General features: G+C 62.5%; 105 protein-coding genes, 2 tRNA genes and 1 pseudogene. 44 read left to right on the top strand and 64 right to left on the bottom strand.

Annotation, left to right across the window (positions count from 1 at the left end):
- On the bottom strand, window positions 1-121 hold a 121-nt coding region (locus NR126_RS24275), incomplete at its 3' end, for a sugar phosphate nucleotidyltransferase (RefSeq protein ID WP_256830676.1).
- Window positions 122-333: 212 nt separating this feature from the next.
- On the opposite strand from NR126_RS24275, the gene NR126_RS24270 reads away from it, so the two are divergent.
- Together NR126_RS24270 and NR126_RS24265 are read left to right on the top strand one after the other, a co-directional pair.
- Window positions 334-522 carry a hypothetical protein gene (locus NR126_RS24270; protein WP_027618299.1) on the top strand — a complete coding sequence of 63 codons (189 nt, stop codon included), beginning with the start codon at window positions 334-336 and terminating at the stop codon, window positions 520-522.
- 140 nt (window positions 523-662) lie between these two features.
- The gene (locus NR126_RS24265) at window positions 663-944 is read left to right on the top strand and encodes a hypothetical protein (protein WP_027618300.1); all 282 of its coding nucleotides are present in this window, start codon (window positions 663-665) and stop codon (window positions 942-944) included.
- 9 nt (window positions 945-953) lie between these two features.
- Here the strand turns inward: NR126_RS24265 and NR126_RS24260 are convergent, their stop codons facing one another.
- From NR126_RS24260 to NR126_RS24245, 4 genes are all read right to left on the bottom strand, one after another.
- The gene (locus NR126_RS24260) at window positions 954-1,184 is read right to left on the bottom strand and encodes a hypothetical protein (protein ID WP_027618301.1); all 231 of its coding nucleotides are present in this window, start codon (window positions 1,182-1,184) and stop codon (window positions 954-956) included.
- Between the two features lie 128 nt (window positions 1,185-1,312).
- Entirely contained in the window at window positions 1,313-2,164 is an 852-nt protein-coding gene (locus tag NR126_RS24255) for a c-type cytochrome (protein ID WP_256351126.1), read from the bottom strand.
- A 68-nt stretch (window positions 2,165-2,232) separates the two neighbouring features.
- Complete coding sequence (locus tag NR126_RS24250) at window positions 2,233-2,880, bottom strand: cytochrome c (protein WP_105755813.1); 648 nt, start codon at window positions 2,878-2,880, stop codon at window positions 2,233-2,235.
- 160 nt (window positions 2,881-3,040) lie between these two features.
- Window positions 3,041-3,391 (bottom strand): hypothetical protein, encoded by a 351-nt coding sequence (locus NR126_RS24245; RefSeq protein WP_027618304.1) that lies wholly within the window; start codon window positions 3,389-3,391, stop codon window positions 3,041-3,043.
- 198 nt (window positions 3,392-3,589) lie between these two features.
- Between NR126_RS24245 and NR126_RS24240 the strand changes: the two genes are divergently transcribed.
- The 4 genes from NR126_RS24240 (at window position 3,590) to ada (ending at window position 5,903) form a co-directional block, all read left to right on the top strand.
- Window positions 3,590-3,892, top strand: coding sequence for a DUF1883 domain-containing protein (locus tag NR126_RS24240; protein WP_027618305.1), 303 nt, complete (start codon window positions 3,590-3,592; stop codon window positions 3,890-3,892).
- Window positions 3,893-3,907: 15 nt separating this feature from the next.
- Window positions 3,908-4,084: a hypothetical protein gene (locus NR126_RS24235; protein WP_177327238.1), complete on the top strand. Its 177-nt coding sequence runs from the start codon at window positions 3,908-3,910 to the stop codon at window positions 4,082-4,084.
- Between the two features lie 9 nt (window positions 4,085-4,093).
- Window positions 4,094-4,756 (top strand): DNA oxidative demethylase AlkB, encoded by a 663-nt coding sequence (alkB, locus tag NR126_RS24230; protein WP_027618306.1) that lies wholly within the window; start codon window positions 4,094-4,096, stop codon window positions 4,754-4,756.
- A gap of 85 nt (window positions 4,757-4,841) precedes the next feature.
- On the top strand, window positions 4,842-5,903 hold the full coding sequence (ada, locus tag NR126_RS24225; RefSeq protein WP_256831909.1) for a bifunctional DNA-binding transcriptional regulator/O6-methylguanine-DNA methyltransferase Ada: 1,062 nt from the start codon (window positions 4,842-4,844) through the stop codon (window positions 5,901-5,903).
- On the opposite strand, the gene NR126_RS24220 is transcribed toward ada, so the two are convergent.
- Window positions 5,900-6,358, bottom strand: a complete 459-nt coding sequence (locus tag NR126_RS24220; RefSeq protein WP_027618308.1) for a GyrI-like domain-containing protein — start codon at window positions 6,356-6,358, stop codon at window positions 5,900-5,902. The two genes, ada and NR126_RS24220, sit on opposite strands and share 4 nt — an antisense overlap.
- Window positions 6,359-6,536: 178 nt before the next feature.
- On the opposite strand from NR126_RS24220, the gene NR126_RS24215 reads away from it, so the two are divergent.
- The 7 genes from NR126_RS24215 to NR126_RS24185 all read left to right on the top strand — a co-directional run bounded on the left by NR126_RS24215 (window position 6,537) and on the right by NR126_RS24185 (window position 13,493).
- Complete coding sequence (locus NR126_RS24215) at window positions 6,537-7,595, top strand: nitronate monooxygenase family protein (RefSeq protein ID WP_256831901.1); 1,059 nt, start codon at window positions 6,537-6,539, stop codon at window positions 7,593-7,595.
- A 152-nt stretch (window positions 7,596-7,747) separates the two neighbouring features.
- The gene (gene modA, locus NR126_RS24210) at window positions 7,748-8,506 is read left to right on the top strand and encodes a molybdate ABC transporter substrate-binding protein (RefSeq protein WP_256831896.1); all 759 of its coding nucleotides are present in this window, start codon (window positions 7,748-7,750) and stop codon (window positions 8,504-8,506) included.
- Window positions 8,507-9,187, top strand: a complete 681-nt coding sequence (gene modB / locus NR126_RS24205; protein ID WP_027618311.1) for a molybdate ABC transporter permease subunit — start codon at window positions 8,507-8,509, stop codon at window positions 9,185-9,187.
- Between the two features lie 3 nt (window positions 9,188-9,190).
- On the top strand, window positions 9,191-10,279 hold the full coding sequence (gene modC, locus NR126_RS24200; protein ID WP_256831893.1) for a molybdenum ABC transporter ATP-binding protein: 1,089 nt from the start codon (window positions 9,191-9,193) through the stop codon (window positions 10,277-10,279).
- Window positions 10,280-10,345: 66 nt separating this feature from the next.
- Window positions 10,346-11,365: a DNA topoisomerase IB gene (locus tag NR126_RS24195; RefSeq protein ID WP_256831889.1), complete on the top strand. Its 1,020-nt coding sequence runs from the start codon at window positions 10,346-10,348 to the stop codon at window positions 11,363-11,365.
- A 155-nt stretch (window positions 11,366-11,520) separates the two neighbouring features.
- Entirely contained in the window at window positions 11,521-13,170 is a 1,650-nt protein-coding gene (locus NR126_RS24190) for an ABC-F family ATP-binding cassette domain-containing protein (RefSeq protein ID WP_256831886.1), read from the top strand.
- Window positions 13,171-13,262: 92 nt separating this feature from the next.
- On the top strand, window positions 13,263-13,493 hold the full coding sequence (locus tag NR126_RS24185) for a hypothetical protein (RefSeq protein WP_027618315.1): 231 nt from the start codon (window positions 13,263-13,265) through the stop codon (window positions 13,491-13,493).
- A gap of 49 nt (window positions 13,494-13,542) precedes the next feature.
- On the opposite strand, the gene NR126_RS24180 is transcribed toward NR126_RS24185, so the two are convergent.
- The 5 genes from NR126_RS24180 to NR126_RS24160 form a co-directional block, all read right to left on the bottom strand.
- Window positions 13,543-14,514 carry an XdhC family protein gene (locus tag NR126_RS24180; protein WP_027618316.1) on the bottom strand — a complete coding sequence of 324 codons (972 nt, stop codon included), beginning with the start codon at window positions 14,512-14,514 and terminating at the stop codon, window positions 13,543-13,545.
- A 1-nt stretch (window position 14,515) separates the two neighbouring features.
- On the bottom strand, window positions 14,516-15,763 hold the full coding sequence (locus NR126_RS24175; RefSeq protein WP_105755806.1) for a cytochrome c: 1,248 nt from the start codon (window positions 15,761-15,763) through the stop codon (window positions 14,516-14,518).
- A gap of 2 nt (window positions 15,764-15,765) precedes the next feature.
- Window positions 15,766-16,305: a (2Fe-2S)-binding protein gene (locus NR126_RS24170; RefSeq protein ID WP_027618318.1), complete on the bottom strand. Its 540-nt coding sequence runs from the start codon at window positions 16,303-16,305 to the stop codon at window positions 15,766-15,768.
- Entirely contained in the window at window positions 16,298-19,129 is a 2,832-nt protein-coding gene (locus NR126_RS24165) for a xanthine dehydrogenase family protein molybdopterin-binding subunit (protein WP_256831870.1), read from the bottom strand. The genes NR126_RS24170 and NR126_RS24165 overlap by 8 nt, the downstream gene beginning before the upstream one ends.
- A 202-nt stretch (window positions 19,130-19,331) precedes the next feature.
- Window positions 19,332-19,565 carry a hypothetical protein gene (locus NR126_RS24160; RefSeq protein ID WP_027618320.1) on the bottom strand — a complete coding sequence of 78 codons (234 nt, stop codon included), beginning with the start codon at window positions 19,563-19,565 and terminating at the stop codon, window positions 19,332-19,334.
- A gap of 79 nt (window positions 19,566-19,644) precedes the next feature.
- Here NR126_RS24160 and NR126_RS24155 point away from each other — a divergent pair.
- Window positions 19,645-20,100: pseudogene (locus tag NR126_RS24155) on the top strand (carbonic anhydrase); the annotation flags it as partial.
- A gap of 40 nt (window positions 20,101-20,140) precedes the next feature.
- On the opposite strand, the gene NR126_RS24150 reads toward NR126_RS24155, so the two are convergent.
- From NR126_RS24150 to NR126_RS24140, 3 genes are all read right to left on the bottom strand, one after another.
- Window positions 20,141-20,365 (bottom strand): hypothetical protein, encoded by a 225-nt coding sequence (locus NR126_RS24150; RefSeq protein WP_105755804.1) that lies wholly within the window; start codon window positions 20,363-20,365, stop codon window positions 20,141-20,143.
- 428 nt (window positions 20,366-20,793) lie between these two features.
- Window positions 20,794-21,099 carry a hypothetical protein gene (locus NR126_RS24145; protein ID WP_146118250.1) on the bottom strand — a complete coding sequence of 102 codons (306 nt, stop codon included), beginning with the start codon at window positions 21,097-21,099 and terminating at the stop codon, window positions 20,794-20,796.
- Window positions 21,100-21,244: 145 nt separating this feature from the next.
- A complete protein-coding gene (locus tag NR126_RS24140) occupies window positions 21,245-22,306 on the bottom strand; it encodes a sterol desaturase family protein (protein WP_105755803.1) in 1,062 nt (353 codons plus the stop codon).
- A 290-nt stretch (window positions 22,307-22,596) separates the two neighbouring features.
- Between NR126_RS24140 and NR126_RS24135 the strand changes: the two genes are divergently transcribed.
- The gene (locus NR126_RS24135; RefSeq protein WP_105755802.1) at window positions 22,597-23,055 is read left to right on the top strand and encodes a hemerythrin domain-containing protein; all 459 of its coding nucleotides are present in this window, start codon (window positions 22,597-22,599) and stop codon (window positions 23,053-23,055) included.
- 51 nt (window positions 23,056-23,106) lie between these two features.
- Here the strand turns inward: NR126_RS24135 and NR126_RS24130 are convergent, their stop codons facing one another.
- Window positions 23,107-23,424: a hypothetical protein gene (locus tag NR126_RS24130; protein WP_027618325.1), complete on the bottom strand. Its 318-nt coding sequence runs from the start codon at window positions 23,422-23,424 to the stop codon at window positions 23,107-23,109.
- 466 nt (window positions 23,425-23,890) lie between these two features.
- Between NR126_RS24130 and NR126_RS24125 the strand changes: the two genes are divergently transcribed.
- Complete coding sequence (locus tag NR126_RS24125) at window positions 23,891-24,013, top strand: hypothetical protein (RefSeq protein WP_256351055.1); 123 nt, start codon at window positions 23,891-23,893, stop codon at window positions 24,011-24,013.
- Window positions 24,014-24,249: 236 nt separating this feature from the next.
- Entirely contained in the window at window positions 24,250-24,456 is a 207-nt protein-coding gene (locus NR126_RS24120; RefSeq protein ID WP_105755801.1) for a hypothetical protein, read from the top strand.
- 33 nt (window positions 24,457-24,489) lie between these two features.
- Here the strand turns inward: NR126_RS24120 and NR126_RS24115 are convergent, their stop codons facing one another.
- The 8 genes from NR126_RS24115 to NR126_RS24080 form a co-directional block, all read right to left on the bottom strand.
- Window positions 24,490-25,242 carry a hypothetical protein gene (locus NR126_RS24115; RefSeq protein WP_256831863.1) on the bottom strand — a complete coding sequence of 251 codons (753 nt, stop codon included), beginning with the start codon at window positions 25,240-25,242 and terminating at the stop codon, window positions 24,490-24,492.
- 92 nt (window positions 25,243-25,334) lie between these two features.
- Window positions 25,335-27,191 carry a DUF5666 domain-containing protein gene (locus NR126_RS24110; RefSeq protein WP_256831861.1) on the bottom strand — a complete coding sequence of 619 codons (1,857 nt, stop codon included), beginning with the start codon at window positions 27,189-27,191 and terminating at the stop codon, window positions 25,335-25,337.
- A complete protein-coding gene (locus tag NR126_RS24105) occupies window positions 27,191-28,033 on the bottom strand; it encodes a DUF6502 family protein (protein WP_027618329.1) in 843 nt (280 codons plus the stop codon). The genes NR126_RS24110 and NR126_RS24105 overlap by 1 nt, the downstream gene beginning before the upstream one ends.
- Window positions 28,034-28,129: 96 nt before the next feature.
- Window positions 28,130-28,915: a hypothetical protein gene (locus tag NR126_RS24100; RefSeq protein ID WP_256831858.1), complete on the bottom strand. Its 786-nt coding sequence runs from the start codon at window positions 28,913-28,915 to the stop codon at window positions 28,130-28,132.
- A gap of 259 nt (window positions 28,916-29,174) precedes the next feature.
- Entirely contained in the window at window positions 29,175-29,939 is a 765-nt protein-coding gene (locus tag NR126_RS24095; RefSeq protein WP_027618331.1) for an amino acid ABC transporter ATP-binding protein, read from the bottom strand.
- Window positions 29,936-30,595 carry an amino acid ABC transporter permease gene (locus NR126_RS24090; RefSeq protein ID WP_256831856.1) on the bottom strand — a complete coding sequence of 220 codons (660 nt, stop codon included), beginning with the start codon at window positions 30,593-30,595 and terminating at the stop codon, window positions 29,936-29,938. Before NR126_RS24090 ends, NR126_RS24095 begins: the two co-directional genes overlap by 4 nt.
- Before the next feature lie 10 nt (window positions 30,596-30,605).
- A complete protein-coding gene (locus tag NR126_RS24085; protein WP_256831854.1) occupies window positions 30,606-31,253 on the bottom strand; it encodes an amino acid ABC transporter permease in 648 nt (215 codons plus the stop codon).
- A 63-nt stretch (window positions 31,254-31,316) separates the two neighbouring features.
- Window positions 31,317-32,105, bottom strand: a complete 789-nt coding sequence (locus tag NR126_RS24080; RefSeq protein WP_256831852.1) for an ABC transporter substrate-binding protein — start codon at window positions 32,103-32,105, stop codon at window positions 31,317-31,319.
- Window positions 32,106-32,427: 322 nt separating this feature from the next.
- Between NR126_RS24080 and NR126_RS24075 the strand changes: the two genes are divergently transcribed.
- The gene (locus NR126_RS24075) at window positions 32,428-33,678 is read left to right on the top strand and encodes an aspartate aminotransferase family protein (RefSeq protein ID WP_256831849.1); all 1,251 of its coding nucleotides are present in this window, start codon (window positions 32,428-32,430) and stop codon (window positions 33,676-33,678) included.
- A gap of 186 nt (window positions 33,679-33,864) precedes the next feature.
- Here the strand turns inward: NR126_RS24075 and NR126_RS24070 are convergent, their stop codons facing one another.
- Window positions 33,865-36,912, bottom strand: a complete 3,048-nt coding sequence (locus NR126_RS24070; protein WP_256831846.1) for an aminotransferase class III-fold pyridoxal phosphate-dependent enzyme — start codon at window positions 36,910-36,912, stop codon at window positions 33,865-33,867.
- 139 nt (window positions 36,913-37,051) lie between these two features.
- Between NR126_RS24070 and NR126_RS24065 the strand changes: the two genes are divergently transcribed.
- Entirely contained in the window at window positions 37,052-37,489 is a 438-nt protein-coding gene (locus NR126_RS24065; RefSeq protein WP_027618337.1) for an Lrp/AsnC family transcriptional regulator, read from the top strand.
- A 284-nt stretch (window positions 37,490-37,773) separates the two neighbouring features.
- On the opposite strand, the gene NR126_RS24060 is transcribed toward NR126_RS24065, so the two are convergent.
- The 8 genes from NR126_RS24060 to NR126_RS24025 all read right to left on the bottom strand — a co-directional run bounded on the left by NR126_RS24060 (window position 37,774) and on the right by NR126_RS24025 (window position 44,983).
- Window positions 37,774-37,858: transfer RNA gene (locus tag NR126_RS24060), tRNA-Leu, on the bottom strand.
- 292 nt (window positions 37,859-38,150) lie between these two features.
- Window positions 38,151-38,224: transfer RNA gene (locus tag NR126_RS24055), tRNA-Cys, on the bottom strand.
- Between the two features lie 222 nt (window positions 38,225-38,446).
- Complete coding sequence (locus NR126_RS24050; RefSeq protein WP_256831928.1) at window positions 38,447-39,793, bottom strand: glutamine synthetase family protein; 1,347 nt, start codon at window positions 39,791-39,793, stop codon at window positions 38,447-38,449.
- 23 nt (window positions 39,794-39,816) lie between these two features.
- Entirely contained in the window at window positions 39,817-40,374 is a 558-nt protein-coding gene (locus NR126_RS24045; protein WP_256831843.1) for a helix-turn-helix domain-containing protein, read from the bottom strand.
- A 25-nt stretch (window positions 40,375-40,399) separates the two neighbouring features.
- Window positions 40,400-41,689: an FAD-binding oxidoreductase gene (locus NR126_RS24040; protein WP_256831841.1), complete on the bottom strand. Its 1,290-nt coding sequence runs from the start codon at window positions 41,687-41,689 to the stop codon at window positions 40,400-40,402.
- Window positions 41,690-41,803: 114 nt separating this feature from the next.
- Window positions 41,804-43,651, bottom strand: coding sequence for an amidohydrolase (locus NR126_RS24035; RefSeq protein ID WP_256831840.1), 1,848 nt, complete (start codon window positions 43,649-43,651; stop codon window positions 41,804-41,806).
- A gap of 27 nt (window positions 43,652-43,678) precedes the next feature.
- Window positions 43,679-44,251: an antibiotic biosynthesis monooxygenase gene (locus NR126_RS24030; protein WP_027618371.1), complete on the bottom strand. Its 573-nt coding sequence runs from the start codon at window positions 44,249-44,251 to the stop codon at window positions 43,679-43,681.
- An 87-nt stretch (window positions 44,252-44,338) separates the two neighbouring features.
- Window positions 44,339-44,983, bottom strand: a complete 645-nt coding sequence (locus NR126_RS24025; protein WP_027618372.1) for a hydrolase — start codon at window positions 44,981-44,983, stop codon at window positions 44,339-44,341.
- 137 nt (window positions 44,984-45,120) lie between these two features.
- Here NR126_RS24025 and NR126_RS24020 point away from each other — a divergent pair, with 137 nt between their 5' ends.
- On the top strand, window positions 45,121-46,062 hold the full coding sequence (locus NR126_RS24020) for a LysR family transcriptional regulator (protein ID WP_051550511.1): 942 nt from the start codon (window positions 45,121-45,123) through the stop codon (window positions 46,060-46,062).
- Here the strand turns inward: NR126_RS24020 and NR126_RS24015 are convergent.
- On the bottom strand, window positions 46,001-47,014 hold the full coding sequence (locus tag NR126_RS24015) for an AraC family transcriptional regulator (protein ID WP_105755753.1): 1,014 nt from the start codon (window positions 47,012-47,014) through the stop codon (window positions 46,001-46,003). The two genes, NR126_RS24020 and NR126_RS24015, sit on opposite strands and share 62 nt — an antisense overlap.
- A gap of 202 nt (window positions 47,015-47,216) precedes the next feature.
- Between NR126_RS24015 and NR126_RS24010 the strand changes: the two genes are divergently transcribed.
- From NR126_RS24010 to NR126_RS24000, 3 genes are read left to right on the top strand one after another with little or no spacing between them, the layout of a single operon-like run.
- Entirely contained in the window at window positions 47,217-48,401 is a 1,185-nt protein-coding gene (locus NR126_RS24010; RefSeq protein ID WP_027618374.1) for an acetyl-CoA C-acyltransferase family protein, read from the top strand.
- Between the two features lie 14 nt (window positions 48,402-48,415).
- Complete coding sequence (locus tag NR126_RS24005; RefSeq protein ID WP_027618375.1) at window positions 48,416-49,267, top strand: 3-hydroxybutyryl-CoA dehydrogenase; 852 nt, start codon at window positions 48,416-48,418, stop codon at window positions 49,265-49,267.
- Window positions 49,254-49,856, top strand: coding sequence for a TetR/AcrR family transcriptional regulator (locus tag NR126_RS24000; RefSeq protein WP_027618376.1), 603 nt, complete (start codon window positions 49,254-49,256; stop codon window positions 49,854-49,856). Before NR126_RS24005 ends, NR126_RS24000 begins: the two co-directional genes overlap by 14 nt.
- 59 nt (window positions 49,857-49,915) lie before the next feature.
- Here the strand turns inward: NR126_RS24000 and NR126_RS23995 are convergent, their stop codons facing one another.
- On the bottom strand, window positions 49,916-51,217 hold the full coding sequence (locus NR126_RS23995) for an OprD family porin (RefSeq protein ID WP_256831838.1): 1,302 nt from the start codon (window positions 51,215-51,217) through the stop codon (window positions 49,916-49,918).
- 272 nt (window positions 51,218-51,489) lie between these two features.
- Between NR126_RS23995 and NR126_RS23990 the strand changes: the two genes are divergently transcribed.
- The gene (locus NR126_RS23990) at window positions 51,490-51,753 is read left to right on the top strand and encodes a DUF2790 domain-containing protein (RefSeq protein WP_027618388.1); all 264 of its coding nucleotides are present in this window, start codon (window positions 51,490-51,492) and stop codon (window positions 51,751-51,753) included.
- Between the two features lie 3 nt (window positions 51,754-51,756).
- On the opposite strand, the gene NR126_RS23985 is transcribed toward NR126_RS23990, so the two are convergent.
- Window positions 51,757-52,020 (bottom strand): DUF1652 domain-containing protein, encoded by a 264-nt coding sequence (locus NR126_RS23985; RefSeq protein ID WP_256831837.1) that lies wholly within the window; start codon window positions 52,018-52,020, stop codon window positions 51,757-51,759.
- On the opposite strand from NR126_RS23985, the gene NR126_RS23980 reads away from it, so the two are divergent.
- Window positions 51,923-52,243, top strand: coding sequence for a hypothetical protein (locus NR126_RS23980; protein WP_177433279.1), 321 nt, complete (start codon window positions 51,923-51,925; stop codon window positions 52,241-52,243). The two genes, NR126_RS23985 and NR126_RS23980, sit on opposite strands and share 98 nt — an antisense overlap.
- 45 nt (window positions 52,244-52,288) lie before the next feature.
- Window positions 52,289-52,768, top strand: coding sequence for a serine protease inhibitor ecotin (eco, locus tag NR126_RS23975; protein ID WP_027618390.1), 480 nt, complete (start codon window positions 52,289-52,291; stop codon window positions 52,766-52,768).
- Window positions 52,769-52,772: 4 nt separating this feature from the next.
- On the opposite strand, the gene NR126_RS23970 is transcribed toward eco, so the two are convergent.
- Together NR126_RS23970 and NR126_RS23965 are read right to left on the bottom strand one after the other, a co-directional pair.
- Window positions 52,773-53,918: a PQQ-dependent sugar dehydrogenase gene (locus NR126_RS23970; protein ID WP_256831836.1), complete on the bottom strand. Its 1,146-nt coding sequence runs from the start codon at window positions 53,916-53,918 to the stop codon at window positions 52,773-52,775.
- 30 nt (window positions 53,919-53,948) lie between these two features.
- The gene (locus NR126_RS23965) at window positions 53,949-54,320 is read right to left on the bottom strand and encodes a hypothetical protein (protein ID WP_027618392.1); all 372 of its coding nucleotides are present in this window, start codon (window positions 54,318-54,320) and stop codon (window positions 53,949-53,951) included.
- A gap of 187 nt (window positions 54,321-54,507) precedes the next feature.
- Here NR126_RS23965 and NR126_RS23960 point away from each other — a divergent pair, with 187 nt between their 5' ends.
- Window positions 54,508-55,371 (top strand): Ku protein, encoded by an 864-nt coding sequence (locus NR126_RS23960; protein WP_256831835.1) that lies wholly within the window; start codon window positions 54,508-54,510, stop codon window positions 55,369-55,371.
- Between the two features lie 18 nt (window positions 55,372-55,389).
- The gene (gene ligD / locus NR126_RS23955) at window positions 55,390-57,855 is read left to right on the top strand and encodes a DNA ligase D (RefSeq protein WP_256831833.1); all 2,466 of its coding nucleotides are present in this window, start codon (window positions 55,390-55,392) and stop codon (window positions 57,853-57,855) included.
- Here ligD and lpxO read toward each other — a convergent pair.
- Window positions 57,852-58,751 (bottom strand): lipid A hydroxylase LpxO, encoded by a 900-nt coding sequence (gene lpxO, locus NR126_RS23950; protein ID WP_027618395.1) that lies wholly within the window; start codon window positions 58,749-58,751, stop codon window positions 57,852-57,854. The two genes, ligD and lpxO, sit on opposite strands and share 4 nt — an antisense overlap.
- Window positions 58,752-59,054: 303 nt before the next feature.
- On the opposite strand from lpxO, the gene NR126_RS23945 reads away from it, so the two are divergent.
- Genes NR126_RS23945 through NR126_RS23930 form a run of 4 tightly spaced genes read left to right on the top strand, consistent with a single transcriptional unit; the run spans window position 59,055 to window position 63,818 of the window.
- Window positions 59,055-60,158 carry an AI-2E family transporter gene (locus NR126_RS23945; RefSeq protein ID WP_256831827.1) on the top strand — a complete coding sequence of 368 codons (1,104 nt, stop codon included), beginning with the start codon at window positions 59,055-59,057 and terminating at the stop codon, window positions 60,156-60,158.
- Window positions 60,159-60,168: 10 nt separating this feature from the next.
- Window positions 60,169-61,713, top strand: coding sequence for an efflux transporter outer membrane subunit (locus tag NR126_RS23940; RefSeq protein ID WP_256831825.1), 1,545 nt, complete (start codon window positions 60,169-60,171; stop codon window positions 61,711-61,713).
- A complete protein-coding gene (locus tag NR126_RS23935; protein ID WP_256831823.1) occupies window positions 61,706-62,806 on the top strand; it encodes an HlyD family secretion protein in 1,101 nt (366 codons plus the stop codon). Before NR126_RS23940 ends, NR126_RS23935 begins: the two co-directional genes overlap by 8 nt.
- Window positions 62,796-63,818, top strand: coding sequence for a DUF2955 domain-containing protein (locus tag NR126_RS23930; protein ID WP_027618399.1), 1,023 nt, complete (start codon window positions 62,796-62,798; stop codon window positions 63,816-63,818). Before NR126_RS23935 ends, NR126_RS23930 begins: the two co-directional genes overlap by 11 nt.
- Before the next feature lie 9 nt (window positions 63,819-63,827).
- Here the strand turns inward: NR126_RS23930 and NR126_RS23925 are convergent, their stop codons facing one another.
- Window positions 63,828-64,523, bottom strand: a complete 696-nt coding sequence (locus NR126_RS23925) for a tRNA (adenine(22)-N(1))-methyltransferase TrmK (protein ID WP_027618400.1) — start codon at window positions 64,521-64,523, stop codon at window positions 63,828-63,830.
- A 197-nt stretch (window positions 64,524-64,720) separates the two neighbouring features.
- Window positions 64,721-66,127 carry a cytosine permease gene (locus NR126_RS23920; RefSeq protein ID WP_256831817.1) on the bottom strand — a complete coding sequence of 469 codons (1,407 nt, stop codon included), beginning with the start codon at window positions 66,125-66,127 and terminating at the stop codon, window positions 64,721-64,723.
- A gap of 323 nt (window positions 66,128-66,450) precedes the next feature.
- On the opposite strand from NR126_RS23920, the gene NR126_RS23915 reads away from it, so the two are divergent.
- Both NR126_RS23915 and NR126_RS23910 read left to right on the top strand, forming a co-directional pair.
- Window positions 66,451-66,936: a flavin reductase family protein gene (locus NR126_RS23915; protein WP_256831811.1), complete on the top strand. Its 486-nt coding sequence runs from the start codon at window positions 66,451-66,453 to the stop codon at window positions 66,934-66,936.
- Window positions 66,937-67,070: 134 nt separating this feature from the next.
- Window positions 67,071-68,114 carry an LLM class flavin-dependent oxidoreductase gene (locus NR126_RS23910; protein ID WP_256831803.1) on the top strand — a complete coding sequence of 348 codons (1,044 nt, stop codon included), beginning with the start codon at window positions 67,071-67,073 and terminating at the stop codon, window positions 68,112-68,114.
- 124 nt (window positions 68,115-68,238) lie between these two features.
- Here NR126_RS23910 and NR126_RS23905 read toward each other — a convergent pair whose 3' ends face one another.
- Both NR126_RS23905 and NR126_RS23900 read right to left on the bottom strand, forming a co-directional pair.
- Window positions 68,239-69,060, bottom strand: coding sequence for an amino acid ABC transporter permease (locus tag NR126_RS23905; RefSeq protein ID WP_027618404.1), 822 nt, complete (start codon window positions 69,058-69,060; stop codon window positions 68,239-68,241).
- A complete protein-coding gene (locus tag NR126_RS23900) occupies window positions 69,057-69,878 on the bottom strand; it encodes an ABC transporter substrate-binding protein (RefSeq protein ID WP_105755766.1) in 822 nt (273 codons plus the stop codon). Before NR126_RS23900 ends, NR126_RS23905 begins: the two co-directional genes overlap by 4 nt.
- 118 nt (window positions 69,879-69,996) lie before the next feature.
- On the opposite strand from NR126_RS23900, the gene NR126_RS23895 reads away from it, so the two are divergent.
- Complete coding sequence (locus NR126_RS23895) at window positions 69,997-70,881, top strand: homocysteine S-methyltransferase family protein (RefSeq protein WP_256831799.1); 885 nt, start codon at window positions 69,997-69,999, stop codon at window positions 70,879-70,881.
- Between the two features lie 148 nt (window positions 70,882-71,029).
- Here NR126_RS23895 and NR126_RS23890 read toward each other — a convergent pair whose 3' ends face one another.
- Window positions 71,030-71,524: a signal peptidase II gene (locus NR126_RS23890; protein ID WP_105755767.1), complete on the bottom strand. Its 495-nt coding sequence runs from the start codon at window positions 71,522-71,524 to the stop codon at window positions 71,030-71,032.
- A gap of 245 nt (window positions 71,525-71,769) precedes the next feature.
- Between NR126_RS23890 and NR126_RS23885 the strand changes: the two genes are divergently transcribed.
- The 6 genes from NR126_RS23885 to NR126_RS23860 all read left to right on the top strand — a co-directional run bounded on the left by NR126_RS23885 (window position 71,770) and on the right by NR126_RS23860 (window position 79,250).
- A complete protein-coding gene (locus NR126_RS23885; protein ID WP_027618408.1) occupies window positions 71,770-73,194 on the top strand; it encodes an FAD-binding oxidoreductase in 1,425 nt (474 codons plus the stop codon).
- Window positions 73,195-73,225: 31 nt separating this feature from the next.
- Entirely contained in the window at window positions 73,226-74,173 is a 948-nt protein-coding gene (locus tag NR126_RS23880; protein ID WP_027618409.1) for a LysR family transcriptional regulator, read from the top strand.
- Window positions 74,174-74,219: 46 nt separating this feature from the next.
- Entirely contained in the window at window positions 74,220-75,539 is a 1,320-nt protein-coding gene (locus NR126_RS23875; RefSeq protein ID WP_256831792.1) for an MFS transporter, read from the top strand.
- A complete protein-coding gene (locus NR126_RS23870) occupies window positions 75,505-75,822 on the top strand; it encodes a P1 family peptidase (protein ID WP_256831790.1) in 318 nt (105 codons plus the stop codon). Before NR126_RS23875 ends, NR126_RS23870 begins: the two co-directional genes overlap by 35 nt.
- Window positions 75,823-76,012: 190 nt before the next feature.
- A complete protein-coding gene (locus NR126_RS23865) occupies window positions 76,013-76,843 on the top strand; it encodes an alpha/beta fold hydrolase (RefSeq protein WP_105755768.1) in 831 nt (276 codons plus the stop codon).
- 319 nt (window positions 76,844-77,162) lie between these two features.
- Window positions 77,163-79,250, top strand: a complete 2,088-nt coding sequence (locus tag NR126_RS23860) for a TonB-dependent siderophore receptor (RefSeq protein WP_256831788.1) — start codon at window positions 77,163-77,165, stop codon at window positions 79,248-79,250.
- A 177-nt stretch (window positions 79,251-79,427) separates the two neighbouring features.
- Here the strand turns inward: NR126_RS23860 and NR126_RS23855 are convergent, their stop codons facing one another.
- The 3 genes from NR126_RS23855 to NR126_RS23845 all read right to left on the bottom strand — a co-directional run bounded on the left by NR126_RS23855 (window position 79,428) and on the right by NR126_RS23845 (window position 81,168).
- Window positions 79,428-79,679 (bottom strand): hypothetical protein, encoded by a 252-nt coding sequence (locus NR126_RS23855; protein WP_372827267.1) that lies wholly within the window; start codon window positions 79,677-79,679, stop codon window positions 79,428-79,430.
- Between the two features lie 81 nt (window positions 79,680-79,760).
- Window positions 79,761-80,225: a GFA family protein gene (locus NR126_RS23850; protein ID WP_105755771.1), complete on the bottom strand. Its 465-nt coding sequence runs from the start codon at window positions 80,223-80,225 to the stop codon at window positions 79,761-79,763.
- Between the two features lie 31 nt (window positions 80,226-80,256).
- Window positions 80,257-81,168 (bottom strand): LysR family transcriptional regulator, encoded by a 912-nt coding sequence (locus tag NR126_RS23845; RefSeq protein ID WP_256831923.1) that lies wholly within the window; start codon window positions 81,166-81,168, stop codon window positions 80,257-80,259.
- 106 nt (window positions 81,169-81,274) lie between these two features.
- On the opposite strand from NR126_RS23845, the gene NR126_RS23840 reads away from it, so the two are divergent.
- Window positions 81,275-82,465 carry an MFS transporter gene (locus NR126_RS23840; protein ID WP_256831787.1) on the top strand — a complete coding sequence of 397 codons (1,191 nt, stop codon included), beginning with the start codon at window positions 81,275-81,277 and terminating at the stop codon, window positions 82,463-82,465.
- Between the two features lie 54 nt (window positions 82,466-82,519).
- Here the strand turns inward: NR126_RS23840 and NR126_RS23835 are convergent, their stop codons facing one another.
- From NR126_RS23835 to NR126_RS23750, 18 genes are all read right to left on the bottom strand, one after another.
- On the bottom strand, window positions 82,520-82,963 hold the full coding sequence (locus NR126_RS23835) for a hypothetical protein (RefSeq protein WP_105755773.1): 444 nt from the start codon (window positions 82,961-82,963) through the stop codon (window positions 82,520-82,522).
- 273 nt (window positions 82,964-83,236) lie between these two features.
- Window positions 83,237-83,407: a hypothetical protein gene (locus tag NR126_RS23830; RefSeq protein WP_218424845.1), complete on the bottom strand. Its 171-nt coding sequence runs from the start codon at window positions 83,405-83,407 to the stop codon at window positions 83,237-83,239.
- A gap of 94 nt (window positions 83,408-83,501) precedes the next feature.
- Entirely contained in the window at window positions 83,502-84,542 is a 1,041-nt protein-coding gene (locus NR126_RS23825) for a Rieske 2Fe-2S domain-containing protein (protein ID WP_105756018.1), read from the bottom strand.
- Window positions 84,543-84,722: 180 nt separating this feature from the next.
- Entirely contained in the window at window positions 84,723-86,099 is a 1,377-nt protein-coding gene (locus tag NR126_RS23820; protein ID WP_105756019.1) for a DUF1329 domain-containing protein, read from the bottom strand.
- Between the two features lie 95 nt (window positions 86,100-86,194).
- Window positions 86,195-87,397 carry a helix-turn-helix transcriptional regulator gene (locus NR126_RS23815; RefSeq protein ID WP_256831786.1) on the bottom strand — a complete coding sequence of 401 codons (1,203 nt, stop codon included), beginning with the start codon at window positions 87,395-87,397 and terminating at the stop codon, window positions 86,195-86,197.
- 64 nt (window positions 87,398-87,461) lie between these two features.
- The gene (locus NR126_RS23810) at window positions 87,462-88,670 is read right to left on the bottom strand and encodes an acetyl-CoA C-acyltransferase (protein ID WP_105756021.1); all 1,209 of its coding nucleotides are present in this window, start codon (window positions 88,668-88,670) and stop codon (window positions 87,462-87,464) included.
- Window positions 88,671-88,677: 7 nt separating this feature from the next.
- Window positions 88,678-89,148 (bottom strand): MaoC family dehydratase, encoded by a 471-nt coding sequence (locus tag NR126_RS23805; protein ID WP_256831785.1) that lies wholly within the window; start codon window positions 89,146-89,148, stop codon window positions 88,678-88,680.
- A gap of 10 nt (window positions 89,149-89,158) precedes the next feature.
- Entirely contained in the window at window positions 89,159-89,944 is a 786-nt protein-coding gene (locus tag NR126_RS23800) for an SDR family oxidoreductase (RefSeq protein ID WP_256831784.1), read from the bottom strand.
- A gap of 338 nt (window positions 89,945-90,282) precedes the next feature.
- A complete protein-coding gene (locus NR126_RS23795) occupies window positions 90,283-91,161 on the bottom strand; it encodes an SDR family oxidoreductase (RefSeq protein ID WP_105756024.1) in 879 nt (292 codons plus the stop codon).
- Between the two features lie 61 nt (window positions 91,162-91,222).
- The gene (locus NR126_RS23790; protein WP_256831781.1) at window positions 91,223-92,377 is read right to left on the bottom strand and encodes an acetyl-CoA C-acetyltransferase; all 1,155 of its coding nucleotides are present in this window, start codon (window positions 92,375-92,377) and stop codon (window positions 91,223-91,225) included.
- A 3-nt stretch (window positions 92,378-92,380) separates the two neighbouring features.
- A complete protein-coding gene (locus tag NR126_RS23785) occupies window positions 92,381-93,439 on the bottom strand; it encodes an acyl-CoA dehydrogenase family protein (RefSeq protein ID WP_105756026.1) in 1,059 nt (352 codons plus the stop codon).
- A 9-nt stretch (window positions 93,440-93,448) separates the two neighbouring features.
- Entirely contained in the window at window positions 93,449-94,612 is a 1,164-nt protein-coding gene (locus NR126_RS23780) for an acyl-CoA dehydrogenase family protein (RefSeq protein WP_105756027.1), read from the bottom strand.
- A 9-nt stretch (window positions 94,613-94,621) separates the two neighbouring features.
- Window positions 94,622-95,374 (bottom strand): enoyl-CoA hydratase family protein, encoded by a 753-nt coding sequence (locus NR126_RS23775; RefSeq protein WP_105756028.1) that lies wholly within the window; start codon window positions 95,372-95,374, stop codon window positions 94,622-94,624.
- Entirely contained in the window at window positions 95,371-96,483 is a 1,113-nt protein-coding gene (locus tag NR126_RS23770; protein ID WP_105756029.1) for a nitronate monooxygenase family protein, read from the bottom strand. The genes NR126_RS23775 and NR126_RS23770 overlap by 4 nt, the downstream gene beginning before the upstream one ends.
- Window positions 96,480-97,388, bottom strand: a complete 909-nt coding sequence (locus NR126_RS23765) for an enoyl-CoA hydratase (protein ID WP_256831780.1) — start codon at window positions 97,386-97,388, stop codon at window positions 96,480-96,482. Before NR126_RS23765 ends, NR126_RS23770 begins: the two co-directional genes overlap by 4 nt.
- 15 nt (window positions 97,389-97,403) lie before the next feature.
- Window positions 97,404-98,201 carry a CoA-transferase subunit beta gene (locus tag NR126_RS23760; protein WP_256831779.1) on the bottom strand — a complete coding sequence of 266 codons (798 nt, stop codon included), beginning with the start codon at window positions 98,199-98,201 and terminating at the stop codon, window positions 97,404-97,406.
- Window positions 98,202-98,213: 12 nt separating this feature from the next.
- Window positions 98,214-99,089, bottom strand: a complete 876-nt coding sequence (locus tag NR126_RS23755) for a CoA transferase subunit A (RefSeq protein ID WP_105756032.1) — start codon at window positions 99,087-99,089, stop codon at window positions 98,214-98,216.
- 12 nt (window positions 99,090-99,101) lie between these two features.
- The gene (locus NR126_RS23750) at window positions 99,102-99,992 is read right to left on the bottom strand and encodes a VOC family protein (RefSeq protein WP_105756033.1); all 891 of its coding nucleotides are present in this window, start codon (window positions 99,990-99,992) and stop codon (window positions 99,102-99,104) included.
- A gap of 234 nt (window positions 99,993-100,226) precedes the next feature.
- On the opposite strand from NR126_RS23750, the gene NR126_RS23745 reads away from it, so the two are divergent.
- Together NR126_RS23745 and NR126_RS23740 are read left to right on the top strand one after the other, a co-directional pair.
- The gene (locus tag NR126_RS23745) at window positions 100,227-101,399 is read left to right on the top strand and encodes an acyl-CoA dehydrogenase family protein (RefSeq protein WP_256831778.1); all 1,173 of its coding nucleotides are present in this window, start codon (window positions 100,227-100,229) and stop codon (window positions 101,397-101,399) included.
- Window positions 101,396-102,589 (top strand): acyl-CoA dehydrogenase family protein, encoded by a 1,194-nt coding sequence (locus NR126_RS23740; RefSeq protein WP_105756035.1) that lies wholly within the window; start codon window positions 101,396-101,398, stop codon window positions 102,587-102,589. Before NR126_RS23745 ends, NR126_RS23740 begins: the two co-directional genes overlap by 4 nt.
- Window positions 102,590-102,717: the final 128 nt, after the last annotated feature.

Raw genomic sequence — 102,717 nt, 5'->3', positions numbered from 1 at the left:
CGACGCCGTACTGGATCAGTGGCTTGTTCACCACCGGCAGCATTTCTTTAGGCATAGCCTTAGTCGCTGGCAGGAAGCGAGTACCGTAACCGGCTGCTGGGAACAAGCATTTCTTGATCATAAAAGTCCTTGAAAGGGCTGTGTGTACGAGTTTCGGCGCAGTCTAATCAGGCCGCAGGCACCTTACAATGCCCCGCACTGGCTAACCGATGCCATCATAGAGAAATAATCGTCGAGATAGTTCCACAAAGGCTTCACTTTAGACCAGAGGCCGCTTTGCCAACACATTTGCGGCTATCATGGCGCGATTGAACCCGCCAATGAGACAAATAGATGTCGGAAGCAAAAAGCGTCAACGGTTACCTGATCAACAAGACCAAAGACGGTCAATGGAACATCGATCGCACAGATGGGGAAACGGTCGCCGGACCACTTCCCACCGAAGCCATGGCGATTGAAGTCGCATCGGTGTTCGAAGATACGCGCCCAGCGCCAAAACGTCGCGGTGCCAAGCCCGAGTAAAAGCACTTAGCCAAACGGCCCTGCCCACGCGATCATCGCGGCGCGGGGCTTTTTTGTGTATGACTGTACCGAAATGGCCAATCGCTATAACCTCTGCTGCAGAACTTTTTACCTCCCCTCCTCTTCATGGCGGCAACCCGATGAAAAACTACCTGGCGCTGATCGCCGTGCTGCTCCTGAGTGGCTGTGCCACCGCCTCGAAAACCTACCTCGATGACGGGCAACAGGGGTTGGAGATCGACTGTTCGGGTGAGGTCAACTCGTGGGCCAAGTGCTACGAGAAAGCCGATGCCTCGTGCGCAGGCACCGGTTACCGAATCGTCGGCACCGATGGCACGCCGTCGCTGAAGGAAAGCGAGAAAACCCTGGGCGTTGATGTCGGCAACTTCAAGAGCCGCAGCCTGGTGGTGATCTGCAAATAGCGGATAGGTTTACATGTGGATTTCGGCGAATTTGATCCCCAGGCCGCGCACGGTCTCGATCAAGTCATCGAGGCGCGCGAAAGATTCAACCTCATCGCTGTCGTCCACCAGGAAAAAGCTGCGCCCCGCGCTCTTCTTGAAAAACACAATCCATTCCCCCGGATTGGCCGGATTCTGAATCACGTGCGTGGCACAAATGTGCCCTCCGGCGTGGCGCTCTCTGACTTTTTCGCGTTTCATTGACTGCTCCATGAAATGACAATGCTACCCGCAGGTAAAATGAAGATCCCCTGTAGGAGCGAGCAAGCTCGCTCCTACAAGAGCATCTGCACTCAGCCCCAGGCAACACTGGTTTGATGGCCAGCAGTTTACCGGATGCCCTGCCCGATCAGCACGCCATCCACGGTTTGCCCATACAGATTGACCCCGTCATTGGCGTGGAACTTGACCCGGGTCTTCTCGATGGAGCCGTCAATCAACCGGGGATCCTGCGGCCGTTCATGGCTGTTGATGAAGGCTGCGACGTCCCAGGCCTGCTGGTCGCTGAGGGTTTTGGCCTTACCCAGGGGCATGTTGTACTGGATGAAGGACGCCGCGGTATTGATCCGGTGCATCCCCGCGCCCCAGTTGTAGGAGTCTTTACCCCAGAGCGGAGGCAGCACGTAGTCGTTGCCGACTTTTTGCCCCTGCCCCGCGTCGCCATGACACACCGCACACTGCGCCTTGTACACTTGCGCACCCTGGGCAATGTCATAGCCCTTGGCCGGTTGCGCCACCTCAGGATAACCCCGTCCTGGCAACTCAACCCCGGTCGGCGCCTGGGTGGCCAGCCAATAGGCATAGGCCGACAACGCACTGATCTCAGGTCCATCCGCTGCCGGCGGCTTGCCGTTCATGCTGAACTCGAAGCAGCCCTGCAGACGTTCGGCGAACGTATTGACCTTGTCGTTTTTCTTGCGGTAAGCCGGGTACATCGGATACGCGCCCCACAGCGGCGCAGAGTTGGCCAGGCGCCCCTGATCGAGGTGGCAGTTACTGCAGTTGAGACCATTGCCGACAAAGGCCGGGGCCTGGCGTTTGGTGTCGACGAACAGGCTGTGGCCCTGGCGCACCAGTTTGCCAAAGGCGTTGTCCGGCAGTTCATGCTCGGCCGGCGGTTGGAAGTAGTCGACCGAACCGGCAGGCGCCGCCGGGGTTCTCAGTTCCGACTGATCGTCCATCGCGGTCTGCGCAGCGAATACGTTGAGACTGGACAAGGCCAGAACCCAGGGTACGAATACAAGAATCTTCATGGCCTGGCCTCCTGGCTGCCCAAGGTCGCAAAATATTCGGTGACCGCCTTGATCTCTTCCGGTGTCAGGGATTTGGCGATGTGCCCCATCAAGTCATTGGAATCGTTGTGCCGGCTGCCGTCACGCCAGGCATTCAACTGCGCGCTCAGGTAGGCGGCCGACTGACCGGCCAATGGCGGAAAGACCGAACCCACACCCACGCCTCCCGGACCATGGCACATCACGCACTCGGGGATCTGCCGATCCCAGGCGCCGCGCAAGGCCAACTGCGCGCCGGGCCCGTTCGGCACCTGTTCCCGGCTGACCAGCGGGGTTTTCGGTGCAGGCATCGCCGCCAGGGTGCGGGTCACTGCCTGGATCTCGGCCTCGCTCAAGGCCTTGGCCAGTGGCTGCATCACCGGGTTTTCCCGGGAGCCGCTGCGAAAGTCTTCCAACTGTTTGCGCAAATAATCGGCCGATAACCCTGCCAGGCGCGGAAACCCAGCGGCTGGCATGCCCATGCCATCAGCGCCATGGCAGGCAAAACAGGCAGTCGCCGCCGGTTGCGCGCCACCCTGGGTGTAGATCTTCTGGCCATCATCGGCCTGGGCAACGCTCACGGCCACGAGCATCAGGCTGGCCAGCAGCCTCGGTTTGAACTCCATCTCAGACCCTCTCTTATTCTAGTTATAAGCTTAGACATATTTTGTATAAGCCTACCCAGAGTAAGGGAATCCACTGGCCATCACAACCGCCGGCTGGGCACAAAAAAGCCCGAGCCGGCAGTCGAGACCGAGTCGGGCGTAGGCTTGCCGGCTGGCGTCCTCAGCCGGAGATGCACTCATTGGCCGCCTTGCCAATGTCACCTGGGCGCATCGGCACGTTGGACATACTTTCATGCAGTTTGATGCTGCTGCCGCCCGAGCGCTCTTCGATATCGAAGACGGCGGCCGGATCGGCGGAGAGCTTGCCGGGGACGATGACCCGCACACCATCCTTATGCGGCTCCATCTGCACCGCGCCACGACTCTTGGCCAGTTTCTCGGCGACGCAGTTGGCATATTCCTGAGGTTTCTTCCCGGAAATCACGTTCATGGTGGGCAGGGTCTGATTGATGTCCGAGACTGTCGCACAACCACTCATCAACAATGCCAACAACAAAACGCCGCGTTTCATACAAAATCTCCAATAAAGACCTTCCGACCGCATAAATCCGGTTTTTCTCCGGGCTGACAGGCTTTATTGCGCAAAAAAACCCGGATAACTGTTTTTAATTGTCAAACCCATGGGCAACAGTCGGCCTTTGCGCCGTGCGGGCTGATAAACTGGCCCATCGTTTTGATTTTGTAGCAAAAGCCCTTCTGGAGGCGCCCCATGAAATTTATCCACCAGCGCGAGCACCTCAACGAAGATGACATCGTCGTCATTCAATGCTCGCAAATGTGCAATATCCGCCTGATGAACGACGCCAACTTTCGCAGCTTCAAGAACGGCGGGCGCCATACCTATCATGGCGGCGCGTTCGACACGTTCCCCGCGAAGATTACCGCCCCGAGCACCGGTTTCTGGAACATCACCATCGACACCGTCAACCGCCGGGCGATCAGTGTGACCCGCAAGCCGACGCTGACCCATTCGATCAAGATTATCCGCCGCTCCAGCAGCAAACTCAGCTGATCACGACAGACAGGTATGCCCGTGACCCAAACCACCAAGTACGTCATCAAGTACAAACTCGACGGCGAGCGCCGCTTCGAATTCGCCCAACTGGCCAATGGCACCGAAGAAGAGGCCAGGGCTGCGCTTGTCGCCATTCACGGTGAGGGCCCTGAAGAAATCACCGAAATCCGCGTGAGCAAGGCGCTGTAGGCTAAATCCATGATGCCGATCATGCCTGACCTGTTCGCCGACGCCGATGCGCAACCGGCGCGCACCCAGCAGATCGGCGAGCAGGCCTTCGTGCTACGCGGTTTCGCCCTGCCCTGGGTGACCCGTCTGCTGCCGGCACTGGCTGAAGTGCTGGCGGCAGCGCCCTTTCGCAACATGCTCACCCCCGGTGGCTTCACCATGTCGGTGGGCCTGAGCAGTTGCGGCAGCCTGGGCTGGACCACCGACCGCAGCGGATATCGCTACACCTCCTTCGACCCCGCCAGCGGCCAACCCTGGCCCGCGATGCCCGCTGCGTTCCGCGAGTTGGCGCGGTTGGCGGCGAGCGAGGGCGGCTTCCCCGGTTTCGAGCCGGATGCCTGCCTGATCAATCGCTATTTGCCCGGGGCCAAGATGTCACTACATCAGGATAAAAACGAACGTTCCTACCAGTGGCCCGTGGTTTCGGTGTCTCTCGGCTTGCCGGCAGTCTTCCTGTTCGGCGGCTTGGAGCGCAGTGCCAGAAGTCAACGCGTGTCATTGTTTCATGGCGATGTGGTGGTCTGGGGCGGGGTCGACCGCTTGCGCTATCACGGGGTATTGCCGCTCAAGGACGGCCAGCATCCGCAGTTGGGCGCCCAGCGGATCAACTTCACCCTGCGCATGGCCGGCTGACCGACCGAGTTTGACCGCAAGCAGCAGAGTGCCTTGTGCGGACTCAAGGGGTAGTCTGAGATCTATCTTCACCGAGTGCCTGCGCATGTCCTCAAGCCAATCCACTGTTGAGCAAGATCCCCGCTGGTCCGCTGTGCTGAACCGCGATCCGCGCGCCGACGGGCAATTTGTCTACGCGGTCAAGACCACCGGCATCTACTGCCGTCCGAGCAGCCTCGCGCGCTTGCCGCACCCGAAGAACGTGGTGTTTTTCGACACTGAGGAGCAGGCCCGGGCCGCCGGCTTTCGCCCCAGCAAACGGGCGGCGGCAGATCAGAGCCTGGTCGCTGCGCAGCACGCGGCGCTGGTGGCAGCGGCCTGCCGGCAGATCGAAGCCAGCGACAGCCTGCCGCTGCTCGCCGAGTTGGCCAGCGCCGCGAGCATGAGTCCGTTCCACTTCCATCGCGTGTTCAAGGCCGTCACCGGCCTGACCCCCAAGGCCTATGCCACGGCCCAACGTTCGCGCCGTGTACGCGAGCGCCTCGAGTCCGCGGCCTCGGTCACCGATGCGCTGTACGATGCAGGGTTCAACTCCAACAGTCGCTTCTACGAATCCGCCGACCACGTGCTCGGCATGAAGCCCAGCGATTACCGGGCACGTGGCCAGAACACTGAGATCCATTTTGCCGTTGGCGAGTGTTCGCTCGGCGCAATTCTGGTGGCGCAAAGCCAGCGCGGGGTCTGCGCGATTCTCCTGGGGGACGATCCAAACGCTCTGGTCGAGGACCTGCAGGACCGTTTCCGTGAGGCCAATCTGATCGGCGCCAACCCGGATTTCGAGCAGTTGATCGCCAAGGTGGTGGGCTTTATCGAGGTCCCTGCCCTGGGCCTCGACCTGCCGCTGGATGTGCGCGGCACGGCCTTTCAGCAGCGGGTCTGGAGCGCCCTGCGGGACATTCCGCTGGGCAGCACTGCCAGCTATGCCGAGATTGCCCAGCGCATCGGCGCGCCGAAATCCTTTCGCGCCGTGGCCCAGGCCTGTGGTGCCAACACCCTTGCCGTGGCGATTCCCTGTCATCGGGTGGTGCGCAGCGATGGCGAGTTGTCGGGCTATCGCTGGGGCGTTGAGCGCAAGCGGCAGTTACTGGCGCGGGAACAGCAGTCCTAGAAAATGCCGATATGCACCGCCACGCTGTCGGGTCCGGTATAGGCCTCGAAATCGGTGGCAAAGCGCCGCTTGATCTGCGGATGGGCTTCGAAAAAAGCCCAGACCCGTGTCCAGGCCTCAATCACCGCACCTGGCATCGCGCCCTGGGCATCGAACACCAGGTATTGCCCGCCTTCGACTTCAATGCTCGGGTAATCGCCAGCCGGCGCGTCGACCGCCACTCCGGCCGTGACATCAAACGAGCCGCTGGCATTCGACTCATAGTTGGAATACACGCCATAGACTTTTGAGGCCGGAGTCTTGTTGGCGATGCTTTCGTACAAGCCCTCGGTAAAAAATCGCTGCCACATCGGGCCGATTCTGGCTGTCGACGCGTTTTGTTCAGCGCTGTTCAACGTGTTAACACGCAAACCGGCGACGCGAAATGCTCTTATTTCCAGCTGTTTGCTGCTCATGGCAAAGCCCTCCTTGATGATGTGCTGAAATCGGTCCAGGGCCTTACCTTGTCAGCCATGACCGAAAAAAGCCATGACCGACGACTGCCCCGGGGTCTATGATTTTGCGCCTCGGCAGTGGCTGGTCGGCCACTGAGCGAATCATTCTCCGATTTTTTCCAGCAGGAGCACAGCGCTGATGAGCCAATGGCCAGACACCCGAATCCTTGATCTGCTGGGCATCGAGTTGCCGATCATCCAGGCCCCCATGGCCGGCGCCACTGGCTCGGCTATGGTGATAGCCGCCTGCAATGCCGGCGCACTGGGCTCAATGCCCGCCGCCATGCTCGGCACCGAGCAACTGCGCGAGGAGCTTGCGACCATTCGCCAATATAGCCAGCGCCCATTGAATGTGAATTTCTTCTGCCATCAACCGCCCGCACCCGACGAGCAGCGGGCCCAGCAGTGGAAACAACTGCTGGAGCCCTATTACCGGGAGCTGGGCGTGGATTTCGAGGCGCCGACACCGGTGTCCAATCGCGCGCCTTTCGATGCCGCCGCCTGCGCCGTGGTGGAAGAATTTCGCCCCGAGGTGGTGAGTTTTCACTTCGGCCTGCCTGAAAAATCCCTGCTCGAACGGGTCAAGGCCACCGGCGCCAAGGTGCTGTCCTCCGCCACCACCGTGGCCGAAGCAATCTGGCTGGAACAGCATGGGTGTGATGCGATCATCGCCATGGGCTATGAAGCGGGGGGCCATCGCGGGATGTTCTTGAGCGATGACCTGAGCAGCCAGGTCGGCACCTTCGCCCTGGTGCCGCAGATTGTCGACGCCGTCAGCGTGCCGGTGATCGCTGCCGGCGGGATTGGCGATGCACGCGGGATCGCCGCGGCATTGGCCCTGGGCGCATCGGCGGTGCAACTGGGCACCGCCTTCCTGTTCACCCCCGAGGCCAAGGTCAGTGCCTCCCACCACCGGGCCCTGCGCAGCGCCCGGGACAGCGATACGGCCGTCACCAACATTTTCACCGGCCGCCCGGCGCGCGGCATCATCAATAGGGTCATGCGCGAACTCGGCCCGATCTGCCCGCAAGCTCCGGCCTTCCCGTTGGCCGGCGGCGCCCTGCTGCCGTTGCGGGCCAAGGGTGAGGCCGACTTCAGCAACCTGTGGGCGGGCCAGGCGGTGCATTTGGGGGTGGAGTTGTCGACCGCGGATTTGACACGGCGTTTGGCGGATGAGGCGTTGGCGCGGTTGGTCTGAAGCGGGCTTGACTCGGGTTGAGCAACATCGGCGGTGGTCGACCACATTATCTCCGACAGACATCAAACACACACAAGCCATTCCGCTCCACGGCCTTTCGCTATATATTTAACTACATAGCGTAATACCCACCCTCGCCCCGGAGCCGCTTCATGACCCATCGTGTCTCTCGTCTCGCCCCACTCTGCCTGATCTCTCTGCTCACCCTCGGCACAGCCCAGGCCGACGAGGTCCAGGTCGCCGTCGCCGCCAATTTCAGTGCGCCGATCCAGGCGATTGCCGCCGACTTCGAGAAGGACACCGGGCACAAGCTGGTGGCTTCCTACGGCGCCACCGGCCAGTTCTACACACAGATCAAGAACGGCGCGCCGTTTGAAGTATTCCTCTCGGCCGACGACATCACCCCGCAGAAACTCGAAAGCGAAGGCGCCACGGTCAAGGGTTCGCGCTTCACCTACGCCATCGGCACCCTGGCACTGTGGTCGGCCAAGGCAGGCTACGTCGACGCCGAAGGACAGGTACTCAAAGACAATCAATACCAGCACCTGTCCATCGCCAACCCGAAAGCCGCACCCTACGGCCTCGCCGCGACCCAGGTGCTGGCCAAGCTGGGCCTGACCGATCAGGTCAAGGGCAAGCTCGTCGAAGGACAGAACATCACCCAGGCCTACCAGTTCGTCTCCACCGGCAATGCCGAACTGGGCTTCGTGGCCTTGTCGCAGATCTACAAAGACGGCAAAGTCACCGGCGGATCGGCCTGGATTGTCCCGGCTGACATGCACGACCCGATCAAGCAGGGCGCGGTGATTCTCGACAAGGGCAAGAACAACCCGGCCGCCAAGGCGCTGGTTGACTACCTCAAGGGGCCGAAAGCCGCGACCGTGATCAAGTCTTACGGTTACCAACTCTAAATGACCCTGACCAGCGCCGACTTCGCCGCCATTTGGCTGACCCTGAAACTGGCGTCGCTGACCACCGTGATCCTGCTGATCATCGGCACGCCGATCGCCTTGTGGCTGTCGCGCACGCGGTCCTGGTGGCGCGGGCCGGTGGGCGCCGTGGTCGCGCTGCCACTGGTGCTGCCTCCGACCGTGATCGGCTTCTACCTGCTGCTGAGCCTGGGGCCAAACGGCTTTCTCGGCCAACTGACCCAGGCCCTGGGCCTGGGCACTCTGACGTTCAGTTTCGCCGGGCTGGTGATCGGCTCGGTGATCTACTCGATGCCCTTTGTGGTCCAGCCCCTGCAAAACGCCTTCTCGGCCATCGGCACGCGGCCGCTGGAAGTGGCGGCAACCCTGCGGGCCAATCCCTGGGACACCTTTTTCAGCGTGATCCTGCCCCTCGCCCGCCCCGGTTTTATCACTGCCGCGATTCTCGGCTTCGCCCATACCGTCGGTGAGTTCGGCGTGGTGCTGATGATTGGCGGCAATATTCCCGACAAGACCCGCGTGGTCTCGGTGCAGATCTACGATCACGTCGAAGCCATGGAGTATGCCCAGGCCCACTGGCTGGCCGGGGCGATGCTGATATTTTCGTTCCTGGTGCTGCTGGCGCTGTACTCCAGCCGCCAGAGCAAGGCCGGCTGGAGCTGATTGATGAGTGCTGCAATTCACGCCCGCCTGCAACTGAAGTACCCGGATTTTTCCCTGGACGTCGACCTCGAGTTGCCCGGCCGCGGCGTCACAGCGCTCTATGGTCACTCCGGTTCGGGCAAGACCACCTGCCTGCGCTGCATCGCCGGTCTGGAGCGTGCCGAGCACGGGTTTATCCAGATCAACGACGAGGTCTGGCAGGACAGCCAGCGCCAGCTGTTCGTGCCGCCGCACAAGCGCGCACTGGGCTATGTATTCCAGGAGGCCAGCCTGTTCCCACACCTGTCGGTGCTGGCGAACCTCGAGTTCGGCCTGCGGCGGATTCCCCGCCAGCAGCGCCGGGTCGACATGGACCACGCCACCACCCTGCTGGGCATCGGTCATTTGCTCGACCGTCACCCGCAGCATCTGTCCGGTGGCGAGCGCCAGCGCGTCGGCATTGCCCGGGCGCTGCTCACAAGTCCGCGACTGCTGCTGATGGACGAGCCACTGGCGGCGCTGGATTCGCAGCGCAAGAGCGAAATCCTGCCGTACCTTGAGCGGCTGCACGACGAGCTGGACATTCCGGTGCTGTACGTCAGCCACTCCCAGGACGAAGTCGCGCGGCTGGCCGACCACATTGTTCTGCTCAGCGCCGGCAAGGCCCTGGCCAGCGGGCCGGTGGGCGAGACGTTGGCGCGCCTCGACCTGCCCCTGGCCCTCGGCGACGACGCCGGGGTGGTCATTGACGGCTTGGTCACCGACTACGATCCCGACTACCAGTTGCTGACCCTGCAACTGCCCCACAGTCAATTGAGCGTGCGCGTCGCCCACCTGCCGCTGGCAGTGGGTCAGGCCTTGCGTTTCAAGGTCCAGGCGCGGGACGTCAGCCTCAGTCTGCAAGCCGATGCCCAGAGCAGCATCCTCAATCGCCTGCCGGTGACCGTGATCAGCGAAGTCGCCGCCGACAACGCCGCCCATGTCCTGGTGCGCCTGGACGTCGCCGGCACGCCGCTGCTGGCGCGCATCACCCGCTATTCGCGCGATCACCTGCAACTACATCCCGGCCAGGCGTTGTGGGCGCAGATCAAGGCGGTGGCGGTGCTGGCCTGAACCAACGGCACCTTGTGCGATGTCCTGCGGTCAATGGCTATAACAGCCCGCCCAGGACCTTGCGCCATGCCCGAGATCGCCGCCTTACCGCCAGACCTCCATTACGTTGACGACACTCAACCGGGCATCCGCCGCAAACGCCTGCGCGGCAAATTCTGTTATTTCGATGCCGCCGGCCAGCGCATCAGCGAAGCCGACGAAATCAAACGCCTCAACGCGCTGGCCGTCCCTCCGGCTTACACCGACGTGTGGATCTGCGCCGACCCGCAGGGTCACCTGCAGGCCACTGGGCGTGATGCCCGAGGTCGCAAGCAGTACCGTTATCACCCACGCTGGCGCGAGGTCCGCGACGGTGACAAGTATTCTCGGCTGCTGGCGTTTGGAATGGCCCTGCCCAAACTTCGCCAGCGCCTGGAGGCGCAACTGGCGCTGCCGGGGCACAGTCGCGACAAGGTCATGGCCACGGTTATCAGCCTGCTCGACACCACGCTGATCCGCATCGGCAACAGCCAATACGCTCGCGAAAACCGCTCGTACGGCCTGACCACCCTGCGCAACAAGCACGTGGCGATCAACGGCAGCGCGATCGCCTTCCAGTTTCGCGGAAAGAGCGGCGTTGAACACCAGATCACCGTTAAGGATCGACGCCTGGCGCGAGTCATCAAACGCTGCCTGGAACTCCCCGGCCAGGACCTATTCCAGTACCTCGACGATGAGGGGCAGCGGCACACCGTCAGTTCCTCCGACATCAATGCCTACCTGCACAGCCTCACGGCCGGCGGTTTTACCGCCAAGGACTACCGCACCTGGGCCGGCAGCAGCCTGGCACTGTCGGCGTTACGCGAGCTGAAATGGGAGTCGGCCAGCGAAGCCAAGCAGCACGTGGTCGAGATGGTCAAGGCGATTGCCCGGGAACTGGGCAACACCCCCGCCGTGTGTCGCAAGTGCTACATCCACCCGGCAGTGCTCGACGCCTTCCTCCTCGGCACCCTGGCCGAGCTGCCCAGGCCGAGACAGCGCAAGCGCCTGAGCCGGGAAGAAGTGGGCCTGATGATGTTCCTGCAAAGCCTGGCGAAAAAGCCATAGGACTTGTAAGGCCATCGCCTACTGAGTTAGGCTTTCCACCCTCTTGCCCCCCAGGATGATCGTTCGCCGTGAACAACTGAGCCTTTCAAAAAATGTGACCGCAACAAGCCGCCCCCGGCGCTTGTTGGCCTTTTTCGACATTTTCTGGAGGTGCCATGACTCACGTCACGCATTCGCCGACCCTCATCAGCCTCAACCAGCTGAGCTTTCAATTCGCCAACGGCGACACCCTGTTCGACGCCCTCGACCTGCAGTTCGATCAACGCCGCACCGCGATTGTCGGGCGCAACGGTTGCGGCAAATCGGTGCTCGCCCGGTTGCTGGCCGGCGAGCTGCAACCCAGCGCGGGAACCCTGACCCGCTATGGCCAAATCGCCTATGTCGCGCAGCAACCGCCCGGCGCCTGCGGCCAAAGCGTCGCCCAGGCGGCAGGGGTTGCCGACACCCTCAAGGCCCTCGCACGCCTGGCGGCAGGCAGCGCGGACGTCGGCGATTTCGACATCATTGGCGAACGCTGGGACCTCGCCGAACGCTTCCAGACCTCACTCGCTGAAGCCGACTTGGCCGGTTTACGCGCCGAACACGGGGTCGACAGCCTCAGCGGTGGGCAACGCGCGCGTATCGCCCTGATCGGCGCGTTTCTCAGCGGCGCAGATGGCTTGGTGCTGGATGAGCCAAGCAATCACCTCGACGCCGAAGGTCGGCGCTGGTTACTGCAGCGCCTCGACGAATGGCGCGGTGGATTGATTGTGGCCAGCCATGATCGAGTGCTGCTCGACAGCGTTGAACGCATCGCCGAACTGACGCCCTCGGCGGTCCAGGTGTTTTCCGGCAACTACACAGGCTACCTCGCCCAGCGTGCCGTCGAGCAGGCCGCAGCGCAGTCAGCCCTGGAGCACAGTCGCAACGAACGCCGGCGGCACCTGCAGCGCCAGCAGCGCGAGCACGACAGCGTCCAGCGCCACGCCGCACGCTCACGCAAACATGCTGAAACGGCCAACGTCTCGCGCATCGAGCGCGCGTCGATGAAAGGCCGGGCCACAGAGATCATGGGGCATGTGCGCCAGGCCCATCAGGCTGACAAAAGCGCACTGGACCAGCAGGTGCGAGAGGCCTTCGCCCGAGTCGTGGCGAATGCCCCGGTGCTGATCCCCCTGCCCGGCACTGCCGTGCCCAATCACCGGCAAGTCATGACACTGACGAACGCCCAACTGCCTTGGCTACCCGTCGACGCTGCCGCCAGCCGCCTCGATCTGGCGTTGTCCGGACCGGTTCGAGTGGCGCTCAGCGGTCCCAACGGTTGCGGAAAATCCACACTACTGAAGCTGCTCGCAGGCTTGATCTCGCCGTTGGCCGGGCACTGTCAGACCCACGTGCCGTGCGCTTACCTCGATCAACAGCTGGATCTGCTTCACCCCGGGCGCTCGCTGCTGGAGTTGCTCAATCCAGAGCACACATCGTTGTCCGAAAGCGCACTGCGCAGCCGTCTGGCGCAGCTGCAACTGGACGCAACCCGGGTCAATCTGCCGACTGGCCAACTGAGCGGCGGCGAACGGCTGAAGGCCGCCCTGGCTCTTGCCTGCTGGCGCCAGGTGCCGGCGCAGTTGCTGCTGCTCGACGAACCCACCAACCACCTCGACCTGGCTTCGGTGCAGGCGCTGGAACAGGCGCTGCAGGGTTTCGCCGGAGCAATAGTCGTCGCCTCCCATGACCCGGCCTTTATCAACGCGCTGCGCCCCACCCATCACCTAAGCTGGACACTGGAGGGTTGGTATCTGGAGGACGCAGAAACGCATCGCCCATGAGTCAGGCGACGAATAGCATGCGGTGTTTTTGCAGGTTTGCCCCCGGGATCTATAGTTGATGGGGGCATTCATGACTTATGGAGGCACTTCCCATGTCCGAAAAAGAGTCCATCACCACCTTGTTGACCTTGCTCGACTCGCGCCAGACCCGCCTGACCGCCGCCTGCAAGGAAATCGCCGACTGGGTCGACCGCCATGACGGCCACCCCACCGCGATGAAAATCCGCGATCGTCTGCAGGATATCGAGAAAGACGCGCCCGCCATCCAGAACGCGCTGACCTCGCTCAAACCGCTGGATCGACCACTACCACGCTTCCGCTAGCACTGTTGCGACCTCAAGTATCAGGCCGCAACAGCTCAGCGATGCACTTTCAGAGCTGGTCCCGGGCGATACCGCTGCGGATACGCAGGATATCGGCGAGCACTGCCAAGGCGATTTCCGCCGGTGTCTTGCTGCCCAGGTTCAGCCCGATGGGCGCGTGGATCCGCGCCAAATCAGCCTCCCCCAGACCACCGATACGACGCAAACGCTCGAAGCGTTTTTGCGAGGTCTGCAGCGAACCCATGACCCCGATATAAAACGCATCGGTGCGCACCGCTTCCATCATCGCCAGATCATCGATCTTCGGATCATGGGTCAGCGCCACCACCGCCGTGTCGCTGTGACAGCCGCCATCGGCAATAAACACCGAGGGTAACTGGCGTCGAATCTCGACGTTGTCCAGCACCACGCCTTCCAACACTTCGTCACGCGGATCACAGAGGATCACTTCGAACCCCAGGCCCACGCCAAACTCGGCACAGGCCTGCGCCACGCTGGAGTAGCCGGCGAGCAACAGCCGTTGCGCCGCCCCAACGCGAATCCGCACCCGATCGATCTCGCGCTCGATGCGCGGCCCGTGTTCACGGTCGGCGAACAGGCTGCGTGCGCCGGTTTGCAGGTCGACTTCACGGATCAGCCGCCGTTGCCCCAGCAGCGCCGATTCCAGTTCGCGCAGATGGGCCTGGGTGTCGCAGTCCGCTTCAAGCTTTTCCACCAGCACGTCGAGCAAGCCGCCACAGGGCAGCTTGACCCGGGAGCGCGGGTCGTCGGTCTCGCCGTAACGCACCACGCTCACCGCCTCGCTGAACAAGCCCTCGGCCATGCGCTCGAGGAAATCATCCTCGACGCAGCCACCGGACAGCGAGCCAATCCAGTGGCCGCTGGCGTTCACCGCCAGCATCGAGCCCGGCGCACGAGGCGCCGAACCGTAGGTGCCGAGGACACTGCACAGCCAGACACGCTCGCCGGCGCTGGACCAGGCCAGCGCACGGCGGATCACTTGCAGATCAAGATGCTGCATGTCAGTGCGCCTTGTGCTCCGCGGGAGCCTCTGCCTTGAGTTGCTCGATCTGACTTTGTGCCAGGTCAGTCGGTTGACCGCCCCAGGCCTGACGCAGGTAGTTGATCAGATCGGTGGATTGCTGCGCGCTCAACTTGTCGGCAAAGCCCGGCATCGGCTGCATGCGCTCGAAACCGGAGAATTGCTGTTCGCCAATCCCGTCATCGATCACCCGCAACAGGTTACGCGGATCTTCCAGGCGCAGCGTGGTGTTGCCCTGCATCGCCACCGCGATGTGCGGTTTGCCTTCGCCGCTGGTGCCGTGGCAACCGGCGCAGACGTTCAGGTAATCCTGGCGTCCGCGCTGAGCGCTGGCGGTCAGCTTGTCCGGCGCGACTTCGGTCAGCAGCTTGGGCTGCGGCGGCTGATCACCGAGGAGGAAGGTGGCCATGGCCGCCAAGTCCGGATCGGTCAGGTGCTGGGTGCTGTTGTGGAACACCGGGAACATCTCGTTGAACATGCTGCCCTGGGCACTCATGCCGTGCTTGAGGAACGAGCTGAGGTCCTGGTGATTCCAGCCGCGAGCTGCCAGGTCGTTGGCCAGCAGGCTTGGCGCCAGGTAGCCGTTGAGCAGGCCGCCGGTCATGCGTTTGTCCTGGACCATGGCCCCGGTGACGTTACGCGGGGTGTGGCATTCGCCGCAGTGACCGAGCACGTCGACCATGTACTGCCCGCGCTTCCAGGCTTCGCTCTTGCCGTCAGCGGCTTGCAGCTTGACGTCCTTGCCGTAGAGCATGTTCCAGCCGATCAGGCCCGGGCGCACGTTGAACGGAAAACTCAGGCTGGTGGTCGGGGCCGCGCGGTTGATCGGCGCGATGGTCTTCAGGTACGCGTGAATCGCATCAGAGTCGGCACGCGGCATCAGGTGATACGAGGTGTACGGCATCGCCGGGTACAGGTTGGCGCCATCACGGCGCTTGCCTTCGGTCAGCGCGGCGAAGAACTCGTCATCGCTGTATTCGCCGATGCCGTGTTCCTTGTCCGGGGTGATGTTGGTGCCATAGATGGTGCCGAACGGCGAAACGATCGGCAGGCCACCCGCATAGGGGGCGCCACCCGGAGCGGTGTGGCAGGCCATGCAGTCGGCGGCCCGCGCCAGGTACTCGCCCTGCTTGACCTGTTGCGCATCGGCGGCCTGAACCTGCTGGCTGGCCATGAAGGCCACGGCCAGGCCCACGGCGCCGGCGAGACCGGTGAGTAGTCGATTCATGCTCAACCCTCCTTGACCAGGCCAAGATCGGTGAGCACGTTGCGCGTGGCGCTGTAGTAGCGCACGTAGCCGGTGCAACGACAGATGTGGTGGCCGAGACTGTCCTCGATCACCGCTTCCAGCTGGCTCTTCTTGATTGGCTGGCGCTGCAGTTTTTCCACCAGCACCGTGGCTGCATTGACAAAGCCCGGCGCGCAATAGCTGCACTGGAACGCGAACTCATCGACGAAACGCTGCTGGATCGGGTTCAGCTCGGTGACCTTGCCGGCCTCGTCGCGCTTGGCGTGGCCTTCGATGGTGCGGATCTTCTTGCCTTCGAAGTAATGCGCACCGGTGATGCAGGTGCGCACTTCCTCGCTGGTGCCGTCGGGGTTGTCGACGATCACCACGCAGGCGTGGCAGATGCCCTGGCCGCAGCCCAGGCGCGATCCGGTGAGGTTACGGTATTCGTGCAGGTAGTCGATCATCGGCAGATCATCAGGGATCTCGACGGGACCGACGGTTTGACCATTGAGGGTCAGTTGCAGGGGACGGTTAGCCATTGAGGGCCTCCTTGATGCGCGCTGGAGTAATAGGCAGGTCACGGACCCGCTTGCCGATGGCATGGGCCACGGCGTTGGCGATGGCACCCACCACCGGGATCATCACCACCTCGGCGATGCCCTTGGACGGATCGCTGGGTGACAACGGCGGGAGGATTTCCGAGGTCTGTTTCCAGACCGCGACGTCCTTGGCCCGCGGCAGACGGTAACGGTTGAAGTTCCAGTCACCCTCCCCTGGCCCACCTTCGTACAGCGGCATTTCTTCCAGCAACGCGTGGCCGATCCCCATGGCGATACCGCCCTCGAGCTGGCCCTTGACCAATTCCGGCACCAGCACACGGCCGCATTCCAGCCAGGAGTGGTGATTGAGCACCTGCACTTCGCCCGAGCCTTTATTGACCTTCAGCTCGACGATGGTTGCCACCGGGCTGTAGTAGGTCACAGCAGCGTTGTTCAACTGAGTGGCCGGGTAAGCCACGTTCTGCCGATCCAACAGGTGGAAACCAGCGCTGCTCATCTGCGCCTTGATCGCCTTCGGCGCACCGTCGCCGTACTGCACGGCCAGGGCGTCGAGGGGCAGGCGTTCACGTACGCCGTTGATGCTGAACTCGGCCTCGGCCCAGCTCCAGCGGTTGAAACCGTGCACCGTGGCGCCGGTCACCAGGCCGCGCTCGTGGGCGCGCTTGGCGAGCATGGCGAACGGCAGCGGTTCCATGCCGTTCGCGGTCAGCTTGCCATCGACCCAATGGGCGTCTTCGCGGCGCAGCACATAGGGGTTGGCCTGGCCGCCAAACGGCCCCTGGCGCCAGATTTCCACGGCGGCTGGCCACAGGCCGTGGTTGAACAGCACACGGGCCGCTTCACGGGTGGCGTGGCTGAAGTAGTAGGCCGAGTTGGTAGCCGACGATGCTGAGGCCAGCTTGCCGACCCAGCGCGGGTTGCGCAGCACGGCGTCCTGCTCGGCCTGGCTCATGATGTAAGGGTTGCCACTGCTGGTCAGTTGCAACTCGCCCCACTCAGTTTCACCGGTTTTCACTTCACTGGCCGGGTTGCCGAGGAAGTCGGCGACCACCAGCGCCTGGGAAGTCGACATGCCCGTACCGATCTCGATGCCGATATGGCGCAGCGTAATGTGCCCGTCAGCGCTGAAGGCAATGCTTGCCATCGGTGCTTCGGAGCCGGTGCCGAAGTCTTTCTGGCAGATGGCGAAACCGATGCCGTACCAGTTGTCCGGGTCCTTGGCGTCTTCCTGTTGTTTCAGCGCGTGGCGGTTCTTCCACAGGTCGAAACCGGCCGCCTTGTCGAGGATCTCGTGCAGGCGCAAGGCACCGGCCGGCACCGCGCCCTGGGTGTTTTTCATCCCCGAACGCAGGACGTTCTTGCGCCGCAGTTCGATGGCATCGACCTGCAACTGATCGGCGATTTCATCCACCATCATTTCGGTGGCGGCCATGCTCTGCAGGGTGCCGTAGCCACGCATCGAACCGGCTTCGACGCCGCGCGAGTGGTACGCGGTGACCTGCAAGTCGTTCTGCGGCATGTAGTAGATCGACTGCGCCGCCGTGGCACCTACCGCCGCCACGGACGGGCTGTAGTTGATCCGGCCACCGCCGTCGACGGTCATGTCGGCGCGGAAAATCTTGAAGCTGTGATCCTGCTTGTCCACCGCCAACTGGTAGCGGATGTCGAACGGGTGACGCTTGATCCCGCTCTGGAACTGCTCGTAGCGGTCGTTGGCCAGGCGCACCGGCACACCGTTGCCATACAACGCTGCCAGGGCCGCGTAGTAGACAAAGATATTGTGGTCCTTGGAGCCATAACCCACGGTGTAGCCCGGGTGCATGTTCAGCGTGTTCAGGCCGAAACGCGACGGGACGATCATCTTCACGGTTTCCGTCGCCGCTTCCAGCGGGCATTGGGTGGCGACCACAAAATGCAGGGTCTTGGTCGCCGGATCGTACCAGCCGTTACCGTTGTCCGGTTCCAGGGCAGCCGGCTCGATGGACGGCGTCTTGTAGCGCTGGTCGAAGACCATCCAGCCTTCCGGCGGGGTCTCCAGTTGCTGCTTCATGCGGTCGGCATAAAACAGCCCGCGCTCGGTCAGGTTGCCGTGCAGGTTGGGCTGGGCATTCCATACCGGGCGGCGTTCGCGAATCATCGGGAACAGGATCGAGTCCTTGAGGCTGGCGAACTCGTCTTCATCAGCCGACGTCGCGCCGCCGACCCGCACATAACGGAAGCTGCCGTAGGGGTCGCGGGTGTACAGCGGCGCCTGGGCGCCGTAGCGGATGGCCTTGTCGTTGAACTTGAGCAGGTTCTTCGCCTTGCGGAAGCGCTCGAAGTCGTTCCAGATCAGGATCGCCACCGGATGGCCGATGAACATCGGCACCTTGCCGGTCGGCAACAATGGATCGGGGGCGTGATCTTCGGGGAAAACGATGCCGTCCTTGTCCAGGTCCTCGGCGGTGACGATGCGATCGGGCTGCAGGTCGGCGCCCAGCAGGCTCAGGTCGAAACCTTCATAGAGGCGGTCGGCACGAATGGTCTTGAGCAGCATTGCGTGGCCCTGCTGCTGGGGCCAGCCCGGCATGTCCTTGGCGCGGATGTCGCGGGCAAATACCTTGCTGCCGCAGACCTTGGACAGGGAATCGTTACGCATGCGCGCCTTGCCGTTGTTGCCCAGCCATTGCTCGGAAGGCACGGTCACGCTGTTTTCCATCAAGGCCGCCAGTGCCTGGGAGCTGAGCGGGGTCAGCGTGACGCTGACGCCAGCGATTAACCCGCCCTGCAGGAAGGAGCGTCGGGATATATCACGGTTGGACATGGATCATCCTCTGGACGGTTATGAAATCCGTCCATGTCGTTATGGTATTCGGGGAAATCTCAGGTCATTCAGAAACCCTTCCTGGCGATGCGAAGGGCCGACAAGCCTAAAAAGTTGACCTAGTAGTTAACTTTATAGAAATTGTCGGGCCTCGGCAAACCTCTTGTACGTTCAAGCACGGGCTTTGCGGCCGTGCTTCGGCTCAAACCGTGAGGTTGATCTTGTGGGCCTTGACTTCATTGGCGTAGCTGGCGAGCCGCATCTCGGTCTTCTCGAAAACCTCGCACATGCGCAAAAGCATCTGTGCGTCAGCCGGATTGCCCGCCTGATCGAGGCGCTGGGCGATGGCTTTCATGTCCACGGCCGACCAGCGCAGATCCGAGGCTATCGCCTGCAGATCGCGTCGCAGTTCCTGTTCCGGTTTATTGAGCAGCATGACTATGGCCTCCGGTTCGTAGGTGCTGCAAAAACTGTAGCACCTCCTAAACCATCTAGACTTGGCTGAGCCGTCCCCGGTTTTGAGTTGCGCGGACTCGCGCATCGCCCCCGAGTACGCGTTCGACACGGCCCGGGGTGATCTGTTTGCGGTGCGCGTCGCCGGCAACTTCGTCACCGACGAAGGCACCGCCAGCCTGGAGTACGCAGTGCTGGCGCTGGGGGCGCCGGTGATCGTGGTGCTGGGCCACGAAAGTTGCGGCGCGTTTGCCGCAGCGATCAAGACCACCCAGGACAACACAGTCTATCCAGGGCAGATACAGAAATTGACGCTGACCTTGAAGCCGGTGGTCGAGAAAGTCCTCAAGCAACCCGGCGACCTGCTGCTCAATGCCACCGTGCAGAACGTCAAGGACTCGGTGCAAACCCTCAAGAGCGCGTCCCCGGTGCTGTCCCAGGCCATCAGCGTTGGCAAGTTGAAAATCGTCGGCGGGATCTACCGCCTGGCGACCGGCAAGGTAGACCTGATCGCCTGAGCCCCGCCTCTGGCCGCTGCGCTCGTTGCAGTCAGGGGTTTCAGATGCGGTAATCCCTGAACAACTCTTCCTTGATGATCAGCAGCGCATCTTCGTAATAGCGCTCGCCCCGCGCCTCACTCAGCGGCACCGACCTGACACTTTTCTCGCCGTCCTTGGGCAGGTGTTCGCAGGTGATGAAAAACTCCGCCGTCTGCGGCAGGAACTCCAGGTAATAGAACAGCTCACGCCCTTCGCGATTCCAGTAACCGATTTCTCTGCGCATCAGCGGGCACTCCAGCGTCCAAAGCAGGCCATTCTAGCGGCAGCCCGCGCCAGGAAAAGGCAAAACGAAGGGGGGAAGGTCAAATTTCAGGCAAAAAAAAGCCCAAGTAGCTGATGGAAACTTGGGGCTTAAAAATGCATAAACCGTGGTGGTGAACGCGGGACGGATAATACCCGACCAAAACACTTGTAACAAGATATTTACATGAAGAAAGTTACATTTTTTTTGGCTAAGTCCTTCAATAACCACACGTTTTTTACGTGGAAAGGGTTTCGGAGTGGGTAAATCAGACAGGCGGTAATTCAGCAGGTATCCCGAGGGAGGGAGCTATCCCGGCGTTTGAAAAAAGTGAGCAGCCTTCACGCAGGCTCTTTCATCAACTCCATTAACGTCAAAAAAACTCACTGACAACGGTCATCGCACATCTCTCAAGGCTTACTGCAAATCGGACTTTTGGCATGGTCCATCGCCAGTTCAGCGCCCATCTGGTAATAGTGCATCGGCCCCTCGCTACAGAGAATCTCCGGCAGTCCGCAACTGTCTTCACTGATGCAACTTTCAATCACCTGAGCGCCATTGGCCTCGTAAGTCCCGACGAATACCAACTCGACCCGTCCCTGACACTTACCGGAAGCAATCTGCGAAACACGGCCGTTTTCGTGGTAAACCGTGACAAATTGCGCATCCGGGTAGTGCTCCATGAACACGTGATACACATTGGATCTTATTGGCATCTCCTCTCTCCCTGATTCACCCCGCGCACATGAACTACAGTAACTCCGCTTAGCGGTGGATGACTATCCGTTCACTTTCGTAGTTATTCGGAAGTAGAGTGCCGGGGACTTCGCAAACCATCAGGAAGTTGTTCGAAGTTCAGAATTACAACGACCGAGCGGCCGCCACTGAGGGCGTTTTTCCAACACTCGACGCAAGCGCTCGCCGACGCTTATGCCGCCGAATTTTGCGTGCCGTGTCGATAAAAGGCAGGACGATCAGACTGTAGAGGCTCAGGTAACGCTGCTGATCGCTGGTAGCTCCGGTGCCGAAGCGGATGCTCTCGGGGGTCGTGCGGGTGACGTAGAGCGTGCCGAACAGCCAATCCCACAATGACAGATTGGTGCCGAAGTTCTTATTGAAATGCCGTGGGGCGTCACTGTGGTGGATCTGGTGCTGAGCCGGACTGTTGAGCAAATGTTCGATGAGCGGCCCGAAAGACAGCCAGACATGACTGTGCCGCAAATTGGCAGCCAGGCTATTGAGGATCAGCACGATATACGTCACGCCAAACAGGGTGTAGCGACTCACTTCGCCGCCACAGGCGTACCAGAAGATCCCCGCATAGGCACTCAGGCACAGGGTATTGGTCAGCTTTTCCGCGACTTTTTCCAGGAAGTGCACGCGGCTCGCCGTGGCGGGCGTCAACACCGGCGCCGAGTGATGAACCTTGTGGAAGGCCCAGAGCCAGCGGCTATGAAAGGCGCGGTGCAGCCAGTAGTCGGTGAAGTCCTGAATCAGGAACACGCCCAGACCGAACAACAGGGACAGGCCCAGGTGCTGCCCCATCTCCACCCGCGCCCCCCAGAGGCCGGTGAAAAACGCGCCATAATCGCCAGAGCGCAGAATATAGGGATCAACCAGGCCGACAATCGGCAGTACCAGCGCGACCTTGAGAATGCCGCGCACAAAGTAATAGCGCAAATCCAGCAAGGCCGAACGATGCAAATGAACTTGCGCACCGCCGATGAACTGCCAGAAGCTCGGCGCATCCGTCAGGCCGCGAGCCTTTCGGTAGCGAAACAGGCTGTAGGCAATGGTGTACGAGACCAATAGAAAAAACAGACCAAAGCGGCCATTCAGGTCGAACAGGCTGAAAAATTGCTGACTGACCGGGGCCACAACCCAGCGTTGCAGGAAGTCAGCGAGAAGCGCAAAACCATCCACGACACACTGCCCTCCGATAAAGACTGGAAGTGTAAATCATTTCGTTATGTGTCCGCAGCGCTGCCGCTCGACGGCATCAACGAATCAATCAGGTCATTTGCAAGTGATTCCCCGCTGATTCGTGCAAGCTGCACGGCAGGCGCACCTTTAAGCACTGCTAAGCCACTGTATTGTCGAGCGTTTTATGCAGACTTAACTTGGCACAAGCCCTGCAATATCACCCGGGTGTTTATCGCGATTGGCAAAGCCCGATCCGCGCCTGCCCCACCGTGTCCCTGGAGGTGTCTTGCATGAATGCCATTGACCTGTTGAAAGCCGACCATGAACGGGTGAAAGCCCTGCTCACTCAACTCAGCGAATCGACCGATCGCGCTGTGAAAAAACGCACTGAACTGGTAGCCAAACTGGAAATGGAAATCTCCCTCCACACCCGGTTGGAGGAAGAAATCCTTTATCCGGCTTTCAAAGCAGCCGGGGGTAAGGAGCAGGACGAAATGTACTACGAAGCCAAGGAAGAACACCGCACCGTAGATTCCCTGGTGCTGCCTGACCTCAAAATGACCGATCCGACCACTCCGGAGTTCGCCGGACGCGCCAAGGTGGTGAAAGAGTTGCTGGAACATCACATCGAGGAGGAAGAAACCGAAATGTTTCCTCAGGCGAAAAAGCTCCTGGGCAAAGCGGCACTGGAAGAATTGGGGGCACAGATGGAAGCCATGAAGGCGCAGCACAAGAAGCAAGCCGCCTGATAAACGGCGATGATGCCGGCTCGGTCCAATGAACCGGGCCGGCATCGTGGGTTACAGCAATACAGTGGACAACATGCCCAGCGCACCCAGACAAAAACCAATCAGTGCGCCCCGGCCCGGCGCCTCCTGGAACAAACACCAGACCACGATCGGCTCAAGCAGCAGTAGGGAAATCACTGACACCACGGTGACTGTCCAGATATCACCGACAGCCCGGTAACCCAGCCAGTAGGCTCCCAGCAAAAACAGCCCGGCGATACACATCAGTGCCACCGGCAAGGCAAACGCATGCCAGGATTGCCCGGCGGTGTGCGCCAGGCGGGCAGTGACCACTTCACTGTAAATGGCGCAAAACTCGCCTAATACCATCAGGCCTAGAGCAGAAACTCCGAGTAGTTCTTTGGACATAGCAAAAACTCCTTCGTGTTCAGAGCAAGATTTCTCCGCTCCCAGGCGACGATGGCGTTGCCGGGTGAGCCGTTGCTGTGAGACGAAGTGTTTTTGAACAATCCTGAATTATCGAAGTACCTGAGCATGGGCATTCCCTTGTTTCGATGGTTGAATCCCTGCGCCTGTTGATCAGTGCGCGGACGCAGCATACGCCGGGAAGGCGAGCGCCAACAATCGGTACAAGGCTGATCCTGGCAGCGGCACAGCGACAATTCGGAGAAATGCGCGGGCGGCGTCTGCCAGGCGTGAGATTTGGCCGAAATGACAGCTAAATACCGGCAATATACCTTGACCTCAAATTGCCATCACCTCTAGTATCAAAGCCGTTACCGCGTTTCCCGCAATATCAGAACAATAAAAACAAGGCCTGATACGGAGCGACACCATGCACTTGCTGATCATCAGTTGTGCCCTGCTTCCCCTGTTGTTTTTTGGCCTGTCGTTCTTTGGTTGGAACCAGCATCTCAAGAGCGACGATGACGAACTGGACGTCCCCCCCATCGCGTGACTGCCAACGACCGCGCGGGACATCGGAAGTCCTAAGCCTCCACCACTGTGTAGCCGCCCGCTCTTCACCACTCGTCGCCTGACCTGTCGTACCCTCCTTGCGCCCTCCTCTCTGGCTCAGCGTTTGCAAAGGCTCGCTCCAGCCCGCGCTCACGACGAAATTCTGACGCGCCACGGCAAATCCAACTAATGTTAAGGACACCAGCGCCAAGCTTGGTCAGTCACCGGAGATGTAACGTGTCAACTCTTCATGAAATCGCAGCGAACCACGCGAGAATGGCCAAGGAAAAGGAACCAGAGTCGACCGGACTGGGTGAGCGACAACCACATGTCGTGGGCAATATTGAAATTTCTTCCGTCGACGAACTGCAGCCGATGCCCATGCACCTGCTGGCAGGTGGTCAGGACAGCCAGCATGGGGGCATGGCAGGTTTCGCGCTGTAGTCCAACTCGCGCCGCGTGACCAGAGCCCCTCCTTCAGAAAGTGTGGTACAGCACCATCCCGCCCTCGCCGTCCGGGCTCGCGTCGGAGTAACCCTTGACCGCATACAGCTGGATTTTCCATTCCTGGTTGAGCTTGTGGGTGACGAACAGCGTGAGTTCCTGGATTTGCGAGCCGGTGGAAACGACTTTCTGCCGCCAATCGTAGGACGCGCCCGCGGTGGTGCGGGCGGCAACGGGGACGGCGAAGCCGATGCTGGTGTAAATCGGGTCGTCAAAGTCAGTGTCGGGTGGATCACCGAACTTTTTCCAACCGAGGGTGGCGAAACCGGTGACCGGGCCAAAGGCTTTGGCGACGTCGATCTGGGCGCTGTAGTCGGTTTCACCGGTGCCCAGGCATTGGTCTTCATCTGCCGTCGGAAACTTGACCTTGCCAATCAGATCCACTAATACGCCCCCGCCATCGCTGCCATCGAGCAAGGCATAGCCCGCACTGGCGACCGTGTCGCCCATGCCGCTTTCCACGTCATGGCAACCGCCCGGCAAAGGATCGCCATTGGGGCCGACCTCCGGGTTGGTAATACGCAGCCAGGGCACCGTGACCTTATAGGTCATCGGTCCGGTTTCAAACTTGGCAATGACGGGGACGTACCAGATTTCGGAGGTGGTGCCGGTGCCGTAGTCACCGCTCGAATAATCGAGACCGACTGCAGCGTTGAAGGTATCGGCCAGGGCCGGCACGGCGGATCCGGCAATCAAGGTGGCCAGCAGGGTAAGCACAGGTCTCATCTTCACCTCAGGGCCCGGGAGAGAAGTGTGATCGAATGTACCTAGCCTAGTTGCTAATTCTGCGGGTGCTGCACACTACGGTAGCGGTCAGTTTATTTTTCGATCTTTTCCGCTTTTTCGACCTTCTCAACCTTATCCAGTTTTTCCACTTTCTCCGGCCGGTCAACTTTCTCCACCTTCTCCACTGTTTCCGGCCGCTCAATCTTTTCCACTTTTTCTACCTTCTCGGGTCGTTCTACCTTTTCTACCTTTTCCGGCCGCTCAACTTTTTCGACCTTCTCGACTTTCTCCGGTCGCTCAACCTTCTCCACTTTTTCGACCCTCTCAACCTTCTCGACTTTTTCTACTTTCTCGACCTTCTCGACCTTCTCAACCTTCTCAACCTTCTCAACCTTCTCAACCTTCTCAACTTTTTCTACTTTCTCGACCTTTTCAACCTTCTCCACTTTCTCGACCCGGTCGGACGGCCCACTGCGGTCTTGCTTCTCTGGTTGCTCGACTTTCTCGACCTTGTCGGACGTGCCCGAGCGGTCGATGGACTCCGACTTGCCGCTGCCGCTGTTGTCGATCCTGTCGCTGCGGTCGTCGCCACCGCTTCTGCCGCTTCGATCATCCCGGCCGCTGTCGCCACGGCTATCGTCACTGCCTCGACCGCTGTCGCTGCGCCGATCACCACCGTCCACACTGCCTTGTCCACGCCTGTCATCGCCCGACGAGTCCGAGGAGCCCGAGTTATCGCTGCGCTGCTGCAGATCGTCGTCCGAGCGATTGTCGCGCCCGCCATGTCCGCGATTGGACACATCGACACGCTCAGGCTGGTATTCGACCCGTACGGCGCGCACTTCCCGGGCGCCGCTGAATACGCCGGTGACCCGGACCCGCTGATTGATTTCCAGCCCCGAAGACTGTTCGCCGCTGAACACCGTGCCGCGATCCACAGTGACATTGAAGCCGCCGACCACCAGTCGACGATCCTGCCGTCCTTGTACCAGGCCTTCGATCACCGCCTCGCGAACCCGGCCGGCAAACGGCGTGCTCGGGTCGGGACGACTTTGCGCGACTTCCAGTTGGCGACCGGACCATTGGCCGCGGACCAGTACTTCCTGCGCCGGCGCCACCCGGGTGCCGAGTTTCAAGCCCTGCAGGCTACCCGCGCGGTCAACCGTACCAATCGCGCTGACCTCCTTGAGGCCCGGCGCCCGCTCGATGCGACTGGCGACCACTTCGCCATTGGCATTACGCAGCCCGCTGACCCGTACCGGTTCGCCTGGGCGCAAGCCTTCGGCGACCCGTGCCCCGGCGGCGAGGCGCACCGGTTGGCCCATGACCCGCAACGGTTGCGAGGCGTTCGGCAGCCCGGTCAACGGACCTTCGTAGACGTTGAGGATCGCAATACGCCCTGCCTGCAGACCGCGTTTGCTGGCGAAGGCTTCCACCGCGACCACCTGGCCTATGGCCAAATGTGCACTGTCGGCCGGCACGCCGTTTTCACTGACGGGAACGTCCTTGCCAAAATGCACTTCCATGCCATTGACGCAGATCGAGGCGAAACCGGTGATGGTGCCGACGATGCCGGTGCCACCAATACCGCCCGGCTGCTGCACCGGCGCACCGGTGCCGCCAACGCCGCCGTTGCCGTGGTAGATCAGTTGACCATCGACACCGCCGGCTACCGCGCCGGTTCCGCCGATGCCGCCGGGACGCTGACGAGTTGGCGCGCCCGTGCCACCGACCCCGCCATTGTCGATGCCCGTGCCGCCGACGCCTCCCGGCTTGGCTCCGGTACCGCCAATCCCGCCCGGGGCCTGCAGTTGCGACGCACCGGCCATGCCCACTTCATCGCGACTGACACAGGCTGGCGACGCTAGCGCAAACGTCGGAATCCCCGCCAGCAGCGCCAGGCACTGGGCAAGGACGAACGTACGCAAGCGACGCGCAGAGAAGATCATCAGTCGGCAGCCGGCAAGGAAGTGGGGGCAGTAGGCTCAGTGTAGAAATAAAGTCCGATGGTGATGCGCTGAGGTTGATCGATTTTTCCTGCATCGGTGTTTTCAAGATCGGCAGCCAGGCTGCTGAACCCCAGCAGCAGTTGCGATCCCTCATTGCTCACAGCCTGACGCAAGGTTTCAACGCTGGCCGGCCCAAGGGCGTCATAGTGGACGCTACGCTCGAAGAACGGCCGCCCGTCGGTGCTCAAGTTGTGCACCGCGGCATTGGCATGGTCGCCCAGGTTGTGGCCGAGGTACCCGGCTTTCTCGTCGAAGCCCTTTTGCGGCACGAATGCCTCGGCTTCCAGGTGCACACAGTCCTGCTCATCGAGGCGCACCACGCCCAGGCGCAGCCACTCGTCGAGCACCACGCGGGCACGAATGTCCGTGCTGACTTTCGCCACCAGCGCATCAAAGGAGCATTCACCGCCGACACTGGCCAGGCGCGGCAACGGCAGGGTCTTGCCGGCGCTTTTGCAGAACGGCTTGCTGTTGGCCCAGACGCTCACCAGTTGTGCGCCGAGGGTGATGTTTTCAGGAAGTGCCTCAAGTGCCGAATCGTCGTCCTTGCGCAGGCGCCGGACGTCCTTGCGGTGCACACCGGTGAGCAAACTGATGCGGCTGTCGCTCGGCGGCTTGGCATCCAGCCGAAATTCGCGATCCGCCACCTCGACGAAGACCTCCTTGAGCAGGTCGACGAACACCGAAAAAGTCACGCCTTTGCGCAGCATCAGACGCACCAGGGGACGCATCACCTGGCGCAGGGCTCTGATCAGTGCAGGAGGGAGAGTGGGCGAGTGCATTCAACACATTCCTTGAGAGATACCTCCAGTATAGCGACGCGGGAAAAAATCCCATACGACTATTTCCCCGCCGCCACCTGGAAACCCTCGGTTCAGTCAGCTCCTGCTGTTGTCGTCACCCGGTTCGCCGCCGACGTGAACGCCGCGGTCATCCCCCGGTTCGCCACCCACATGATTACCACGGTCATCACCAGGCTCACCGCCCACGTGATTGCCACGGTCGTCACCAGGCTCGCCGCCAACATGATTGCCATGATCATCTCCGGATTCACCGCCAACATGATTGCCATGATCATCACCGGGCTCACCACCAACGTGATTACCGTGATCATCGCCAGCCTCTGCGTGGTTGCTGCTGCGTCCGGAGTTGGAGTTACCGGCCTGACCCTGGCCCGAGTCACCATGACCACTGCCGCTATGCCCGCTGCCACTATTGCCGCCACCAGCATGACCGCCACCGTCGCCGCCACCACTTCCACTTCCGCCATGGCCGCCTCCACCTCCGCTTCCGCCGCCGTTACCGCCACCGCCGCCGTGTCCACCGCCGTTGCCGCCACCGCCGCCACCATTACCGCCACCACCTCCACCGCCGTTACCGTTACCGCCACCACCACCACCACCACCACCACCACCACCGTGGCCTCCACCGCCTCCACCACCATTACCACCGCCACCGCCGTGGCCTCCACCACCTCCGCCGCTGCCGCCACCGTGCCCGCCACCACCTCCACCTCCACCTCCGCCACCGCCACTGCCGCCGTCTTTGGCGTAGGCGCTGGAGTCATGGGAAATCGAATCCGGGATCAACACCGTGGCTGCCGAGAGCACGCCTCCCATCGCCATCACCAACAGCGCTTTCTTGAATATCTTGTTCGTCTGCATCAGCCATCTCCCAGTCATTTACCGCGAGGAACGCTTTGTCGAGGCAGGATTTGTCCTGCGTCTGTACCACTGAATTCTTTATGTGGGATATTTTCCCACATCAGAAAGCTAGACCCGTTCCAGCGAGGGTTCAAGCGGCGCAGGGAAAAGCCGACCGGCGGTGCAGTCAGGGAAGGAGGTTGGTCTGAACGTTCAGCAACAGTACCGGGCCAACAGGCGTAAGCCGATGCCCGGCACGAGAGGGCGCAGGAAGCGCGGTTTATCTGTGCAGGTGTTTCTTCAGGAACGAGCGGGTGCGTTCCTGGGCAGGGTTCTGCAGGATTTCGTGCGGCGCGCCCTCCTCGACCACCACCCCGCCGTCCATGAACACGATACGGTCGGCAACTTCGCCAGCGAAGCGCATCTCATGGGTGACGATCAACATGGTCATGTGCTCTGCGGCCAATTGCTTCATCACCTGATTGACCTCTTCCACCAGTTCCGGGTCGAGGGCCGAGGTGGCTTCGTCGAACAGCATGACTTTCGGTTGCATCGCCAGGGCCCGGGCAATCGCTACCCGCTGCTTCTGCCCGCCGGAGAGGCGCGAGGGGTATTCATCGACCTTGTTTGCCAGGCCAACCTTGGACAGATATTCCATCGCCAACTCGCGGGAAGCCTTTTTCGTCAGGCCCTTGAGCTTGATCGGCCCCAGCGCGATGTTTTCGTACACCGTCAGGTGCGGGAACAGATTGAAGTGCTGGAACACCATGCCCATTTGCTGACGCACCGCATTGATGTGCTGTTCAAAGGCCCGGCCTTTCAACGGCCGGTTGACCTGTTCGCCGTCGAGCCAGATTTCCCCGTCGTTGAGCACTTCCAGGTGATTGATCGAGCGCAGCAGGGTGCTCTTGCCAGAGCCACTGGGGCCAATGATGGCGATGATCTGTCCACGGGCGACCGAGAGATCAATGCCCTTGAGCACTTCCAGGGCGCCGTAGGCCTTACGGGCCCCCTTCACTTCAACCATGCTTTTTTCGCTGATCATCGTGACATCTCTACCTTTTTTTCAAAAAGATGCAGGCCGGCTTCGAGCACGAGGTTGGCTGCATAGTAAATAACCGCAACGGTCAGATAGAACTCGAACGGGCTGTAGGTTTCACTCACGGCAAGCTGTGCGCTGTAGACCAACTCGGCAATCCCGATGATCGACACCAGGGAGGTGTCCTTCAGCAGCACGATCAGATTGTTGCCCAGCGGCGCGATGGTCTGGCGCAGCGCCTGCGGCACGACAATGTAAAGCTGGGTCTGGGCGCGGCTGAGGCCAATGGAGCGCGCCCCTTCTATTTGCCCCGGATCCACCGAAACCACGCCGGCACGGATCACGTCGGCGTTGTACACCGCAAAGTGCAGGCTCAGGCCGATGATTCCCGCCACCAGCGCCGGAATATCAATCCCCACTTGCACCAACCCGTAGTAGATCAGGTACAGCTGCAGCAACAGCGGCGTGCCCATCAGTAGCCAGGTGATAAAGCGCACCGGCAGCGCGAGGATTTTCGGCGCATACAAAACGATGAGTGCAAAAGCGACGCCGGCCAGCAAACTCAGGATGCTGGAACTGACAAACATCACCACCGTCCACCACAGGCCGGTGGCGAGCAGCTCGGAGTAAGGCGTGACGATACTTAGATCTAGACTCTGCATCTGAATACTCTCACTTGGCCGCGAATCGTTGATCGAGGTAGTCCACGAGGTATCGGACCGAGTAGACCATCACGATATACAACAGCGCAGAGACCAGGAAAATTTCAAACGGCTTGTAGGTTGAACTGATGAAACGCTGTGCGGTGTAAGAAAGCTCAACCACCGAAATCGTCGACACCAACGCCGAGCCCTTGATCAGCGCGACGGCGTTGACCCCCAACGGGCGAATCATCAATTTGGCCGCCTGCGGCAGCGTCACCAGCCACAAGGTCTGGTTGCGACCAAAACCGATGGAGCGCGCGGCTTCCACCTGGCCGGGGTCGACGTTGGCAATGGCGCCGCGAATGGACTCGGCCATGTAGGCGGCAATGTTCAGCCCCAGACCGATCACCCCTGCGGTAAACGGCTCCAGCTCAAGACCGATCTGCGGCCCGCCAAAATAAATGATGAACAATTGCACCAAGCAGGGAGTGCCACGGAACACGCTGATGTACAGACGTGCCAGGCAACGTAACAGGAACATCGAGGACAACCGCCCCGCCACCAGCACGATTGCCACCAGAAAACCCAGCAACAGCGCCAATACGGAGATTTGCACGGTGATCCAGGCCGCCTCGAGGAAAAACGGGAAGGTGCGCTGTATCAGTGTCAGATCCATGGGAACACTCGGAAAAGTCGGCGTGCCCGGCCCGGCTTGCGCCTGGGCCAGGGTCAATGCACATCAGCGGATATCGTTACCAATCCACTGCATCGAGATCTTTTCGTAGGTGCCATCGGCGAGCATACCGGCCAGCGCCTTCTCCAGCGTCGCCTTGAGTTCGGGGTTGTTCTTGCGCAGGGCGATGCCCATGTCCTCGATGCTGCCTTCACCCGCCGGCGGGGTGATGATGCGCACCTTCTGCCCGGTCTGCTTGACCGCCACCAGCACCGGCACACTGTCCATCACCAGCGCATCGATGCGCCCGGCGTCGAGGTCGACGAGCATTTCCGGCAGGCCTTTATAGGTCCGCACCTTGAGGTTGCCACGTGCCCTTGCCCATTTATCGTGAGCGTCGCCCAGGGTCACGCCGACGGTGACGTCCTTGAGCTGATCGACGCTGTTGATCGGGGAGTTTTCCTTGACCACGATGGTGCGTCCGGCACGGTAGTAGGGACCGACGAAATCCACGGCCTTCTGGCGCTCCGGGGTGATGGTCATGGACGCGACGATGGCGTCGTATTTTTTCGCCAGCAGCCCGGCGATGATCCCGTCGAACGGCGTGGTGATGATCTTCACCTTGACCCCCATGCGCTCCGCCAGCGCCTCACTGATGGAGGCGTCGAAACCGACAATCTGGTTCTGCTCGTTGGCAAAGCTGAAGGGTGAATATTGACCGCTCATGGCGATGCGGATCTCTTTGGCGTTCTCGATCGACTGCAAATCATCTGCGTGCACGGCGCAGGTGGCGAACAGCGCGGAGGCTGCAATGGTGGAAGCGACGATCAGACCCTTGAGCTTTTTAGTCAGCATTGGATGGCACCTTGGAAGAATAATTATTTGGTTTTCGAGGGTTTATTACCCAGCCTTCACGAAAAAGTTTTGCATAGGCAAATGTGGAAAGCACCCGGCAAGGCGTCAGCCTGCCTGACACATTGCCGGAGTTGGCCGACACTATGTCGCGTCGAGGGCAAAAGCCCTGTTGTAGAGCACTGCCGAGGGCCTTTGCAAAGTCGTGGTGCGATAGCTGCGTTCAATAGTTTATGGAATGACTGAGGCATTTCTTTTCGCTTGTGGTGAGCGGCTGATCCTCGCTCTCATGGGATAAAAATCCCCTGCAGCCAGGAACCGCAAAATGCCTCAAGCGTCCATCAGTGAGTCCATCGCCATCGTCCATCCGCTGACCTTGAGTCACGGCAACAATGCCCATGTCTGGGACACCGACGGCAAGCGCTACATCGATTTTATCGGCGGCATTGGCGTGCTCAACCTGGGGCATTGCCATCGGAAGATTGTCGAGGCGGTGTGCAACCAGGCCACGCGCCTGACCCACTACGCGTTCAACGCCGCGCCCCATCAACCCTACAAACAATTGATGGCGCGTCTGGCCGAGTTCATCCCGGTGTCCTACCCGGTCAGCGGCATGTTGACCAACAGTGGCGCCGAAGCGGCCGAGAATGCGCTGAAAATCGCCCGCGCCGCCACCGGCCGCACCGCAGTGATTGCCTTCGACGGCGGCTTCCATGGACGCACCCTGGCGACCCTCAACCTCAACGGCAAAGTCGCGCCCTACAAGCAGCGCGTCGGCGTCTTGCCGGGCCCTGTCTATCACCTGCCCTACCCGAGTGCGGACAATGGCGTGACCTCCCAGGACGCGCTGAAGGCCATGGATCGCCTGTTCAGTGTCGAGATCGACGTCAATGAAGTGGCCTGTTTCATTGTCGAACCGGTGCAGGGCGAAGGCGGCTTTCTGGCCCTCGATCCGCTGTTCGCGCAAGCGCTGCGCAAGTTCTGCGACGAGCACGGCATTCTGCTGATCGCCGATGAAATCCAGTCCGGCTTCGGCCGTACCGGACAGCGCTTTGCCTTCAGCCGCCTGGGCATCGAACCGGACCTGATCCTGCTCGGCAAAAGCATCGCCGGTGGTCTGCCACTGGGCGCGGTAGTCGGTAAAAAGCCCCTGCTCGACACCCTGCCCAAAGGTGGACTCGGCGGCACCTATTCGGGCAATCCAATCGCCTGCGCGGCGGCGCTGGCCACCCTCGACGAAATGAGCGACGCCAACCTGTCGGCCTGGGGCGAACGCCAGGAACAGGCGATCGTCCGCCGTTACCAGGCCTGGCAGCAGAGCAAGCTTTCGCCCTACCTGGGCAGGCTGACTGGGGTTGGGGCGATGCGCGGGATCGAGCTGATCACCCCTGAAGGCGCACCCGCCACGGCGGTCCTTGCCCAGCTGTTGGAGAGTGCCCGAAACAACGGTTTACTGCTGATGCCCAGCGGCAAATCACGGCACATCATCCGCTTGCTGGCACCGTTGACCATTGAGTTGGAAGTGCTGGAAGAGGGGCTGGATATTTTTGAGCGGTGTCTGGTGGCGATTGGTTGAATCCAACATAATGGCTGAATGAGAGACCGCTATCGCCAGCAGGCTGGCTCCTACAGGGGTTGGCGGTCGAACAGCATGCACCACACATCCACTGTAGGAGCGAGCCTGCTCGCGATGAGGCCGGGACAGTCAACTGGTTGTTGACTAACATGCCGCCATCGCGGGTAAGGCCGCTCCTACAGGGGATTACCGCAATGCCGCCTCGAAGCTTTCATCCAGCACTTCCAACAGGAAGTCCGCATTACCCCGGCTGAAAATCATCGATGGGCGCATCTTCAGCACATTGTCGAACGGGCCTTCGGTGCCGATCAGAATCCCACGCTCCCTGGCCCCATCAGCGACCTTCTTCGCCAGTTGGGTTGCCGGTACTTTGGTCTTGCGATCGGTGACCAATTCGATCCCGAGGAACAACCCCTGGCCGCGCACATCGCCAATCACGTCGTAGCGTTGCTGCAATTTGCGGAAGCCCTCAAGCAAGTAGTTGCCCACGGTCAGCGCATTGAGTTTCAGGTCATCGCGCTCGATCACATCGAGCACCGACAAGCCCACCGCGCAGGACACCGGACTACCGGCAAAGGTGTTGAAGTACTCCATGCCATTGTTGAAGCTGTCGGCCATTTCCCGCGTGGTCACCACTGCCGACATCGGATGGCCGTTGCCGATCGGCTTGCCCATAGACACCGCATCCGGCACCACGCCCTGCGTCTCAAACGCCCACCAGTGGCTACCGACACGACCGAACCCGACCTGCACTTCGTCGGCCAGGCACACACCGCCCTCGGCGCGCACCATGGCATACACCTCCTTCAGGTAGTTCTCAGGGAAGAACAACTGCCCGGCAACGCTGGGGATCGACTCCGCGAGGAAGAACGCCGGTGCCCTGCCCTGCTTGCGCATGCTGTCGATCTGCTCGGCGACGCTCTCGGCAAAGCGCTTGCCCATGTCCTCGAACGCCCAGTCCTCCGGCGCCCGATACGGATCCGGCACCGCTGCTTCGAACACGTGCGCAGCTCGGCCCTTGCCGGCCTTGCGCTTGTACTTGTATGGGCTCAGGTCGATCAGTTCCTGGGTGGTGCCGTGGTAGGCCCAATCCAGCACAATCGCCTCGTCGCGCCCAGTGTGATTGCGCGCCATGCGCAGCATCAGGCTGTTGGCTTCGCTGCCCGAGCAACCAAAAGACGCCACCGCCAGGCCTTCGGGCAAGGTCGCCGTCAGGCGCTCGGCGTACTCGACAATATTGTCGTGCAGATAACGGGTGTTGGTGTTTAGCCGCCCGGCCTGGCGCGACAGCGCGTCGACCACATCCGGATGGCAGTGGCCGAGGTGGCAGACGTTGTTGAAGCAATCCAGATACGCCCGGCCAAAATTATCGATCAGCCAAACCCCATCCCCACGCACAAACTTGATCGGATCGGAATAGGAAATCGACAGGTTGGGCAGCAGCAACTCCTTGCGCTTGGCGACGATCTCGGCCTTGGTCCGACCGTCCTGGCTGTAGGTTTCCGGCGGAATGCCGGCGAGGGTCGAAGCGTCGGGGAACAGGTCGGCCCAGACATCCAGGTAAGCCACCTCACCAACGCCAATGAACTCGCTGGCTTGCAAACCGATGTCGGTGGACATCTGGAAATGCACGTGGGGAATCCAGCCGCCATTTTCCGTATCGGCGCCCATATGCCCGACCAGCGCGCCGGCTTCCAAATACTCACCCGGCTGCAGACGGTCGAGGGCTTCATGGGCCATGTGGCCCCACAAAGTCAGGAACGGTGGGCAACCCTCGGGCGAGTGCTTGAGCATGATCACACCGCCGTAGCCCAGCGGCTCGCGCTCGACCTCGACGCTCTGCACCACCCCGGCCACCGGGGTGTACAGCGGCGTGCCGGCGGGCATGATCAAGTCGACACCGACGTGAATGATCCGCCGCTGGCCTTCAATGAAGCGCGACTCGAATGCCGTGTCGGTGTAGATGGTCCGCGCTTCGCCCCAAGGGCCGATGCCCAGCGGCACTTTGTGTTCGGCGGAAAAATCTTCCCACCATTGTGTCGCTTCAGCAGGACGCTGTTCGGCGGAGGCAATGGTCATCACATGGGACGCATCACCAAACGGCGCGATGACCTTGTTCATGCTCGCCGCCGACGGCCGCACGATATCGGCGAACGACTTGCTGTTCTGCGCCACCCAGCGGCGAATCGCCCCGGCGCCCTCAATCGCATCGAAGCCGCAAGCCTTGCGCAGAATCGCCGTGGCCAGGCGCGGGTTCATCCGGTCCATTTTTTCCAGCAGGCGCCAGGCCGGCGCTTCGCTGATGGCCAGGTACGGATTGTCCTCGGTGCGGTCGTGGCGCGAGGCGGACAAGGTGACGCTGGTCACCAGGCGCATGGCGATCAGGTTGAACAGGACGTCGAGCTCCTCCGCCTGCAGCGGGTACTGCTCATGAAAACCGGCAGCCAGCGCCGCGGCCGCTCCGATCGGGTCTTGCATGTCGAGAATCGAATAGGCGCAGGTGATGGCGACTTCGGCGATCAGCACGGTGTGCACCGCGTCGCCAAAATCGATGATCCCCGAGACCTTCTGCTGATCCTCGGAGTCGACCAGGATATTCCAGTCGTTGCCGTCGTTATGAATGATCTGCGTGCGCAGGCGCGCCAGTTGCGGTTGCACGTTTTGCTCGAAGCTATCGATGAAGCGTTCGAGGATCGCGCGCTTTTCCAGGTCTTTGACAAAGTGCAGACGCGAGCGAGAACGGGCGGCATGACGCAGATCCCAATCAAAATCGCGCACCGCGCCAGGATGCATGAAGCCTTGCAGCGCGCGGTCCACGGCACCGAAGGCCCGGCCCAGGCTGCGCATTAATGGCGTGGTACGGGGAACCTCGGCCAGCGGCGTACCGTGCAGCCAACTGACCAGCCGCACCGCGTGTTGCTCGCCGGTCGGCGCGACGGCCGAGGCAAGGAATTCGCCGTCCAGACTGCGCTTGAGAAACGGCACGCTCAGTTCGGGACTGTGACGGGCGAGGTGACTGAGCAAGGCCGTCTGAAACTCACTTTCGACCCGTGGCTCGGAGGCGTTGACGACTTTTAGAATCCACCCGGCATCGGTGTCGGTCTTCAACCGATAGTTGCGGTCGCGCTCGCCATCCAACGGCGTCGCCGTACCGATCACGTTGAAAAGCTGCTCGCCGAGTTTTTCGGCATCCCCGGTGGAGAACTGCGGGGCAGGATGGGAGAGGATTGTCATGGTAATTGTTTTCCAAGCCATTTTTTTCAGATAGCTTGGCACGCAACGCCTGGGACGGCAGTAGGTATACGGTCGACTTCAGCCTGCATATTGTCGGAATCGACCGGCACAATTTCGGTAGCAAAAAAGGGAAGTTCGGATGCGAGACCTGGACAGCAAAGATCGCGAAATACTCGAGATACTTTCCAAAGAAGCGCGCATTGCCCTGAAGGCCCTGGCAGCGCGCATCGGCCTCTCCCGCAGCGCCACCAGCGAGCGGGTGATCAATCTGGAACGCAGCGGCGTGATCCGCGGTTATCGCGCCGACATCGGAGAAATTGACGCCCACGTCATCCGCGCCATCCTCCTGGTCAGCCTCAAACGCACCCCGGCCATGGGCCTGCTCGACCTGCTCGCACAAAACTCCCAGGTGCGCCGGGTGTCTTCAGTCAGCGGCCAGCTTGACCTGGTGATCGAGGTTGAAGCCCGGACCATTGACGACCTGAATCGGGTCAGGGATGCGGTTGCCAGTCATGAAAGTGTTGAGGACATCACCACGGCGGTGGTGTTGCGCCGGGATATTGATCGGCAGAGTTAGGGGCTCGTGCAGCCGTCATCTACCACAATTTTCTGCGTCTTTAACTTCAGGCGCATACTCAAGCTTAACGAGTAACGTTTAGCGTTACGCACCATGATGGGCAGTTTCAGATGCGCTGACACTCAAGCACTGTTCACCACTGGATATACGCGGCGCTGGTCAGAAGATAATTGAAGTGGTGCAACGGCTGGTTGCCTGATCCAGCCCTGATAACAAAAAAGCCCCGCCAGCTCTATGCCTGCGGGGCTTTTTGATAAGGCTTGGTAAAGCCAGAGAAGCGAATATGGTGCCCCGAGCCGGAATCGAACCGGCACGCCCTTCGGCGGCAGATTTTAAGTCTGATGTGTCTACCAATTTCACCATCGGGGCATGGGAAATCCAAAAGCAGGGGCAGATTTAACCCTAAAACAAAACCAGAATCAATCACTTAGGTTAGCGAGTCATGACCGACCGTGAGGATTACTCGGCAGAGACGCGCATCAGCTGGACTTCAGGCCAAGACGATCAACAGAATCGGTCGACTGCAGCCTGTCATCACCCTGACCACGGGCGCCCCCAGCGTGCACAGTTGCGGAACACCAGTCGAAAACTGCGGAACACATGCCTTTCCTGAAGATATAAAAAAACCCCGTAACTCATTGAGCTACGGGGTTTTCAATAGTGGAGGCCGAGGTCGGAATCGAACCGGCGTAGGTGGATTTGCAATCCACTGCATAACCATTTTGCTACTCGGCCTCAAACGTCGGATGCATTAACAACAACATCAAACGCAAACAACTTGAGAAGGAAACTGCATTTCTATCCAGTTTCAACTCTTTGATTTCTAAAGAGTTTTTCTCTTTCCCTAAGCAGGAATGGACGCAATTCTGGACTGCTTCCGGTGTCCTGTCAAGGACGAAAAGTAAAAAATCTCAAGGTTTTCAATTCACTGGCCCACTTTGCCGGTGGGCCGGTGCTTTACAGGTACCAGCGGTATTCCCGAGCGTGGATTTCCTGGAGGAAGGCCTGGTGGTCCTGGCGTTTGTTTTCGCAGTAGACGTCGACGAACTCGGCGCCCAGCCCTTCGCGCAGGCGAGACTGGTGTTGCATCTGGCGCACGGCTTCGAGGATGTCGAGGGGGAAGTCGATGCCGCTGTTGCGGTCGTCATTGAGCGGCGGGATGGGTTCGCGGGCGGCGTCGAGGCCTTGTTCGAGACCCACGAGGATTGCGGCGAGGACCAAGTAGGGGTTGGCGTCGGCGCCGGCCAGGCGGTGTTCGATGCGCAGGTTTTTCGCGTCGGACTCGGGGATCCGCACGCAGGCGTCGCGGTCTTCGAAGCCCCAGCTGGCGCGGGTGGCGGCGTTGACGGTGCCGCCCAGGCGGCGGTAGGCGTTCTGGTTCGGGGCGAAGATCGGCATGCAGTGCGGCAGCAGTTCCAGGCAGCCGGCGACGGCGTGGCGCAACGCCTGCTGCTCATTGGCGGCCAGCAGATTCTGGCCTTCAGCGTCGTAGAGGCTGACGTGGACGTGCATGCCGCTGCCCGGATGTTGCAGGTACGGTTTGGCCATGAAGCTGGCGCGGTAGCCGTGCTTGAGGGCGACGCCACGGGTGCTGCGGCAGAACAAGGCGGCCCAGTCGGCGGCTTGCAGGCCGTCGTCGAGATGGCCGAAGTTGATTTCGAACTGGCCGGGGCCGAGTTCGGCGGTGATCACCGTGGTGTCGATACCCTGCAGGCGCGCGGTCTCGACCATGTCATCGAGCACCGGGGAGAACCGCGACAGACGTTCGATGTGCATGTTCGGCTGGTCGTCGCAGTCGTCCGTGAGGCCGTCGCGAGGGAACTGCGGCAGGCCGTCGCGCAGTTGTTTGTCGAACAGGTAGAACTCCAACTCGAAGGCCACCACCGGGTGAATGCCTTTGCCACGCAGGCGCTGCAGCACCTGGGCCAGCACTTCCCGGGGTTCGAATTCGATCGGGCTGGCGGTGCCGTCGGAGGTGATCAGCATCTGCCCCAGGGGCTGCGACTCCCATGTCACCGGCTTGAGCGTGCCTGGAACCAGGCGGCGCACCGCGTCTGGGTCGCCGTCGTGGAAACAGTAGTCGCCGATCTTGAACAGCCCGCCCTGCACCCCCAGCAGCACGCAGTTCTGCGGCAGCTTGAGGGCGCTGCCGGCGGCGACTTTTTCGAGCATGTCGATCGGGTAGCGCTTGCCATAAAAGTGCCCCGGGATGTCCAGGGAGATGAGGTCGACGTAACGCACCTCGGGGTAGCGTTGGCGAAAAGCCCGTACTTCGGCCAACAGATCAGAGCAGACAGCGTCCATCATCAAGGTTCCCGTTGTTGTTATCAGGTGTAGACCCACAGCACGCGCGTGAGTTGGTCGGTCAGGTTGCCGTAGCGGCAGCGGGTGTGGCTGTCGAGCTGAAAGCTGTCGCCGGCCAGCAGGGTCACCGGTTCATCGTCGCCGTCCAGCCACAGGGTCAGTTCGCCTTCGAGCACGTAGCCGCCCTGCTCCGAGCTGTCGGTCAGGTGCCGGTCGCCGCTGTTGGCCCCGGCTTCCAGACGGCTTTCGAGCATGGAAAAGCTCGAACGCATTTTCGGCGAGACCAGGATGTCGGTGATGCCGTTGGCGAAATACAGGGTGCGGCGCTCATCGGGCCGGGTGACCCACGGCAGCACCTTGGGTTTCGGCAGGCTGTAGAAATAGGTGGTGGGCACGCCGAGGGTTTCGCTGATCGCGGTCAGGTCGGCCACGGTCGGGCGCGACAGGCCACGTTCGACCTGGGACAGGAAGCCCACCGAGCGGTCGATTTTGTCGGCCAGTTCCTTGAGCGTGTATTTCTTGTGCTTGCGCAGGTCGTGAATCAGGATCGCCAGCGCAGCGATTTCTTCTTGCTTGTTCATCGCAAAAATTCCGGAAGAGGTGGGCTCATATGCTGTCGCGCAAGCGATACCAGGCCTTGCCGATGGCTTCCAGCGGCGCCGCGAAGTATTTGCCGCCGGGGAAACTGTCATTGCGCAGTCCCTGGTACAGCGCCAGTTCGTCGTCATCGCCGAGGATCGCCGCGGACACGGCTCGAGCGGCGGCCAGGGTTGGCAGCACGCCGTGCCCCGAGTAGCCCTGCAGCCAGTACAGATCGCCGCTGCGGCCGATGTCCGGGGTGCGCTTGAGTGTCAGGTCGATGTGCCCGCCCCAGGTGTATTCCAGTTCCACGCCCTTGAGCTGGGGGAATACCCGTTCGAGAAATGGCCGGGTGGCCGCGCCTATGTCCTTGGGCATGCCGCCGAGGTAGGTGCAGCCGCCGCCAAACAGCAGGCGGTGGTCCGGGGTGCGGCGGAAGTAGTCGAGGACGAACTGGTTGTCGGTGACGCAGACGTTGCCGGGCAGCAAGGCCTCGGCCTGTTCCGGGGCCAGCGGCGCGGTGGCGACCTGGTAAGTGCCCACCGGCAATACGCAACTGGCCCGTTGCGGGTCGAGTTTGTCGAGGTAGGCATTGCAGGCCAGTACCAGCACGTCGGCGCGAATCTGCCCGCGCTCGGTGCTGACCACATAACGCCCGCCCTCCTCGCGATAATTCAGCGCCTTGCTCTGTTCATAGATATGCCCGCCGGCGCGCTCGATGGCAGCGGCCAGACCCAAGGCCAGTTTCAGTGGGTTGAGGTGTCCGCCTTCGGGGTCGAACAGACCCGCCTGGTAGCGCTCGCTGGCGACCCATTGCGGCAGCTGTTCACGGGAGATGAATTGCAGGGCGTCATGGCCCCACTTGTGGCTGGCCTCGTGTTGCCATTCGGTGAGAATGCTGACCCGCCGTGGCATCACCGCCGTCCATAAATGCCCGGGGCGATAGTCGCAGTCGAAGCCATGACGTCCCGGCAGTTCACGCAGTTCCTGCCCCGCCCAGCGCATGCTGTCCCACAACCGGCGAGCGCGCTCGTAACCCAGCGCCGCCTCCAGCGGTGGCATGTCGCACGACCAGCCAAGAATCGCCTGGCCGCCATTGCGCCCCGAGGCCGCCCAGGCCACCCGACTGGCTTCCAGCAGGGTCACGCGCTTGCCCGCCAGGGCCAGGCGCAACGCGGTGTGCAGGCCACTGAAGCCGGCGCCAATGATCAGCACCTCGGTGTCCTGCTCGCTCTCCAGCGCCGGGCGCTGCAGCAAACGATCGGCACAACTGTGGGCGTAGTAGCTGGCGACATGCTGGGAGGACTGTAGGAACATTCGGGCACCATGAAATTATGTTTTTATAATTTCATGAAAAACTACAGTATAAATTTCACGCAAGCAACCGCAGTCAGAAACCGGGGCGCTGTTCAGGCGCCCCGGTGGTTTCAATCAGAAGGCGAAACACGAACAACCAAACGCCCCCCAGAAGCCCTGGAAGTCGCTGACCGGCGCATTCGAAAGGCGCGCCCGATCATGGCTATGGGAATGCACCGCGCAGGGGCCGCTGCACTGGTGAACCTGGTTGGCCAGCGGCGATTGCGGCCGCCAGTGCCCCGGCACCTTGACCACCGGCGACCAGTCCGGGGTCACCGGCAACGGCGCCGGCGCCAGCCGATCGAAGTCACCGGCGGCGTGCACGACCTGGCCGCCGACCACGGTCAACAGCGACTCGATCCACTTGATGGCCTCGTCCTCGACACTGAAATAGTCCGCCGAGAGCGCCACCAGGTCCGCCAGTTGCCCGACCTTGATCTGGCCTTTCTTGCCCTGCTCCGACGAAAACCAGGCGCTGCCGTGGGTGTACAGTTCCAGCGCGGTGTCGCGGGACAAACCCTGCGGATACAGCTCCAGGCCACCCACCGTGCGCCCGCTGACCATCCAGTACAGCGAGGTCCAGGGGTTGTAGCTCGACACCCGCGTGGCATCGGTGCCGGCGCCCACCGGCACGCCCTCGGCGAGCATGCGCTGGATTGGCGGGGTCATCTCGGCCGCCTTGGCGCCGTAGCGCTCGACAAAGTACTCGCCCTGAAAAGCCATGCGGTCCTGAATCGCGATGCCGCCGTTCAGCGCCCGCACCCGCTCGATGTTTTTCGGGCTGATGGTTTCGGCGTGATCGAAGAACCACGGCAAGCCGTTGAACGGGATATCCCGGTTGACCTTCTCGAACACGTCGAGCATCCGCGAGATCGATTCGTCGTAGGTGGCGTGCAGGCGAAACGGCCAGCGCTGCTCCACCAAATGGCGCACCACCGGTTCCAGTTCCTGCTCCATGGTCAGCGGCAGATCCGGACGCGGTTCGAGGAAATCTTCGAAGTCCGCCGCCGAGAACACCAGCATTTCCCCAGCGCCATTGTGCCGCAGGTAATCATCGCCTTGGTGCAGGGTGACGCTGCCGGTCCAGTTCTTGAAGTCGGTCAGCTCTTCCTTGGGTTTCTGGGTGAACAGGTTGTAGGCGATGCGGATGGTCAACTGTTGCTTGGCCGCCAGCTCGTTGATCACTTGATAGTCGTCGGGGTAATTCTGGAAACCACCGCCGGCGTCGATGGCGCTGGTCACGCCCAGGCGATTGAGTTCGCGCATGAACTGACGAGTGGAGTTGACCTGATATTCCAGCGGCAGTTTCGGCCCCTTGGACAGGGTCGAATAGAGGATCATCGCGTTGGGCCGCGCCACCAGCATGCCGGTGGGTTCGCCGTTGGCATCGCGGACAATCTCGCCACCCGGCGGGTTCGGTGTGTTGCGGTTGTAGCCCACCACCCGCAAGGCCGCACGGTTGAGCAAGGCGCGGTCGTACAGGTGCAGGACGAACACCGGGGTATCGGGCGCCGCCTTGTTCAGTTCATCGATAGTCGGCATGCGTTTTTCGGCAAACTGGAATTCGTTCCAGCCGCCCACCACCCGCACCCACTGCGGCGCCGGTGTGCGTTCGGCCTGGTCCTTGAGCATGCGCAAGGCGTCCACCAGTGACGGCACTCCTTCCCAGCGCAGTTCCAGATTGTAGTTGAGGCCGCCACGGATCAGGTGCAGGTGCGAGTCATTGAGCCCGGGGATCACCGTGAGGCCCTTCAGGTCGATCACCTGAGTCGCGCTGCCGCGCAGGGCCATGGCCTCGGCGTCGTTGCCCACCGCGACGAAACGCCCGTCCTTGATCGCCACCGCGGTGGCCGTGGGGTTGGCGCGGTCGACCGTGTGCAGGCGACCGTTGTGCAAAATCAGATCGGCAATTGTGTTGTGCATCACAGGATTCCTTTATCGAAAAAAGGCTCAGGCAGCCGGCGGTTGCAGCCAGCGGCTGAACAGGCGGGTGACACGGGGCATGAACACGTAGACCACCAGCAGCACAATGGTCGCGGTGATCAGCACGTTGGCCGGCACCCGTCCGCCCAGCCAGGGCACCCGACTGAACAGCGGCTGGAACAGCAGCGGCACCAGGAAGGTCAGCGGCAAGATCACCAGGAAGGTCACACAGGCCTGCTTCCAGCGCGGTGGTGGCGTGGCACCGGCTTCCACCGGGGTGAACCAGAACTCGCGGTCGGCATTGATTTCGGTCTGGTCGCCGTCGGCAAGCATCGGCCGGGCGATCTCCACCAGGCTGCGGCGGTCTTCGGAGTCGAGCCAGGTCTGCAGTTGCTCGGTGCTGGCGAAACGCAGGACGCTGGTGAACTGCGCCAGGCCCTGGCGATGGCCGCGCATCACATCGATGCCCAGGTGTCCGGGATAGCTGCGCGCCTTGGCGATGATCCCGCGTAGCCACTCTTCATAGGCCTGATCCTGGCCCTTCCTGACCGTGTGCCGCACCAACAGGGTGACCACGCCGTCCGACAGATCGATTTCCATCACTCACTCTCCAGGCCCGGTGAAGACCTTCAACGGTAGCTCAACAACGTCAGGGCCGGACGCGAAGTTCGCGCCCGGCCGACAGCTTTACTTGACCTGACGCTGCGGCGCCTTGTGCACCATGGTGTAGGCGTAGTCGACGCCCATGCCGTAGGCGCCGCTGTGCTCGAGCACCAGACCCATCACTGCGTCGTAGGTTTCCTTGTGTGCCCAATCGCGCTGGTATTCGAGCAACACCTGCTGCCAGGTCACCGGCACCGCACCGGCCTGGATCATGCGCTGTACCGACATGTCATGGGCTTCCTTGCTGGTGCCGCCCGAGGCGTCGGTGACGATGTACACCTCGTAGCCTTCAGCCAGGGCTTCGAGGGCCGGGAAGTTCAAGCAAACTTCGGTCCACAGCGCCGCCATGATCAGTTTCTTGCGCCCCGTGGCCTTGACCGCTTCCACCAGTTTCTTGTCTTCCCAGGAGTTCATCGAGGTGCGCTCGATCGGCTGCTGATCCGGGAACACGCTCAACAATTCCGGCCAGATGTAGCCGCTGAAGCTTTCGGTTTCGACCGAAGTGAGGAGGGTCGGCACGTTGAAAATCTTCGCCGCCTTGGCCAGGGCCACGGTGTTGTTCTTCAAGGTCTGGCGATCGATCGATTGCACGCCGAAAGCCATTTGCGGCTGGTGGTCGATCAGGATCAGGGTGGAGTTGCTTGGGTTGAGCAGTTCACGAATGGACATGGCGCGTTCCTTTTGATGTCAGTGATGGGCGGTGCGTGCTGCGGTGTGCAGCGCGTCTGGAGGCCAATTTAGCGACTAGTCATTACAGGGACAATTACCTAGAATCCGGATTCATTGTTTCAACATCAGGGACAGTTATGGACCGCGTCGATTGCATGCGGGCGTTTGTCGCCACCGTTGGGGAAAACGGCTTCGCCGCTGCTGCCCGGCTGATGGGTGTGCCACGCTCGAAAGTCAGTAAACAGATTCAAGCGCTGGAAGAGGCCATTGGCGTGCAATTGCTGCAACGCACCACCCGCAACCTGCACTTGACCGAAGCCGGCGCCGAGTACTACGAGGCGGCGCGGGAAGTGATCGCGGCGGTGGATGAGGCCGAGCAGCGGGCGCGCAGTGGCAGCGGTGAGTTGCGCGGCGTGTTGCGGGTCAATGCGCCGATGTCGTTTGGTCTGCGGCGGCTCGGGCGGCTGATTCCGCAGTTCCATGCGCAGCACCCGAACATCGAATTGCAACTGGTGCTCAGCGACCAGCAGGTCGACCCGGTGCGCGGCGGTTTCGATGTGACCATCCGCATTGCCAGCCTGGCGGATTCATCGCTGGTCGCCCGCCTGCTGGCCCCTGCCCCACGGATCCTGGTGGCCTCGCCGTGCTACCTGGCGCGGGCCGGGACGCCGCGCTCACCCAAGGAGCTGAGCGCGCACCAGTGCCTGAACTACGGCTACTTGCAAAGCGGCGTCAGCCTGCAATTGAGCAACGGCAAGGAGACTCAGCGGGTACATGTCACCGGACCGTTGCACGCGAACAACGGCGACTTGCTGGCGCAGGCCGCCGAAGCCGGCATGGGCATTGCCCTGCTGCCCGATTTCATTGTCGAGGAGGCGCTGTGCGCGGGCCGCCTGGTGCCGGTGATGTGCGAGTGGCAGGCGCCGCCCATCAGCATCCACGCGGTTTACCCGTCGGCGCGCCGGGTGCCGCAGAAGACCCGCGCCTTCATCGACTTCATGGTGGCGGCGCTGGCGCTTACGGCTTGCCCTGGAAGCGTGCCCGATAACGCCCTGGGCTCTCACCCGTCCACTTCTTGAAGGCGCGGTGAAAGGCGCTGGGTTCCTGAAAGCCAATCTGCTCGGCAATCGCCGTGACGCTGGCCTGGGTCCGGCGCAGTTGCTCGATGGCCACGGCACGCCGCACCTCGTCCTTGATCTCCTGGAACGAGCAGCCCTCGCGCTCGAGCTTGCGGCGCACGGTGCTGGGGCTCAGGTGTTGTTCGCTGGCAAAGGCTTCCAGGGTCGGCCACTGGCTGTAGTGGGTGTGGCGCAGGCGCTGATGGACCTGGGCGGCGAGGCCGTGCTGGTTACGGAAACGGATCACCAGCCATTGCGGGGCACTTCGCAGGAAGGCCTTGAGCGAGGCCAGGTCCTGGGTCACCGGCAGTTGCAGGTAACGGCTGTCGAACTCGATTTCGGTGCGCTGGGCGCCGAACGTCAGGTTGGCGCCCCAGAGCAAGGCGTCGTCACTCAGGGACAGACGCTCATGCTGAAAGTCAGCGCGATCAATGGGGATCCGCCGTCCGCCGAGCCAGCACAGCAGGCTGATCATCAACACCAGGAAGGTTTCTTCGCCATAACGCGCCAGTTCATCGTTCTGCGCTTCGGTCTGCAAGCTGATCACCGCGCGTTTGCCGCGCACCGTCAGGCTGCCGCGAAAGTCCCGCAGGAACAGCGCGAAGTTGGCCAGGCATTGGCGCATGGCTTTTTCCAGGTTGGTTTCCTGGATCAGCGCGCGGCAGATCAGGGCAAAGCTGCCGGGGGGCATGCCGTGGGAGTCGAGGCCGAAGAACTCGTCGTCCAGCTCACGGATCTGCGCCAGCCACAGGGCGGCGAACGCCTGGGCGGGCACCCGCGCCGCCGGCTGCTGCAACAGCGCCTGATCGATGCCCACTTCTTCGAGGATCGCCTGCAGGCGCTGCGGATCCGTGCGCAGGGCATGGATCATCGGGTACACGAAGTACACCGCTACCGAATCGCTTTCGCGCATCTGCTCCCCATCATCCGAATATGGCAAAAAACGCCAGCACCTTTGCGCGGTTGCGGCATAGGCGAACCGTCGCGGCAAACCCTAGACTCGATGCCATCACTTGCAGTGACCGCTTGGCGTGCCTGCAACTTCAACCGACATCAGCGCGGCGCCGACCATAGTACGTGAGCGACGCGCGTCCCACGAGACCCAGGGGTTCCCCATGAAGCATTCCGATATTTTTGTCCTCAGCGCCGTGCGTTCCGCGATCGGCGGTTTTGGCGGCTCGCTCAAGGACGTGGCGCCGATCGACCTGGGCACCACCGTCGCCCGTGCGGCCATCGAGCGCTCGGGCCTGGCCCCGGAAAAAATCGGCCACACCGTGATGGGCCACGTGATCCCGACCGAAACCCGCGACGCCTACCTGTCCCGCGTGATCTCGATGAACGCCGGCCTGCCCAAGGAAACCCCGGCCTTCAACGTCAACCGTCTGTGCGGCTCGGGCCTGCAGGCGATTGTCAGCGCCGCTCAGAGCCTGATGCTCGGTGATGCCGATGCCGCCCTGGCCGGTGGTGTCGAATCCATGAGCCGTGGCGCTTACCTGCTGCCGCAAGCTCGCTGGGGTGCGCGCATGGGCAACATCCAGGGCATCGACTACATGCTCGGCGCCCTGCACGACCCGTTCGCCGGCATCCACATGGGCATCACCGCGGAAAACATTGCTGAACACTTCGGCATCACCCGCGAAGCTCAGGACGCCCTGGCCCTGCAAAGTCAGCAACGTGCCGTGCGCGCCATTGCCGAAGGTCGTTTCGACAGTCAGATCGTGCCGATCGAAGTGCCGACCCGCAAAGGTCCGGTGTCCTTCGCCACCGATGAGCACGTGCGTGAAGACGCCAGCAGCGAGCAACTGCAGCGCATGAAACCGGCGTTCAAGAAAGACGGCAGCGTCACCGCCGGCAACGCCTCGGGCCTCAACGACGGCGCCGGTGCGCTGGTCCTGGCCACCGGCAAGCTGGTGGAAGAGCAAGGCCTGAAGCCGATGGCGCGGATCGTCGGTTACGCCCACGCCGGTGTCGACCCAGCCATGATGGGCCTCGGTCCAATCCCGGCCACCCGCCTGGTGCTGGAGCGCGCCGGCCTGACCGTCGCCGACCTCGACGTCATCGAGTCCAATGAAGCCTTCGCCGCCCAGGCTTGCGCCGTGGCTCAAGAACTGGGCTTCGATCCGGAGAAGGTCAACCCTAACGGTTCCGGCATTTCCCTGGGCCACCCAGTGGGCGCGACCGGCGCGATCATCGCCACCAAAGCCATCCACGAACTGCACCGCGTGCAGGGCCGTTACGCTCTGGCGACCATGTGCATCGGCGGCGGCCAAGGCATCGCCGTGCTGTTCGAGCGCGTGTGAGCAAGGACCTGACCATGAACCTGCAGAACATTGGCGTCATCGGCGCCGGCACCATGGGCAACGGCATCGCGCAGGTGTGCGCGGTGGCCGGCTTCAACGTGACCCTGATCGACATTGCCGACAGCGCCTTGCAAAAGGCCCTGGCGACGGTCGGCAAAAACCTCGATCGCCAGGTCAGCAAGGGCACCCTGAGTGAAGAGCAGAAGTTGGCGGCCCTCGACAAGATTGCCACCAGCACTGACTACGCCAGCCTGCACGGCGTGCAACTGGTGATCGAGGCGGCCACCGAGAACCTCGACCTCAAGCTGCGCTTGCTGCAACAGGCGGCGGCTCAGGTCGGCAGTGAGTGCGTGATTGCTTCGAATACCTCGTCGCTGTCGATCACTCAGTTGGCAGCCAGTGTCAGCCATCCTGAGCGCTTCATCGGCCTGCATTTCTTCAACCCGGTGCCGGTGATGGCGCTGATCGAAGTGATCCGTGGCCTGCAAACCAGCGACGCGACACACGCCCTGGCCCTGGCCATGGCCGAGCGCCTGGGCAAGACCGCGATCACGGCGGGCAACCGTCCGGGCTTCGTGGTCAACCGCATCCTCGTGCCGATGATCAACGAAGCAGTGCTGGTGCTACAGGAAGGCCTGGCCAACGCCGAGGACATCGACGCCGGCATGCGCCTGGGCTGCAACCAGCCGATCGGTCCGCTGGCGTTGGCCGACCTGATTGGCCTGGATACCCTGCTGGCGATCATGCAAGCCTTCTACGACGGCTTCAACGACAGCAAATACCGCCCCGCGCCCTTGCTCAAGGAAATGGTCGCGGCGGGTTATCTGGGTCGCAAGACCGGGCGCGGCTTCCATGCCTACGACTGAGCGCTGCTCGCGCTTCGCGGACAGCCGCGACAAAGCCCTGGAGCTGTTCGCCAGCAAGGGCTTTGGCCAGGTCGGCATGCGTGAGCTGGCAGCGTACCTGGGGCTGACCCCAGGTTCGCTGTATCACCACTACCCGAGCAAACAGCACCTGCTGCTGGATTTGATCGAAGAATTCTACGAAGAACTGCTGGCGACTCTGGCCCGCATTGAACGGCGGCGCTCCCTCGATCGCCTGCAACCGCTGATCCAGGCGCACCTAAAGCTGCACCAGGACATGCCCTGGCATTTCCGCCTGGTGGAACGCGACAGCAGTTGCCTGAATGAAGAACAACAGGCGCAGGTTCGCCAGTTGCAGTTGGGTTATGAGCAACGGCTGATCCGCGTGTTGTGCCCCGTATCGTCTTTGAGCGAACCTGCACTGCAAGCCGCCGGCCACGCCATCGCCAGCCTCCTCAACAACGCCCCCGGCTGGTTGCAACACCACCCCCTGCCCCCCCGCGAACGCGAGCGCCTGCTGCACAGTCTGCTGGCGGGCGCCATTGAACGGCTGCTGGCCGACAATGCTCCATTGCAGGTGCATGTGGCCTGACATTGTCGCCGTCCAACTATCTCTGTGGGACCGAGCTTGCTCGGGATGAGGCCGCAGCCTCACAGCAGCGAAAAGTTGTAACTGACGATCAACCGCGTTTCGTCCACATCCCGGGCCACTTGTGCGTAGTTGGTCCGGTAGGTGGCGCTACGCAGGCGCAGGCTCAGGTCTTTGAAGGTGCCGCTTTGCACCACGTACTTGAGCTCGCTGTCACGTTCCCACTCCTTGCCCTCCTCGTCGCTCCCGGCAACCTTAATCCGGTCGCCGTTGACATAGCGGGTGAGAAAGCTAAGTCCATTGATGCCGATGGCCTTGAAGTCATAGTCGTAGCGCAGTTGCCAGGAACGTTCCTGGGCTGCAGCGAAGTCGTTGACCTGCACGTAGTTGACCAGGAACGGGTTGCTGCCATCCAGGTAAGGCATGGAGTTGTCGCCGATCATCCGCTGCCAGCCGCCACTGAAGGTGTGGCCGCTGAGGGTGTAGCCGAGCATGGCGCTGAGCGCGCGGTTGTCGATCGAACCGGCACGGGCGGCGCCACTGTCACTGCTGCTGAGCAGCCGCAAATCGCCTTTCAACCGCCCGACACCCAGCGGTTGATTGCCCAGCAGGCCGATAAAGTGCTGGCGGTAGATATCTTCCAGCTCCGCATACTGATACTGGGCGCTCAGACGCTCGTTGACGCGGTAATCAACGCCATACAGATCAAAGTGATCGGCAGTGATATTGCAGGCGTAACGCTTGTTCTTGCAGTGCACACGGATGTCCTGGCGGTCGGTGGAATCCCGGGCGGTGTAGCCGTCCAGGCGCGCCGCGGTGAAGGTCAGGTCCTTGAGCTCGCTGGAGGTGAGCAAGGCACCGTTGAACTGGGTCGGCAGCAGGCGGCCGTCGTTGTATTTGAGCAGTGGCATGTCCGGGAGCAAGGCGCCGTACTTGAGCACGCTGTGGGAGACCCGGGCCTTGGCAGTCAGGCCGAGCTTGGCGTACTGATCCTCCGAACCTCGCGGGTGGGAGCCCGAGGAAGGCAACAGGCCGCTGTTGCTGCTACCGGGGCTGGAATCAAGCTTGAACCCGAGCATGCCCAGGGCATCGACGCCAAAACCGACGGTGCCTTCGCTGTAGCCCGACTGCAGATTGAGAATAAAGCCCTGGGCCGACTCTTCGCGTTTGGACGCGCCTTGGGGGTTGGAGCTGTGACCATCACGAAAGTCGCGGTTGAAATACACCGTGCGCGCTTCCAGTTGCGCGCTGCTGTCGTCAATGAAACCGGCGGCATGGCTGGTTGCGGTAAAACCGCCGCACAGGACGACAGCGCCCAGGCCCAGGAACGGGCACGGGGTGATGAGGGAAAACGGGGGACGCATGTAAAGCTCCAGCAGACAACACACAGCGCTCACCCGGCCGACAACCGAGCGCCGCAGTGATGGGGGAAGTGACAGGTAGTGATCGGCAATGATCGCAGAGGGCCTGGTGACACGGCAGACGACTTTAGTCGGAAAAATCCGCGTAACGATCAGTTAATTCTATAGTCCAAGAGTAACTGGACCGCGTTCGCGCCAACCCTGATGACGCCCAGCGCGGCAGCGCCGACCTTGTGCAAGGTCGTGCCCACTCAAGCCCGCACTGGAGAAATTCCATGAACATGCCCCCCCTGTTGCTCGTATCTGCCCTCGCCTGCAGCGCTGTGTCCGGCTTCGCGCTGGCCGATAGCAGCCCGGTCAAACCCGTGCCCTATCACTACGGCATGCCGCTGCACGTGGAAAAGGTCATTTCAATGACCGAACCCGCGACCTGGGACTGCAAAGTCATCACCGCGCAAATGACCTTCATCGATAACGTCGGCAAACAGGAAGCCATCACCTATCAAAAGCTGTCGGACGCCTGCAGCTATCAGAACTGAAGCCTATAAGGCCCTGACCCTGAGTTGCTGATTGCCGGGCCTGTTCGCCAATTCCTGGCGCAGCCCGGCAATCAGCTCGTTGATTTCGCGGCAGCCGGTCAAGGCGCTGGCGTCTATGCCGGTGACTATCAGATCGAGCTGATCGGTCTGGTGGTCACCGAACACCTTGATGGTCATCGATAACTCTGGTGAGAGGGTGCATTGGCAGCGTTTCGGCAAAAAACTGCTTTCGATGATGTTGCGTAATTCCAGGGCAGACAAAAACATGACTAAACGCTCCTTCTTCTTGATCGTTGATCGAACCGATTTTTATTGGGCATCAAGAGAAGAACCGCATAAAACATGCCGAACCCTGCTTGAGACGAACTGCCGAAGGATCAGCGACTTGCCCTGGGAGCTGGCCTTTCGCCTCATGCAAAACGCCTTAATCGGGATAATTCCTACCGCAATTTGCCCGGTTGCGATTTGCAATGATTCGTCGCCACAGTAAAAATGCTCGCGCTGAATTCATTCATTTCCCACGCAAGGAGGCACTATGCGTTCCCCTCACCTCGGCGCCCTCGCCGTGCTGCTGGCCAGCCTGTCGACCCAGGCCCTGGCGGCCAAGCTCGAAGATGTCGCGCCTTTCCCGAAAGCCGAGAAAGGCCACACCCGGCTGGTCATTCAACTCGCGCCGAAAAACACTGAAGAGGATTACCAGGTCGAGATCATCGCCGGTAAGACCCTGCCCGTGGACTGCAACAAGCCACGCCTGGGCGGGATCCTCGAGGAAAAGAACCTGGAAGGCTGGGGCTATCCGTACTACCGGATCGACAAGGTGATCGGCCCGATGAGCACCCTGATGGCCTGCCCCGAAGGCACCACCACGCAGGGCTTCGTGCCGGTGGTGGGTGATGGCTTCATGTTGCGCTACAACAGCAAGCTGCCGATCGTCCTCTATGTGCCCAAGGATCTGGAAGTGCGCTATCGCATCTGGTCGGCCGAGGCCACGATCGGTAAAGCCGTGGCCGAGTAACCGGCTACAGGCCGACCTTGTACAGCACCCCGTCGCTCTCGTCGGTCAGCAGGTACAGGTAGCCATCCGGCCCAAGGCGCACATCGCGGATGCGCGCCTTGAGATCCCCCAGCAAACGCTCCTCATGCACGACCTTGTCGCCCTCCAGTTGCAGGCGGATCAATTCGCGGCTGGCCAGCGCCCCCATGAACACGTTGTGCTGCCAGACCTTGAAACGCTCACCATCGTAGAACGCCATGCCGCTGATACCCGGTGACTGCTCCCAGACATGCAGCGGGCCGACCGCGCCTTCGACCGTCTTGCCCTTGGCTTCCGGGATCGGTTGCCCGGAATAGTTGATACCGTGGGTGGCGTAGGGCCAACCGTAATTCTTGCCGCGCCCGATGATGTTGATTTCATCGCCCCCCTTGGGCCCATGTTCGTTCTCCCACAGCTCGCCGCTCCACGGGTTGAGCGCCGCCCCCTGCGGATTGCGTTGGCCGTAGGACCAGATTTCCTCGCGCACCCCGGCTTGACCGACAAAAGGGTTGTCCCTGGGCACCTGGCCGTCGGGGCGGATCCGCACGACCTTGCCCTGCAGCTTGTCGAGATCCTGGGCGGTTTCCCGCACGTTGTTCTCTCCCAGGGTGATGAACAGGTAACCGTCGCGATCAAACACCAGGCGCGAGCCGAAGTGGTTGCTGGTGGACAGCTTGGGTTCCTGGCGGAAAATCACCTGGAAACTCTCCAACGCCGTGCGGTCCGCCGAGAGCCTGCCACGGCCCACCGCCGTCCCGGCCTTGTCGCCGGCGCCGCCACCCTCGGCATACGACAGGTAAACCAGGCGGTCAGTCTTGAATTCCGGCGACAGCACCACATCGAGCAAACCGCCCTGGCCCTTGGCCCAGACCTTGGGCACGCCACTCAAGGGTGCCGAACGCTGGCCGTCGGCGCTGACGATACGAAGGTTGCCCGGGCGCTCGGTCACCAGCATGCCCTGTTGATCGGGCAGGAACGCCAGGGCCCAGGGGTGTTCGAGGCCACGGGTCACTTCGGTGACCACCAGGGTGCCCTGCTCGCTCGGCATCTGTTGGGGCGAAGCGGCAGACGCTGGCCATGTTGCCACCAGTGCAGTCCCACAAAGGCCGGCCAAAAGAGTTTTACGCCACATGCACACATCCTTTTTCAGTCATGAATTCGATCAGCGATTGCTGGTGTCCGGGTCCCGGGGCGGCGGCGCCGGCGAGACATAGGGCTTGACCGGCGCCGGCGTTGAACCGGGGCGCGGATAGCCATTGCCGATGCCGCCGTTATCCAAAGTGGGCGGGCGCGGTACGGGCACGGTATTGGGGCCGCGGACCGGTGGCGTCGCTGGCTGCGAGCCCTGCATGCTGTTGGGGTTGGCCCGGCGGATCGGGCTGTTGTAGGGGTTGTTGTTACCGGGCAGATTCTGCGCCAGGGTCAACTCGGGACCGGCCAGCGCTGCAACGCGTTCCGGATCGTCCAGCGCCTGGGCCGGTCCGGCCAGCACGGCCGACGTCAGCAGCGAAACAGCCAGTAAATATCTGTTCATGGTGGGGATCCTCCATTGCATCAGCTTCATGGCGTTCGATACCACGCTACGCGCAGGGTTCGACTCTGTGAAGGAAATACTCCCTGACAAAGTGTTACAAGCACTCATCCTTTAACGCTTGGCAATCCGTGGAAACTTTCCTCCAACCCTGCCGGTCACCTGATCATCAGGGTAGGAGGCAACGGTGATGGCACGCTCAATCTGGAAAGGCGCAATCAGTTTCGGACTGGTGCATATCCCCGTGTCGCTGGTGTCGGCGACGTCCTCCCAAGGCGTCGACTTCGATTGGCTGGACCAGCGCAGCATGGACCCGGTGGGCTACAAACGAGTCAATAAAGTCAACGGCAAAGAGGTGACCAAAGAGCACATCGTCAAGGGCGTGCAATACGAAAAAGGCCGCTATGTGGTGTTGAGCGAGGATGAAATTCGCTCCGCACACCCAGCCTCGACCCAGACCATCGACATCTTTGCCTTCGTCGACAGTAAACAGATCCCCCTGCAGAACATCGACACCCCGTACTTCCTGGCGCCGGACAAACGCGGCGGCAAGGTCTACGCGCTGCTGCGTGAGACCCTGGCAAAAACCAAAAAGGTCGCCCTGACCCACGTGGTCCTGCACACCCGCCAGCACCTGGCGGCACTGATGCCGCTGGAGTCGGCCCTGGTGCTGGTGATGCTGCGCTGGCCCGCCGAGGTGCGCAGCCTTGGCGAACTGGCGCTGGGACGCGACGTGACCGATGCGACGCTGACCAAGGGCGAATTGGACATGGCCAAGCGCCTGGTCGACGACATGAGCGGTGACTGGCAGCCCGACGATTACCGCGACAGCTTCCAGGACAAGATCATGGCCCTGGTGGAGAAAAAGGCCCATGCCGGCAAGATCGAGAATATCGAGCGGGTCAGCGACGACGAGCCGCGCAAGTCCGCCGACGTCATCGACCTCACCGAACTGCTCAAGCGCAGCCTCGGCGCCAAGGTCGGGAAGAAACCGGCCAAGACTTCCGGCAAACCCGCGCCGGCGAAAAAGCCCCGCAAAGCAGCCGGCGATTGATCGCCAGGGACGGAAGCCGTGAGCAAGGCCATCAGCGAGTACACGCGCAAACGCAACTTTGATATCACCTCCGAGCCTGCCGAAGCGCCGGCAGCCAAAGGCGCAAAAAAATCGCCGACGGCCCTGCGCTTCGTGATCCAGAAGCACGATGCGCGCAACCTGCACTACGACTTTCGCCTGGAACTTGCGGGCACCCTGAAAAGCTGGGCGGTGCCCAAGGGGCCGAGCCTGGACCCGAGCCAGAAACGCCTGGCGGTGCATGTCGAGGACCATCCGCTGGGCTATGCCAGTTTCGAGGGCAGCATCCCCGCCGGCCAGTACGGTGCCGGTGACGTGATCGTCTGGGATCAAGGCATCTGGCAACCCCACGATGAGCCGAAGGCCGCCTACAAGGCTGGCAAACTCAAGTTCACCCTGGTCGGTGAAAAGCTCAGCGGCGACTGGACCCTGGTCAAGACCCGCCTCAAGGGCAGCGGCGACAAGGAGCAGTGGCTGCTGATCAAGGAACAGGACGCCCAGGCCCGGCCCATCGGCGACTACGACCTGGTCAAGGAGCTGCCCGAGAGTGTCCTCAGCGATGCCAGCATCGCCGAGCGCACACCGGTAAATAAAGCCCGTAGCAAACCCGCCAAAGTGAGTACCGCGCTGCCCGAACAGTTCGCCCCGCAACTGGCGACCCTGATGGAGCAAGCGCCCGAAGGCGAGTGGAGCTACGAGATCAAGTTCGACGGCTACCGCATCCTGGCCCGAATCGACCACGGCCAAGTGCGCCTACTGACCCGCAATGGCCATGACTGGACCGAGCGCCTGCCGCGCCAGGCCAAGGCCCTTGAAGGCCTGAAGCTCGATGGCAGCTGGCTGGACGGCGAGTTGGTGGTGCTCAACGAACAGGGTCTGCCGGATTTTCAGGCGTTGCAGAACGCCTTCGACATCGGCCGAACTCTGGACATGGTCTATTTCCTGTTCGACGCGCCCTTTCTAAAGGGTGTTGACCAGCGTGAGCTGCCGGTGGAAGAGCGCCGGGCCGCGTTGAAAACCGCCCTGGGGCGTCGGCCGGGCAAGCTGCTGCGGTTTTCCGAAGCCTTCACCGCCCATCACCAGGACATCCTCGAAAGCGCTTGCACCCTGCAGCTCGAAGGAGTGATCGGCAAACGCGCCGGCAGCCCCTACGTGAGCAAGCGCAGCAGCGACTGGATCAAGCTCAAGTGCCGGCAGCGCCAGGAATTCGTGATTGTCGGCTACACCGCGCCCAAGGGTTCGCGCAGCGGTTTTGGTGCATTGCTGCTGGCGGTCAATGACGATGAAGGCCTGGTCTACGCCGGGCGGGTCGGCACCGGCTTCAACCAGAAGTCGCTGAAACAGTTGCATGAACAACTGCAAGCACTGGCGCGCGACGCCTCGCCGCTGGCCAAACCACTGACCAGCGCCCAGAAGCGCGGCGTGCAGTGGGTCAAGCCACAATTGGTGGGCGAAGTCGAATTTGCCGAGTGGACCAACGATGGACTGATCCGCCACGCCACCTTTATCGCCCTGCGCAGCGACAAGCCGGCCAAGGAAATTGTCCACGAACAGGCCAATTCCGCCACTCCCTCCGAGGTGGCCGGCGTGCGCATTACCCACCCCGAACGGCTGATCGATGCCAAGAGCGGCACACAGAAATGGCAGGTGGCACAGTTCTACGCTGACATCGGCGACTGGATCCTGCCCCACCTGCGCCATCGCCCGGTGTCCTTGCTGCGAGCGCCCGAGGGAGTCGGCGGCGAGCCGTTCTTCCAGAAACACGCCGAGCGCCTGGCCATCCCCAACATTAGCCACCTGCCCGCCGAGCTCGACCCTGGCCACGCGCGACTGATGGCGATCGACAACCTCCAGGCCCTGGTGGGCGCAGTGCAAATGGGCACCCTCGAATTGCACACCTGGGGCGCGACCCAGGATGCCATCGAAACCCCTGACCTGTTCGTGCTGGACCTCGACCCGGACCCGGCGCTGCCGTGGAAAAGCATGCTCGAAGCCACCCACCTGCTACTCTCGGTGCTCGATGAGCTGGCGTTGGATGCGTACCTCAAAACCAGTGGCGGCAAGGGCATGCACCTGATCGTGCCGCTGGCGCGCAAGGAAGGCTGGGATACGGTCAAGGCGTTCGCCAAGGCCATTGCCCAGTTCATGGCCAACCAATTGCCGGAACGGTTCAGCGCCACCATGGGCCCGAAAAACCGCATCGGCAAAATCTTCATTGATTACCTGCGTAACGCCCGTGGCGCCAGCACCGTTGCGCCCTACTCGGTGCGGGCCCGCGAAGGATTGCCGGTGTCGGTGCCGATCTCCCGCGACGAACTCCATGGCCTGCGCAATGCACAGCAATGGACGGTGGCTAACCTGCAGGAGCGCCTGCTGAGGCTCAAGGCCGACCCGTGGGACGGCCTGGTGCATCGCCAGCGGATCAGCGCAAAAATGTGGAAACGCCTGGGGGCGACGAAACCCTAGAGCCAGATGAGCACGGCGAGCAGGCCGCCGAAAATCGCCCACTTCTCCAGATAATAACGCGTGCGATTGCGCTTTTTCAGCGCCTTGCCCCGCAGGCGGATCTTGTACAGGCGGGCGAACGCGCGATTGATCCCGCCGGTCTTGTCGCCAGCATCGTTCGGCGCGCCGGCGGCGGCCATTACGTTGCGGCTGAACCAGCCATTGAACGCCGCCGCCCAGCGATACTTCAGCGGGCGCTCAACGTCGCAGAACAGGATGATGCGGTTCTGCTGCGTGGTGTTTTGCGCGTAATGGATATAGGTCTCGTCGAACATCACCGGCTCGCCGTCGCGCCAGTGATAGCGCTCGCCGTCAACCTCGATGTAGCAACCAGGGTCGTTAGGGGTGTCCAGACCCAGGTGATAGCGATAAGAGCCGGCATAAGGGTCGCGGTGGCGTACCAGTTTCGAGCCCGGCGGCAGCTCGGCAAACATCGCCGCCTTGATCGAACCAATGCCCTGCACCAATTCGGTGGTGCGCGGGCACAGCTTGGTCGCCGAAGGGTGGCTGTCGCCATACCACTTCAAATAGAAGCGCTTCCAGCCGGTCTTGAAGAACGAATTGAAACCAACGTCGTTGTAGTCATCCGAGCGCTTGATTTCCCCGGCCTTGAGCAGGTTCTGCCCCTCTTCGCGGATGATCTCCCAGTTGGCCTGCAGCGGACTCAGGTCGGGAAAGTCCTTGGGGTCGAGGAACGGCCGGTTGGGCAATTTTGAGAACAGGTAGAGGAAGCTGTTAATGGGCGCGAGAAAGGTCGAATGATCGCTCAACTGCCGTCCCAGTGTGTGCCGGACCCGGCCACGCAGGTGCACATAGGCGATGGATAGAACGTAGAGGGAGACAATTATCAGTTTCACGAACAAGGGCCACATGTCAGGACAATACGGGCTGCGCGACGCAACATCGGTCGGCATTTTAGTCACATTTGGTAACCCAGGGACAACCGACCTTAGTGGACAGCCCTTGGGTTTCGGTAATCGCCGCGCAACCACGCCCATTAATGACAATTATTGATTCGCCGTCGCCCGCCTTCGCCCCTCAAATGTCGCCCCGGTCCTTCCCTATAAAGACGCCAGCAGGTTTCCCCGCCACTGCTGGATGAGCGTCTATGCTGGATTTACCTATTTCATGCCGTGGCCAATCGCTACCGGAGGCAATCTGTGATCCCCTCTACTCTCTTGGACCGAAGCTTTTCCCGGGAAATGCTCGATGTACTGATTCGCGCAGGCATTCTCGCGGTCATGGTGCTGTTCTGCTTCGAGATTTTCCGCCCCTTTCTCAATCTGATGCTGTGGGCGGTGATTCTCGCCATCACCCTCTATCCCCTGCATGGCCGTCTCGCACGCAAGCTGGGCACGCGCAGCGGCCACACCGCGACCCTGATGATCCTGATTGCAGTGGCCATTCTGATGGTCCCGGTCTATCTGTTGGGGACTTCACTGGTGGGCTCGGTGGAAAGCGCCATGGCCATTATCAAATCGGACAGCGTGCACATCCCGCCACCGCCCGAAGCGCTGGCCAACTGGCCGCTGATCGGCAAATCGCTGAACAGCCTGTGGGCCCAGGCCGCCGACAACCTGCCGGACCTGGTGCAGAAGTACATTCCCGAAATCAAGCAATTCAGCCTCTCGGTGCTGAGCAAACTGGCCGGGGCCGGCATGGGTTTCCTGGTGTTCATCTTCGCCCTGATCATCGCCGGGATCGTCATGGCCTGGGGCGAAAGCGGCAGCCGCAGCGCCGTGGCGATCGTTTCGCGGATTAGCGGCCCGGCTCGCGGCCCCTCCATCACCGAACTGTGCACCGCAACCATTCGCGCGGTGGCCCTGGGGGTGATCGGTATTGCCTTCATCCAGATGCTGCTGGTGGGCGCTGGCTTCGTGCTGATGGGCGTTCCCGCTGCCGGCCTGCTGGCCATGGCAGTCCTGTTGCTGGGCATCATGCAGTTGCCGGTGACCCTGATTACCCTGCCGGTGATCATATTCGTGTTCTTCACGGAGGGCGCGAGTACCGCCACCGTCATCTTCGCCATTTATGTGTTTATCGCCGGCCTGGTGGACAACGTGCTCAAGCCGCTGCTGCTGGGCCGTGGGGTCAACGTGCCGATGCCGGTGGTGCTGATCGGCGCCCTCGGCGGCATGGTCTCCAACGGCATCATCGGCCTGTTCATCGGCCCGGTGATCCTTGCCGTGGCGTATCAAGTGTTCTGGCAGTGGGTCAAGGATCAACCGCCCGCCCCTGCACTGGACGAGCAACGACCGCTATGACGCGCCTGCCATGGTGACATTCAGACAGGCGCAACACTTGCTGTTGCTGGGTATTCTGGGGCTGGGCGGCTGCGTGCGCCTGGGCCCGGACTTCCAGTCGCCCGCCGAACCCTGGACCCGGCAATGGGACAGCGCCGCCCTGGAGCACGCCAGCCAGCGTGGCGACAGTCCAGACCTGCGTCAATGGTGGCGGATCTTCGACGACCCGCTGCTGGACCGCCTGATCGCCCAGGCCGACGCCTATAACTCAAGCCTGAAAGTCGCCGGCCTGCGGGTCATGGAGGCCCGTGCCCAACTGGGCATTGCGCAAAGCGGGCGCTACCCGCAACTGCAACAGGCCAGCGCCGACACCCTGTACGTCAACCGCGACCAGGCCGGCGGGCGCAATCCGCAAAGCAGCGGATTCTGGCAATACAGCGCCGGCTTCGACATCGGCTGGGAAATGGATTTCTGGGGCCGTTTCAGTCGCGCCATCGAATCCTCGGACGCCAGCTACTTCGCCGCCCAGGCCAACTACGAAGACGTGCTGGTGCTGCTGCGTTCACAGGTTGCCGACACCTACTACGCCCTGCGCACCACCGAAGCGCGCTTGCGGGTGGCGCGGGAAAACGCCGTGCAACAGCAGCGCAGTTTTGAAATCACCGAGAAACTGTTCAACAGCGGCCAGACCGCCGAACTCGACGTGCAACAGGCGAAAACCCAGTACCTGGGCACCTTGAGCAACATCCCCAGCCTTGAAGACCAGGCGGCGCGGACCCGCAACGCGCTGGCGATCCTGATCGGCCAGGCCCCCGGACCGATGCCGCTGCTGCAGGAAAACACCGGCCTGATCCCGCTGATCGACCGTGCAGTGCTGCAAGACGTGCCCGCCGAGTTGCTGCTGCGCCGCCCGGATGTGCGCGCCGCCGAACTGAATGTCGCCGCGCAGTCAGCGCTGATCGGGGTTGCCGAGGCTGACTTCTACCCGTCCCTGAGCTTGCTCGGCAGCATCGTCTGGTCGGCCAATTCGGTCGGCGGTACGTCCAACAGCCTGGACGTCGTGGGCGGTCCGAGCCTGCGCTGGAATATTTTCGACCATGGCCGAATCAGCAATAACGTGCGGGTCCAGGATGCGCGCCTGCAGCAGTTGATCGAAGCCTATCGCGACAAGGTACGCCAGGCCGCGCGCGAAGCCGACGATGCCGCCACCGGCCTGACCAAGGCCCTGGAGCGCGAACGCATTCTGCGCGACGCCGCGTTTGCCGCCCAGCGCTCGCTGGTTCTGGCCAATACCCAATACCGCGAGGGCTATTCCGATTTCCAGCGGGTGCTCGACGCGCAAAGTGCATTGCTCGCCCAGCAGGATAATTACCTGCTCAGCCGCAGCAGCGCGGTGAGCAACCTGATCGCCCTGTACCGCGCCCTCGGCGGCGGCTGGTACAGCGCCCAGGCGCGGGTCGATCCGGCGACCAAACAATTGATGGAACAACGCAGCGACTGGGGCGACCTGCTGCAGGAACCTGACGCCGGCCTGCCCGCCCCGCCCCCAGAATCCAAGGTAGATAAGCATGAGTGAAGTCCCGTCAGCCGCCGCACCGGTGAACAAGAGCATCAAGTGGGTGCTGTTGGTGATTGTCCTGAGTCTGGCTTGGTACCTGCTGGCCGACCGTTTCACCCCCTACACCCAACAGGCGCGGGTCGGCGCCTTTGTGATTCCGGTCGCCTCGGAAGTGGCCGGCCGGGTGATCAAGGTCAACGTGCGCAACAACCAGGACGTCAAGGCCGGCGATGTGTTGTTCGAAGTCGATCCGCAGCCCTACCAGATCGCCGTCGACCGCGCCCGTGCCGACCTCGAATCAACCCGCCGGCAAATCGGTGCAAGCACCGCCGGGATCGCCTCGGCCCAGGCTAACCTGCGCGCGGCCCAGGCCAATGAACTGAAGACACGCCAGGACAATCAGCGCCTGGAAGGTCTGTACCGCGAGGACCGCGGGACCATCTCCGTGCGCCTGCTGGAGGTTTCGCGGGCCAATTACCAACAAGCCCTGAGCAAGGTGGCGGCGGCACAAGCCGAAGTGCAGCGCGCCCGTGAGCAGGAAGGCGGTAGCGAGGAAGACAACGCGCTGTTGCGCAGCGCTGCCAGTGCCTTGTCGAAAGCCGAACTGGACCTGGCCAATACCCGGGTCCACGCGCGTTCGGCGGGGCTGATCACTGATTTGCGCACCGACACCGGGCAATTTGCCGGCGCGGGCTCGCCGGTGATGACCCTGATTGCGATCCACGATGTCTGGATCAGCGCCGACATGACCGAAAACAACCTCGGCCTGGTCAAGCCCGACACGCCGATTTCGATTGTTCTCGATGCCCTGCCCGGCCAGGTCTTCGGCGGCCGCGTGCGCAGTGTCGGCTATGGCGTCAGCGTCGGCCAGCCGACTTCTCCCGGCACCCTGCCAACGGTGCAGAACAGCCGCGACTGGCTGCGTCCGGCGCAACGCTTTCCGGTCATCATCGAGTTCGATCAGGCGGCCCTGGCCGAACTGCGCGACAACGGCGGCATCCGTGCCGGCGGCCAGGCCGAGGTGATGGCCTTCCCCTCTGAAGGCAACCTGCTTAATCCCCTCGGGCGGGTGTTTCTGCGCCTGATGAGTTGGCTGTCCTATGCCTACTGAGCGCTCGCCGCAGGCCCAGCGCGCCCTGCGCCTGGCCAGCGGCACCGCGCTGTGCCTGGCGACCAGCTTTGGCCTCGGCCTGCCGATTCCATTCCTCGCGCCAGTGTTGGCGGTGTTGCTGCTGACCGCGCTGAACCAACCGCTGAAACTCAAGGCCGGCATCGGCCTGGCGCTGATCGCCATGCTCACCACCGGCATCGGCCTGCTGCTGATTCCGCTGCTGCGCTACTACGCGTTCAGCGCCGTGTTGTTGGTGGGCGTTGGGCTGTTCGTGGTGTTTCGCATGGGCCTGCGCGGCGCCAACAACCTGATTGTGACCTTCCTGATCATCGGCCTGACCATGATCTCCGCTGCCGGCGTCGCCGACTTCGGCCTGGCGGTGATGGTGATCAATGCACTGGTACGCGGCCTGTTTCTCGCGGTGCTGATGGTCGGCGTCAGTCACTGGCTGTTTCCCGAACCCGGCAATGCCCCGACCCCGGCGGCTGCGGCACTGCTGTCGGCCAGCGAAGTCACGCGGATCGCCCTGCGCGCCACGCTGATCGTGCTGCCGGCTTTCCTCCTGGCGCTGCTCGACCCGGCCAGCTACCTGCCGATCATCCTCAAGGCGGTCAGCCTCGGCCAGCAAAGCTCCACCACCGGCACCCGGCATGCCGGGCGTGAACTGCTCGGCTCGACCCTGCTCGGCGGTCTTCTTGCCGTGCTGTTCTGGGGCGCGCTGAGTCTGTTTGTGCATCTGTGGATGTTTTTTTTATGGATGCTGCTGTTTGGTTTGTGGGTCGGGCGCAAGCTCTATCGTCTGACCCCGACCCGGCTCAGCCCGGGGTTCTGGCTCAACACGCTGGTGACCATGATCATCCTGCTCGGCCAGTCGGTGCAGGACAGCGCCGCCGGCAAGGACGTGCAGACCGCCTTCGCGGTGCGCATGGGGCTGTTTATCCTGGTGACGCTGTATGCCTGCCTGATGGTGCAAGTGCTGGATCAGCGCAGTAGTCGGCGGGCGATGGCCTGACGGGCTTGGTCAGCCGAGCAGTTCGGTGATCCAGCGCACCTGCCGCTGCAGATCCTCGAGCTTGACCTCGGGCACCGCCTGCCGCGCCCGGGCGAACTGGTCGAGGGTCTTGTGCCGCTCGCGCAGCAGGCGTTGCCACTTGGCCAGGAAGGCCGGGCTGCGGGCCTGCAGTTGCAGGGGGCCGAAGTACAGTTGCTCGGGGCTGTACTGCACCGGGCCGCTGCGCTCGGCGACGATGATCTCGTAATAGAAGCGGTTTTCCCGCAGCACTTCCTCGAAGACAATGCGGTAGCCGTTTTCCATCAGCCATTGGCGCAGAGGTTGTTCACCGCCGTTGGGTTGCAGGATCAGCCGCTCCGTACCGCTCAGGCGATCCTTGCCAGCGTCGAGGATGTCACGGATGGTCTCGCCACCCATGCCGCACAAGCTGATGGCGTCGATCCGGTCCTGTGCCTCGATGGCCGCCAGGCCGCTGGCCAGGCGCACGCTGATCGCGTGCTGCAGATCGTTTTCACGCACGCAGCGCTCTGCAGCGCGAAACGGAGTCAACGCCACCTCCCCCGCTACCGCTGCAGTAATCCGGCCACGGCGCAGCAGGGCCACCGGCAGATAACCGTGATCCGAGCCGATATCGGCCAACCGCGCGCCCACCGGCACCTGCGCCGCGACGCGTTCCAGGCGTTGGGACAATGTCTGTTCGTTCAATGGCAACGCCTATTCAGCAACAACCTCCGGCACCCACCGCCGGATCGGGGGCGCGATTGTGTCGGGCTGCGGCGATATCTGCAATCACCGCAGATTAATCCCGTGTAGGCGCTGGCTTGTCGGAACGCCGCCCGAAGCCGGCTCGCTCCTGAAGTGGATCTGCGAGGCATGCAGATTTTGCGATCGACCACCTCACCTCAATCAGCAAACCTCAGCCGCGCCACCCGACCAGCACGCCCCCGCCCCCGCGTCGCCAGGCAGTAATAAAGCGGACAAGTCACCAACAACCCCACCAGCCAGGACAGATCCGCGCCCTCCACCAGATTGGCGTAAGGCCCGACGTACAGCGAGGTATTGGCAAACGGCAGCTGCACCATGATCCCGATGAAGTACGCGACAATCGCATGCAGATTGAAGCGTCCGTAAATCCCGCCATCGGCGCGGAAGATCGAGGCGATGTCGTAATGGCCGCGCTTGATCACATAGAAGTCGATCAGGTTGATCGACGCCCAGGGCACCAGCACCAGCAACAGCGCCAGAATCAGGCCGATGAACTGCGCGATGAAGTCCGCCGAGGCGCCCAGCGCCACCAGGCAGCAGCCCGCCAGCACCAGGCTCGACAACACTACCCGCACCTTGATGCTCGGGGTCCATTGACTGGCGAAGGTCTGGATCGAGGTGATGATCGAGAGCACCGCGCCGTATAGATTCAAAGCGTTGTGGCTGATGATGTTGAGCAGGAACAGAACCATCAGGATCGGTCCCAGCCAGCCGGTGGACTGCTTGACCGCCGTCATCGCCTCGGTGCCTTGCGGGGTCGCCAGCACCGCCACCGCGCCGAAGCTGAAGGACAGAATGGTGCCCAGAGTCGCGCCCAGGTAGGTGGCGAAAAACGGCCGGGTGATGCCGATGTCGGCCGGCAGGTACCGCGAATAATCCGAGACATAGGGCGAGAAGCTGATCTGCCAGATGATCCCCAGCGACACCGTGGCCAACCAACCCGACAGGTTGAAACCACCACGGGTAAAGAAGTCGGCCGGCAGTTCATGGGCAAAGATGTAGAGGAAGCCGACCAGCAGCGCGCTGCCCATGACCCAGGTGCCAATCCGATTCAGGGTATGGATGAACCGATAACCGATCACTCCGATGGCCGTGGCGCTGAGGGCGCCGATCAGAATGCTTGCCGGCACCGGCACCGAAGGCGCGATGCCGACGATCGACTTGCCCGCCAGGACGATGTTGGAGATGAAGAAGCCGACGTAGATCAGTGCCGCGAAGAACACGATCAACAGCGCGCCGTAGCGACCGAACTGGGCGCGACTCTGCACCATCTGCGCAATCCCCATGCGCGGCCCCTGGGCGGAAGCCAGGGCAATCACCAGGCCGCCGACCATATGCCCGAGGACAATCGCCAGCAGGCCCCACCACAGGTCCAGATGGAACACCTGGATCACCATCGCGCCGGTGACGATCGGCAGTGGCGCGATGTTGGTGCTGAACCATAGGGTAAAGAGATCGCGGGCCTTCCCATGGCGCTCTGCGAGAGGAACGTAGTCGACCGTGCGGTTCTCGATCAACGGATCTTGCCGGGACATCTGGGACATATGCATGAACTCGAGTTTGTCTGTTCTTATCGTTGTACGAAGCCAAACCGGGGGGACTCTGTGGCCGCCCCTCAGATGCGAGCCATATTATGGTATTCCAAACTTTTCACAAGACTGCTCCGGTGTTAAAAAGCCCATCTGATCTGCAATCCAGGGCGCTGCAGATCCTTGTCGAGTCGCTGAAAGCCCCGTAAACATTGAGCCGAACAAAAATAGGCTACGTTTATCGGATCAGCCAAAAAGACCTTGCATAAGATGTATTACGGTATACCATCAGACCTACAAGCACATAAAAATCACGCTTTTCCCTTGAGGACCGTCCAATGATCGATGCCGCCATCTACAAACAAGTCATGGGCTCGTTCCCGTCCGGCGTGACCGTCATTACTACCCTGGATGACGACGGCCAGATCGTCGGCCTGACCGCCAGCGCCTTCAGCTCGTTGTCGATGGACCCGGCCCTGGTGCTGTTCTGCCCCAACTACAGCTCCGATTCCTATCCCGTGTTGATCAAGAAAAAGCGCTTCGCCATCCACGTCCTTTCCGGCGGCCAGCAAAACGAAGCCTATGCCTTCGCACGCAAGGGCAAGGACAAGGCCCAGGGCATCGAGTGGACGCTGAGCGAACTGGGCAACCCGATCCTGGCCAACGCAACGGCGGTCATCGAATGTGAATTGTGGCGCGAATACGAAGGCGGCGATCACGCGATCATGGTCGGCGCCGTAAAGAACCTCATTGTCCCGCAACAGACCGCCGCCCCACTGGTGTATTGCCACGGCAAGATGGGGGCGCTGCCGGTTCCGGCGTGATCTCCGGTATTGCGCTCCCACAGGTTGCTCACTGACCAGAGAGAAATATTTGAACCTATTTCGTATTATGGTATACCAATAACCAACAGCCTCGCAGTCGATGGGGCGACCACAAGAGATCCGAGGTAAGCGTCATGAAATTTTCCCTGTTCGTACACATGGAACGTTGGGACGAAAGCGTCAGCCACCGCCAGCTGTTCGAAGACCTGACCGAGCTGACGCTGATGGCCGAAGCCGGTGGTTTCAACACGGTGTGGATCGGCGAACACCACGCCATGGAATACACCATTTCGCCCAGCCCGATGCCACTGCTGGCTTATCTCGCGGCCAAAACCACCACTATCCACCTCGGCGCCGGCACCATCATCGCGCCGTTCTGGCACCCGTTGCGGGTCGCCGGTGAGTGCGCCTTGCTCGACGTGATCAGCAACGGTCGGATGGAAGTCGGTCTGGCCCGTGGCGCTTACCAGGTCGAGTTCGACCGCATGGCCGGCGGCATGCCTGCCTCCAGCGGTGGCCAGGCCCTGCGAGAAATGGTCCCGGTGATCCGCGCCCTGTGGCAAGGCGATTACGCCCATGACGGCGACATCTGGAAATTCCCCACCTCCACCAGCGTGCCCAAGCCGATCCAGCAGCCGAACCCGCCGATGTGGATCGCCGCCCGTGACCCGGATTCGCACAACTTCGCCGTGGCCAACGGTTGCAATGTCATGGTCACGCCGCTGATGAAGGGCGACGAAGAAGTCCTCGACCTGAAGAACAAATTCCAGGCCGCCCTCGACAACAACCCGGACGTGCCGCGCCCACAACTGATGGTGCTGCGTCACACCCACGTGCACACCGCCGAAGACCGCGAAGGCTGGAAAGTCGGGGCGCGGGCAATCGCGAAGTTCTACCGCACCTTCGATGCCTGGTTCGGCAATAAGGTGACCCCGGTCAACGGCTTCCTCGACCCAAGCCCGGAAGAGAAATTCGCCGGCCGCCCGGAGTTCGAACTGGACAGCCTGCACAAGACGGCAATGATCGGCACCCCGGAAGAAATCATTCCGCGCATCCAGTACTACCAGGAACTGGGTGTCGACGAGTTCAGCTTCTGGTGCGACAACAGCCTGCCCCACGCGGAAAAGAAAAAGTCCCTGGAGCTGTTCATCAAGCACGTGGTCCCAGCGTTCCGCTAAGCCCCTCGCCCCGCTGCTCCCCGGCCTCTGCGCCGGGGATTCACCGCCGTTTCCAGCAGGCGTCCACGGGCGCTAGTCCGGCAACAATGCGCACACCGCCTGCAGTACCGCAGCTTACTCGTCCCTAACGCTGATAGGCCTTGCCAAAGCGCCTTTCCAGCCGGGCCTGGATCAGTTCCAGGGAGATCGACAGCACCCAGTAGATCACCGCGGCGGTGGTCAGCATTTCCAGGTAGCGGTAGCTGGAACGGCCATAGGATTGGGCAAGGAACATCACTTCCCAGACGCCCATCACCGAGATCAGGGAGGAGTCCTTGAGCATCGAGATGGCCTGGTTGGCAGTCGGCGGAATGATCACCCGCATCGCTTGCGGCAGGATGATGTGGAAGAGAATCTGTCGCGGGCGCATGCCCAGCGCCAGCGCCGCTTCGCTCTGGCCGCGGGCGACGCCGAGCAGGCCAGCGCGGAAGATTTCGCTGAGGTAGGCGCCGTAGTTCAGCGACAGGGCGATGATCCCGGCGCTGATCGCCCCCGGCACCAGGCCCAACTGCGGCAGGCCGAGGTAGATCAGCAGGATCTGAATCAGCAGCGGCGTGCCACGAAAGAACGAGGTGTAGAAGCTGGCGATCCCCACCAGCACCGCGCTACTGGACAGTCGGGCCAATGCCGCGGCAAACCCCAGCAGCACCGACACCAGCATCGAACACAGGCACAGGAACAACGTCAGCGCCGCGCCCTGCAGGAAGCCGTTGGGTCCGAGTTTGAAACCGGCCAGGTAGGGGAATTTCTCGACGATGATCGAGAACTTCAAATCGAAGCTGAGGAAGAACGCGACGAACATCACGAACAGCCCCAGCCAGGTCAGGTACAGGCGCACGCGAAAGCCGGGCAGGCGCGAACCCGTCGATGCGACGACGGGTTTCAGAGGGGGTTGGGGAGCACTCATTTGCTGATGTCGGCGCCGATCCATTTCTGCGACAGCTTGGCCAGGGTGCCGTCAGCCTTCAGCTCGGCGAATACCTGGCGGACTTTCGCGTCCCACTCTGGATCGCCCTTTTCGATGGCCACCGAGTTCGGCTCTTCATAGAGCGCGGGACCGGCCAGCTTGAAGCGCTGGTCCTGGTTGAGGCGTGGTTGCGCGGTCACCAGGTTGGTGAGGATCGCGTCCAGGCGTACACCGGCGCCGAGGCCGAGGTCCTGGAAGGCGACGTTGTCGGTGTCATAGGGGGCGATCTGTACCGCGTCGAAGGGGTAGTCGATCTTCTGCTCTTCGGCGCCTTCGATCACCAGGTTCTTATTCAGGTAGCTCTCATAGCTGGAAGCGCTGGTGAGGCCGACCTTGAGGTTATTCAAGTCCTTGGCCGAATGGATGCGCTCATCCTTGGCGTTGACCACGATCACCGCCGGCGATGCGTAGTACTCCACCGGGAAATCGAACACTTCGGCCCGCGCCTTGCTCGGGGTCATCGAGCAGATGCAAATATCGTAGCGACCGCTCCAGCGACCGGCGGCGATCACGTCCCACGAAGGAGTCTCCAGACGCAGCTTGACGCCCAGCTTCTCGGCGACCGCCTTGGCCACGTCGACGTCAAAACCGTCGAGCTGGTTTTGCTCATTGAGGAAGGAGAACGGCGGATAGCTCTCCATCAGCACGTTGACCACTTCCTTACGAGATTCGACGCGATCAAGGGTGGCACCGGCGAAGGCTTGAGACGCTGCAGCGAGTACGACAAGACCCGCGCCCAACAAGGAAGGTAAACGCATGCAAATACCTGAAAATTATTTGAAATTTAATTCAAGGTATTTAATAGTTATAAGCAGTAAGAACAAAGTGAATTTTGTTCATAAGAACCTTCGAAAAAGATATATGGGAGCGTGACCGATGGTGATTCTCGATGGCGGCATGGGCCGCGAATTGCAGCGCAGCGGCGCCCCCTTTCGCCAGCCCGAGTGGTCGGCGCTGGCCCTCAGCGAAGCGCCGGACAAAGTGATTGGCGTGCATGCCGCGTTTATCGCCGCCGGGGCCCAGGTGATCACCAGCAACAGCTACGCGGTGGTGCCCTTCCATATTGGTGAAGAGCGTTTTGCCCGCGAAGGCCTGGCGCTCGCGGCCACCGCCGGGCAACTGGCGCGCACGGCGGCGGACGCTGCCCCTCAACCGGTCAAGGTCGCCGGTTCGCTGCCGCCGTTGTTCGGTTCCTACCGTCCGGATCTGTTCCAGCCGGAGCGGGTCGCGGAACTCCTCACACCGCTGCTGCAAGGCCTGGCACCCCATGTCGACCTGTGGCTGGCGGAAACCCAAAGCTCGATCGCCGAGGTACAGGCCATCCATGCCCTGCTGCCGGCGGATGGCAAGCCGTTTTGGGTGTCCTTCACCCTGCGTGACGAAGAGGTCGACGAAACCCCGCGCCTGCGCTCCGGCGAGCCGGTGGCCGAGGCCATCGAAGCGGTCGCCAAACTGGGTGTGGCGGCGGTGCTGTTCAACTGCAGCCAGCCGGAAGTGATCGGCGACGCGGTGGACGTCGCGCAGTCGGTCATCCGCCGCCTGGGCCAGGACATCGCCATCGGCGCCTACGCCAACGCCTTCCCGCCGCAACCCAAGGAAGCCAAGGCCAACGACGGTCTCGACGAACTGCGCGCCGACCTCGACCCTGCCGGTTACCTGATATGGGCCCGCGACTGGCAGCAACGCGGCCTGAGCATGATCGGCGGCTGCTGCGGCATCGGCCCGGAGCATATTGCCGAGTTGAAGCGGAATCTGGGTTAGTACACCGGCACATTCAACCTCTTTGTTGACTGACACACCGCTTTCGCCAGCAGGCTCGCTCCCACAGAATTTGTGGTCGATCACAATACTTGTGGTCGCTGCAAAACCTTGTGGGAGCGAGCCTGCTCGCGATATCGAGGTGTCAGTTCTACCCCCGCCCCTTCCTGATCTCCGCCAGCAACAACACCCCCGCCCCGACCATGATCGCGATATCGGCAATGTTGAACACCCCGGTGTGCAGCGGCCCGAGGTTCAGCACCAGGTAATCCACCACATGCCCCTGGCGAAACACTCGGTCGATCAGGTTCGACACGCCGCCCAAGGCAATCAAATACATCGCTGCCGCCTTGACCGGAGTGGTCACCCAGCGCGCAAGCGACCACCCTGCGGCCCAGACGACCACGGCGCCCACACCAACAATGAAAATCAGCTGCTTGACCTGCGGATCCAGCCCCGCACCCAGGCTGAGAAAGGCCCCCGGATTCAGGCTCAAGGCAACGTCCAGCCAGGCAAACTCACTGCCAAAGCGGAAACTCTCGGCGGACAATTTGACCAGCGCCTGCACCTTGACCCACTGATCGAACACGATAAACAGCACACCGATCAACACGGCAAATAGCCGACTTTTCAACACAACTGACATGAACAATCCTTTCATTCATCGATGGCGGGAACAGCGCGTCGCGCACGATATCGCGGCCCGCTGACAGGGTCCAGCGGCAAGTCCGTGGCGCGTGAGCCGAGACCCGCGCTATCTGCCGTCGCGATGGCGCCATCTCTATTCTGCACGACTAACACCCCCGCCATGCAGCTAGGATATGGACAACTCCCCCACCCCGGGTCCGGCAATTGACCGCCCTGAGGAACAATAAGACTGGAGACCGCACGATGCTGCCCACCGCCCCCGCCACACCTGCTTTCCCGCCCCTGCCCGAGGCCCTGCTCGCGGAGCTGAGCCAATTGCTCGGTTCACGCCTGAGCACGTCCGCCAGTGTCCGCGAACACCATGGCCGCGACATTTCCGCCCTCGACCCGATGCCGCCGCAAGCCGTGGCCTTCGTCAATCACCTGGACGAAATCGTCGCCGTGCAGCAGGCCTGCCATCGCTACCGAGTGCCGATTATTCCCTACGGCAGTGGCAGTTCCCTGGAAGGCTGGGTGCACGCGGTGCATGGCGGGGTGTGCATCGACCTGTCGGCGATGAACCAGATTCTCGACGTGCGCATCGACGACATGGACGTCACCGTGCAACCCGGCGTGACCCGCAAACAACTGAACGCCGCCCTGCACGGCACCGGCCTGTTCTTCCCCATCGACCCCGGCGCCGATGCGTCGCTGGGTGGCATGGCCGCCACCCGTGCCTCGGGTACCAACGCCGTGCGCTACGGCACCATGCGCGAAAACGTGCTGGCAATGACTGCTGTGCTGGCCGACGGTCGCGTCCTGCACACCGGTGGGCGGGCACGCAAATCTTCGGCCGGCTATGACCTCGGGCACCTGCTGATCGGCTCCGGCGGCACCCTGGCCACGGTGGCAGAACTGACGGTCAAGCTGCACCCGATCCCGGAAGCGATCTGCGCGGCGGTGTGCAATTTCCCCAGCGTCGACCAGGCGGTGCGCACGGTGATCCAGGCCATTCAACTGGGGGTGCCGATTGCCCGCATCGAACTGATCGACACCCTCACCGTCCGCGCGCTCAACGCCTACAGCAAGACCAGCCTGCACGAAGCGCCGTCGCTGTTTTTCGAGCTGCATGGCTCCGAAGCGGGGGTCAAGGAACAGGTGGACATGGTGCGCATGCTGGCCGACGAACACGGCGGCCAGGACTTCGACTGGGCAGTCCATCCCGAAGACCGCAGCCGCCTGTGGCAGGCGCGCCACGACGGTTATTTCGCCGCCACTGCCCTGCGTCCCGGCTGCCGCACCCTGACCACCGACGCCGTGGTGCCGATCTCGCGCCTGGCCGAATGCATCGAGGCCACCGCCGCCGATCTCCAGGAAAACGGCCTGTTGGCGCCGATCTTCGGGCATGTCGGCGATGGCAATTTCCATGCGGTGATCCTCGTCGACCCCAACGATCCAGACGAAGTACAGCGCGCCGAAGACGTCGCCCATCGCCTGGCCGAACGGGCGATTGCGATGCAGGGTTCGTGCACCGGCGAGCACGGCATCGGCCTGACCAAGCAAGGCTTCATGGAGCAGGAGCACGGGCCGCACGCGGTGGCTATCATGGCCGCGATCAAGGCCGCCCTCGACCCCCGGCAACTGATGAACCCGGGCAAGATCTTCGCCCGTGGCACGCCGGCCGAGTGACCGCAACCGCCCCGCTGCAGCAGGAACGCTCATGGAAATCAGGCAACTCAAATACTTCGTCGCGGTGGTCGATGCCGGCAGTCTGTCCCGGGCTTCGCGGGACATTCATGTGGTGCAGTCGGCCCTTAGCAAGCAGATGTCAGCGCTGGAGGCCGAGCTCGGTGCGCAGCTGTTTCATCGCAGCAACAGCGGGATCGTGGTCAACGAAGCCGGCAAAGTGTTCTACGAATACGCCCAGGGCATGCTCAAGCAACTGGACGCGGCCAAGGCGGCGGTCAACCCCGATGCGGCGGCCCTCAGCGGCTCGATCGTGGTCGCATTGCCGCAAAGCGTGGCGACCATCCTCGCTCTGCCCTTGCTGCAGGCCGTGGCCCGCACTTACCCGCAGGTGCAGTTGCATCTAAATGAAGAGCTCACCGGCAACCTGGTGGATCAACTGGTGCGTGGTCGGGTCGACATCGCCCTGTTCACCCGCATCGGCCTGCCGTCAGAAGTCAGCTTCAGCCCACTGATTGAGGAGGACTTCTACCTGATCCACCGTGCCGATGCCCCCGACATGCCGGCCGCCGGCGACGTGACCCTGGCCGAGGCGGTGGCGCAACCCCTGGTGTTTCCCAGCCGCGCCCACAGCCACAGTACCCGCGCCTTTGTCGACCAGGCCCTGGCCGAGCAACAGTTGCCGCCTTCGCGGGTGGCCATGGAAGTCAACTCGGTGCACATCCTCAAGAGTGCGGTGGAAGCTGGCATCGGCCCGAGCATCATGCCGCTCAACCTGGCCCTACGCGAGGTCGCCGAAGGTCGCCTGGTGGCCCACCCGATCACCCCGCGGGTGATGTTCCGCACCCTCGGCATCTGCGTCTGCGAGGCGCTGCCCAGCAGCAAATTACGCGAGTTGATCAGCGCGCTGATCGGCCAGGTGGTGCGCGACATGTGCCGCTCCGGCGAATGGCCAGCGACCCGCCTGATCGATCCGTCCTGACCCCGTTCCAGCCATTGCTTCGACAACAACAATAATGAGGCTTGCCATGCAACAGACTGCCACGCCCCCGGGCACCCTGCCCGACGCCGCGCTCGAATCAGCCTACCGCAAGACCGCCTGGCGGATCATTCCGCTGCTGGTGCTGTGTTACCTGGTGGCTTACCTGGACCGGGTCAACGTCGGCTTCGCCAAACTGCAAATGCTCGACGACCTGAAGTTCAGCGAAGCGGTGTACGGCCTCGGCGCCGGAATCTTCTTCATCGGCTACCTGCTGTTCGAGATCCCCAGCAACATCGCCCTGCACCGCTTCGGCGCCCGACGCTGGATCGCCCGGATCATGGTGACCTGGGGCCTGCTGTCGGCGGCGATGATGTTCATCGAAACGCCTATGACCTTCTACGTGCTGCGGCTGCTGATCGGCATCGCCGAGGCCGGTTTCTTTCCCGGGATCATCTTCTACCTCACCACCTGGTTTCCCAGCCAGCGCCGGGGTGTGATGACTGCCCTGTTCATCATGGCCCTGCCGATTTCCAGCCTGTTCGGCTCGTTGATTTCCGGGCTGATCCTGCAGCACCTCGATGGCGTCCAGGGCTATGCCGGCTGGCAGTGGCTGTTCGTCATCGAAGGCCTGCCCGCCGTCGGACTGGCGGCGGCGGTGTTCTTCCTGTTGCGTGACCGCATCGCCGACGCCCACTGGCTGACGCCCGAGGAACGTCAGGGCATGCAGGCCGCTATCGACCGCGAGGCCGCCACCAAGCAAAGCCACCACCTGCGCGACGGCCTGCTCAACCCGCAAATCTGGCTGCTGGGCGCGGTGTATTTCTGCCTGGTGCTGGGGCAATACGTGATCAGCTTCTGGCTGCCGACCATCATCCGCAACAGCGGCGTGCAACAACCCTGGGCCATCGGCGTGCTCAGCGCCCTGCCCTATGCCGCCGCTGCAGTGAGCATGGTGCTGGTGAGTCGCAGCTCTGATCGCCGTGGCGAATACCGTTGGCACCTGGCAATCTGCGCGACCATCGGCGCCCTGGGCGTGGCCTTTGGCACGCTGTTTGGCGACAACCTGGTGCTGGGCATGCTCGGTTTGATCGTCGGTACGGCGGCGATGATCAGCAGCCTGCCAGTATTCTGGGGCTTGCCGGCGGCAGTGGTCAGTGGCGCCGCAGCGGCCGCCGGGGTGGCGTTGATCAACACCCTGGGCAACGTCGCCGGGTTCTTCAGCACCATCGTCGTCGGCTGGTTGACCCAGATGACCGGTAACACCCAGGCGGCGATGTACGTGATGGCGGCGATCTTGCTGGTGGGTGGCGGGCTGGGGTTGACGGTCAATCATGTGCGCAAGGCCGTGCTGGTGCCGGCGGCCTGATCATGAACGCCCCGGACCTGTAGCCGTTGGCTTGCCAGCGAAGAACCAGATGCCGCCCGCCGCCTACGCGCGCAAAGGCCCGCCCACCACTGATCAGCTGCGGATGGTCAACAACGACCACATCAGCGAGCTGTTCCTGGCGGCCACCGAAGCCGTCGAGGAAGCCATCATCAACGCGTTGCTGGCAGCGGATACGGTCGAAGGCAACGGCCACAGCGTACCGGGGCTGGATGCCGCGACCTTGCTACAAGCACCGCGCAGTGCCGGCTGTCCGGGGGTATAGACCAAAGTCGCGGGTGGCGTGACATCCACCCACCAGCGACTAACCTTTTCAGGCGCCCGCTTCCGGTCGCCTGCCCCACGGCGACCACGTACCCACTTTGCCCATGCTCCTGAGGAATCGGTTCGCGTCAGCGCCCGTCGGCTGCAACAGCCGGCGGCCAACCCACACCCGACCACAAGGAATCACCGCCATGACCTTCATCACCACCCAGGACGGCACGCAGATTTTCTACAAGGATTGGGGCCAGAAAGACGCCACACCCATCGTGTTCCACCACGGCTGGCCGCTGAGCGCCGACGACTGGGACGCGCAGATGATGTTCTTCCTGCTCAGGGGCTACCGGGTAATTGCCCACGACCGGCGCGGTCACGGGCGCTCGACCCAGACCTGGCAAGGCAACGAGATGGACACCTACGCCGCTGACGTCATCGCCCTGACCGACGCCCTCGACCTCAAGGGCGCGATCCACGTCGGCCACTCCACCGGCGGTGGCGAGGTCGCGCGCTACACCGCCCGGGCCAAGCCGGGACGGGTGGCCAAGGCGGTGCTGATCAGCGCGGTACCGCCGATCATGGTGCAGTCGGCAAGCAACCCCGGCGGCCTGCCGCTTGAGGTGTTCGACGGCTTCCGCGCAGCGCTGGTAGCGGGTCGTGCGCAGTTCTACCTGGATGTGCCGACCGGGCCGTTCTACGGTTTCAATCGCCCCGGGGCCGAGGTCTCGCAAGGTGCGATCAACAATTGGTGGCGCCAGGGCATGATGGGCGGCGCCAAGGCCCACTACGACTGCATCAAGGCGTTCTCCGAGACCGACTTCACCGAGGACCTCAAGGCCATCGAGGTGCCGACCCTGGTGATGCATGGCGAGGACGACCAGATCGTGCCGTTCGCCGACTCCGCGCCACTGTCCGTCAAACTGCTCAAGCACCCCACCTTCAAGCCCTACCCGGGCCTGCCCCACGGCATGCCGACCACCCATGCCGAGTTGATCAACGCCGACCTGCTGGCGTTCATTCAAGGCTGAGCAATCCGCTCGTGGCGGCGTCCCGTACGCCGTCGCGAGTGCTGCTGGAACGAAACATGTGATATTTATTCTCAAATGCGCATAAAGCGCTTTAAGCATTTACTTACATTTGCGTATGATAGTTATTCTCAAATAACACCATCCTATAATGTGAGTCCGAATGTCCCTTCCAATGCTCTCGCGTTCACACTCCGCCGAATTGCCGCGCTCGCCCCTCACCATGCGCCCGCTGGCGCTCGCCATCCACATGCTGGCAGCCGGCATCGTTTGCACTGCGCCTTTCGCGCAGGCGGCGGAACAGACAGAGACTGGAAGCTCTGTGACCCTGGCCCCTATCGCTGTCACGGAGACAGCCGCAAGTGAACGCAATGCGGTCACCGAGGACAGCCACTCCTACACCACCGAAGCCGCCCGCACCGCCACGCCGTTGAGCATGTCCCTGCGCGAAACCCCGCAGTCGGTCAGCGTCGTCACCCAGCAACGCATCCAGGACCAGGACCTGAAGACCATCCTCGATGTGGTCAACAACGCCACCGGGGTCTCGGTCAACCGCTACGAGACCAGCCGCGCGCAGTTCAACGCCCGGGGTTTCGAACTCAACTCGCTGATGATCGACGGCGTGCCGACCATCTACGAACAACCCTGGAGCGGCGGCGAAATCTTCAGCAGCCTGGCGATGTACGACCGCGTTGAAGTGGTGCGCGGCGCCAACGGCCTGATGACCGGTGCCGGCGACCCTTCGGCGTCGCTGAACATGGTGCGCAAGCGCGCCAGCAGCGCTGAGCTCGAGGGTTCGCTGGAACTCAGTGGCGGCACCTGGGACACCTATGGTGTGGAAGGCGATGTGTCTTCGGCCTTGAACCCGGAAGGCACGATTCGCGGCCGTGTGGTGGCCGAGAGCAACGAAGGCGACACCTGGATCGACATGAACTCGACCAAGCGCCAGACCCTGTACGGCACCATGGACATCGACCTGACGCCCGACACTACCCTGTGGTTCGGCCTGAGTCACCAGGAAAGCAACGCCGATTCGCCGATGTGGGGCGGCCTGCCGGTCTGGTACGCCGACGGCGGCCGCACCAACTGGAGCCGTTCCAAGACCACCTCGGCGAAATGGAGCAAGTGGGACACCACCTACGACACCTACTTCGTCAACCTCGACCACACCTTCGCCAACGATTGGCAGGTCAACCTCAGCTACAACCGTGGTGAGCGCAGCAGTGATTCCGCGTTGTTGTACCTGTCGGGCAATCCGGGCCGCAACGGCAGTTCGGGCATGGACTCGTTCCCGGCGCGCTACATGACCGAGACCACCCAGGACGACTACGCCATCCGCTTCAACGGCCCGTTCTCTTTCCTCGGTCGCGAGCACGAACTGGCCTTCGGTTACGTCGACAGCAAGCAGAAGTTCGACGCCGACACCCACGTCGCGCAATCCGGCTTCGGTGGCGTGGCCAATTTCGACGCCTACAACGGCGACTTCGCGGAACCGACCTGGGCCCCACGCAGCGAGTACGGCTACAGTGAAACCCGGCAGAAAGGCCTGTACGCGGCGACCCGCCTGAACGTCACCGACGACTTGAAAGTGATCCTCGGCGCCCGCGAGAGCTGGTACGAAAAAACCAGCGATGACATCTACTCGGACGTCAGCAAGATCGACGTCGACCATGAGCTGACGCCCTACGCCGGCGTGGTCTACGACCTCACCGACAACCTCTCGGCCTACGCCAGCTACACCGAGATTTTCCTGCCGCAGTCGGTGCGCGACAGCAGCGGCCAGATGCTCGATCCGATCGTCGGCGAAAGCACGGAGATCGGTCTCAAGGGAGAGTACTTTGATGGTCGCCTGAACGCCTCGGCGGCGGTGTTCCAGATCAAGCAGGACAACCTCGGGCAGAGCACCGGCGTGCTGATCGACCCGAACAATCCGGTCGGCGGTTATGCCTATGAAGCCAGCGAAGGCGCCACCAGCAAGGGCTTCGAGCTGGAAGTCTCGGGCGAACTGGCGACCGACTGGAATGCCTCGGTGGGCTACACCCAGTTCACCGCCGAAGATGCCAAGGGCAACAACGTCAACACCCTGTACCCGACCAAGTTGCTGCGCACCTTCACCACCTACCGCCTGCCCGGCGCGCTTAACAAGCTGACCATCGGCGGCGGTGTCAACTGGCAGGATTCGATCTACACCTACGCCACCAACCCGGCCGGCAACCAGGAGAAGATCCAGCAGGACGCCTACGCCCTGGTCAACCTGATGGCCCGCTACGAAATCACCGACAACCTCTCGGCCCAGCTCAACGCCGACAACGTCACCGACCAGAAGTACTTCGACGTCTTCGACGCCTACGGCGCCCTGACCTACGGCGCACCACGGAGCTTCACGGCGTCGGCCAAGTATCGGTTCTAAAGCAGGCTAAATACCCTGTAGGAGCTGGCTTGTCGGGCCGCCGCAGCGCAGCGCAAAACGTCAACGATAACGCGTTCTGCCTGATTCAACGCGGTGGCCTCCGGTTCTTCGCGAGCGAGCTCGCTCAGTGTTCAATGCACAACACCGGCGCTGAGCCTGTGTTGTGTTTTCTACCCCTCAATACTTGATATCCCGCGCCTGCTCCCGCCCCTGCTGTTTGGTCTGGCGTTTGTCCTGACGGCATTGCGGGTTGTTTTTCTGGTCGGCGGCGCGGCAGTCGTGTTTGGTCTGGCGCGCGTCCTGACGGGTCTCCTGGCGTACATCGCGCGCGGCGCGCCGTTGCTGGCCTTGCTCGGTGGCCCAGGCCATCTGGGAGGCGAGCATCATCACAATCGCCGCCATCAAGGTCGAAATCCGGAACATGGACATGAGTTGTTCTCCCGTGACTCAGGCACCGGAAATCGGTGCCATTAAGGTATAGGCGTTTTATAGCGAGGGTTATCCTCCATTTTAGTCCGCATCCTGTTGCTCCAGCGCAATTTCCCCCTGATTGACCTGCAACCTGTCGAGCAAAAACGCCAGCGACGGCGTCGCCGCGTCAAAGCAGTGGGCCGAACGATGGTCGTCCCAGGGCATGGCGTCGGCGCTGCAGAAGTCGCCGACACAGCGCATTTCCAGCGCACTGTCGAGCAAACCCAGGGGGACCCAGACATAAGGCGATTCGCGCAGCGGATTGGGCACGGTCGAGCCGCATTGGCCGCAGAAGTCGTTGCGGTAGCCACTGGGCTTTTGCCAGCTGCGAATCAACTCATGCCCCTGCACCCAGTGAAAATCCTCGGCCCTGACCAGGGTCGCGAGGTTATGTCCGACTCCGGTCTGCAGGCGGCACAGGCTGCAATGGCAGCGATAGAAAAAACGTGGCTGGACCTTGAGGGAAAAGCCCACGGATGTGCACAGACAGTGTCCTGATGTCACGGGTAGCTCCTTTGAGCGCTGGGTTGAAAGGTCATCGTGCGGTCAGTTCAGCCGCCAGCACCTGCAGCAAGGCACTGACCCTGGGCAAGGCCTGGCGACTCTTGAGCCACGCCAGATGGATCGGCAGGCCCTCGCTGGCCAGGTGCGGCAAAACTTCGACCAATGTACCGTCGGCCAACTGCTGCTGGATTAGCCACGAGGGTAGCTGGACGATGCCGCTGCCGGCCAGAGCGGCCATCAGCAAGCCTTCGCCATTGCCCACCACCAGACGCGCCGGCACGTGGCGGCGCAGGGTTGTTCCCGTGGAGTCGCCGGCAAAGGTCCAGGGGCTAACTGTGCCGTCGACCCAGCCATAGGCGATGCATTGGTGATCATCGAGATCGCGCTCGGTCAGCGGCGTGCCTCGCCGGGCCAGATAGCCAGGCGCCGCACACAACACATGCCACTCGCGGCCCAGGAGTCGTTGGCCGACCGTGTCCGGCCAGGTGTCGGCGCCACCAATGCGCACCTGCACATCCACCCCCTCCTGGAACGGTTCGATAAAACCATCGGAGAAGGTGATGTGCGGGATCAACCCGGGATGCTCCTCGAGCCAGCGCAGGAGGATCGGCAGCACCCGCGCCCGACCGAATGCCCCCGGCAGGTCGATGCGCACCCGGCCGCGGGGCTCGCTGACTTCAGCCTGCAGTGCCAGCTCGGCTTCCTCCAGATCGGCCAGTACCCCGGTACAAGTGCGATAGAAAGCAGTGCCGGCATCAGTCAGCGCCAGACGGCGGGTAGTGCGCTCGAACAGCCGCGTCCCCAGCCGGCTTTCCAGACGCGCAATACTTTTACTGATGGCCGAGCCGGTCAGGTGCATTTTCTCGGCAGCCGCCTTGAAACTGCCCGCTTGCGTGACGCAGACGAACACATCAATCCCTTTCAGGCGTTCGGAAGCAAACATCGACATTGATGAACTCAGTTCAATTTACGGAGTAAAAATCATCATAAATCAGAAGCTGATTCAGCAGTAAGCTTGAACGCCATCAACCTGCACCCATGAGGCACGGATGCTCGCGACGCTGAAACACTATCCCCGGGCGGTGAACCTGCTGCTGACGGCCACCAGCGTACTGACCCTCGCCCGGGCGATCACCCTGCCCTATCTGGTGATTTACCTGTCCAGCCGTTTCGGCCTGAACGTTGCCGAGATCGGTCTGGTGGTCGGCAGCACGCTGATCATCGGCTCGCTGTTGAGCCTGTACGGCGGTTTCCTGTTGGACAAACTGGCCAACTTCTGGCTGATCCTGATCTTCAGCGGCCTCTATGCCACGGGCTTTCTCGGCACCTTTCTCGCCGGCGACCTGTGGCTGTTCTACCTGTGCCTGGTGGCGATCAACCTGGCCTATGCGGTGATCGATATCGCGGTCAAATCCGGCTTTGGCAACCTGCTGCCGGTGACTGAGCGCAGCGAAGCATTTTCCATCAAGTACACCCTGACCAACGTTGGCTATGCGGTCGGCCCGTTTCTCGGTGCCGGGCTGGCGCAGCTGGATATCAGCCTGCCGTTCGTGTTGTCCGCCGGGTTGAGCGCCGGGTTTACCCTGGCCTATTGGCGCTGGGGCGAGCGCGGCCTGAGCAACCTCGACCCGCAGCCGGCGCCGTTCCTGGCGGTGGGCAGACTGCTGTTGCGCGACCAGCGGCTGGTCTGCTTCACCCTCGGCGGACTGCTGTGCGCCGTGGTGTTCGGCCAATTCACCGCCTGGCTCTCGCAGTACCTGGTGACCACCACCACGCCGGAAAACACCTACCGCGTGATCAGCAGCATCGTCGCCACCAATGCGACGCTGGTGATCTGCCTGCAATACAGCATCGGCCGGCGCATCAGCCAGCGGCACCTGAACCTGTGGCTGGCGGCGGGCCTAAGTCTGTTCATCCTCGGCCTGATCGGCTTCGCCCTGGCCGACAGCCTGCTGATCTGGGTGATCGCCATGGCAGTGTTCACCCTTGGCGAAATCATCGTGTTCCCCGCCGAATACATGTTCATCGACAACATCGCCCCCAACCACCTGCGCGGCATGTACTACGCCGCACAAAACCTCGGCAACCTCGGCGCGGCGCTGGGGCCGGTGTTGTGCGGACTGCTGTTGGCGACGCAGCCGGCGCATAGCATCTTTGTGATGCTGGTGCTGTTCGTGATGGTCGGTGGCGGGTTCTATTGGCTGGGTGGCGCGGTGGGGGCGGGTCAAAATGTTGAGTGAGCGGTCCTCACCATGGCCTGGCGGAAGATGCGCAGGCCACAGTTCGATGCGCGGCTAACCGGCGCTGATGTTGCCGCAGAACAGTGGCCGGCTACCATCGGCCGGGCTGCTGCGCACCAGCAAGGCATAGTCACCCTTGGCCAGTTCGGTGAGCGCCACCGGAGCCTGGGCCCAGTAGCGCGTACGCGGGGCCATCGAGGGGTAATCGACGTTGTTGACGTGCCGGGTGCGGTAGACCGGTTGCGCGGCGAGGTGCTGGCAATTGCCGGCGTAGAGGGCGGTGTCGATACGACTGGGCAGCGCCAGGTCGTGCGGCACGCCGCCGAGGGTCAGCTGGATGCTAGTTTGATTGCCCACCGGACTGAGGGTGGCACGAGCGATATGCTCGGGATTTTGCGCGGTAGCCTCGAGGGGTACATCGACAATTTCAGAACGACTCGCACAACCTGAAAGAGTCCCTGCGATCACCACCAACGCCAGCCAAGATTTTCTGTTCATCACAGATCTCCTGATTCAGGTGCGTTGATTTCATCCCCCCTCTCAAGTCTAGTGGCCCGTTGCAGGCGCGAAAATTAGCGGATGTGTGGTCGTGGGTACAGGTAACGATTGCAATTTTTCCTGTGGGAGCGAGCCTGTCGAATCGTCGCACCGTCGCGAAGAGGCCGGTTCAGACAACTATCAATCGTCTGACACACCGCCTTCGCGACGGTGCGACGATTCGACAGGCTCGCTCCCACAATATTCGTGGCAGGTCGTAAATGACCGCAGCTCTCAACGCAACCCCGGCCACCCACTGAAACTCGGAATCGCCACCACGCACTGGCTGTATTGCTTGCACAACCGAATGTTGGTCGGCTCGGGCGGCGCCAGCAGGGCGGCGAGCAGGATCAGAAGCAGAATCGTCAACGGAACAGAATAAGCAACATGATTTCTTGTTTTCATTGTCAGTGCTCTCTTGTATGACAGGCCAGCGGCGCCTTTCCATCCAGCCCCCGGCAGGCAGTGATGGCTGCCTACCGGGGTTTTCCTTCAGCGCTCAGCGTTCGTCGACGGTGATGAATTCGCGACGCTCGGCCATGCTCGCCGGCACCTGGTCCTCGTCGGTGAAGAACTGCTCGTACCACTCACGCAGTTGATAGACCGGGCCGTCGGTCTCGGCCAGTACCGGCTTGTCGATGCGGATCTTGTGCTTCCAAATCACCACGTCCTGGTAGAACGAATCGCGGTTGCCCTGGACGTAAGCCCGCGCCACTTCCTGATTCTGCTCTTCGGTCCAGCCCGGAATGCGCTTGACCATGCAACCGAAGCGCAGGTCGAAGCTGTTGGGCGTCACCGGCGCGTGGCTGTTGAGCAGGATCGCGTGGATGCGCACGTCGCCGAACATCGAGCTGATGTGGGTGAAGTGAGTGGCCGGGCCGTAGTAAGCCGACGGCGCGATCAGGTCGCCACCGAGGCGCTCGGAGTCGCCGTGGAAGATCTGGTGGCCGATGTGGCCTTCGAAGACGTTGGCGAAATACTTGGTCGGCGTGCCGTGGACCGGGCCGAAGTGCTGGGCGTCCACCAGGTTGTCGACCAACTCGCGGGGGTTGGTTTCGATGTGCATGGTGTCGATGTTCCAGTCGTGAATCCAGTCCGGATCATCCATCTCCGGCAGGTGCGGAATGATCACGCCTTCTTTCGGCGGACGGCCTTCAGGGTTGTTCCAGACGAACAGCAGGTTGTTTTCCTCGCAGGTCAACCAGCTGCGGGTCTTGGCCTTGGGCGGAATGCGCTTGCAGTAGGGAATCTCCACGCACTTGCCGCCGCCGTCGTACTTCCAGTGGTGGAACGGGCACACCAGGCGATCATTCTCGATGGTGCCCTGGGACAGGTCGGCGCCCATGTGCGGGCAATAGGCATCGAGCACGCTGATATTGCCCTGGCTGTCGGCAAACGCCACCAGGCGGGTGCCGAAGACTTCCAGGGTGTGGGGCTTGCCGTCACGGTAGTCGGCAGCGTTGCCCAGGCAGTGCCAGCCGCGCGCGTAACGGTGGGTACGCTGCGCGGTCTCGATGTTCAGTTCAGCGAGTTTGGTCATTGTTATTGTTTCCTCGATTGCAGACGTCGGGGCGTGCAGTACCCCTATGAAAATCAGGGTGATCCCATGGCAAACATGATTGAGCAGCCGCGCAAGGGCGACATCGTTCAATTGGACTAGGTCAAACGCGAGCCACTCGCAACGGGCGCCCTGCCTGTGAGCGGGCGCCCTGCCCCGGCTTTACTGGCCGAAACGCCGCGCCGCTTCAGGACCGAAGTCCTTGGGACTGAAACCTGGCTTGTTCAATTGGTAGCCGTTGCGCTGCTCGTTGATCAGGTTGAACGCCAGGTAGCTGCCGGCGTTGAGGTCGTAGTAAAGGCCGACGCCGGCCTGCGGACGCTGGGTTTCATAGGCATAAAAGAAATTCAGCATCGAAGTGCGCCACAGTTCGCCACGGTTGTCGTAGTTGTCGGCGAGCATCGGGAACCAGGTGTCTTCGTCGATGTACAACTTGCGCTTGCCGTAGAGGTGGCGATAACCCGGCTTGAGGGTGCCTTCCAGCTCCCAGACCCGATGCCGCTCGAAACGCAGCGCATCCGGATTGATGTGGCCGGGGGTCAGCAGATCGGCGTACTTGAGGTTGGCCGCGTGTAGGCGATAGGTGTTGTAGGGGATGAACATCTCGCGCTTGCCGACGATCTTCCAGTCGTAGCGTTGCCCGGATCCGTTGAACAGCCGCACCTCATCGACGGTGAGCGAACCACCGCTGCCCGGGAACGACATGTCGAAGCCATAGCCCGGCGACTGGCGAACCCGACGCGTGCCCGGATCATAGCGCCAGGACTGACGCGGCTCGGTCTTGTCGTTCCAGAACTCGGTACCGGTGTTGATCTCGCCCTTGTCCCGCTGCGGCAGCAGGGTCTCATTGAGGTAGAACGACGAGTTGCCGGTGGTCTCGCCGACCTTGCCCGGCTCCAGCCCCGGCGCCAGGTTACGCGAGTGCACGCGGCCCCAGTTGATGTTGCCGTCCTTGAGCACATAGGCGTTGTCGGAAACGTATTCCTCGGTCCAGGCACGCAGGGTGAAGGTCGAGGCATTTTTCAGCAACTCCAGGCCGCTGCGCGGAACCGGAAACGCGGTGCCGCCGGTCTTGCCCACCACCCCTTCGCCGTCATCCACCAGCCGCGCCACCTTGGCATTTTCGCGGGAGGCCTGGCACACCGAATCCGCGAAGCGGAAATCGCGGTGACTCGGATAGACCGGCATTTTGTAAGTGGCCGGGTACAGCTTGAACAGGGCTTTTTGGCCGTCAGACAACTGTTCGGCGTACTGCGCCATGTTCTGCGCGGTGATCACGAACAGCGGCTTTTCCTCCGGGTACGGGTCCACCGGGTGATTGCCAGTGCCCTTGAAGTCGACGTGAGGCGGAACGCCCAACCATTTGCCGCTGAACGCCGGGATGCTGCCGTCGGCATTGCCGGCTTTTTCCGCGCCAACGCAGGTCAGGTCCTGACCCAGGCGCGCGACGTCCTCGGGTGCGGCAAAAGCGGGAGCGGCGAGACTGCATCCCAGAAGTAGCGCCAGGGCCCGGCCCGGGGACTGATAACTGCCGATCATTGTTGTTCTCCTTTTTCCGGTTCGACATGGGTTGCCCAGTATCGACAGGCCAGGAGCCCGGCAGCATCGTCCGCACGGACTAACGCATTTTCACCTCAGCCTTGCGCCACCGCAGCTTGCGGCGCGCCCAGTGCCACCACGCTGTTGAGCATGATCCGCACCAGCTCGGTCTGGCGCCGCACGCCGGTCTTGGAGAAGATCGAACGCAGGTGCGCACGAGCGGTGTTGCGGCGGATGTTCAGGGTCTCCGAGGCTTCCTCCAGCGACAGGCCGTTGGCCAATTCCAGGGCCAGCGCGGTTTCGGCCGGGGTCAGGTTGTACAGCTGCGAGGTCAGTCCGGCGCTGACCAGCGACTTGCCCACCGCGTCGCGCACGTACACCACCACCGTTGGTTTGCCGTGACCTTCGAGCAGCTCCTGGGACGGGATCAACTCCACCACTACTCCCAGGTTGACCTGGCCTGAAGGCCGGGAAATCGAAGTCGCCTCGGCCACCTGCAGGCCCTTGACCGCACCCTGCCGGGCACGCTGGAAGGCGTTGCGCACCAGGCGCGACAACTCGCGATTGTCGCTGGGATACGTCGCCTCCAGGCGCCCGCCGACAATCTTCAGGCCGTCCTGGCTGTCGAGAATTTCCCGCGCCACCGGATTAAGTTGCACCACCGTGCCGTTTTCATCGAGGACGATGGTCGCCACCGCCAGGCGATTGATGGTTTGTGAATAGAGGCTGCCCAGCGACTCGCTGCGATCGAGCATGGCATGCATGTGCAGGGCCCGGCGCAGGTGCGGCAAGAGCATCGCGCACATCGCCCGCTCAGTGTCGGCGAAGCGTGGATGACTTTCCGGGCGGTTGATCCGAAAGCGCACGGTGCCGCCGTCCGGCATGCGGATATCGGCGCCGAGCATGTGAAAGCAGTTATAGGGTTCGCAGTACAGCAGGTAAAACGCCGAACGCCGCCATTCGGTGTCGCTGATCAGTTGGTCGACGGTGAACACCGTGTCGGTATGCAGGCCGTCGAACAGGCTGGATTTGGCGTAGTAGGCATAGTGGTTGATGCCACCCTCCCCCGACTCGACATCGCCGGCAACGATCATCGGCGACAGCAAAGGCTCGTCCTGCACCCGCAAGATCAGGGTGACGAAATTCGCCTTGAACAGTTCGCGGATCTGGCGCAACGAGTCGCCCAGGCGCCGCGTATCCATTGCCGAATCGTAGATGTTGCCGATGATCCGCTCGTACTCCGCCAGCTCCAGGCCCATTTGCGTGAGGACCTCGGCATTGGCCAGACAACTTTGCATAACCCTTCCCCAGCAGCGGGCCTGGCTGCCAGGCCCTCATGGATTGAATGTCCAGCGCAACGCCTTATGGCAGTTCAAACAGGCCGGCAGCGCCCATGCCGCCACCGATGCACATGGCGATCACCACGTAGCGCACGCCACGCCGGCGCCCTTCGAGCAAGGCGTGGCCGACCATCCGCGCACCGGACATGCCGAACGGATGCCCGATGGCAATCGCCCCGCCGTTGACGTTGAGGCGTTCAGCCGGGATCTGCAGGGCATCGCGGCAGTGCAGGACCTGGCTGGCGAAGGCCTCGTTGATCTCCCACAAACCGATATCGGCAATGCCCAGGCCAAAGCGCTTGAGCAGCTTGGGAATGGCGATCACCGGACCAATGCCCATCTCTTCCGGCGCGCAACCACCGACGGCAATGCCGCGGTAGATGCCCAGCGGCGTCAGGCCACGGCGGCGCGCCTCGGCACGGCTCATCAGCAGGCTGGCGGCGGCGCCGTCGGAAAACTGCGAGGCGTTGCCGGCGGTGACGAATTCGCCCTGGCTGACCCACTTGCCGTCCTTCCACACCGGCTTCAAAGCGGCCAGGTCTTCGAGGCGGGTGTTGGGCCGGTTGCACTCGTCACGGGTGACCTGTACGCGCTCATGACCGTTGGGCTGACCGTCGGCGGCGAACAATAACTTGTCGACGCTGAGACGGACGATCTCCTCATCGAACAGTCCATCGCGTTGCGCGGCGGCGGTGCGCAACTGGCTCTGGAGGGAGTATTCGTCCTGGGCAGCGCGGCTGATGCCGTAGCGGCGGGAGACGATCTCGGCCGTCTCGATCATCGGGATGTAGGCGCTGGGCATCACGTGCAATACCGCTTCGGACTGCGAGCGGTAGCTGTTCTTGTGCTTGTTCTGGGTCAGCGACAGTGACTCGACGCCGCCACCAATGGCGATGTTCATCTCGCCGCTGATGATGTTCTTGGCCGCGACGCCAATGCTCATCAGGCCCGAGGCGCACATGCGGTCCAGGGCCATGCCCGGTACGCTGTCCGGCAAGCCGCCGGTGTAGGCGCAAAGCCGGCCGATGTTGTAGCCCTGGGTGCCCTGCTGCACGGCGGCGCCCATGATCACGTCCTCGACTTCCGCCGGATCGATCCCGGCGCGCTCCACCACCGCGCGCACCACATGGCCGCCGAGCACCGGGGCCTCGGTGTCGTTGAACGATCCGCGAAACGACTTGGCCAGCGCAGTACGGGCGGTGGCGACTATGACGACTTCATTCTGGTCCATGACGGGCTCACTTGAAATTGGGGTTGAAGGTGTAGCGGCTGATGGTGTCGATCACGCAACCAGGACGGGCCTGGCCCTCGACTTCCATGGTCATGCGCACGATCACTTGCACGGCATCGCCCAGCAGCTCGGCGCGGATGATCCGGCCGCTGCCGCGCACCCGCGAATCGACCTTGACCGGCGCCGGGAAGCGCACCCGGTCGCTGCCGTAGTTGACGCCCATGGCCATGTTGTCGAGGGTTATCAGTTGCGGCATGAACAGGTTGGCCAGGGACTGGGTCAGGTAGCCGTGGGCAATGCAGGCGCCAAACGGGCCGCTGGCGGCGCGCAGCGGATCGACGTGAATCCACTGGTGGTCGCTGGTGGCTTCAGCGAACAGGTCGATGCGCTGCTGGTCAATGGTCAGCCATTCGGTGTGGCCGAGGTCCAGGCCTTCGGCGCCGAGCAGCTCTTCGGCAGAACTGAAAACGTGAGTCATGGGCGGATCCTCATGCCTGCTGCGAACTGACGGACAGCACTTCGCCGACCATGTAGGAGGCGTAGTCGCTGGCCAAAAACATCATTACGTTGGCGACTTCCCAGACTTCTGCGGCACGGCCGAAGGCTTCGCGTCCGGCGAGGCTGGCGAGCAGTGCTTCGCTGGAGGCTTCCTTGAGGAAATCGTGCAGGGCAATCGACGGCGACACGGCGTTGATGCGTACGCCGAACTCGGCGGCTTCGAGGGCGCTGCAGCGGGTCAGCGCCATCACCCCGGCCTTGGCAGCGGCGTAATGCGCCTGCTCCTTCTGCGCCCGCCAACCGAGCACCGACGCGTTGTTGACGATGGCCCCGGCGCCACGGCGCTGCATGTGTGGGAGCATGGCGCGGGTCATGCGAAAGGTGCCGGTGAGGGTCACATCCAGTACCCGTTGCCATTCTTCGTCGCTCATCTCGACCACGCGCTTCTGGCCACCGAGGCCGGCGTTATTGATCAATACATCGACCCCGCCCAACGCTTGTTCGGCGGCCGCTACCAGGGCCTGCACCTCGTCTTCGACCGTGACGTTGCACAACTGGCCGTAAATCGCCTGCAACCCGGTCTCGGCCTTCAGGCGCTCCACCGCCTCTTCGAGACGGCGCGGATGCACATCGGAAATCATCAGTGCCCGGCAACCCTCCTCGGCACTGCGCCGCGCCGCCGAATAACCAATCCCGGCACCGGCCGCCGCCGTAATCAACACCGACTTGCCGGCCAGCAACTGATGACCGGGCACATAAGGGGGGGCTTGTCTCACAGGGTCTACCTCCGAAGGAATCAATGGCGGTAGTTGAACCCGAGGGGTGGTGGGGGCACATCGTCAAAATGGGGTAGAAACAGGGGGAAGATTCAAGCTGCAAGCTGCAAGGCGGCTGTCACAAAATTTGCGCTCAACCAATGCCCCCTGTAGGAGCGAGCCTGCTCGCGATGGCGGCGGCAGATTCGACATTTTCTTTGGATGTGCCGGCCTCATCGCGAGCAGGCTCACTCCTACAGTTTCGGATACATCGCAAATTCTGTGACCGCCTCCGACATCTGCGGGAGCGAGCCTGTCGAATCGTCGCACCGTGGCGATGAAGATGATGCGGTGTTGCGTCAGCTACCCCACACCCGTTGCGCTTTCGGTGCTTCGGCGAGGATGGCGTTTACCGCTTCGCCAATTTCGTCAACCTGCCACAACGCCCCCTTGTCCCGGGTGACCCCAGTGCGCCAGCCGTCGCCGAGGGAGATCCGACCGCCCTGGCTTTCAAACACCTGGCCGCTGACATGGGCTGACGCCGCACTACCCAGCCACACCACCAGCGGCGCGACGTTCTCTGCGGCCCAGGCATCGAAGCTGCCGTCTTCAGGCTTTTTCACCACATCCGGCATCGCGCTCTCGGTCATCGAGGTACGTGCTGCCGGGGCCAGGGCGTTGGCGGTGACGCCGTAACGCGCCAGCTCTGCCGCCTGTACCAGGGTCAAGGCCGCGATGCCACCCTTGGCTGCCGAATAATTCGACTGCCCCACCGAGCCCTGCAAACCGGCACCGGAGCTGGTGTTGATGATCCGCGCATCCACCGGCGTGCCGGCCTTGGCCAGGTCGCGCCAGCGGCGGCCAAGAATGTTGGCCAGGCAGTAATGCCCCTTGAGGTGCACGCGCATGACCATGTCCCAGTCCTCTTCGCTGAGGCTGATGAACATGCGATCGCGCAGCACCCCGGCGTTGTTGATCAGCACATGCACTTCGCCGAAAGCCGCCAAGGCCGCATCGACGATGCGTTGCGCGGTGTCCAGGGTAGTGATGTCGTCACTGTTGGCGATGGCTTGGCCACCCTCGGCGCGAATCTCGCCGGCCACATCTTCGGCGGCTTCGGCGCGGATATCGTTGACCACCACATTGGCGCCTTGCGCGGCGAAAGCCAGGGCGTAGGCGCGACCGAGGCCGCCGCCAGCCCCGGTGATGATCACGGTGCGGTCTGCACAAATGGACATGGTTGACTCCTTGAAGACGAATGGGCCGTACGTTTGGAAACGGCGACCAGAACGGAAAAAATTACAAACGCTCGATGATCGTCACGTTGGCCTGGCCGCCGCCTTCGCACATGGTCTGCAGGCCATAGCGACCGCCGCTGCATTCCAGCTCGTTGAGCAGCGTGGTCATCAGACGCGCACCGGTAGCCCCCAGCGGATGCCCGAGGGCAATCGCCCCACCGTTGACGTTGGTGCGGGCCGGGTCGTAGTCCAGCTCCTTGGCCCAGGCCATCACCACCGACGCAAAGGCTTCGTTGATTTCCACCCGGTCGATGTCGGCCATGCTCAGGCCGCTCTTGGCCAGGGCCTTGCGGGTCGCGGCAATCGGCGCCGTGAGGTGCCAGATCGGATCGTCACCCAGCACCGTCAACTGATGGATCCGTGCCCGCGGCGTCAGGTCGTAGCGCTTGAGCGCCGCCTCGGAAACCACCAGCAACGCCGCCGAGGCGTCGCAGGTCTGGCTCGACACCGCCGCCGTGATCGACGGGAACTGCGGATCCACCGGTTGCAGCTCGGCCATCTTCGCCAGGCTGCTCTGGCGCGGAGTTTCGTCCACCGTCAGCCCATGACAGCTGACGATTTCCCGAGCGAAGCGGCCGCTGGCAGTGGCCGCCAAGGCGCGCTCATGGCTGTGCAGGGCAAAGGCTTCCATCTGCTCGCGGCTGATGTTCCAGTGGTCGGCAATCCGTTGCGCGGCGTAGAACTGGTTCACCGGTTGCTGACCGAAGCGTGCACGCCAGCCAACGCTGCCGGAGAATGGATCGGCAAAGCCCAGCGGCTGACCGGCGAGCATCGCCGAGGAAATCGGGATCTGGGTCATGGTCTGCACCCCGCCCACCGCGACCACATCCTGGGTGCCGCTCATCACTGCCTGCGCGGCAAAATGCAGGGCCTGTTGCGATGAACCGCACTGACGATCCACCGTGGTCCCGGGCACGGTCAGCGGCAACCCGGCCGCCAGCCAACTGGTGCGGGCGATGTCACCGGCCTGTGAACCAATGGTATCGACGCAGCCGAAGATCACGTCGTCGTAATCCTCGGCCGGGATCGCGTTGCGTTCCACCAGCGCCTTGAGCACATGGGCGCCGAGGTCGATGGCGTGGATCGCGCTCAGGGCGCCCTTGCGCTTGCCGGTGGGGCTGCGCAGGGCATCAACGATGTAGGCTTGTTGGGCCATGACTCATTCCTCGAAAGTATGTCCCGGCCCCAGGCCGGTGGTATCGGCGAACAGGTAGTCGCTGACACGGGTCTTGTGAAAACCACGGTCGCCCCAGGACGCATCGAGGGCCCAGGCGCGCTTCATGAACATTTGCAGATCGACTTCCCAGGTGTATCCCATCGCGCCGTGCACCTGGATGCCCTTGCGCGCAGCGATCCAGCTGGCTTCGTTGGCCGCCAGCCGTGCCTGCGAAACCCAGGCGCCGGCATTTACGTCGCCACGGGCCAGTGCATGGGCGGCGCGGTACAGCACCGGCTTGGCCTGCTCGATGTAGCGGGCAACATCGGCCAGGTGATGCTTGACCGCCTGGAAGCTGCCGATCGGCTTGCCGAACTGTTTGCGCTGGGCCACGTAGTCCACTGACAGGTCGAGCATGCGTTGCGCCAGCCCGAGCAACTGCCCGGCCACCGACAGCGCCCCTCGATCCAGCAAGCGCGCCTGCAATGCGCGGCCCTGCTCGCCACTGGCAATGCAGCTGGCCGGCGTCGGCGTCCAGGACACCTGGCCCAGACGCCGTGACGCATCGATGCTGACGTGGCTTTGCACGTCCACTTGCGAGCGCGGCACCAGGTGAATGTCATCGCCGTCGGTGAGGATCAGCACTTCGGCCAACTGCGCATCGCTGACCAGCGCATTCACCGGATGACTGATGGCCAGGCGCAGGCTGCCGTCGGCGATGCGCGGCAACAGTTCGGCACGGGCCGGATGCTCACTCGGCAATGCGGCGAGCAGGCCAGCGGCAACGTAAGCGGTGTCGGCCAGTGAATCGGGAATCGCGTAGTAGCCCAGCTCCTGGGTCATCAGCGCCCAGGTCAGGTCGTCCATGCCCAAGCCGCCTTCGGCCTCGGGCACCGACAGCGCGGTCAGGCCCTGTTCGGCGATCTTGTTCCGTAGATCACGGGAGCGGCCGACATCGGTTTCCCAGATCTCGCGGAGCATCTCCGGGGCCGCTTCGGTCATCAGGAAACGACTGATGGCTTCGCGGAACGCCAACTGGTCATCGTTGAAAGTGAAGTCCATGGCGGTTCCTTATTTCGGCAAGCCGAGCATGCGCTCGGCGATGATGTTGCGCTGGATCTCGTTGGTGCCGGCGTAGATCGGCCCGGACTGGGCAAACAGGAAGCCCTCCAACCAACCCGCGGCGTCGTCGGCCGGCGCGCCTTTGTTCACCAGTTCGCCGCGGGCGCCAAGAATGCGCATGGCGGTCTCGTGCATCTTCAGGTCCAGCTCGGACCAGATGATCTTGTTGATGCTCGATTCGGCGCCGATCTGCTCGCCGCGACTCAAGCGCCCCACCGTGTAATAGGCCGACAGCGCATAGCTTTCGGCGCCCATCCAGGTCTCCAGCACGGCATCGCTCAGGCCCGGATCGCGGTCGGCGCTGGTACGGTGCGCCTTGTACAACTCCACCAACTTGCGTGCGGTGGCCTGGAAGCGTGCCGGCGAACGCAGCAGCAGGCCGCGCTCGAAACCGGCGGTGGCCATCGCCACATGCCAGCCCTGCCCTTCGGCGCCGATGCGATTGCCCACCGGCACGCGCACGTCGTCGAAAAACACTTCGGCGAAGGCGTCCTTGCCGTTGAGCGCCTTGATCGGCCGGATGCTCACGCCCGGCGCGTCCAGCGGCACCATGATGAACGACAGGCCGTGGTGCCGACTGGAGCCCGGCTCGCTGCGGAACAGGCCGAACAGCCAGTCGGCATAGATCGCCCGGGTCGACCAGGTTTTCTGGCCGTTAATCACGTAGTGCTCGCCGTCGAGCACGGCCTTGCTGGTGATCGCCGCCATGTCGGAACCGGCGTTCGGCTCCGACCAGCCTTGCGCCCACATATCCAGACTGGCGGCCATGCGTGGCAGGAAACGGCGTTTCTGCTCGGCGGTTCCGAACTCCATCAGGGTCGGGCCGAGCAACAGTTGGCCGTTCTGGTTGATGCGCATCGGCGCGCCGGCACCGTAATACTCTTCCTCGAAAATCAGCCACTCGATCAGGTCGCACCCGCGCCCGCCGAGATCGGCGGGCCACATCACCATCGACCAGCGGCTCTCGAACAGCTTGGCCTCCCAGGCGCGGTGCTGTTCAAAGCCTTCGCGGGTGTCGTAGCTGGCCAGCGGCTCGCGCGGCAGATTGGCCGCCAGCCAGGCGCGGACTTCGGCGCGAAAAGCGTTTTGCTTGGGGGTGTAAGTCAGGTCCATGGCGTTATCTCAGAACTTGGCGTCGCGTTTTTCGACGAAGGCCCGGCGCGTTTCCGCAGAGTCCGGGCTGCTATAGGCCTGCATGGTGAAGCCCTGCTCCCAGCGGTATTTGTCCTCGAGGTTGCCGTCTTCGATGCCGTTCAGGGCTTCCTTGGCGATGCGGATCATCCCCGGACTTTTCGCGGCAATTTTCGCCGCGATGCCGAGGGCGGTTTCCCGCAGTTGTTCCTTGCTGACGATGCGCTCGATAAAGCCGTATTGCAGGGCTTCGCGGGCGCCGATCTGCTCGCCGGTGAAGAACAGATAGCGGACCTTCTGCACCGGGAACAGCCGCTGCAAATGCGCGCCGCCGCCCATGGCGCCACGGTCGACTTCCGGCAGGGCGAAGGTCGCGCACTCGGAGGCAACGACGATGTCCGCCGCCCCGGTAATGCCGATGCCACCACCGAGGACGAAGCCATGCACCGCGACAATCACCGGCACCGGGTTACGGTGGACGGCCTTGAAGGTCGCGTAATTGCCGGCGTTGACCTCGACGATGCGCTCGGGGTGCTTGTCCAGTTCCTTGATGTCGACGCCGGCGCAGAAGCCGCGACCTTCAGCGCGAATCACGATCACCCGCACTTCGGGGTCGGCACCGAGGGCTTCGATCTGCCGCGCCAGGGCTTGCCATTCCTGGCTGTCGAGGGCATTGACCGGAGGTTTGGCGATCACCAGTTCAGCGATGCCCTGATTGAGTTGTGTGCTAAAGGCCTGGTTCACAGGGAGGCTCCAATGCTGACGGGTGGATTCGAGGAAACGGGCTGACTGCGCGCGAGCAATGCGTCCAGGCATTGCTGGGCCTCGCTGGCGATGCTTTCGATGACTTCACGGCAGCTGAGCAATTCGCCGATGGCGGCGGCTACCTGACCACTGGGCAGAATGCCCTCATCCGGTATGCCATCGACCATCGAGCGTTGCAGCAACACCGGCTGGTTGGCGGCCATGACCACCTGGGAGAGTGCCGCCGGGTCTTCGCGCAAGGCGCGGATAAACACCGCCGCCATGTGCCCCAGGCTCATGCCGGTCTGCTGTTTCCACGACCAGGCGCTGCCCAGGGCAATGCGCAAACGGCCAAAGGCGCTGGCCCGTTCGAGGTGATTGATGAAGCGGTTTTCGATCATCCGATGGCGCATACCGTCCACCGCCAGGGTCACGCGCACCTGCTGCGGATCGTTGACCTTGAGGTAGCGTTCAAGGGTCGCGGCCGGGGTCGGCGATTCGCGAGTCATCAGGAACCTTGTGCCCATGGCGATCCCCGCGCCGCCAGCGGCCAGCACCGAGGCCAGGCCACGGCCAGTGGCGAATCCACCGGCGGCAATCACTGGCACCTTGACCGCCGCCAGCACCTGGGGCAGCAGGATCGAACTCGGTACACCGCCGGTGTGCCCCCCGCCCTCGCCGCCCTGGATGGTGATCAGATCAGCGCCCAGTTCCACCGCCTTGAGCGCGTGTTTCAGCGCGCCGACCGTTGGGATGCACAGCACCTTGGCGGCCTTGAAACGGGCGATGGTCTGTTTGTCCGGGCCACGGCCGTAGCTCACCGCCCGCAGGCGGTACTGGATCGCCAGGTCAACGCACTGTGCGGCGTTGTCCTGGAACATATGAAAGTTGAGGCCGAAATGACTGCCGCCAGTGGCGGCAATCACCTTGCGGATCTCGCCTTCCAGTTGGTCGCTGGCGATGGTCGCGCCGGCGAGGAAGCCAAAGCCCCCTGCCTCGGTGGTGGCGATCACCAGGTTGGCGTCGGCGACCCAACCCATGGCGGTCTGCACAATCGGGTAGCGGCAGCCGAGGGCGGCAGTCAGCGGCGTATCGAGCCAGCGGTTCATTGACGCTCGCCCTCGGCCTGCTTGTTAGCCTGCGCCATGCCCTTGGCGTCGAAGCCGCCCAGTTTGTCGCCGGACAGCAGCTCGTTATGGGCATGGGCAAAGTGGTGCCAGGCGAACACTGCATCCATGGCTGTGCGTTTGCCCTGCAGGTCCTCGACGTGGTTAATCGCCTGCTTGGTCAGCGCCAGGCCCATGCGCGGCTGACGGGCGATGCCGGCGGCCAGGGCATAAGTCGTTTGTTCCAGCTCGTCGCGGGGCACCAGCCGATTGACCATGCCCACCGCGTGGGCACGGGCGGCGCTCATGCGGTCACCGGTAAAGAGGAACTCCTTGGCGATGCGCGGGTTCATTTCGTAGGGATGGGCAAAATACTCCACCCCCGGAATGCCCATGCGCACCACCGGGTCCTGGAAGAATGCGTCGTCGCTGGCGACGATCAAATCGCAGACCCAGGCCAGCATCAACCCACCGGCCACGCAGGCGCCGTGCACCATGGCGATGGTCGGCTTGGGCAGCTCGCGCCAGCGCCGGCACATGCCCAGGTACACCTCCTGCTCGCGGGCGTAGAGTTGCTCGCCACCGGGTTTGTTGGTGTGGTCCCACCACAGGTGCGCACGCTCGAACGGCTTGTCGATGTCACGCCCCGGGGTGCCGATGTCATGGCCCGCCGAGAAGTGCTTGCCGGCGCCACGCAGGACGATGACCTTGACGCAGTCGTCGTCCACCGCCTGGCGCAACGCGGCGTCCAGGGCGTAGGTCATCTGCGAGTTTTGTGCGTTATTGAAGGTCGGCCGGTTCAGCGTCAGCGTGGCGATGCCTTCGGCCACGCTGTACAGCACCGGGGTGTCCGTCTCGTAGACGGCCTTGTCCTCGCGGACGATAAATTCACTGTCGCTGCTGTACATGGGCGTCTCCCTGGTTCAGGCCGTGCGGATGCCGGGCGGGTTGCCCTTGATCGCCGAGGCGCGGTAGTCGTGGGGATCGAGGCGGCGGATCAGCGCCAGTTGCTCCACGGTCGGATGCACGGTTTCAGCCAATTGCGCCGACTTGAGCAACGGGAAACCGGTGTTGTCCTGGACCTGTTCGAAGCTGACACCTGGGTGCAACGACAGCACTTGCACCGCGCGTTCCGGGCCGTTGAAATCGAGGACGCAGAGGTCGCTGACCACCCAATGGATGTCCATCAGGTCGCGACGCACGCCCTGTGGCCAACGCTCGGCGCGGAAGCCGACGCCGGAGACCATGTCCACTTCGCCGCTGACGAACACCCGGCTGTTATGGCTGGGGACGAAGAACGAGTTGCGGTGGTTGATGCTGTTGCCGGGCAAGCCGCGCACGCCGAGGATCGCAGTCTTGGGCTTTTGATAGTCGCCGACGCAGGACAGGTTGGTCTGGCCCCAGCGGTCGATCTGGGTCGGCCCGATCATCGCGTGACGACGCCCGCCCCACACGCACTCAAAGACCCGCTCGAAGGACATGTAGCCGGAGTAACGCGGCACAAAGTCGCCACGCGGGCCGAGGGGGATCGGCTCTTCGACCAGGAACGCCTCGCTGTCGGTCATCAGCAGTTCCGGGCTGTGGGTGAGTTTGGCCAGGCTGGCGCCCAGGCGCGGGATCACGCCGAGGCCGGAGGCGATCACTTCACCGTTGCCGCGCCAGGCTTCGGAGGCGGCGACAATCATCAATTCAGCGAGGGTGAAATCACAGGTTGCAGACATAATCGCGAATCCTCAGAACACGGGAAGGGGCAAGGCGCCCATGGAATCGGCACCGCCGTTCTGTGCCTGGTAGGCCTGCTCGCCGGCGGCGATGTAGGTCTGCACGTAGTCTTGCCAGCCGTTCTCGGCCTGGCTGCTGGCGACATAGCCCTTCAGGTGCTTGATGTCCCAGCCATAGTCCGGGGCGCAACTGGTCGGGTGGGCGCCGAGGGGCGCATGCACCACGCCGCTGACCAGATAGCGCTCGAAGGTGTTGCCACGGGCCTGCTCGGCCGTCAGCTCAAGACGCTCTTCGATCTGTTCGCAGGAGACAAAGCACTGATCGGCGGCGCGGGCGAACAGGTGATCGAAATACGGGTCCGGTCCGGTCACCAGGCAGTTGCCCAGGCGGTCGGCGACGTTGACATGCAGGAAGGCCATGTCGAGATTAAGCGCCGGCATTGCCAGCAATACCTCGCCATCGGCGTAAGGCGACTGGACGGTCTTGAGTTCCGGGTTGAGGCGCGTCACGTCAGTGGCCAGGCCGCAGCGGGTCGGCAGGAACGGCAGGCGCATGCCAGCGGCGCGCAGGCCCCACTGGAACATGCCTTCGTCGAGCTCCAGCAACTCCAGCTCGCCGGCCTCGCGGGCCTTGCGGTAGTAGGGCTCCAGCGGAATCGCATCCAGAGTGGCGAAGCCGAACACCAGTTTCTTGACCTTGCCGGCTGCGCACAGCATGCCGACTTCCGGGCCGCCGTAGGCGACGACCGTCAGGTCCTTGACCGGTGAACGGAGGATCTCGCGCACGATCGCCATTGGCTTGCGTCGCGGACCCCAGCCACCGAAACCGATGGTCATGCCATCGCGCAGTTGAGCGACCGCATCGGCCGCCGTCAGTTGTTTGTTCATCATGACAATCCCTTACTGTTGGCCGACCGAAAAGTCGTGCCCCCAAATGCTCACGCGGGTGAATTCGAATGCCGAGTGTTCGGCCCAGTCGACCTGCAGGCCGCCGTAGCCGTACTCCAGGTCGAAACCGGACGGCGTCTTCATGTAGAAGCTGGTCATGCGGTCGTTGAGGTGCTGGCCGAGGGTTGCCGACAGGCTCACGTCATGGGCACGCAGGCGGTCGTGGGCGCGGCCGACTTCGGTCATCGAGTCGACCTCGACCATCACGTGCACGCAACCCGACGGCACCGGGTATTCGGCCAACGCCAGGCTGTGGTGGCGGGCGTTCTGGCAATGCAGGAAGTGAATGCGGATCGGCGGCGCCGAAGGGTCGGGACGGAAGTTGAAGATGTCCGACAGTTCGAAGCCGAGCACGTCCTTGGCGAACGTCAGGGTCGCATCGAAATTCGGCGCCGGCAGCACGGCGTGACCGAGGCCCATGTCGCCAGTGATAAAGCGTGGCACGCCTTGCGGCGAGACGAACGGCAGGCAATCGGAGCGATGGCCCCAGCTCAGCTCATGGACGTTACCCGAGGGATCCGTGAGCTTGACCAGCGCCTGCACGCCACGCTGCTCGACTTCGGCGGCGGTGCCTGGCTGGTGTTCGATGCCGTTGGCGTTCAGGTGATCGAGGGCGGCGCGGAACGCCGATTCGCTGGCCAGCTCCCAACCGGAGGCCAGGTAACGCGCCTCGCTGCCTTCGACGATCAGCATGCGAAACGGCCGCTCATCCATTTTCACGTACAAACCACCGCCCGGCGCCGGCTGCACTTGCATGCCGAGCACGTCTTCGGCGTAGCGCTGCCATTGGCTGAGGTTTTCGATCTGCGAGACGAAATAGCTCAAACCGCGAATGTCGATCATGCCTGGATCCTCGTTGGCTGAAGGGCTTGCGTGGCGTGCATTGTGCAAAGCGCCAGGCCAGGCTTCATCGTCCGTTGAGACTAAGCATCTCCATGAGCCGCATACCCCCTCCTACAAGGTGCCCAACCACAGAGGGTCTTCACAGGACGCTGCCCCTAGTCCGTTTTAATGATTTCAACCGCCCCCCGCCGCCCCAGACTTCGCCTCATCCATCCGCCTTGCAGAGACAGCCCAATGGAGTTCGCTTTTACCGAAGAACACCTGATGATTCGCGACAGTGCCGAGCGCTTTCTCGCTCAGGCCAGCGACTCGCATGCCGTGCGCGCGGCGATGAACAGTGCCCAGGGCCATGACCCCGAAGTCTGGCAACGGATTGGCCAGGAGCTGTACTGGCCGGCGCTGATGGTGCCGGAGCGGTTTGGCGGCATGGGCCTGGGATTTGTCGAGCTGGCGATCCTGCTGGAGCAAAGTGGACGCTACCTGCTCGGTTCGCCGCTGTTCGCCACCGCCTGCCTGGCCACCCCTGCCCTGTTGCTGGGCCATAACGAGGCCCTGCAGGAGCATTGGCTGGGCGCGATCGCCGCCGGTGAAGCCCGCGCCACCCTGGCCTTCGCCAGCACCCCCGGACTCAGCGCCAGCAGTGTGCAAGCCCTGGCACAACCGCAGCCCGACGGCTGGACCCTCGACGGCCAATACGCGCAAGTCATCGATGGCGCCTCGGCCGACCTGCTGGTGGTCGCCGCCCGCGCCCCTGGCACCCGCGATGAACAGGGCATCAGCCTGTTCGCGGTGCCGGGCGACACCCCGGGATTGATCCGTACAGCACTGCCGACCCTCGACCAGACCAGGCGCCTGGCACGGGTTGAACTGCAGCAGGTCAAACTCAGCGAAGCGCAACGCCTGTGCGGCCCGGAACACGGCTGGGCGGTACTGCGCGACACCCTGCTGATTGCCACCTGCGGCCTCGCCGCCGAACAGACCGGCGGCGCGCAGCAGGCGCTCGACCTGACCCTCGCCTACATCGGCGAACGCCGCCAGTTCAAACGCACCATCGCCAGTTTCCAGGCGATCAAGCACCGCTGCGCCGACATGATGCTGCAGGTCGAATGCGCGCGTTCGGCGGCCTATTACGCCGCCTGTGTGGCCCAGGAACGCCTCGATCCGCAGGGTGACGCGGCGGTGATCAGCGAGCTTGAACTGGCGGCTGCCACCGCGAAGATCCACGCCAGCGAAGGGTTTTTCCATTGCGCCAGCGAGTCGATCCAACTGCATGGCGGCGTCGGTTTCACCTGGGAATACGACCCGCACCTGTACTTCAAACGCGCCCGCGCCAGCGAGCAATTGCTGGGCAACCCGGCGCTGCACCGCGAGCGCCTGGCCGCACATTTACTGGGAGAACACGCATGAAAATCGGATTCAGTGCTGCTGACGAGGCGTTCCGCCAAGAGGTCGCGCAATGGCTGGCCGAACACCTGGACGGCGAATTCGCGGCCTTGCGCTTTCGCGGCGGGCCGGGGGACGAACACAGCTATCCCGAAGAACGCAAAGCCTGGGAGCGCGAACTGGCCAGCGGCGCCTGGATCGGCGTTGGCTGGGCCAGGGAGCACGGCGGACGCGGTCTGTCGATCAGTCAGCAAGTGATCTTCCACGAGGAATACGCCCGCGCCGGCGGCCCGGGGCGCATGGGACATATCGGCGAAGGCCTGGTCGGCCCGACCCTCGCCGCCTTCGGCACTCCGACCCAGCAGCAACGCCTGTTGCCCGGGATCCTCGACGGCAGCCAGTACTGGTGCCAGGGCTATTCGGAGCCGGGCGCCGGTTCCGACCTGGCCAACGTGCAGACCCGCGCCAGGCTGGACGACAGCGGCGAACACTGGCTGATCAGCGGGCAGAAGGTCTGGACGTCCCTGGCTCACGAGGCCGACTGGTGCTTCGTGCTGGCGCGCACCGAACCGGGGAGCCAGGGACATCATGGCCTGTCGTTCCTGCTGGTGCCGATGGCCCAGGACAACATCCGCGTGCAACCGATCCAGCAACTGACCGGCACCAGCGAATTCAACGAAGTGTTCTTCGACCAGGCCGTGACCCACGCCGACAATCTGATCGGCCAGCCGGGCGACGGCTGGAAGATCGCCATGGCGTTGCTGGGGTTCGAGCGCGGCGTGTCGACACTGGGTCAGCAGATGCAGTTCCAGAATGAGCTAGACGAAGTCATCCGCATCGCCCGCGCCAACGGCGCCGCCCAGGACCCGCTGCTACGCCAGCGCATCGCTCAGGCCTGGGCCGGGCTCAAGGTGTTGCGCTACAACTCGCTGCGCATGTTGTCAGGTCCGCAGGATGGCAATCTTGGGCGTGAAGCAATGATCTACAAGCTCGCCTGGTCCACCTGGCACAGCGACCTCGGCAAACTGGCCATGGACGTGCTGGGCGACGCCGCGGAAATCCTCGACGCCGCGCCCTACCAGCTCAACCGCCTGCAGTCGCTGTTCCTGTTCACCCGCTCCGACACCCTCTACGGCGGCAGCAACGAAATCCAGCGCAATGTGATCGCCGAACGAGCACTGGGGATGCCGCGGGAAGTGCGGGTCAACGGCTGATTGCAGGAGCGGTGCGACGACTCGAGTTGCTCGCGAATGGGCCAGACATTCACCATCATCGGTGACTGACCCACCGCATCGCGAGCACATTCATCATCATCGGTGACTGACCCACCGCATCGCGAGCA

Origin of the sequence: Pseudomonas sp. Pse1, from assembly GCF_024519635.1 — a bacterium.
Lineage (GTDB): Bacteria > Pseudomonadota > Gammaproteobacteria > Pseudomonadales > Pseudomonadaceae > Aquipseudomonas.
Note: the sequence above shows the minus strand (reverse complement) of the source record. Positions and strands in the feature narration are given on the sequence as shown.

Excerpts from the sequence above, each read along its gene's own strand:
- NR126_RS23900 (WP_105755766.1), bottom strand. The coding sequence starts at position 69,878 with ATGCGTTTACCTTCCTTGTTGGGCGCGGGTCTTGTCGTACTCGCTGCA.
- NR126_RS23750 (WP_105756033.1), bottom strand. The coding sequence starts at position 99,992 with ATGATCGACATTCGCGGTTTGAGCTATTTCGTCTCGCAGATCGAAAAC.
- NR126_RS23905 (WP_027618404.1), bottom strand. The coding sequence starts at position 69,060 with ATGAGTGCTCCCCAACCCCCTCTGAAACCCGTCGTCGCATCGACGGGT.
- NR126_RS23740 (WP_105756035.1), top strand. The coding sequence starts at position 101,396 with ATGAAAATCGGATTCAGTGCTGCTGACGAGGCGTTCCGCCAAGAGGTC.
- NR126_RS23825 (WP_105756018.1), bottom strand. The coding sequence starts at position 84,542 with ATGACCAAACTCGCTGAACTGAACATCGAGACCGCGCAGCGTACCCAC.
- NR126_RS23805 (WP_256831785.1), bottom strand. The coding sequence starts at position 89,148 with ATGACTCACGTTTTCAGTTCTGCCGAAGAGCTGCTCGGCGCCGAAGGC.
- NR126_RS23815 (WP_256831786.1), bottom strand. The coding sequence starts at position 87,397 with ATGCAAAGTTGTCTGGCCAATGCCGAGGTCCTCACGCAAATGGGCCTG.
- NR126_RS24150 (WP_105755804.1), bottom strand. The coding sequence starts at position 20,365 with ATGCGCAGAGAAATCGGTTACTGGAATCGCGAAGGGCGTGAGCTGTTC.
- NR126_RS24255 (WP_256351126.1), bottom strand. The coding sequence starts at position 2,164 with ATGGACGATCAGTCGGAACTGAGAACCCCGGCGGCGCCTGCCGGTTCG.
- NR126_RS24085 (WP_256831854.1), bottom strand. The coding sequence starts at position 31,253 with ATGGATCTGACACTGATACAGCGCACCTTCCCGTTTTTCCTCGAGGCG.
- NR126_RS23820 (WP_105756019.1), bottom strand. The coding sequence starts at position 86,099 with ATGATCGGCAGTTATCAGTCCCCGGGCCGGGCCCTGGCGCTACTTCTG.
- NR126_RS23985 (WP_256831837.1), bottom strand. The coding sequence starts at position 52,020 with ATGTTTTTGTCTGCCCTGGAATTACGCAACATCATCGAAAGCAGTTTT.
- NR126_RS23855 (WP_372827267.1), bottom strand. The coding sequence starts at position 79,679 with ATGTCCATGTTCCGGATTTCGACCTTGATGGCGGCGATTGTGATGATG.
- NR126_RS24135 (WP_105755802.1), top strand. The coding sequence starts at position 22,597 with ATGAATGCCATTGACCTGTTGAAAGCCGACCATGAACGGGTGAAAGCC.
- NR126_RS24235 (WP_177327238.1), top strand. The coding sequence starts at position 3,908 with ATGCCCGTGACCCAAACCACCAAGTACGTCATCAAGTACAAACTCGAC.
- NR126_RS24170 (WP_027618318.1), bottom strand. The coding sequence starts at position 16,305 with ATGGCTAACCGTCCCCTGCAACTGACCCTCAATGGTCAAACCGTCGGT.
- NR126_RS23920 (WP_256831817.1), bottom strand. The coding sequence starts at position 66,127 with ATGTCCCAGATGTCCCGGCAAGATCCGTTGATCGAGAACCGCACGGTC.
- NR126_RS23830 (WP_218424845.1), bottom strand. The coding sequence starts at position 83,407 with ATGAAAACAAGAAATCATGTTGCTTATTCTGTTCCGTTGACGATTCTG.
- NR126_RS24260 (WP_027618301.1), bottom strand. The coding sequence starts at position 1,184 with ATGAAACGCGAAAAAGTCAGAGAGCGCCACGCCGGAGGGCACATTTGT.
- NR126_RS24100 (WP_256831858.1), bottom strand. The coding sequence starts at position 28,915 with ATGCAGACGAACAAGATATTCAAGAAAGCGCTGTTGGTGATGGCGATG.
- NR126_RS23870 (WP_256831790.1), top strand. The coding sequence starts at position 75,505 with ATGTGCGCAAGGCCGTGCTGGTGCCGGCGGCCTGATCATGAACGCCCC.
- NR126_RS23755 (WP_105756032.1), bottom strand. The coding sequence starts at position 99,089 with ATGAACAAACAACTGACGGCGGCCGATGCGGTCGCTCAACTGCGCGAT.
- NR126_RS24045 (WP_256831843.1), bottom strand. The coding sequence starts at position 40,374 with ATGAACAAGCAAGAAGAAATCGCTGCGCTGGCGATCCTGATTCACGAC.
- modC (WP_256831893.1), top strand. The coding sequence starts at position 9,191 with ATGAGTGCTGCAATTCACGCCCGCCTGCAACTGAAGTACCCGGATTTT.
- NR126_RS24020 (WP_051550511.1), top strand. The coding sequence starts at position 45,121 with ATGGACCGCGTCGATTGCATGCGGGCGTTTGTCGCCACCGTTGGGGAA.
- NR126_RS23940 (WP_256831825.1), top strand. The coding sequence starts at position 60,169 with ATGGTGACATTCAGACAGGCGCAACACTTGCTGTTGCTGGGTATTCTG.
- NR126_RS24090 (WP_256831856.1), bottom strand. The coding sequence starts at position 30,595 with ATGCAGAGTCTAGATCTAAGTATCGTCACGCCTTACTCCGAGCTGCTC.
- NR126_RS23915 (WP_256831811.1), top strand. The coding sequence starts at position 66,451 with ATGATCGATGCCGCCATCTACAAACAAGTCATGGGCTCGTTCCCGTCC.
- NR126_RS23875 (WP_256831792.1), top strand. The coding sequence starts at position 74,220 with ATGCAACAGACTGCCACGCCCCCGGGCACCCTGCCCGACGCCGCGCTC.
- alkB (WP_027618306.1), top strand. The coding sequence starts at position 4,094 with ATGATGCCGATCATGCCTGACCTGTTCGCCGACGCCGATGCGCAACCG.
- NR126_RS24050 (WP_256831928.1), bottom strand. The coding sequence starts at position 39,793 with ATGGACGCTGTCTGCTCTGATCTGTTGGCCGAAGTACGGGCTTTTCGC.
- NR126_RS24175 (WP_105755806.1), bottom strand. The coding sequence starts at position 15,763 with ATGAATCGACTACTCACCGGTCTCGCCGGCGCCGTGGGCCTGGCCGTG.
- NR126_RS24080 (WP_256831852.1), bottom strand. The coding sequence starts at position 32,105 with ATGCTGACTAAAAAGCTCAAGGGTCTGATCGTCGCTTCCACCATTGCA.
- NR126_RS23890 (WP_105755767.1), bottom strand. The coding sequence starts at position 71,524 with ATGTCAGTTGTGTTGAAAAGTCGGCTATTTGCCGTGTTGATCGGTGTG.
- NR126_RS24145 (WP_146118250.1), bottom strand. The coding sequence starts at position 21,099 with ATGCCAATAAGATCCAATGTGTATCACGTGTTCATGGAGCACTACCCG.
- NR126_RS24075 (WP_256831849.1), top strand. The coding sequence starts at position 32,428 with ATGCCTCAAGCGTCCATCAGTGAGTCCATCGCCATCGTCCATCCGCTG.
- eco (WP_027618390.1), top strand. The coding sequence starts at position 52,289 with ATGCGTTCCCCTCACCTCGGCGCCCTCGCCGTGCTGCTGGCCAGCCTG.
- NR126_RS24265 (WP_027618300.1), top strand. The coding sequence starts at position 663 with ATGAAAAACTACCTGGCGCTGATCGCCGTGCTGCTCCTGAGTGGCTGT.
- NR126_RS23790 (WP_256831781.1), bottom strand. The coding sequence starts at position 92,377 with ATGGCCCAACAAGCCTACATCGTTGATGCCCTGCGCAGCCCCACCGGC.
- NR126_RS23935 (WP_256831823.1), top strand. The coding sequence starts at position 61,706 with ATGAGTGAAGTCCCGTCAGCCGCCGCACCGGTGAACAAGAGCATCAAG.
- NR126_RS23835 (WP_105755773.1), bottom strand. The coding sequence starts at position 82,963 with ATGAACAGAAAATCTTGGCTGGCGTTGGTGGTGATCGCAGGGACTCTT.
- NR126_RS23970 (WP_256831836.1), bottom strand. The coding sequence starts at position 53,918 with ATGTGGCGTAAAACTCTTTTGGCCGGCCTTTGTGGGACTGCACTGGTG.
- NR126_RS24065 (WP_027618337.1), top strand. The coding sequence starts at position 37,052 with ATGCGAGACCTGGACAGCAAAGATCGCGAAATACTCGAGATACTTTCC.
- NR126_RS23960 (WP_256831835.1), top strand. The coding sequence starts at position 54,508 with ATGGCACGCTCAATCTGGAAAGGCGCAATCAGTTTCGGACTGGTGCAT.
- NR126_RS24125 (WP_256351055.1), top strand. The coding sequence starts at position 23,891 with ATGCACTTGCTGATCATCAGTTGTGCCCTGCTTCCCCTGTTGTTTTTT.
- NR126_RS24165 (WP_256831870.1), bottom strand. The coding sequence starts at position 19,129 with ATGTCCAACCGTGATATATCCCGACGCTCCTTCCTGCAGGGCGGGTTA.
- NR126_RS24190 (WP_256831886.1), top strand. The coding sequence starts at position 11,521 with ATGACTCACGTCACGCATTCGCCGACCCTCATCAGCCTCAACCAGCTG.
- NR126_RS24000 (WP_027618376.1), top strand. The coding sequence starts at position 49,254 with ATGCCTACGACTGAGCGCTGCTCGCGCTTCGCGGACAGCCGCGACAAA.
- NR126_RS24095 (WP_027618331.1), bottom strand. The coding sequence starts at position 29,939 with ATGATCAGCGAAAAAAGCATGGTTGAAGTGAAGGGGGCCCGTAAGGCC.
- NR126_RS24040 (WP_256831841.1), bottom strand. The coding sequence starts at position 41,689 with ATGTTCCTACAGTCCTCCCAGCATGTCGCCAGCTACTACGCCCACAGT.
- NR126_RS23990 (WP_027618388.1), top strand. The coding sequence starts at position 51,490 with ATGAACATGCCCCCCCTGTTGCTCGTATCTGCCCTCGCCTGCAGCGCT.
- NR126_RS23885 (WP_027618408.1), top strand. The coding sequence starts at position 71,770 with ATGCTGCCCACCGCCCCCGCCACACCTGCTTTCCCGCCCCTGCCCGAG.
- NR126_RS24195 (WP_256831889.1), top strand. The coding sequence starts at position 10,346 with ATGCCCGAGATCGCCGCCTTACCGCCAGACCTCCATTACGTTGACGAC.
- NR126_RS23865 (WP_105755768.1), top strand. The coding sequence starts at position 76,013 with ATGACCTTCATCACCACCCAGGACGGCACGCAGATTTTCTACAAGGAT.
- NR126_RS24015 (WP_105755753.1), bottom strand. The coding sequence starts at position 47,014 with ATGCGCGAAAGCGATTCGGTAGCGGTGTACTTCGTGTACCCGATGATC.
- NR126_RS24240 (WP_027618305.1), top strand. The coding sequence starts at position 3,590 with ATGAAATTTATCCACCAGCGCGAGCACCTCAACGAAGATGACATCGTC.
- ada (WP_256831909.1), top strand. The coding sequence starts at position 4,842 with ATGTCCTCAAGCCAATCCACTGTTGAGCAAGATCCCCGCTGGTCCGCT.
- NR126_RS23770 (WP_105756029.1), bottom strand. The coding sequence starts at position 96,483 with ATGAACCGCTGGCTCGATACGCCGCTGACTGCCGCCCTCGGCTGCCGC.
- NR126_RS24180 (WP_027618316.1), bottom strand. The coding sequence starts at position 14,514 with ATGCAGCATCTTGATCTGCAAGTGATCCGCCGTGCGCTGGCCTGGTCC.
- NR126_RS23765 (WP_256831780.1), bottom strand. The coding sequence starts at position 97,388 with ATGTACAGCAGCGACAGTGAATTTATCGTCCGCGAGGACAAGGCCGTC.
- NR126_RS24105 (WP_027618329.1), bottom strand. The coding sequence starts at position 28,033 with ATGCACTCGCCCACTCTCCCTCCTGCACTGATCAGAGCCCTGCGCCAG.
- NR126_RS24110 (WP_256831861.1), bottom strand. The coding sequence starts at position 27,191 with ATGATCTTCTCTGCGCGTCGCTTGCGTACGTTCGTCCTTGCCCAGTGC.
- NR126_RS24160 (WP_027618320.1), bottom strand. The coding sequence starts at position 19,565 with ATGCTGCTCAATAAACCGGAACAGGAACTGCGACGCGATCTGCAGGCG.
- NR126_RS24070 (WP_256831846.1), bottom strand. The coding sequence starts at position 36,912 with ATGACAATCCTCTCCCATCCTGCCCCGCAGTTCTCCACCGGGGATGCC.
- NR126_RS24010 (WP_027618374.1), top strand. The coding sequence starts at position 47,217 with ATGAAGCATTCCGATATTTTTGTCCTCAGCGCCGTGCGTTCCGCGATC.
- NR126_RS23810 (WP_105756021.1), bottom strand. The coding sequence starts at position 88,670 with ATGGACCAGAATGAAGTCGTCATAGTCGCCACCGCCCGTACTGCGCTG.
- NR126_RS23980 (WP_177433279.1), top strand. The coding sequence starts at position 51,923 with ATGGTCATCGATAACTCTGGTGAGAGGGTGCATTGGCAGCGTTTCGGC.
- NR126_RS24025 (WP_027618372.1), bottom strand. The coding sequence starts at position 44,983 with ATGTCCATTCGTGAACTGCTCAACCCAAGCAACTCCACCCTGATCCTG.
- NR126_RS24270 (WP_027618299.1), top strand. The coding sequence starts at position 334 with ATGTCGGAAGCAAAAAGCGTCAACGGTTACCTGATCAACAAGACCAAA.
- NR126_RS24030 (WP_027618371.1), bottom strand. The coding sequence starts at position 44,251 with ATGGAAATCGATCTGTCGGACGGCGTGGTCACCCTGTTGGTGCGGCAC.
- NR126_RS23895 (WP_256831799.1), top strand. The coding sequence starts at position 69,997 with ATGGTGATTCTCGATGGCGGCATGGGCCGCGAATTGCAGCGCAGCGGC.
- NR126_RS24245 (WP_027618304.1), bottom strand. The coding sequence starts at position 3,391 with ATGAAACGCGGCGTTTTGTTGTTGGCATTGTTGATGAGTGGTTGTGCG.
- NR126_RS23910 (WP_256831803.1), top strand. The coding sequence starts at position 67,071 with ATGAAATTTTCCCTGTTCGTACACATGGAACGTTGGGACGAAAGCGTC.
- NR126_RS23965 (WP_027618392.1), bottom strand. The coding sequence starts at position 54,320 with ATGAACAGATATTTACTGGCTGTTTCGCTGCTGACGTCGGCCGTGCTG.
- NR126_RS23840 (WP_256831787.1), top strand. The coding sequence starts at position 81,275 with ATGCTCGCGACGCTGAAACACTATCCCCGGGCGGTGAACCTGCTGCTG.
- NR126_RS24220 (WP_027618308.1), bottom strand. The coding sequence starts at position 6,358 with ATGAGCAGCAAACAGCTGGAAATAAGAGCATTTCGCGTCGCCGGTTTG.
- NR126_RS24185 (WP_027618315.1), top strand. The coding sequence starts at position 13,263 with ATGTCCGAAAAAGAGTCCATCACCACCTTGTTGACCTTGCTCGACTCG.
- NR126_RS23785 (WP_105756026.1), bottom strand. The coding sequence starts at position 93,439 with ATGGACTTCACTTTCAACGATGACCAGTTGGCGTTCCGCGAAGCCATC.
- NR126_RS23745 (WP_256831778.1), top strand. The coding sequence starts at position 100,227 with ATGGAGTTCGCTTTTACCGAAGAACACCTGATGATTCGCGACAGTGCC.
- NR126_RS24115 (WP_256831863.1), bottom strand. The coding sequence starts at position 25,242 with ATGAGACCTGTGCTTACCCTGCTGGCCACCTTGATTGCCGGATCCGCC.
- NR126_RS23880 (WP_027618409.1), top strand. The coding sequence starts at position 73,226 with ATGGAAATCAGGCAACTCAAATACTTCGTCGCGGTGGTCGATGCCGGC.
- NR126_RS23930 (WP_027618399.1), top strand. The coding sequence starts at position 62,796 with ATGCCTACTGAGCGCTCGCCGCAGGCCCAGCGCGCCCTGCGCCTGGCC.
- NR126_RS23780 (WP_105756027.1), bottom strand. The coding sequence starts at position 94,612 with ATGGACCTGACTTACACCCCCAAGCAAAACGCTTTTCGCGCCGAAGTC.
- modA (WP_256831896.1), top strand. The coding sequence starts at position 7,748 with ATGACCCATCGTGTCTCTCGTCTCGCCCCACTCTGCCTGATCTCTCTG.
- NR126_RS24130 (WP_027618325.1), bottom strand. The coding sequence starts at position 23,424 with ATGGTATTAGGCGAGTTTTGCGCCATTTACAGTGAAGTGGTCACTGCC.
- NR126_RS23845 (WP_256831923.1), bottom strand. The coding sequence starts at position 81,168 with ATGTTTGCTTCCGAACGCCTGAAAGGGATTGATGTGTTCGTCTGCGTC.
- modB (WP_027618311.1), top strand. The coding sequence starts at position 8,507 with ATGACCCTGACCAGCGCCGACTTCGCCGCCATTTGGCTGACCCTGAAA.
- NR126_RS24215 (WP_256831901.1), top strand. The coding sequence starts at position 6,537 with ATGAGCCAATGGCCAGACACCCGAATCCTTGATCTGCTGGGCATCGAG.
- NR126_RS24250 (WP_105755813.1), bottom strand. The coding sequence starts at position 2,880 with ATGGAGTTCAAACCGAGGCTGCTGGCCAGCCTGATGCTCGTGGCCGTG.
- NR126_RS24005 (WP_027618375.1), top strand. The coding sequence starts at position 48,416 with ATGAACCTGCAGAACATTGGCGTCATCGGCGCCGGCACCATGGGCAAC.
- NR126_RS24035 (WP_256831840.1), bottom strand. The coding sequence starts at position 43,651 with ATGCACAACACAATTGCCGATCTGATTTTGCACAACGGTCGCCTGCAC.
- NR126_RS23795 (WP_105756024.1), bottom strand. The coding sequence starts at position 91,161 with ATGTCCATTTGTGCAGACCGCACCGTGATCATCACCGGGGCTGGCGGC.
- NR126_RS23995 (WP_256831838.1), bottom strand. The coding sequence starts at position 51,217 with ATGCGTCCCCCGTTTTCCCTCATCACCCCGTGCCCGTTCCTGGGCCTG.
- NR126_RS23760 (WP_256831779.1), bottom strand. The coding sequence starts at position 98,201 with ATGTCTGCAACCTGTGATTTCACCCTCGCTGAATTGATGATTGTCGCC.